Raw genomic sequence first — 110,626 nt, 5'->3', positions numbered from 1 at the left:
ATATCCCGCACCAGGGTCTGCGACCCAAAGCCCACTGCCAGGCCAACCACGCCGGCACCGGCAAACAGCGGGCTCACGTTGATGCCCAGTTCCAGCAGCAGGATCAGCGCGATCGACACAAGAACAACCGCGAGAATCGCCCCGCGGAACAGAGGCAGCAGGGTCGCCAGCCGGCTTGCCCCGGCCGCGCCCCCTTCGTCGCCCAGTTCCGCTTCCGGCAAATCGCCCACTTCCTCGTCAATCTTGCTGTCGATCCAGATCCGGAACAGGTGATAGACGACATAGCCGATGAGCAGGATCACCGTCACGTCGATCACCCGTTCGGCAGAGGTCGTTTCGGTCCAGCTTGCATCCGGGTTCCAGACAATCACCAGGGAATAGGCCCCCACGACAAAGGCGAGTATGCCCGCAACCCTGCGCGCAAGATCCTCGAAGGTGGCTATCGGGTGCCGGGCAGGAAGCGGAAATTCTTCATCTGGAACCTCATCACCTGTCTCAACCAAGGGGCTTTCCATTGCTTCCCCGGGCTCTGCTGTTTCGAGAATTGGTGACGCAAACGCCGTTTCATCAGATACTCCCGTTTCGGATTCCTGCGCCGCAGCCGCAGTTTCCTGAAGGTTTTCCAGCTGGGTCTCACTTTCTGTCTCCAGCCTTTCAGCCGTGGCCGCTGCCTCGGCTTCCGCTGCCTTCAGCAACCGCACCCGGTGGAAGTAACGTTCGATGAAGTAATTGATCGCGCCATAGACCACCAGGATCGTGGTCAGCACAAAATAACTGCCCGCCATAAGCGGGATTGAGACGTCGTTTTCCAGCACCAGATCAAAGGCCAGTTTGAGCCAGCCAAACGCCATGTAGACCATCAGCACCGGCGCCCAGGCCACAGCCAGGACCCGGAGCAGCCAGGAGCATTCCTCGGGCCCGCGGCCAGCCCTGATGGCATTGGAAATGGCGCGCCCGTTGACCAGAACCATCAGAAGGTTCCCCAAAGTCCCAACCAGGGCCAACACCCCGTAGACCAGCGCGTAAACATTGTAATTAAGGCCGAAATCTCCAACCCAGGTCGCAAACAAGGTCGAAGATATATCATACGTCGCAAGCAGCGATGCCCAGATGTAGAGCCGCTTGGCGTCCCGGCCGGAGAACACCGGAATCCGGTATTGCTCCAGAAAGGGCGACAGCACCATCCGCCACAGGTCGGACACCGTGCGGGCCAGGAAAAAGGCCGTGTAGACGGCAGTTGCGGTAAACTCGATAGACGGATCGCCGGAGGCCCCGAAGACGAGATAGGAAAGAAGCGCCGCAAAAACCATCGCAAAAACCGTGGCGCCTATTCCCATCAGAAAGCGGTAAACCAGAAACGGCATCTTTTCCTGATAGCCTTCAGGATTTTGCCTTATCCGCGCAACCACATAGCGTTTGGCAATCCGCTTGCCGTAAACCTGCACTGACAGCCAGCGGCCGATCAGCAGGAAAAGCACACTCCAGCCCAGCACCTCGGCATAGGTCATGATCCGCCCGTCCGGGCTGGTCTGGCGCAGAATGTACTGCATTTCGAAGATGGAATAGGGCAGCGCCTCCAAGCGGCTGTTCAGCTCAGCGCGGAAAGCGCCGACCTTGGACTGCGCCTTCATCAGCATGGAAGGCTGCTCCATCAGTTCCGTGGCCAGGTCTTCATCGCCCTCGCCGGCACCCGGCGGCCCGTTCAGCAGCTGGCCGCTGCTGTTAACAACCACAACACTGACGCCACTTTCGGCCGCCTGTTCAATCGCCTGCGCCAGCGCCTCCGCTCCCGCAGCGTCACTTTCCTGCGCGCCGGCGTGAGCAGCCAGGGTGAAACTCAGCAGCACGCCAAAAAGAAACCGGTACAAGTTATGCAGCATGAGCGCCTATCCTTTTGGAAACTTGCGCCAAATTAATCATGCGAAGGAGCGTTGCGCAAATGGCGCGGAGGCAAATTCCTGTGCGCCTTGCAACAAAGGCGCACGATTGCATGCACAGGGCCTCCGGGCTATACAATTTCCGACATCCGCCATTTTGGCGGAACGCTGCACCCCCTGGCCGGCCTGGTCTGCCATGGCCGGAGTGCGGCAAAAGCTAATACTGACCGCGCTCCCGCCGCAACCGGCTGCGGAGCGCGCAACTGAGGCGGAAGATGGCGGAGCACAAGAGCATGCGCCCGGGGACGAGCGGCAGCCGCGGCTGGCCTGCCCCTTGCACCGCTGGAACCTACTCTTGGCCAGGCGCCTCCCAGCCCCCCTATCAGGCATCCCTATGACGGACACAGGCACCACACAGACAGCGGCGGACACCGGCATGCGCGGGCCGCGGATCATGTTCTACAGCCATGACACTTTTGGGTTAGGGCATCTGCGCCGTTCGCGTGCACTGGCCGGGGCGATCACCGCCGCCAATCCGGATGCCTCCGCGCTGATCCTCACCGGCTCGCCGGTGGCCGGCCGGTTCTCCTTCCCGTCCCGGGTCGACCATGTCCGCCTGCCCGGCGTGATCAAGCGATCGGACGGCTCATATGCCTCGCGCACCATGGGTATGAGCATCGAAGAAACCGCAGAGCTGCGCGCCGCGCTGATCCGCTCTACGGTGGAACAATACGAACCAGACGTGCTGATTGCCGACAAGGAGCCCACAGGGTTCCGGGGCGAGCTGATGCCGGCACTGGACCTGCTGAAATCCAAGGGCCGCTGCAAGATGGTTTTGGGACTGCGCGATGTTCTGGACGAGCCCGAAGTGCTGGCCGCCGAATGGGAGCGCAAGCACGCCGTCGAGGCCACCCGCGACTTTTATGACGAAATCTGGGTTTACGGGCCGCGTTCGGTCTATGACCCGACTGCCGGGCTGCCCTTCACGCCTGAGATGCAGGCGCGGATGCATTGGACCGGCTACCTGCGCCGCGATCTTGGCCAAGTGGGCGAACCGCCCGAGCAGCCCTATTTGCTGATCACCCCCGGCGGCGGCGGTGACGGCGAGATGATGGTGGATCTGGCCATCGCGGCCTATGAAGCCGACCCGGAACTCTCTCCCCGCGCGGTGCTGGTCTACGGCCCCTTCCTGTCCGGCGAAACCCGCGAGGACTTCGAGGCGCGCGTAGCCCGCTTGAGCGGCCGCGTCACAGCCGTCGGCTTTGAATCGCAGATCGAGACGCTGTTTGCCGGCGCCCAGGGCGTTGTTTGCATGGGCGGCTACAATACCTTCTGCGAGGTGCTGTCTTTTGACAAACCGGCAGTGATCGTGCCCCGCACCACGCCGCGGCTGGAGCAGTGGATCCGCGCCAGCCGGGCCGAGGAAATCGGCCTCACCACCATGCTGGACGAATCCCGCGATGGCTGGAACGCCCCGGCCCTGGCCAAGGCAATCCGCGCACTGGCCAAGCAGCCGCCGCCCTCTGCAGCCGGCTCGGAGGGTCTGCTGGACGGTCTCGACTATGTCACCCGCCGGGTGGACGCCCTGCTGCAAGACACGCATCAAGAGGCCGCCGAATGAGCACGCCCCGCCCGCCGCTGGCGGTTGTGGTCAAAGGCTGGCCGCGGCTGTCCGAGACCTTCATCGCACAGGAACTGGTCGCCCTCGAGACCGCCGGTCACACCTTTGAAATTTGGTCGCTGCGCCACCCCACCGACCTCAAACGCCATCCGCTGCACAGCCAGCTTCAGGCCCGCGTGAACTACCTGCCCGAATACCTGTTTGAGGAGCCGGAACGGGTCTGGCGCGCGCGCGGGATCGCGCGAACTCTGCCGGGCTACGCCGAGGCCTACCGTATCTGGCGTGCCGATCTGCGCCGCGACCTCAGTCCCAACCGCATCCGCCGTTTTGGCCAGGCCTGCGTGCTGGCCGCGGAAATGCCCGAGGAAGTGCTGGGGCTTTACGCGCATTTCCTGCACACGCCGTCGTCAGTAGCCCGCTACGCCGCCATCATGCGCGGCCTGCCCTGGAGCTTTTCGGCCCACGCCAAGGACATCTGGACCTCCCCGGATTGGGAACTGGAAGAGAAACTCTCAGCCGCCCATTACGGCGCCGCCTTCGGTGCTACCTGCACCGGCTTTGGCGCCAAGCATCTGCAGGAGATGGCCGATACGCCGGCGCGGGTGGATCTGGTTTATCACGGCCTTGATCTTTCCCGCTTCCCGGCACCGCCGGAACGCAGCCTGCGCCAGCCGCAGGACCCGGTGCATTTCATGTCGGTCGGCCGCTTGGTTGAGAAAAAGGGGTTTGACCGGCTGATCGCCGCCCTCGCCCTGCTGCCTGCAAGCCTCGATTGGCACTGGACCCATATCGGTGGCGGCGGCTTGGGAGACTTGCTGCAAGGCATCGCCGAGGATGCAGGCATCGCAGACCGCATCACCTGGCGCGGCGCCTGCGACCAGCCCGAGGTGATCGAGGCGATGCGCACTTCGGACCTGTTTGTCCTGCCCAGCCGGGTGGCTGCCGACGGCGACCGGGATGGGTTGCCCAATGTGCTGATGGAAGCCGCCTCGCAAAACCTTCCGATCCTGTCGACCCCGGTCTCAGCGATCCCGGAATTCATCGACCACGGCACCCACGGCCTGCTCAGCGATGACAGCCCCGAGGCGCTGGCCGAAACCCTGCTTCATGCCGCCCGCCATCCCCAGAAGCTGGCCGTGATGGCAGAGGCCGCACTCACCCGCCTGCGCACAGACTTCGGCATGGCGCCCGGCATTGCCCAGCTCTCAAAACGGCTGAACGCGATGCTGCAGGGCGGCTGAGGCCTATGCAGCCCGGAGCCGGGAAACGGGTCGCCTTCTACGCGCCGATGAAGCCGCCGCACCATCCGGTGCCCTCCGGCGACCGCGAGATCGCCCGCAACCTGATGGGCCTTCTTTCTGGCAGCGGCGCCGATGTGCAACTGGTCTCGGATCTTAGGATCTATGACAGGCGCGGGGATAGCGGCATACAATCTGCTCTGCGCAGGCAAGCCGAAGCAGAGGCCGAGCGGCTTGTCCGCGGAATGCCTGAGACAGATCTCTGGGTCACCTATCACAACTATTACAAAGCGCCGGACCTGATCGGCCCCGCCATGGCCCGTGCCTGCGGCATTCCCTATGTACAGATCGAGTCCACCCGAGCCAAGAAACGGCTGACCGGACCGTGGAGCGGCTTTGCCGCCGCGGCCCACGCCGCCGCAGATGCCGCCGCCGCGATCTTCTATTTCACGGAGCAGGACCATTTTGCCCTGCACCGCGACCGTTGCGGCGAACAGGTCCTTGCGAATTTGCCGCCCTTCCTGCCGTTGGACACATTGCCCGCCGCCTCCACGCTGGAGGGCCCGATGCTGACCGCAGGCATGATGCGCGAGGGTGACAAGCTCACCTCCTATCGCATCATCGCCGAAACGCTCGCCCTGATGCAGGGGGACTGGCGGCTGGACATCGCCGGCGACGGCCCTGCCCGGCATGAGGTAGAAACGCTTATGAAGCCTTTTGGGGGCAAAGTCCGTTTCCTCGGCCAGCTCTCACGACTAGAGCTGGCAGAGGCCTACACAAAGGCCGGTCTGTTCCTCTGGCCCGGCGTCAATGAGGCCTTTGGCATGGTCTACCTGGAAGCCCAGGCACACGGCCTGCCGGTTGCAGCTCAGGACCGCCCGGGCGTGCGGGACGTTCTGCTGCCAGGAGCTTATCCCGATCCGGACGACGGCCCGGAAGCTCTCGCAGCTTTTACCAGCCACTTGCTTGCAAATCCTGCACGGCGCGCAGACATTGGCCGGGATGCACGCCGGCGCATCTCTTCCCGCCACTTGGCGCCCGCTGCAGCCCGAACCTTCTGGGCCACCGTTTTGCCCCTGATGGAGACTGCGCGATGATCCGCCTCGCCCTCCTGCGCCACGGCCACACCGCCTGGAACCGTGCCGGCCGCATCCAGGGCCGCAGCGATATCCCGCTGGACGACCCGGCCCGCGCGGAGCTGCGCGGCTATGCCCTGTCTGCGGAGTGGAGCCAAACTGAACTCTGGTCCAGCCCGCTGCTGCGCGCGGCAGAGACCGCAGAACTGGTAACAGGCCGCAAGCCCCGCACTGCCGCGGAACTGACCGAAATGAACTGGGGTGACTGGGAAGGCCTGCACGGGCAGGACCTGAAAGCCGACCCAATGAGCGGCTTCCGCGATATCGAGGACTGGGGCTGGCACTACCGCCCGCCCGGCGGCGAAACCCCTGCCGAGGTTTGGGACCGCATCTCACCCTGGCTGCACAGGCTGACACAGGACAGTATCGCGGTCTGCCATATCGGCATCATGCGGATGATTCTGGCCCGCGCCTGCGGCTGGGACTTCAAAGGCCCCGCCCCGTTCCGCATCAAGCGCAACCGGCTATTTGTGGTTGAGATCAACGGCACCGCCCTCACTCACCTGCCCGAGCCCGTGCGCCTCCTCCGCAGGGACGCTGCATGAAAGTCCTGATTGCAGTCACCCATTTGCTGGGAACCGGCCACCTGTCCCGCGCGCTGACTTTGGCCCGCGCGTTCACCAGCGCCGGGCACCAGGTGCAAGTGGTCTCCGGCGGCTTCCCCGCTCCGCAGCTGAACACCGGTGGCATCGGGTTGATCCAGCTGCCGCCCCTGCGCTCGGACGGGGTAGACTTCACGCGGCTGCTGGCAGCGGACGGCTCTCTGGCCGACGACACCTATCTGGCAAGCCGCCAGGACACCCTTTGCTCCGCCCTGCAAAACCTGCAGCCCGATGTGCTGATCACCGAACTCTACCCCTTTGGCCGCCGCTCTCTGCGCAAGGAATTCCTCGCCTTGCTTGAAGCCGCCCATGGCATGCCCAGGCGGCCGGTTATCCTGTCCTCTATCCGCGACATCCTCGCGCCGCCCTCTAAGCCAGAGAAGGCAGAGAAAGCGGATAGGGTCATCGCGCAATACTATGACGCGGTGCTGGTCCATTCCGATCCCGCTGCCACCCGGCTTGAGGCCAGCTGGCCGGTCTCTGAGATGCTGGGCACCAAGCTGCGCTACACCGGATACGTCGCCCCGCCCGCCTCAGGGCCGCACCCGCAGCAGGCTGGCCGCGGCGAGGTGCTGATCAGCGCCGGCGGCGGCAGTGTCGGCACCCCGCTCTATGAAACCGCTCTGGAGGCGGCCAAGCTGATGCCGGCGACGCCCTGGCGCCTGCTGGTCGGCGGCTCAGACGCGGCGGCTCGGATCGAGACCTTCGCCAAGGCAGGCTCCCCTGCCCTGCTGGAGCCCGCCCGCAAGGACTTCCGCCAGATGCTTTCCCACGCCGCCGCTTCGGTCAGCATGTGCGGCTACAATACCGCGCTGGATTTGCTTCAAGCCGGGACCCCGGCAGTTCTGGTGCCATTCGATGCAGGAAACGAGACCGAACAAGGCCTGCGCGCTGATAGCCTGGCCTCCTTGAATGGCATCGGAATTGTTAAAACCGCGGACCTCACGCCCGAGACGCTATGCGCTGCGGTCAACTCGGCTTTGCGCGCTCCCAGGCGGGTTGCAGGCGGTTTCAGGTTTGACGGCGCCGCCCGGTCTGTGGAAATTGCCGCAGAACTGGCGGGGGAGCGCGGATGACACCGGACTGGAGCGAGCTGGACAGGGAATTGACCCATTGGCAGGAGGCAGGCCTGACCTTGCCGCTGTGGTGGCGGGATGACGACGCGATGTCCCATTCGACAGAGCTGGAGCGTCTGGCGGCACTGGCAGAGGAGCTTGACCTGCCCGTGCATCTGGCGGTGATCCCGCAGGGCGTGACCCCGGACCTCAGCCGCTTTGTTTCAGAACACCCGCTGCTGGTTCCCGTGGTGCATGGCTGGGCGCATCAGAACCACGCGCCCGCAGGCGAAAAGAAGGCAGAGTTCGGCGCCCACCGGCCACTGGAAGAGCTTCTGGATGACGCCGAACGCGGGCTCTCCAGCCTTCAGGAAATGTTCGGCGCCAGCCTGCGCCCGATGTTTGTGCCGCCCTGGAACCGGATCTCGCCCGAGATGATGACCTGGCTGGCAGGCGCGGGCTATACCGCAGTCTCCACCTTTACTCCGCGCAAGGCTGCCAAGCCCGCCCCCGGGCTGCTGCGGGTAAACACCCACCTCGACCCGATCAACTGGAAAGGCGGCCGCAGCCTCGTGTCCCCGGAACAGTTGATTGCACAGGTGGCCCGCCAGCTGCGCGACCGCCGCCTGGGCGAGGCGGATAATGCGGAGCCCTACGGCCTTCTCACCCATCACCTGGTGCATGACGAAACCGTCTGGGCCTTCACGGCCGCGCTTGCGAAACGCCTGCTCGATGGCCCGGCAGAGGCCTGGATCTACGATGAAAGGATGTCCTGAATGAGCCGTCTTGATTCCATGCTGCGCCGCCTCACCGCCCAGCGCGACGGGCTGAACTGGGCCGCGGAACAGATCAGCCCTCTTGACGGCGATGTGCTGGACATGGGGCTCGGCAACGGCCGCACCTACGACCACCTGCGCGAGACCCTCACCGGCCGCCGGATCTGGGTGATTGACCGTGTGCTGCAATGCCACCCCTCCTGTGTGCCGCCGGAGCAGGACTTCCTGCAGGGCGAGGCCAAGCCGATGCTGGAACGGCTGGCCGCAGAAGGGCACAAGATTGCCCTGGCGCACTACGACTTCGGTTTCGGAGTCAAGGAAAAGGACGTGGCGGAGGCGGCTGCCCTGTCACCCGTGATTGCCAAGGTCATGACGCCGGGCGGCATCATCGTTTCCGGCCAGCCGCTGGTTGGTTTCAATGAGCTCGCAGGCCCGGAAGGTATTCCGCCGGGACGCTATATGTTTTACCGCGCCGCCTGACCCTGGCCCCGCCCGGCCAAAGGCCGGGCAGCGCACGCCCACTCTGCGGGGGCGGGCGCTGCCCCGTTCCATTCAGGCCACCCGCACGCCGCGCGACCAGACTCCGCGCAGGGCCGGGGTGCCGGCCCTGATGCCGAAGCGGATCAGGTCCGCGCGCTTGCCAGCCTGAAGGCGGCCCCGGTCGCCCAGCCCCACCGCATCTGCAGGTGCATGGGTCACAGCGCCAAGGCCGCGCGCCATGTCCCCCCACAGTTCCCCCAGCTTCACCGCCGCCATCAGCAGTGCCGCCGGAACATAATCGGACGAGACAATGTCCAGGAGCTCAAGCTCCGCCAGCTCATGCGCCGCCACATTACCGGAATGCGAACCGCCGCGGATCAGGTTCGGCGCCCCCATCATCACCTTGATGCCATTGGCATGGCAGGCCAGCGCCGCTTCCACCGTGGTCGGAAACTCCGCCAGGCGGATGCCGTGGCCGGCCGAAACCGCCACCTGCTCTGCCGTGGTATCATCATGGCTCGCCAAGACCGCGCCAAAGCGTCTGGCAGCCTTCACCGCCTCCACTTCATGCAGCGTGCCATAGGTCTCCTGCAGCTCCAGCAGATGCGCCACATGCGCCTTGAAGGCCGCATCATCAAAGCCGTGCTTGCCTTTTACATACTGCTCCAGCTTGGCGATATCCCGGAATTGCCGCTGCCCCGGCGTGTGGTCCATCAGCGAGACCAGCCCGACCCGATCCTCGGCACCAAAGGCATTCAGCTCTTCCACCAGCGTGTCGGTGCAGACCTCGGCCCGCAGGTGCAGGAAATGCGAGATCTTCAGCGCATCCGCCGCTCTCAACTCCAGCAGCTCCGAGGCCAGCCCCCGCGCATAGGCGCCATAGCGGCTGTCCCGGCGGCTGATCGAGCCGACCCGCATCGCATCAAATACCGTCGTGATGCCGGTCCCGGCCAGCTCCGCATCATGGGCCATGATTGCACTGGCATGCGGCCAATCCACCTTAGGGCGCGGCTGGATATGGCGCTCCAGATTGTCTGTATGCAATTCGACCAAACCCGGGCAGACATAATCGCCGCCGCAGTCCACGGCCCCCGCCGGAACCGAAGCACCTCCGGCTATATCCGCGATCTCACCGCCCGCGATCTTCACGCTGCCCGTCCGGATCTCGCCCGGAAGAACCAGCGTGGCATTGGCAAGGATCAATTCATCTGTCATCTGAATTTCACATCTTTCGAGCTATGGAAGGCCACGTTTAGGAGGCCAATGTGACATTCACGCGATACGCGATCTATTACGCCCCGCCCGCCGATGCGGAGTGGAGCCGGTTCGGCGCCGGCTGGCTGGGCTGGGACATGGAAGCGGGTGCGGAGCTGCCGCATCCGGAAATGGCCGGGCTGGACATCGCGGCTATCACGAGCGTGCCGCGCAAATACGGGCTGCACGCTACGATGAAACCGCCGATGCGCCTCGCCGAAGGCCAGACGCAAGCCGCGCTTGAAAATGCCTGTGCAGCGCTGGCCGCAGCTCAGAAACCCGTCACGCTGGAGGGCCTGCACCTGGCCCGTCTCGGCCGTTTCCTGGCCCTGCGCCCAACTGGGGATCAAGCCACGCTGAACGCGCTGGCCGCGGCCTGCGTGACGGAGCTCGACAAATTCCGCGCTCCTGCATCCGAAGCCGAAGCGGAACGCCGCCGCGCGGCCGGTCTGACGCCGGAGCAGGACGGCAACCTTACCCGCTGGGGCTACCCTTACGTGCTGGACCAGTTCCGCTTTCACATCACGCTCACCGGCAAACTGCCCAAGCCTGAGCTGCCCGCGGCAGAGGCCGCGTTGACGGAGCACCTGATCCCGCTTTTGCCCGTACCCTTCGTGATTAGCGATTTGGCACTGACGGGCGAAGCGCAGGATGGCAGTTTCCATCTGATCCACCGCTATGCCCTTTCCGGCTGAATAACAGCCAGCGCGGTGTTCACCGCCGCGCTGAGCGCACCGCTGTTGTCGATTTCATAAACACGGGCCACCCCCTCTGGCAGCGGATAGAGCGCCCGGGCCAGCCTCTGCTGAACCCCTCCGGCATCTTCCCGTCCGCGCGCTGTCAGACGCTCTGCCAGCACCTCAGGCCGCGCCGTCACAGACAGCACCATAACGTCACCGAAAACCTCCTGAGCTTCCAGCAGCACCGCGCGGGAGAGGTTCACCAGCACCCCCGCCGCCCCCTCGCGAAGCTTTTCGATGTCACGCGGGATCCCATAGTGCAGACCATGCGCCTGCCAGTGCAGCGCAAAAACGCCGCCCTCTGCAAGCGCAGAGAACTCCGGCTCACTGACTGCCTGATAGTCTTCGCCGCCAGCCTCAGGTGCACGGGTGATCACCCGCCGCATCAGACGCAGCTGCGGGCCTGAGACGGCAAGCGCCGACATCAGGCTGTCCTTGCCAACACCGGAGGGGCCGACAACGGCAATGACCGGGCCTTTTTGCAGGTTCTCACTCATGCTGCATCCCTTGGTGAAAAGCTGGAGACATCCACGAAACGATCGCAGACCTGCTCTCGGGCGGCTTCGTCGTGGAAAATGCCGATAATCGCCGCGCCGCGGGCCTTGGCCTCTTCGATCAGCCCCAGCACGGTGGCGCGGTTCTGCGCATCCAGGCTGGCCGTTGGTTCGTCCAGCAGCAACGCTGGGTACTCATAGGCAAAGCCGCGCGCGATGTTCACCCGTTGCTGCTCCCCGCCTGAGAACGTGGTGGGGCTAAGCCCCCATAGGCGTTCCGGGATATTCAGCTGCGCCAGCAGCGAAGCCGCCCTGTCACGAGCCTGCTCCACCGGCGTGCCCACGGCCAGCAGCGGCTCCGCCACCACATCCAAGCTTGGCACGCGCGGCACCACCCGCAGGAACTGGCTGACATAGCCTAGCGTCTCACGACGCAGCGCCAGGATCTGGCGCGGCTCGGCCTTGGCCACATCCACGCCGCCGACCCTCACACTGCCAGACGCCACTAGGTAGTTGCCATAAATCACCCGCATCAGAGTGGATTTGCCCGCCCCGGATGCTCCGGTCAGCCCCACGCATTCACCCGGCTGCACGGTGAGGCTCGCGTTCTCCATCACCGGGATCACCGCGCTGCCCTGATTGTGCAGAGTGAAGCTCTTGCTCACATTGCTCAGTTCAATCATTTCCCTGCCCTCAGACTTGCAGCACGCTGGAAACCAGCAGCTGGGTATAGGCATGCTGCGGGTCGTCCAGCACCTGGTCGGTCAGCCCGCTTTCCACCACATGGCCGTCCTTCATCACCATCAGCCGGTCCGCCAGCAGGCGCACCACAGCCAGGTTGTGCGTTACGATAATGGCGCTCAGCCCCATTTCCCGAACCAGCCCCCGCAGCAAATCCAGCAGCCGCGCCTGCACAGAAACATCCAGACCGCTCGTCGGCTCATCCATAAAAACCAGCCGCGGGCCGGTCACCAGGTTGCGCGCAATCTGCAGCCGCTGCTGCATGCCGCCGGAAAAGGCGGAGGGGCGGTCATCGATCCGGCTTTCCGGGATCTCAACCCGGCCCAGCCAATCGACCGCACGTTCTCGGATCGCGCCATAATGGCGGTCCCCCACAGCCATCAGCCGCTCACCAATGTTGCCGCCCGCAGAAACCGGCATCCGCAACCCGTCCCGGGCGTGCTGATGCACAAAGGCCCAATCGGTGCGGGACAGCATCCTCCGTTCCGGTTCGGACATGGTGACAGTATCCACAGGCCCATCCGCAGGGGTGTCAAAGATCACCTGGCCCTGGTCGGGGGCCAGATGGCCCGCCAGGCAGTTCAGCAAAGTTGACTTGCCGGACCCGCTTTCGCCCACGATCCCCATCACCTCGCTGGGATATAGATCAAAGCTCACATCCGTGCAGCCGATCCGCGCGCCGTACATCTTGGCAACGTTCTTCGCTTGCAGCAAAGGGGTCATCACGCTGCCTCCTCATTCAGGCGGCCGGAGTGGCCCGCCTCGCGCCGCGCGCGGCAATAATCGGTGTCCGAGCAGACAAACATCCGGTTGCCCGCATCATCAAGGATCACCTCATCCAGATAGCTGTGCTCGGACCCGCAAAGATCGCAGGCGTGATCCGCCTTGCTGGCCTCAAACGGGTAGTCCTCGAAATCCAGCGGCACCACCTGCGTGTAGGGCGGCACAGCATAGATGCGCTGTTCCCGGCCGGCACCAAACAGCTGGATGGCCGCCATCTCCATCTTGGGGTTGTCGAATTTTGGGATCGGCGAGGGATCCATCACATAGCGCCCTTCCACCTTGACCGGGTAGGCATAGGCTGTGGAAATGGCGCCGTGCTGGCTGATGTCTTCGTAGAGTTTCACGTGCATCAGCCCGTATTCCTGCAGGGCATGCATCTTGCGGGTCTCGGTCTCCCGCGGTTCCAGAAAACGCAGCGGCTCCGGGATCGGCACCTGATAGACCAGGATCTGGTCCTCGGTCAGCTCTGCCTCGGGGATCCGGTGACGGGTCTGGATGACGCTGGCCTTCTCCGTCTCCTCGGTGGTCTCAACACCGGCCGTCTTTTCAAAGAACTTGCGGATCGACACTGCATTGGTGGTGTCATCCGCCCCCTGGTCGATCACTTTCAGCGTATCGTCCGGCGTCAGCGTGGCGGCCGAAACCTGCACGCCGCCAGTACCCCAGCCATAGGGCATCGGCATCTCGCGGCTGGCAAAGGGCACCTGGTAGCCCGGCACCGCCAGACCTTTGAGGATCGCCCTGCGGATCATCCGCTTGGTCTGTTCGTCCAGGTATGCAAAGTTGTAGTCAGACATGTTGCCTCAATTCGTTGCAGGAACCGTTTTATGCAAACGCCCCTGATTTCCTGGATTTTGATTTTGGCCTTCGGGGTGTTCGTTCTTTGGGACTACCGTCGAAAGAAACGTCGAAGGGATAGCCTCCGCCAAGAACCTGATGGCACTTGGATTTGGATTGGCCTTGACGGCTCTGAATGCAGGTCGCCCAATCATCCTGATCGGCCAGGAGGTGACTGGTACGCCGAAACGAGCAATACTGATGGATGGGGAGGCTAGCCTCATTCCGCAGCCTCCCGTGCCGACAACGTTTCTGCCAGCTCCGCCGCTTCACGGCGCAGTTTGCGGACCAGCTCCAGTTCGGACTGGAAATCCACGTAATGCGGCAGCTTGATGTGCTCCAGAAAACCGGTGGCCTGGATGTTGTCGGCATGGCTCAGAACAAATTCCTCGTCCTGTGCGGCGGCACCAACGTTGTCCTCGCCCAGCTCCTCCCAGCGCAGCGCCCGGTCCACCAGCGCCATGGCGATGGATTTGCGCTCTGACTGGCCAAAAACCAGACCATAACCGCGGGTGAACTGCGGCGGGACCGTCTTGGAGCCCTTGAACTGGTTCACCGTCTCGCATTCGGTCAGCTCCACCTCGCCGATCTCAATGGCAAAACCCAGTTCCGGGATCTCCATCTCCACCGGCACAGTGCCGATACGCAGTTCGCCGACAAAGGCATGATTGCGCGCATAGCCGCGCTGGGTCGAGTAGGCCATACCGAGGATGAACCCCTCATCGCCGCGGGTCAGCGACTGCAGCCGCACTGCCCGCCCGGCTGGAAAGGACATCGGTTCACGGGTCAGATCGCCCGGAACCGCGTCCGAAACAGGCTCGCGCTCGATAATATCCTCGCCTTGCAAGAACTCAGCAATATGCGGCGTGGCTTCCTTGCGCGGCTCCGACACAGGCGCCTCCGGCACCTCGCCCTCGGCGGCCAGTTTGAAGTCCAGCAGGCGGTGTGTGTAATCGAACGTCGGTCCCAGCACCTGCCCGCCCGGCGCGTCCTTGAAGGTCGCCGAAATCCGGCGGTCGCAGGACATGTCCGCGGTCTCCACCGGCCGCGAATAGCCGAAGCGCGGCAGGGTGGTGCGGTAGGCGCGGATCAGAAAGATTGCCTCGATCAGATCGCCGCGCGACTGCTTGATCGCTAGCGCCGCCAGGTCCGGATCATAAAGCGAGCCTTCCGCCATCACCCGGTTCACCGCCAAACTCAGCTGCTCGCGGATCTGGGCGAGGGTAAGCTCAGAGACATTCCTGTCGCCACGGCGTTCCTCGGCCAGCCAGGCATGAGCATTTTCGATGGCGCGTTCGCCGCCTTTAACTGCAACATACATGCCCTCAAGCCTCCGCAGTTACTTGGGTTGACCGCGGCAGCGCAGCCACCTGCGAACCCGAGGTAAAGAAGGAATCCAGGCCGAGCGGATACAGAACCGCGTTGTCCTGAAACGCCGCCAGCTCCGGCAGCTGCATTTCTGCGGTGCCCTTGATGCCCGGACCTTTGAGCTGTGCGTTTGGCGTGCCGAAACCAGGCACTTCGACAATCAAGGTGGCAGAACGGTCCGGGTACTCCGGAGTGCCGGTGCGGAAGCGGGTCAGCGGCATCAGCGCTTCCCAGCTGCCAAGGACGAAATCTGCCTGCTCGGCCGCCACGATGGGCGCTCCGGTGTGGAATGCAAGCCAGGCACGCACGGCCTCAGAGTTGGTACCCGGCGCCAGAAATATGCCGGTCTCCGGATCGCAGAGCGTCAGCAGCAGGCACCCTGCGGCTGGGGAAATACTATCTGGCGGAGTGGCGCCGGTGATTTCCTGGACCTCGCCAGGGCGGGCCATCGCATTCATTGCAGCCCGGAATGCATGCGCCGAAGCCACCGGGGGATTGCTGAACCCGCCTGCGTAGACAGCGGAGCTGGTTTGAAGGCTCATCAGTCCTCTCCCCGGACCATGGTGAAAAACTCGACCTTGGTTGCCGCCGCTTTGGCAGCGCGCAGGTCCTTTTGGACCTGTCGCTCCGCCGCCAGCGGTGCAAGAACCGCAGCGCGCAAACCTGCGGCCGCGCCGGTTTGCATCAGCGCATCAACCTTGGCGGCGATCTCGGCCTTGGCCTTGCTGCGGCCCTGCACGTATCCATGCCCGACGGTTCCATCCTCCAGCGACAGCGTGCAGCGGGTCACCGTCATCTCGCCCAGGTTAAAGGGAGCGCCGCTGCTGCCCATGCGGCCTCGCATCATGACGCCGCCCGCTTCGGGCGCGCGGAGGAATTCGCAAGCGGGATCCCCTCTGTATTTTTGCCACAGAGCGGTCAGCCGGGCCTCGTCAGCAGTGGCCAGGAGGCTCATCCAGACTTTGCGGTCCTCTGTATGTAAAGTCGTGTTCATTTGTCTAAGCCTCTTGGCCAGGTTGTCTATATTTGCTATACAACTAGACAAATGCTATCTGAGTTGCCCTGGGCGGCGCAATCCTCATCTTGTGAAAGTTCCGTGACATGGCCCGCACCCCCGTCTGGAAATCCATCGCCATCGCCCTGACAGACGACATTGCCCAAGGCAGATACGAGACCGGCGGCAAGCTGCCAGCAGAGGCGCAGTTATCCACCCGGTTTGGCGTCAACCGGCACACCGTGCGCCGGGCACTGGCAGAGATGGCGAATCAAGGCCTGGTGCACTCCCGCCGCGGTGCAGGGGTGTTTGTAGCTGCCAAGCCAACGGATTACCCGATTGGCAAACGGGTGCGCTTCCATCAGAACCTTGCGCGCGAAGGGCGCAGCCCCGCCAAGCGGATCCTGACCTTGGAAACCCGGGCAGCCGCAGCCCCTGAGGCCAACGCGCTGCAACTTGACCCCGGGGACAAAGTGCATGTCTACGACGGGCTGTCGCTGGCAGACGGCCAGCCCATCGCACTGTTCCAAAGCATTTTTCCGGCTGGCCGCTTCCCGGGCATTTTGGAAGCCCTGCAGGAGCAACGCTCTGTCACCGCGGCCTTGCAGCAGTATGGGATCGAGGATTACACCCGCACCGAAACACGGATAACGGCGAAGCTCGCCACTGCCACCCAAGCCCTGCATCTGAAAGTGGCGGAAGGCAGCCCGATCCTGCGCACCACGGGCATCAATGCCGACCCGGCAGGCCGGCCAGTCGAATTCGGCCGCACCTGGTTCGCCGGCGACCGGGTTACCTTGACGGTGGGCGGAGACATGTAAGGCGGCGCACTCCCGCCTGCTCCGGCGCAATTGACATTGCCCCTCGCAGTTGGGCGTGGCGCCGCGCTGGCGCGCGGCGCAGCCGGCCGCTTGAGATGCAGCGCTTCAGCCGCCGCGCTGCATCTGGGCCGGGGTCGTGCCATAAGCGTTACGGAAACACTTGGAGAAATGACTGGAGGCCTGAAAGCCGCAGGCCAGCGCCACGTCCAGCACGCTCATCTGGGTCTGGGTCAGCAGGAAATACGCCCGGCGCAGCCGCAGCTGCATGTAGTATTGCTTGGGGGTCACATTCAGCTGGCTGCGGAACAGCCGCTCCAGCTGGCGGGCGGAAATCCCCGCCTGCTTGGCCAGCACCGAGGGCGGCTGCGGCTCCTCAAGGTTCTGTTCCATGGCTCCGATCACCGACGCCAGCTTGGGGTTGCGCACCCGGGTCCGCACCGGTGCCACCGCACTGATGGTCCGCTGCACCTCCTGGATCATGCCGTAATTCATGCTTTCCGCCACGCGTTCGGCAAAGGCCTGGCCGTGATCCTGTGCAATCAGATCCAGGAACAGGTCGATTGAAGACACTCCGCCGGATGAGGTGCAACGGTCTCCATCCGACACAAACTGCCTGTCGCTCAGCTCTACCTCCGGGTACATCTCGCGGAAACTGTCACGGAACTGCCAATGCAGTGTGGCCGGGGCCTCCTCAAGCAGCCCGGCATCCGCCAGCACAAAGGCGGCAGTGGCCAGTCCGGTAACCCGCACCCCGCCGCGGGCATGGCGCGACAGCCAAATGCTCAGCTTGCGGCTTTCCAGCTCTTTGGTTTGCCAGCCGCCGACCAGCACGATGTCAGCCGGGTCGCGGCAATCGTCCAGGCTTTGCCCAGCTTCGGCCGGCATTCCCAAAGAAGAGGCCACTGGCCCCACCTCGATGCTGCACAGCACCCAGTCATACAGCGCTTCACCGCTGCAAAGGTTGGCGTTTTCCAAGGTCTCCAGCGCCGAAACCAGCGACAGCAGGGAAAACCCTGGCAGCAGCACAAAGTGAAACCTGTGGCGGGCGTTCTGCCGCTTGGAGGAAAGCCCAAAAGGATCCGCAGCAGCGCTTTTGGAGAGGCGCGGCTGGGCGTTTTTCAGGCCGGGGGATTGATAGTCCGTCGTCATGGCGCGCAGTCTGGCATGTCATAACCGTTTGCGTAAGTGGCATTTTCGCCGGTCACGCATTCTGCGCACTGCGCGGCGCGCCTGCCCTGCTGCAAACCGGATACCTGCAGCAGAGCAGGTCACGGCACCGCGTTGAAGACGAACAGCGCCTCGCCGCTGATTTGATAGCTGTTGATCAGTTCCGCCGCCTTGTCTGACACCAGCCAGGCCTCCAGTTCCATCGCCAGGCGATTTTTCACATGGCCGTGCTTTTCAGGGTTTACCGGGATATAGGCGTATTGGTTGAACAGCACCGGGTCGCCGGAAAACAGCAATGCCAGGCTGCCCTTGTTGCCAAAGTTCAGCCAGCTGGCCCGGTCCGACATGATATAGGCGTCCATGCCCGACGCCGTGTTCAAAGCGGCCCCCATGCCGGCGCCAACCGCGCGGTACCAGGGGCCAAAGGCTTCCGGCTCCAGCCCGGCAGCATCCCACAGGCTGAGTTCCTTCTTATGCGTACCGCTGTCATCGCCGCGGCTGACAAAGGCCGCCTCTGCGCTAGCAATCTTCTGCAGTGCACCAGCTGCATCTTCAGCACCCGCAATCCCGGCAGCATCACCCGCGGGGCCGATGAAGACAAAATCATTGTACATGATCTCGCGGCGATGGGTGCCGTTGTCCCCGGCCAAAAAGGCCTCTTCGGCCTTTTTCGAGTGCACCAGAATCGCATCCACATCACCCGCCTCGCCCAGGCGGATCGCCTGCCCGGTGCCGACGACCAGCAGCTGCACATCCAGTCCCAGGTCCTTCTTGATCTGAGGCAGCAGAACTTCTGCCAGGCCGGAATTGTGGAAGGAAGTGGTCACCGCCATCTTCATCTCTTCCGCCAAGGCCGCACCAGCCATCGCCAGTGATGCAGCTGCGCCCAAAATCAGACGTTTCATTCGACAATATCTCCGTTCAGAAATGCACGCCCCTGAGGCGTCCCGGGCCCGGCAAAGAAATCCCCCGCCGGGCTGAATTCATGAATGCGGCCGCCGAGGACAAAGATCACTTCGTCCGCCAGCCGCCGGGCCTGCCCCATGTTGTGGGTGGACATGATCAGCCTTGTGCCGCTGTCCGAGGCATGTGCCAGGATCTCCTCGATCTCACGCGTCGCGCGGCCGTCCAGCGCGGCGCAGGGTTCGTCCAGAAACAGGACTTCCGGCTCCCGCACCAGCGCACGGGCCAGCGCCAGCTTTTGCCGCTCGCCGCCCGACAGCATGGTGGCCTGCCGTTGCAGGATATCGCCCAGCCCGACACGGGAGGCCCAATCCGCCGCCTTGGCCCGCGCATCCTTGCGCCCAACACCCGTAAGCCGCAGCGGATAGGCGACGTTGTCGATCACCGTGCGCCGCATCATCACCGGAGTCTGGAACACAAAGGCCTGCCGCTTTTGCGCTTCCTCCAGCGGGCAGGCCCAATCGAGGCTGCCACCGTTCATCCGCACGATGCCATGCAGCATCTTCAAAAGCGTAGTCTTGCCCGCACCATTAGGGCCGATGACAATCGAGGTCCCCTGCCCGCCCAAAGTCAGATCGACAGGGCCAACCAGAACCTTGCCGCGGCGGCGCACTTGCGCGCCCTTGGCCACCAAAGGGAACATCTGCATCACCAGCGCCCCTCGCTCTCAGTGCGGCCCAGCCAGTGGATGCACAGGTTCACTGCAATCGCCAGGGCAATCAGCACAAAGCCCAGACCCAGCGCCATGGCAAACTCGCCTTTGCCGGTCTCCAGCGCAATGGCCGTGGTCAGCACCCGGGTGGCGTGGTCGATATTGCCACCGACCACCATGATCGCGCCGACCTCGCCAATGGCCCGGCCAAAACCCGCCAATGCCGCTGTCAGCAAGGCCCGCCGCCCGTCCCACAGCAGCGCCTTGATGCGCTGCAGCTGGGTCGCGTTCATCGAGATCAAGAGGTCATGGTAATCGCTCCACAGCTCCCGCAAGCTTTGGTGTGCAATCGAGGCCACCAGCGGCACCACGATGATCACCTGCGCGATGATCATAGCCGTCGGCGTGAACAACAGACCAAACACCCCCAAAGGCCCGGCGCGGGACAGGAACACGTAGACGATCAGCCCCACCACCACCGGCGGCAGCCCCATCAGCGCGTTCAGCACCGCAATTGTGGCGCGGCGGGCCCGGAACCGGCGCACCGCCAGAAAGGCCGCCAGCGGCAATGCAATGGCACAAGCAATCGCCAGCGCCGTCAGCGTCACCCGCAAGGAGCGCAAGGTGATCTCCACCAGATCCGCGTCCAGCGTCACCAGCAGCCAAAAGGCCTGGCTCAATCCTGCCCACAGATCAGTCATCGCGCTCCGTTTTTCTCCCAAAAGCCCTGCACCGGTCCGGTCTACCATGGCCTGCCGCGGCTCCAAATCACAGGAGAGGACTCCAGGACAGCCAAAAACGGCATCGCGACTGGAAAATGCCGCAGCAGATACCCATCTGGAAAACAACGGCTTCCCAAAGATGCCGCCTGTTAGCGCCAAATCACCGCATTTGGCTCCAAATCCGCTTCCGCGTGCTTGCGTGCGCGTATTGAACGTGAAACAACCCCCGCCCAAAGTGTCACCCCGGACGCAACCTTGAGGAAATGCCATGTTCGACCTGCAATCCATGCGGGATCAGCTCGCCACCCATTACGATCTGGCGCCCAATCCGGCCCTGGCCGAGAAGATGGCAGACGTCTACGCACGCATGGACCGCGTGGTGAACCCCGTCGAATGGGTCACCCATGCGCCTTACGTTGCGGCAATTCTCGAGCTGAAAAAGCAGCGCAACGCGGTGATTCTGGCGCATAACTACATGACGCCCGAAATCTACCACGGCATCTCCGACGTGGTCGGCGACAGCCTGCAGCTGGCAATCGAGGCGACCAAGGTCGAGGCCGATGTGATCGTGCAATGCGGCGTGCACTTCATGGCCGAAACCTCCAAGATCCTGAGCCCGGGAAAAACCGTGCTGATTCCGGATATGGAAGCGGGCTGCTCTCTGGCGGAATCGATCACCGCCGAGGGTGTCGAGGAAATGCGCCGCCGCTACCCCGGCGCGCCGGTGGTCACCTATGTGAACACCACTGCCGAGGTGAAGGCGGCGTCCGACATCTGCTGCACCTCCTCCAACGCGGCCCAGATCGTGGCGGCGATGGAAGAAGAAACCATCATCATGACCCCGGACCAGTATCTGGCGCAGAACATCGCCAATCAGGTGCCGGAAAAGAACATCGTCTGGTGGGAAGGCTCCTGCATCGTGCACGAGCAGTACACCGCCAAGGACCTGCGCGACTTCCGCGAATGGAACCCGGGCACCCGGCTGATCGCCCACCCGGAATGCCCGCCGGATGTGGTGGCTGAGGCCGATTTCTCCGGCTCCACCAGCGGCATCGTCAAATATGTGACCGACGAGAAGCCCGAAAAGGCCCTCCTGATCACCGAATGCTCGATGGCCTCGAACATCGCCGACCAGCTGCCCGAGGTGGACTTTGTCGGCCCCTGCAACATGTGTCCCTACATGAAGAAGATCACTCTGGAGAAGATCCTGTGGTCGCTGCACACCATGTCCGAGCCGGTCGAAGTCGACCCGGAAGTCGCAGACAAGGCCCGTGTCGCGGTGCAGCGGATGATCGACCTCAGCCAGAAACTGGGCATCTGATCCGTGATCGAAACCGGCCGTATCGTCATTGCCGGCGCAGGCCTGGGCGCGCTTTACGCCGCGCTTGAGCTGGCACCGCGGCCGGTTCTGGTGATCTCGCCCGAGCCGTTGGGCGAAGGCGCTAGCTCGGCCTGGGCGCAGGGCGGCGTGGCGGCCGCCATGGCCGCCCATGACACGCCCGAGGCGCATGCGGACGACACCCTGCAGGCAGGCGCCGGCACCGTCGACCCCGAGGTTGCCGCCATGGTCACGCGGGTTGCCCGCGAGCACATCATCGACCTCACTGAGCTTGGCACGCCCTTCGACCGGGACGCTGACGGCAACTACGTGATGAGCCGCGAGGCTGCCCATTCCGCCGCCCGCGTGGTGCGGGTGAAGGGCGACCAGGCCGGCGACCAGATCATGCAGACGCTGATTGCCGCGGTGCGTGCAGCACCATCCGTGCAGGTGCTGGAAAACACCCAGGCTGTGCGGCTGGAAACCGCGGGCAATGCCGTCACCGGCATCTGGATCACCCGCGCCGATGCACCCTCCGCCCCGATGCTGATCAACTGCCCCGGCGTGCTCTTGGCAGGCGGCGGCTCTGGCGGGCTTTACGCCCACACCACCAACCCGCCCCGCATCCGCGGCCAGGTGATCGGCTTTGCCGCCCGCGCCGGCGCCCGCATTGCCGACCCGGAATTCGTGCAGTTTCACCCCACCGCCTTTGATATCGGCGAGGACCCGGCGCCATTGGCCACCGAAGCCTTGCGCGGCGAAGGCGCGGTGCTGGTCAATACCGATGGTGAACGTTTCATGGTCCCCGCGCACCCCGACGCCGAACTCGCCCCCCGCGACATCGTCGCCCGCGCGATCTTTGCTGAGACCCAGGGCGGCCGCCGCCCGATGCTCGACACCCGCGCGGCCCTGGGCGCCGAGGTGCTGAGCCGCTTCCCCACCGTGGCTGAAACCTGCGCCCGCGCCGGCATCGACCCGGTGCAGCAGCCGATCCCCGTCGCCGTTGCCGCCCACTACCATATGGGCGGGGTCGAAGCAGACATGCAGGGCCGCACCAGTTTGCAGAACCTCTGGGTCTGCGGCGAGGCCTCCTCGACCGGCCTGCACGGTGCCAACCGTCTGGCGTCCAATGGCCTGTTGGAAGCGCTGGTCTATGCCCGCAACGCGGCCCAGGATATCGGCAGCCTGAACCTCGCAGACAACGCTTGTGAAGTCCGTCCGTCGTTCCCCGAAGGCGGACCGGATCTGGACCCGGCAGCGGTGAAGTCCCTGCGCGAGACCATGACCGCCCATGCCGGCGTCCGCCGCACGGCAAAAGGACTGAAGCAGGCGCTCGCCGCCATTGCCCGGCTCGAGGCCGAACAGGCAAGCGACGAGAATTTCATCAACATGTGCGCCACCGCCACGCTGATCGCCGCCGCCGCGCTCCAGCGCGAGGAGAGCCGCGGCGGCCATTTCCGCGACGACTTCCCCGAGGCCGACCCCGCGCAGGCGCACCGCACCCGCATCACCCTGGATGAGGCCCTGGCCATCCGCACCAAGGTTCAAGAGGAGCTGACATGAGCACCCAATTCGCCACCCTGCCCGACCTGATCCTCGAACCGATGGTACGCGCCGCGCTGATGGAGGACCTGGGTCAGAACGGCGACATTACCACCCGCGCGGTGATCCCGGCCTCTGCCACCTACTCCGCCCGGCTGAACGCCCGCGAGGATGGTGTCGTGTCTGGAATGCAGATCGCCCGCATCGCCTTTCACCTGGTCGACGCCGGGCTGAAGGTCGAGACCCTGCTGCCCGACGGGTCGCCTTGCAAAAAAGGCGACACGCTGATGACCATCGAAGGCTCCGCCGCCTCGATCCTGTCGGGCGAACGCGTCGCGCTGAACTTTGCCGGCCGGCTTACCGGCATTGCCACCCTGACCGCCGCCTTTGCCGCGGAAACCAAGGGCACCGCCACCCGCATCACCTGCACCCGCAAGACCACCCCGGGCCTGCGCATTGCCGAGAAACAGGCGGTGCTGCATGGCGGTGGCTACAACCACCGTTTCGGCCTGTCGGACGCCATCCTGATCAAGGACAACCACATCGCTGCCGCCGGCGGCGTCAAGGCGGTGCTGGAAGCCGCCAAGGCCTCCGTCAGCCACATGATGAAGGTGGAGATCGAGGTCGATACCCTGGACCAGCTGGCCGAGGTTATTGCCACCGGCGGCGCCGATGTCGTGCTTCTGGACAACATGGACACCCCCACCCTGATCAAGGCCGTGGACATGGCAAAGGGCCATGTGGTGACCGAAGCCTCCGGCAACATGCGGCTGGAGCGCATCGCCGAAGTGGCCGCCACCGGTGTCGATTACATCTCTTCGGGTGCGCTGACGCATTCGGCCCGCACTCTCGATCTGGGTCTCGATTTTTGAAGGCAGCTTAGCTTTCTCAATCCTGCTGTCGCCGCTTGCGGGCGGCGTCCAGTTTCCCGTCCCGCAGCGCCACCGGCGAGAGCATCAGAACAGAGCCGCCCTTAACCGCGCGCACTTCAAACCCGCTTCCCTGCAAGCCGCCGTGCAGTGCCTCTGGCAACTCCGCACAGGCCTCGGGGGTGCGTTCGCACATGATGACATCGCGCCCGGTCAACAGCTCCAACCGGGCTTCCATCGCATAGGTTTCCTGCAGGTCCGCTTTCACCGCGGCCTCCAGCGACAGGTAAGTACCGGTCACATAGACCGGGCCCTCAGCGGCTTGCAGCTCCACCGCCATCGCCCGGCTCAACGCCGGCCAGCGCGCATAAGACTGCTGCAGCATCAGCGCAAACATCACATAGACCGCCGCCGTCAGCGCCAGCAAGTAGCGGCCCAGCCGCGCCCGGCCGTTTTGCTGCAAGGAAATGGCAAACAGCCCCAGCAAGACCGCAAAAAAGATCCACAGAAAACCGCCGGAGCGCATCGGCATGTCGATGCCGGTGCGAACCACCTGCAAGCAGATCAGCCCCAGCCCCAGCGCCACGCCGGAAAGCATGTACAGCGCCCGCCATCTGTCCTGCCGCAGCACACTCCGGACCGCCGCTGCCAGCACTGCGCCCTGCATCAGCATCAGCGGCGTGTTGGCGTATGAGCCCTTAACCGCCAGGCCGCTCAGAAACTCCCAGGCCAGTCTGGTGTTTTCCAGCGCCGAGGCCAGGTCATGTGCCGGGCTCGGGTTCCGCCACTCGGCCATTGGCACCCCAAAAATGCCATGTTCGAAGAAATTCAGCGTGTAGATCGCCAGCATCCCCAAGGCGAAACTGGCAATGAACAGCGCCAGCAGCCCGGCCAGGTCCCGGGCAGAGCGGGTCACGCCTGCACGGGTCAGGCTTAGCGCCAGGATCAGGAAGGGAAAGGTGGTATAGGCCATCAGCGACACCGGCACGAACACCAGCATCAGCCAGCGGCAGGCGCGCTCGTCCAGCCGGGTGGCCAGCCAGCCGTAAAGCGCCAGCACCGCCATTCCGGGGATCAGCGTGTTGAACCACAGCGAAATCAGGATCCAGGGAAAGCTCAAGCCAGCGATCAGCGCCACCGCCACCCGCTGCCAGAGCTCCGCCTCGCGGCCAAAGGCATTGTGCACCAGACAAGCCAGGTAGATGGCCCAGAGCAGCTGATACGCCAGGTAATTCACCCAGGCCGGGGTCACCACACCGCGCAGATGCCACAAGTAGTTGAGCCAGCGCCCCTCGGAGAGAGTCTTGGTGTAAAACAGCCCCGGCTCAGCCAGCAGCGCCGGGTAATCGTCGTGGCGGATCATCGGATCCGGCAACAGGAACAGCGCCGCCAGCAGCAGGCCGCCGTAAACCGCGCCAACCAGCTCCCGGAGCCGGGGAGCGGCCTGCGGGTGGGAAACGCTGCCCTCTGCTGCGGCCAATGTCATCCGGCAGCCTCTTGCAGACGGCGGGCGCGGCGCGCCAGCACCGCAGCGCGGCCCTGGGCGATCCTGGTGACCATCGGCTGCGGCATCAGCGACACGATCCCGCGCCGCATGCGCCAGCCCAGGCTGCCCGCCAGCGGCACCTTCTGGCCGGCCGGCACTTCTGCCGCCAGCACCTCCTGCGGCAGGCCTTCGCGGCCCGCGGCATTGGCATAAAGCACGGTGTTGTAGCGGTACCAGGGCTCAACGCCCTCCATGTGCTTCAACTTGGGCCGGGCAAAATCAAAGGCGGTGAACCCCCGCGCGGCAAACATCTCCTGCCAGAAGGACAGCGGTTTTTCATTTATGTGGAACTCGCCCCCCTGTCCCGGCACCGCAGCCGAGAACAGCACCCGGTCTGCATGTCGGGTGAGGCTGTCCACCAGCTTCTCCGAAGCGGCCTCGGGCAGGTGCTCGCCCACTTCCAGGCTTTGCGCCAGGTCGAACTTGCGGCCCAGGTCAAAAGGCTTGGTCAGATCTGCCGCGTGAAACTGCTCGCGCGGGATCGCCAGCCGGCCGCGGTCGACATAATCGCCGTCAACCCCGGCCACATCCTGCACACCCGCCTTGATCCATTCGCTCAGCCACACGCCGCGGCCGCTGCCCAGATCCAGCACGCTGCCCGCCTGCAGCTGCGGCTGCACCACCGAGATCATCGCCTGCGCCGAGGAGCGCGCGCCCTGGTCGATGTAGTCGTAGAACTCGTTCGAATAGATATGGGACATGGTTGCTCCGTTTGCTCCTCAGCCAGCCGCGGCATAGACCCAGAGGCGGAAAATGATGAAGTTTTGAATGGGCAGGATCACCGTGACGGCAGCCGCAGACAGCCAGCCCGCCCAGCCCAGCGCCGGGCCAAGGGCTCCGGTGATCAGCGCCGAGACGGCAAAGCCCGCGGCAATGGTGCAGGCAAAGCGCGCCATCTGATCCGGCAGCGCCAGCGGGCGGCGGAAGGTCCAGGCGGTCTGCAGGACATATTGCACGGCAACCGCAACGGCAAAGGCCAGCGCATTGGCCGCAGGCTGCGCCATGCCGGCGGCCAGCAGTGCCGAATAGCCCAGCACATAGAGCCCGGCCACGGCGGCGCCGACAACCGAAAACCGCAGGATCTGCCCCGCATCGCCCATGATCAGGACGCTTCCTTGCGCAGCGGCGCGGGCTCGATCTTGACCGGGTCCGCCGGTTTTTCCCCGCGGCCGGTTTCCTCCGACAGGAAATACATTGGCCGCTGCTTGCTCTCCATATAGAGCCGCCCGATGTACTCCCCCATGATCCCCAGCGTCAGCAGCTGAATGCCGGAGAAGAAAGAGATCGCCAGCAGCATCGAGGCCCAGCCCGGCGCGGTGCTGTAAAGCGCCAGCGACAGGAACACATAGACCGCCATCAGGAAGGTCACGTAGAGGCTCAGGAAGGCCAGCCGTGTCGCCATCTTCAGCGGCTTGGTGGAAAACCCGGTCAACGCATCGGTGGCAAAGCGCAGCATCGCGCGAAACGGGTATTTGGTGACACCGGCCACCCGCGCGTCGCGCACATATTCCAGCCCGATCTGCTTGAAGCCGGCCCAGGCGAACATGCCGCGGATGAACCGCGCCCGCTCCGGCATTGCCAGCACCGCGTCCAGCGCACGGCGGCTGACCAGGCGGAAATCGCCGGTGTCCTTGGGGATGTCCACATCCGACAGCGTGTTCAGGAAACGGTAGAACCCATAGGCAGTGATTTTCTTGAACAGAGTCTCGCCCTGCCGTTCCGCCCGGCGCCCGTAGACCACGTCATAGCCCCGGTCCATCATCAGCATCATGTCGGGCAGGATTTCCGGCGGATCCTGCAGGTCGGCATCCAGCATGAAGATCCGGGCACCGCGTGCAGCCTCCAGCCCGGCTGTCAGCGCCACCTGATGGCCGCGGTTCGCCGAAAGCCGGATACCCCGCACCACAGCATATTTGGCATGGGCCGCCTCGATCGCAGCCCAGGTCGCATCACTGGAGCCGTCATCCGCCAGGATGATCTCGGCGTCCTGCGCCCATGGTTCAATTGCCTGCACCAGCCGCTCCACTAGCAGGGGGACCAACTCTTCTTCGTTATAGCAGGGCACAACAACGGAAAGCTGCATTTCCCGCCCTCAAGTCTGTTTGTTAACCGCTCGTTAACCACGATACTGGCCGATCCGGCGCAGCAAGGGCAACGGCAGCCCGCTGAGAGCTGAATTTGCAATCAAATGGTTAAGGCCCTGTGTGCTTTTGGTAACGCACTATGTCAAAACCAAGGCAAATGCGGACGAATTGCCGAAAATCCGCCCGCATCCTGCCCGGGTTTACAGCACGCCGCGGGGAATCGTCTCGCTCCACTCCTTGGTCAGCACAACTTCCTTGTTTGCCCCCTCATAGGCCGTCACCCGGCGCCAGAGATAGAAGTTCTCCCGGTCGCAGGTCACCTTGTTCTCGGTATCAATCGCAACCTGCCAGCCGCTGCGCTCAAACTCGAAATTCCAGTCGCTGGCAAAGGCCGCCGTGGCCGGGTCATCGGGATGCACCTCGTAGTGCATGGTCACATGGCTGCCAACGCACATGCCGTGATAGGGATCCACCGCCTTGCCGTAGTCATCCATAGTATCAAGCACCAGCGCGCCATCGTCGCGGGTCCAGGTTTTCGACGTGCCGCCCGCCGCGCGCAGTTGCTCTGCTTGCAACACAGGGTAGTCCCGCGGCGCGCCGGGCTGTTGCGGGTCAATCTCGTCGGAGACCCGGCGTTCCGGCAGCACCAGTGAACAGCCCTCCAGATGCAGCGTCACCTCTGCCGCCTCCGGCGCCGGCCAGACAATCGGCCAGTATGATGTGGACAGCGCCAGCCGCAGCACATGCCCCGGCTTCAAATGATGCGCGCATTCGTTCAGCTCGATCTCGGCCTCATAGCGCTCCCCCGGCACCAGCTTCTGCGGCGCCTCAAAGCCATCACGACACGTCAGGTTCAGCGGCCGGAAGCTGATCCGCTGCGAGACACCTTCGGGCGAGACATCGCACAGCCGCGCCACCAGCTGCGCCACCGGCTTGTCGACACTGAACGCAACCTTCACCCGCGGCCGGCCCAGCATCTCCAGCGGCTCCGCCAAGGGCGCGGTGTCGAAACAGGCCGACAGCCTGTCATCCTCCGCCTGATCGCCCGCCAGCTCATTGTCAAACCGCATGCCCGGGCAAAAATAACCGCCCGCCTGCCCCACGGTTGCCGGGCTGCTGACAGCCAGCGTGCCGCCTGCGGCTGCATCAGCCAGAACGCCCGCACCCAGATGCATCACCCGTTCCTGCACATTGGGCGACGGCCATGCGGCCTCTGCCACCCAGCGGCCCTGGCGCGGTTTGTTTTGCATGGTCGGGTTGAAATGCTCCTGCATGTAGACGCGGTAGTCCGGCAGGTCTTCGGCCCCGGTCTCCTCGCCCTTCAGCCATTTGCCGAACCAGGCCAGCACCTCGCCATGGAAATCCGCCGGGTCCAGCTTGGCGATATGGGCATAGCGGTGCTCCCACGGGCCGATCATCGCCTTGGCCGGAACCTGCAGATTGGCCGCCAAAGCAGGCGGCGCATTCACATAAGCATCGGCCCAGCCGGTAATCGCCAGCACCGGCGCCTGGATCGCGGACCAGTCTTCGCAGACTGAACCATGCGTCCACTGCCCGTCCCGCGCCTGATGCCGAAGCCAGTCGGCGGGCATGAACGGCATCTCCTCGATCCGGCGGATCCAGTCCTCGCGCCAGTCGCTGCGCAGCTCCGGGTCCGCCGGACGCGACTGATAGGCAAACATCTGGCTGCCCCAATTGGCATTGTCGCTCAGCAGGCAGCCGCCCATGTAGTGGATATCATCGGCGTAACGGTCCACGGTCGAGGCCACCGACACCACCGCCTTCAGCGCCTCAGGCCGCCGGAACGCCAATTGCAGCCCGTTGAAGCCGCCCCAGCTGATGCCGATCATGCCGATACTGCCGGTGCACCAGTCCTGCGCGGCGATCCATTCCAGCACCGCCTCACCGTCGCTCAGCTCCTGCTCGGAGTATTCGTCGTCAAACACCCCCTCGCTGTCGCCGGTGCCCGCAATATCCACCCGCACGCAAGCATAGCCTTCGGCCGCAAACACCGGATGCGTGGTCTCGTCGCGCGGCGCAGTACCGTCGCGCTTGCGGTAGGGCAGATATTCCAGGATCGCCGGGAACGGCCCCTCGCCCTCCGGCATCCACATCCGCGCCGACAGCTTGCGCCCATCCGGCAGGGTGATCCAGGTGTTCTCAATGATGGTGAATGCGCCGGGCATTTGCTGTTCCTTTTCTTATTAATCCGGGCCGCGCCCCTTGGCTCCACCTTCCCCAAACTTGCCCCGCATGAAAAGGCAGCACTTGTCCGCGGGTGTAAGCGGATGTACGCAGTTTGCCAGCCAAACCGCGAAGAAGGCCGCGCCGATGCAAGAAGATTTTGCCCGCAACCTGCGCAGGCTCTGCGCCGAGACCGGCAGCATTGCCCAGGTCTGCCGCGGCATCGGCATCAACCGCCAGCAGTTCAACCGCTACCTCAACGGCCACGGGCTGCCCTCCGCCCACAACCTGCGCCGCATCGCCCAGTTTTTCGGGCTGGAGGAAGAGCAGCTGTTTGCTCCGCACCAGGACTTCCGCCAGGCCCAAGGCACGCAGCGCGCAGGTATCGCGGCCCCTGCCAAGCATTTCGGCGCGCAATTTGCAGGCCAGGCCCGCCACATGCGGCGGTTTCTAGGGTTCTTCCACGGCTATTACCGCACCCCGACCTGGCCCGGCCAGGTCATGCGCACGCTGATCCGCCTGCGCGAAGAGGACGGCCATGTGGTCACCGACACCTTCGAGCGCGCCGCCGCCAGTGACGGCAGCATCCGCCAGCGCGGCCGCTACCGCGGCATGGCGGTGTTTCACAACAACCGGATCTGCATGTACGAAAGCCCCCGCCGGGCGCATGGCTTCCTGTCCGAAACGGTGCTGATGCCCGCCCACCCGCAGCAGACCTCCTACTTGCAAGGGCTGGTGCTGGGGATCTCCGCCCGCGCCGACCAGCCGCCTTACGCCGCCCGCACCGTCTGGGTCCGGATCAGCGAACGGGTGACCGCGCGCGAAGCACTCACTGCCACCGGCGCCTGCCGCGAGGACAGCCCGCGCCTGGACCCCAAAGTGCGCCGCTTGCTAGGGGAAGAGCTGCCACTGAGTGTGGATGTGAACATTTAGCAGAACCTTGCTTTCACACGGAGAGGGCAGCGCCGGTCCCGGCGGGGTGGGAAGCGAAGCGCCCGCCCCGTGGGGGGCGGGACGGGCGCTGCCCGGCCTATCGGCCGGGTGGTCACTTCGGCAGCTTCGGCGCTGACTTCTCCAACGCCAGCTCCGCTTCCGAAAACTTCCACGGTCCCCGCACCCCCGGCACGCCTTCCGGTTCAATCTGCATGCCCCGGTGCTGGATCTGCGGATCCTCAAAGGCCTGGCCGATTGTGTTGATCGGCCCCGCTGGCACCGTCGCCGCCTCCAATGCCGCCAGCAGGTCGCTTTGCGTCCACCCCGCCAGCACCTCCTCCAGGATCGCCGTCAGCGCCTTGCGGTTGGCCACCCGCAGCTGGTTGGTCTGGAACCGGGCGTCTGCCTTGGCCTCTGCCAGCCGCAGCACATCGCACAGCCGCTGGAACTGCCCGTCATTGCCCACCGCCAGGATCACATGGCCATCCTTCACCGCCATCACCTGATAGGGTGCAATATTCGGATGGTCATTGCCCAGCCGCACCGGACTGTCACCGGTCGCCAGGTAGTTCATCGCCTGGTTCGCCAAAAGCGCCGTGGCGCAATCCATCAGTGACATATCCAGATGCTGGCCCCGGCCCGTGGTGTGGCGCTGCTCCACCGCCGCCAGAATGCCGATGGTGCCATACAGCCCGGTGACAATGTCAGTGATCGCCACCCCCACCTTCTGCGGCTGGCCGTCCTGCGCGCCAGTGATCGACATCAGCCCGGACATGCCTTGCAGCAGGAAGTCATAGCCCGCCCGCGCCGCATAAGGGCCATCCTGGCCGAAACCGGTGACAGAGCAATAGATCAGCCGCGGATTGATCTGCGAGAGGCTCTCGTAATCCAGCCCGTATTTCCTGAGGCCGCCAACTTTGAAGTTCTCGATCAGAATGTCCGCATCCCTGATCAGATCAATCACCGCCTGCTTTCCTTCCTCGGTACGGAAGTCGGCAGTCACACAGTCCTTGCCCCGGTTGGCGGCATAGTAATAGGCAGCGGTCTTGTCGCCGTCCCGCTCGATGAACGGAGGCCCCCATTTGCGGGTGTCATCGCCATCGGGGCTTTCCACCTTCACCACCTCGGCGCCGAGATCCGCCAGCGACTGGCCAATCCAGGGGCCCGCAAGAATACGGGCAATTTCGACCACTTTCAGGCCTGCTAGCGGGGTCATGGGCACTCCTCCCTGATGGCGCCAATGTGTCTGCCGGACATGCTTAGCCGCTGACGCAGCCCTCGGCAAGATTTGATCAAATTATTCAATTCTCCGCTGAACCATTCCCTCGCATACTCGGTACAAACCACAGCGGAGCGCGATTCGCATGACCAGCCGGCCCAATGTAATCCTGATCCTCGCCGACGACATGGGCTTTGCCGACCTCGGATGCACCGGATCGGAAATCCGCACTCCGCACATCGATGCGCTGGCCCGGAACGGCGCGCTGCTGACCGCGATGTACAATTGCGCCCGCTGCTGCCCGACCCGCGCGTCGCTGCTGACCGGGCTTTACCCGCACGACGCCGGCATCGGCCACATGGGCGCCAATCTCGGCACGCCTGCCTATCAGGGCTTCCTGCGCAATGACGCCGCAACCCTCGGCGAACACCTGCGCGAAGCGGGCTACAAAACCCTGATGAGCGGCAAATGGCATGTCGGAGGAGACTTCATGGCCCGTGAGGTGGACAGCTGGCGGGTCGGCGATTTGGACCACCCCACCCCGCGCCAGCGTGGTTTCGACCGTTTCTACGGCATCGTCGACGGCGTCACCCATTTCTTCTCGCCCCACTACATGCTCGAAGATGACAGCCGGGTGGAAACCTTCCCGGACGATTTCTATTTCACCGATGCGATCACCGGCAAAGCCATCGGCATGATCGAAGACTCCGTTGCCAGCGGTCAGCCCTTCTTCCTCTATCTCGCCCATACAGCCCCGCATTGGCCGCTGCATGCGCACCCCGAGGACATCGCCCGTTATGACGGTGTCTATAACACGGGCTGGGACGCAACCCGGACAGCCCGCCATGAGACGATGAATGCCATGGGCCTGTTCCAGACGAACTGGCAGATCTCCCCGCGCGACAAGGATGTGCATCCTTGGGAGAGTGAGGAGAACCGCAGCTGGGAAGCGCGCAAAATGGCCACCTATGCCGCCATGGTGGACCGGATGGACCAATCCATCGGCACGCTTGTTGCAGCACTGAAACGCCTGGAGCAGTTCGACAACACGCTGATCCTGTTTCTCTCCGACAATGGCGGCTGTGCCGAGTTCATGGCCGAGGACGGCTGGGCCAAGTTTTTCCCCGATGTCACCCGCGATGGCCGCCGGATCACCATGGGCAACCGTCCCGACGTCATGCCTGGCGATGCGCTGACCTATCAAAGCTATGACAAGCCCTGGGCCAATGTCTCCAATGCGCCGTTCCGGCTGTTCAAGCACTATGTCCACGAAGGCGGCATCTCTACCCCGTTGGTCGCGCATTGGCCCAATGGGTTCGCAGCACGCCCGGCCGCTCATGCGGCCTGCCATGTGGTGGACATTCTGCCAACCATCCTCGAAGCCACCGGGGCCGCATACCTGAACGAACTCGGCGGCCAGGAGATCCAGCCGATGCAAGGGGAAAGCCTGCTGCCCCTGCTGCGCGGCCGCGACTGGGAACGCCAGCAGCCCATATTCTTCGAACACGAAGGCAACGCCGCGATGCGTTTGGGCCAGTTCAAGCTGGTGCGCCTGCACGGCCAGGACTGGGAGCTTTACGACATGGACGCCGACCGCACCGAGCTCAACAACATCATCAAGGGCGAAGACCGCCGGGCACGGGAAATGATCCGCCAGTATCAGGACTGGGCCGCGAAATCCGGGGTAATGGACTGGGACACCGCGCTGCCCAAACTGCTCGCCGCCTGGGACATAACCTCCCCCGAGGGCTGACCGCCGCCGCGGGCGCCGGAATTCGGCGCGAATTCCGGCCCGGAAAAATCAATTTTCCCGAGCCGTTTCCCGTGCCGGGAAACGGCCGCCCGCAGTACGCGGTCACTCAAACCACTGGTCCCAGCCTTCCTGATAATACCCCGCCAGCGCATGGGATTGCAGCGTATTGACCTCCGCCGCCACCGGCCCGGTGTCCGCAGCAAACACTTGTGCCGCCTGCCAGACTGCGCCGTTCAGGAACTTCAGCCCCTCCGGCAAGTCCAGCGCCCGAGGCTTCAGCGTCTGCGGCGCAGCCATCACAAACCCCCAATCGCCGAAACTCGGCAGATAGGCGTGATAGGGGGTCACCCGCAGCCCCTCCCCGGGCGCATAGGGGTTCCGTGCGGCCTCCAGCGTCCTGGCCACCGACCAGAACGCCCGGCGGGCAAACAGCGGCGAGCCAGCTTGGGTCACCATGATCCCTTGCGCGCTCAACCGCTCCATCAGCGCGCCGTAGAACTGGCGGGTGTAGAGCTTGGACAGCGCCAGGTTCTTGGGGTCCGGCAGATCGGCGATGATCACGTCAAACACCTGATCGGTGCCCTCAACGTACTGCCAGGCATCCGAATTGCGGACCGTCACACGTGAATCCTTCATCGCGCCGCCATTCAATGCCGAAAGCTGCGGATGATCGCGAAACAGTTCCGTCACCCGCGGATCAAGATCCACCAGCGTCACCCGCTCCACCTCCGCCCAGCGCAGCACCTCCCGCACCGCCATGCCATCGCCGCCGCCCAGGATCAGCACCTCCTTGCGCCGCGGTGCCATCGCCATTGCCGGATGCACCAGGCTTTCGTGATAGCGGTGCTCGTCCAAAGTGTCGAACTGGATCGAGTAATCCAGGAACAGCCGCACCCGGTCCCTGTAGCGGGTCACGGTGATCTGCTGATAGGGCGTTGCCTCGCTCAGGATGATGTCATCCTCGAACAGATCCGCCTCGGCCACGGAAACCAGCCGTTCCGACTGCCACAGCCCCGTCAGCGTGGCGGCAAAGACCACGGCCCAGACAGCAACCTGACCGCGGCTGGCCGCCGGACGGAACACCCACAGCGACAGTCCCGCAACGCCGAGGTTCAGCGCCCCGAAACTCAGGCTCGCCGACATCAGCCCCAGTTGCGGGATGATCAGCAAGGGAAACGCCACCGAGGCCGCCAGCGCCCCCACGTAGTCGACGCTCAGCACGTTCTCAAACCGGAACTCCGGTGCGCCGATCTCCTTCAGCACCCGGGCGATCAGCGGGATTTCCATCCCCGACAGCACACCGACCAGCACCAAGAGCCCGTACAAGGGCACCGAAACGCTCTCCAGCCAGGCATAGGAAAAGAAGATCCCAGGCGCCATGAAGCCGCCAGCAACGCCAAGGCAGATCTGCGCCCAGATAAAGCCGCTCATGGCGCCGCCCACAAACCGCGACAGCCAGGCGCCCAGCCCCATCGCCGACAGGAACACCCCGATCACCAGCGAGAACTGACGCACGGAATCGCCCAAGAGGTAACTGGACAGTGTCGCCGCGATCAGCTCATAGATCAGCCCCGAGACCGCCACCAGAAAGGTCGCCGCCAAGAGCCAGAACTCACGCAGCCGCACGCCCCCCGGATCAGGGGCCGCCGCGCTCATGACAGGATGACGGCGGCGATGATGATCGAGATGGACAGGAACAGAAACCCGATCAGCACCGCCAGCGCGATGTTCTGATCCTGCTCAATCTCCTTCATGATCGGAAATGGCGTCAGCCAGTCGATCACCTTCCAGATCACCCCCATCAGCGCCACGCCGACAAAGGTGTAAAACACGGTGCTGATCAGCTCAGCGGCCTGAATGGCAGAGAAATACTCCATGGGTCCCTCATTCGTTTTTTTCGTACGCATATTCTGCGCATAGTGCCCGCGCGGTTCCTTCATCAAAGCCAACCGCCACCCTTTCGAGGGTGCAAGCACGGATCGGTGAAAAGTACCAAAAACCAAACAACGCCATGCAACACGCTGCGATAGTTGCAAGTCCAAGGATGACGCCTTTTTCCATGACCCGGCCCGGTTACTTTACACTACCGTTTGAGTAGCGCCCGCCGCTGGCGGCGCGGATCGATGTGTCCAGGTCACGGCTCTCGCCGCCGTAGCCATGGTATGAGACATAGGTGGCACCTGCGATTGACACGCCGGACATGAGCAGAAAGATGATACGGAACAGGTTCATGGTTCAGTCGTCGTCCTCGTCTACCCAGTCGCTGCCGCTCCAGCGTTGCTTGCGGTGCCACCAAAGACGGAACACCGCCTGTGCGCTCAAAGCCCCGAAGACCGCGGCCAGCAGGAACAGCCAGCGGCCGGTGGAAAGCCCGCTCTCCACCGAAACAGTCAGCTCTCCAAGGGCAGGACGGAACTGGCTTGTACCGCTGCTGGAATAGGTAAAATTCGGGCTCCATAGCCCGCTTTCCCCGATCTCCACGCTCAACGTGTAGGTGCCTGCCATTTCCGGCCGGAAGGTTAGCGATGCCTGATTGTCCCCTTCACTCCAGGAGCCATCCTTGTCCCTTCCCTGGTAATATTCAACCGTGCGTCCTGCCTGGAACACCGGTTCGTCTTCGGGATCGGTCAGCTCAACCTCGACATAAGCCCAGCTGTTCCTGGTGTCGCCCTTCAGGTCCAGCCGGGCCAGCCAGCCGGGGTCCGTGATTTCAAATGGCAAATCAACCGGCATCTGCTCAACTTGGACCACCTGGCGCTTCAACACGGTTTCCCCTCTCGGGGACGACAGGGTGATCCCGATCATCAGACAGAGAAACGCGCAGATTGCACTGGCCGTACAGACAAACCAATAATTTGGTCCGGTCTTGAACTGCTGCAGCGGATGCACCGTATAGGGCTTCAGCCCGGTCTTGATGCCGAACCCCGCCTCCGCATCCTTGACTGGCAGATATTGCGACAGCCAGGCCTCTCGTTCGCTGCCGGTCTGGGCGAACCCCAGCATCGCGTCATCGGCCAGCGCTGAAACCGTGGTGGTTTGCTGACCCTTAACGGGCGACCAGGTAAATTCACCTTCGGCAAAAGTAATCTGGCTGGTTGAGGTATCGTAATACTGGAAGGCCCGGTCATTGGCATGGACCTTTGGCCGGTATTCCGCACGTTCAACCCAATCGGCAGACATCCACACCGGACGCCGGTAACGGCGGGTGAAAACCAGATGCCGGTCCTCGATCGTCAGCCAGGCATAGCCGTGGGTCGGTGAATAAAGCTGATGATCCACCCAGATCCAGGTCCGTGCGCCCCAGCGTTCCTCGTGCTGCAGGGTGCCGATCACCGTGTATTCGGCCCCGAACAGGGTGCCTGTCATGCCGATTTTAAACGGGCTGACCGGGCGCTGGATGTCGTTGAACTGGCGGATGGCACGGTAATTGTCCAGCGCGTCCAGCTCGGTGCCGCAGTAAGGGCAGATATGCACCGTCACCCGGCCGCCGCCGAGGATGTCCAGCCCGGCCCCGCAGGAGGTGCAGTCAACCGCCTTCAGCTCAGCACTCAGGCTCATGCCAGCACCTCGACCTCGAACGGATCATACCACTGGCCGCGGTACCATTCCCGGCTGCTGCCCTGGAACTCGCCTGATAAAAGCGTGCCGTCCTCGCCCTGCAGGTTCACGAAGCGGTAGCGCTCGCCAACAATCAGCGCCTGATCGAAACTGCCTCGCACAGCAACGCATTCGGCATCGTCTTCTTCGGAGACTGTAAACAGCTCGCCTTCGTAATTGAGGGTGCCGCCAAGTTTCAGATAGCCGTCATAGCGCGGCCAGGCGGAGCGCTTCAGCCCCCGCTGCATCACGATATCGCCCTCATCCAGCGACACCCAGCAGGGGGAGCCGCTGCGATCCAGCGCCCAGAACTCCTCCCAGAAACCACGCCCGTAAGAGAACCGTGCGTGACCCAGGATCTGCAGGGTCTGACCGCCCAGCCGGATCGTGCTGCCCAGCCCGAACAGCATCGGCGCCTCATGCATGACACCAGCCTCGCCCGCCAGCCGCGCCTGATCATCCTCGATGAACAAGGTGGTGCCGCAGGAGCCGCACCCGGTCAGTTTGACCGAAGCGGCTGCCGGTTCCACCGGGCTGGCACAATTGGGGCAGTGAAACGTGCTCATGGCCTCCCCTTTCCCGAAGCCGCGGATCAATTCAAGCGGGAAGTTAAGAAGACCTGAACAATTGTTCAGCACTGTTGACCCAATGTTTCGCGCGCGAAACATTTGGACAGAACGACTGACCTATTTTCGGCAGGGGCGGCAGCGGCATTTTCCGATGGTCCTGGCAAACGCTATATGTTAGCGATAACTCAACTTTAACCGGCGGTGTGCCAGCAGGGGGAATTGAATTGCCCGGCCCCAGGCTGCACAATGGCCCGGCCTCCGGCTTCCGGCCGCCCCAATAGAACAGCGATGTAAAATCAATGGTTTCGCGCGTCATACCAGTTGACCCTTTCGACCTCGTGCTGTTCGGCGCGACCGGCGACCTGGCCCGGCGCAAGATCCTGCCGGCGCTGTTCCACCGGTTCCAGATCGGCCAGTTCAGCAGCGATTGCCGCATCATCGGCTCTTCCCGCAGCGATCTGTCGGCCGGGGAATTCCGCGCCCAGACCGCCGACGCCATCCGCAGTTTCGGCCAGGATGTGGAAACCACCCCCGCGGAGATCGAGGCCTTCACCGCCCTGCTGGACTATGTCGCCGTCGACGCCCGCGGCGCGGCCGGCTGGGACATGATTCACGGGAAACTGCGCGACGGCTGCGTGCGCGCCTTCTACCTGTCGGTCGGCCCCTCGCTGTTCCCCGGCATCGCCCGCCGCCTCAGCGAGACCGGCATCGCCACCCCCGACAGCCGCATTGTGCTGGAAAAACCCTTCGGCCACGACCTTGCCTCGGCGCAACAGCTGAACGCCGCCCTGCGCGAACACTTCGAAGAGCGGCAGATCTACCGGATCGACCACTACCTGGGCAAGGAAACTGTGCAGAACCTGATGGCGCTGCGCTTTGCCAATTCACTGTTCGAGCCGCTGTGGAATTCCTCCCACATCGACCATGTGCAGATCACCGTCGCCGAAAGCATCGGCATCGAGGGGCGCGAGGAATACTACGACAAATCCGGCGCCATGCGGGACATGGTGCAGAACCACCTGATGCAGCTTCTGTGCCTCACCGCGATGGAGCCGCCCGCCCAGTTCACCCCTGGCGCAGTGCGCGACGAGAAGGTCAAGGTGATCGAGGCCCTGCGCCCGGTGCCGCAGTCCAACATCGCCCGCGGCCAGTACCGCAGCAAAGATGGAACCAGCTACCGCGACCACGCGGGCAGCCCCTCCAGCCGCACCGAAAGCTATATCGCACTGAAAGCTGAAGTGGCGAACTGGCGATGGGCCGGCACGCCCTTCTACCTGCGCACCGGCAAGCGCCTGCGCGAACGGGTCAGCGAGATCGCCGTCTACTTCCGCGACCCGCCGCACAATATCTTCGAGGGCTTCGGACCGGTGCACGGCAACGTGCTGGTGATCCGGCTGCAGCCCGACGAGGGCATCACCCTCAAGACCACCATCAAGGACCCCGGCCCCGGCGGCATGCGCCTCACCGGCGCCAACCTCGACATGACCTTTGCCGACGAGCTGCCGGAATCGGGCCGCCCGCAAGACGCCTACGAGCGGCTGATCATGGATGTGATCCGCGGCAACCAGACCCTGTTCATGCGCGGCGACGAGGTCGAGGCCGCCTGGGCCTGGGCCGACCCCATCATCGCCGGCTGGCAGGAGGCGGGCGACACCCCGCAGGCCTACGACAGCGGCAGCGCGGGCCCCGACGACTCGCTGCTGCTGATCCACCGCGATGGCCGCCGCTGGCGAAGTATCGGAACCTGAGCCCGGCCGCCCTCCCCTTCGGCACCGCAGTTTGCTACAAAGGCACCAAATGAGTTTGAACCCCACACTGGCCGCCGTCACCAACCGCATCATCGCCCGCAGCGAGGCCACCCGCGCGGCCTATCTCGAGCGGATGCGCGCGGCCCGCGGCAAGGGGCCTGCCCGGGCGCATCTGTCCTGCTCGGGCCAGGCCCACGCCTATGCCGCCACCGGCGCGGACCAGCAAACACTGGCCCAGGGCAGCAAGGGCCACCTCGGCATTGTCACCGCCTATAATGACATGCTGTCGGCGCATCAGCCGTTCGAGGCCTACCCGGGCCTGATCCGCGATTCCGTGCGCGCCGCAGGCGGCACCGCGCAGGTCGCGGGCGGCGTGCCCGCCATGTGCGACGGCGTCACCCAAAGCGAACCGGGCATGGAGCTCAGCCTGTTCTCCCGCGACACCATCGCCATGGCCGCAGGCATCGCGCTCAGCCACAATGTCTTCGACGCGGCCGTCTTCCTCGGCGTCTGCGACAAGATTGTGCCCGGCCTGGTGATCGGCGCCCAGGCCTTTGGCCATATCCCGGCGGTGTTCCTGCCCGCAGGCCCGATGACCAGCGGCCTCGCCAATGACGAAAAAGCCAAGATCCGCCAGCAGTTCGCCGCCGGGGAAATCTCCCGCGAGGAGCTCTTGAAGGCGGAAATGGCCGCCTACCACGGCCCCGGCACCTGCACCTTCTATGGCACCGCCAACACCAACCAGATGCTGATGGAGTTCATGGGGCTGCACCTGCCCGGCTCCTCCTTTGTCACCCCTGGCACGCCGCTGCGCGAGGCGCTCACGGTGGAGGGCGCCAAACGCGCCCTGTCGCTCAGCGCGCTTGGCAACAATTACACCCCCGTTTGCGACGTGCTGGACGAGAAGGCCTTTGCCAACGGCATCGTCGGGCTGATGGCCACCGGCGGCTCCACCAACCTCCTGATCCACCTGATCGCCATGGCCCGTGCGGGCGGCATCATCCTCGACTGGCAGGACTTCGCAGACCTCTCTGACGCGGTGCCGCTGCTGGCCCGCGTCTACCCGAACGGGCTCGCCGACGTGAACCACTTCCACGCCGCGGGCGGCCTTGGCTATCTGATCGGCGAACTGCTGAAGTCCGGCCATCTGCACCCGGACACCAAAACCGTCGCGGGCGAAGGGCTGGAGCACTACGTAATGGAGCCCTTCCTCTCTGAGGACGGCCTCACCTTCCGCGAGGGCCCGGGCCAAAGCCTGAACGACGCGGTGCTGCGCCCGGCAGAGGCGCCGTTCCAGGAAACCGGCGGGCTGAAACGCCTGACCGGCAACCTCGGCACCTCTGTGATCAAGGTCTCAGCTGTGGCCAAGGAACACCAGGTGATCCAGGCCCCGGCCCGCGTCTTCCACGACCAGGCAGACGCCAAGGCCGCCTTCAAGGCAGGTGAGCTGACCGGCGACGTGATCGTGGTGGTCCGTTTCCAGGGCCCCAAGGCCAACGGCATGCCGGAACTGCACAGCCTGACCCCGTTCCTCGGCATCATGCAGGGCCGCGGCCAGAAGGTGGCGCTGGTCACCGACGGGCGTATGTCCGGCGCCTCCGGCAAGATCCCGGCGGCGATCCATGTGGTGCCCGAAGCCCTGGACGGCGGCCCGATTGCCAGGATCCAGGACGGTGACATGCTGCGGCTGGACGCGGTCAAAGGCACTTTGGAGGTCCTGACAGACGGCGCCATGGACCGCGAACCTGCCACTGCCGACCTCAGCGCCTATCAGCACGGCACCGGGCGCGAGCTGTTTTCCCTGTTCCGCCGCTCGGTCGCTTCGGCGGATGAGGGCGCCAGCGTGTTTGGAGTTTAAGCGATGCGGATAACCCCTCAGGACGCCAGCCTGCGCACCTGCGAAATCTGTGCCCTGGCGCCGGTGATGCCGGTGCTGGTGGTCGAGGACGCGGCCCACGCCCGCCCCCTGGCTCAGGCGCTGGTTGCCGGCGGTTTGCCCGCACTGGAAGTCACCCTGCGCACCGGTGCAGCGCTGGACGTGATCCGCGAAATGGCGCAGGTGAAGGGCGGCATCGTGGGGGCCGGCACGCTGATCACTCCCAAGGACGCCGAAGCCGCCAAGGACGCAGGCGCGCAGTTCGGCGTCTCCCCCGGCGCCACCGATTACCTGCTGGATGCCTGTGAATCCATCGGCCTGCCGCTGCTGCCCGGTGCTGCCACCGCAACCGAGGCAATGCGGCTCCTGGCCCGCGGCTATGGCATGCTGAAGTTTTTCCCGGCTGAGGCCTCGGGCGGCGCAGCCGCGCTCAAGGCCATCGGCGCACCGCTGCCGCAGATCTCCTTCTGCCCCACCGGCGGCATTACCCCGGCCAATGCTGAAAGCTACCTCAGCCTCGGCAATGTGGTCTGCGCCGGCGGCAGCTGGGTGGCGCCCAAGGATCTGGTCAAGGCCGGCGGCTGGGCCGCCATCGAAGCCCTGGCCCGCGACGCCAGCCAGCTCGGACAACGTTAAACCATCGCAAAATCATCCGGGCAGCTCGCGGCGCCAAGGCGGGTTTGCCCCAGCGCGGGAGACGGTCACGGCGGCCGCCTTCACCGCGTATTGCAGGCAGGTTTCCAAGTCTTCTACGGCGGCCGTGCCCGCAGCCGCCGCTTGCAGAACGCCCAGTTCCTGCGCCTTGGCCAGAAAGCCCGCGTTGAACGTATCCCCCGCGCCCACCGTATCGGCGGCCTCAACCGGAACCGCATCCGCCTGCACGATCCGGCCATCCGCCAGATGCGCCTCCGCCCCCTCCCCGCCGCGGGTCAGCAGCAGAAGCTTTGGCCCGGCGGCTCTCAGCTCCCGCAGTTTTTCTCCGCTGTCCCCGCGGGGACAGAGCCAGGAAAGATCCTCCTGCGAGATCTTCACGATATCCGCCAGCGCGATCATTTCCCGCAGCCGCGCCCGGTAGGCCGCCTCGTCCTGCGCAAAACCCGCGCGCACATTCGGGTCCAGCATCACCACCCGCCGGCCCGCCTCCCCCGGGCCAGGGCAAGATAGGCCTCCGCCGCAGGCGGGTTGCACAGGCTGATGCCGCCAAGGAACAGCGCCTCCACGCTGTCCGGCACCTCCGGAATATCTGCCGCTGACAGAGACGCTCCCGCCGAGCCGCTGTCCAGAAAACTGTAGCTGGCCTCCCCTCTGGTCAGATGCACAAAGGCCAAAGTGCTGGGCCGCGGGCTGGTGACCGCCAAAGAAGCGTCCACCCCGGCCGCTGCCAGCGCGCCGCGCAGCTGCTGGCCGAATACATCGCAAGACAGCCCGGCGAACAGCCCCGCACGGGCGCCGAGCCGGCCCAAGCCCAGCGCCGTGTTGAACACCGACCCGCCGCAATGAGGCACATAGGCAGCCTCTCCCGCGGCGGTCTCTGCGGGGAACATGTCGATCAAGGCCTCACCGCAGCACAGGATCACGACCCGGCACCGCCGAACCCGAGTTCATTCTGGTAGGCAAACAGCGCAGGCAACCCGCCGGTATGCAGCAGCAGCACCTTCTGGCCCTTGCAGATCGCGCCATCCTCCAGCAGCCCCAACAGGCCCGCAAATGTTTTGGCGGAATAGACCGGATCCAGCAGGATGCCCTCCGCTGCCGCCATACGTTGCAGTGCCGTCCGGGTGGCGGGACCTGCACGTCCGTACCCCGGGGGAAGCGCGCCGTCCCAGGTGAGAATGCCGTCACCGGCAAAGGGGCGCGGGATGTTCATCAGCCCGGCCAGTTCCGCCGTCACCTGCTCCAGCCGCGCCTGCTGCTGCGCCGCATCCCGGCGCACGCAGATGCCATAAACCGGCGCGGTGATCCCCGATAGGCGCACCCCGGTCAGGAAACCGCCATGGGTCGCACCGCTGCCCGAGGGCACAACCGCCGCATCAAAGCCGCCGATCTGCGATGCCAGCTCTGCCCCGCCCTGCACATAGCCCAGCGCACCCAGCGGCGCGTGGCCAAGGCCGAGCGGGATGATGTAAGGCCTGCGCCCCGCCGCGCGCAGCTCTTCGGCGCGGGCTTCCAGCGCGGCATCAGCGCCGGCCTCGTCCTCTCCCTCCGGGTAACTCATGGCTTCGGCGCCCAGGATATCCGACAGGAAGACGTTGCCGTTGCTGTGGTAGAGCGGGTCCATCCCCGGCACCCGCTCCTCGCGCTGCAGCACCGCCTGTATACCGTATTTCGCAGCCGCGGCGGCGGCGGTGCGGGCAAAGTTCGACTGCACCGCGCCGGTGATCAGGATGGTGTCGGCCTCAGCCGCCCGCGCGGCGCCGATATAGAATTCCAGCTGCCGGGTCTTGTTGCCGCCGAAGCTGAGGCCCGTGAGGTCGTCACGCTTGATCCAGAGGTCGATATCCAGCTCCTTCGACAGCCGGTCGAGCCGCTCCAGCGGGGTTGGCTGCGACAGCAGGGGGGCGCGGGGGAAGGCGGAGAGGAGCGTGTCGATCCGGGGCATGGGCGGGTCCTTCGGGGTCAGGCGGAGCGGACGGCTTGCAGGTAAGCCGCACGTAAACGCAACGTAAAGTCGCCGGGCGCTCCGGCGCCGATGGGCTGGCCGTCGATCTCCACCACCGGCTCTACATAGCTGGAGGCGCCGGTGAGAAAGGCCTCATCCGCACTCAGCGCTTCCTCCAGGGTAAAGCGCCGGGTTTCAATGGCATAGCCCAGCTCTTCGGCCACCCGCAGCATGGTTTGGCGGGTGATGCCGTGCAGGATCTCGTTGGTCACGGGACGCGCCAGCAGCGTCTGGCCGCGGATGATGAAGAAACTGGTGGCACCGCCTTCGGTCACAAAACCATCGTCATCGACCATCAGCGCCTCATAGGCACCGGCCCGGGAGGCGGCGGTCTTGGCAATCACCTGGCCCAAGAGGTTCGAGGTCTTGATGTCCCGCCGCTTCCAGCGCAGGTCGGGGTGGGACTTCATGGAGACGCCAGAGACCGGTGCATCGGCCTTGCCTGAAACAGTCTCCTGGCTGAAGGCAAAGACATTGGGTTTCAGGGTGCCGCTGTAGACATAATCCCGGTTTGCCTCGCCCCGGGTGATGTGGAGATAGATAAAGCCTTCGGCTAGATTGTTTTCTGCAATCAGGTGGTTGCAGATCTCCAGGATTTCCTCCGGCGCCAGCGGCACAGGGAAATTCAGCTTGGCCATCGAGGCCTGCAGGCGTCCCATATGCATGGCGAAGTCAATCACCGTGCCATCGAGCACACCCAGCCCCTCATAGACCGCATCGGCGAACAGCAGCCCGCGGTCAAAGATCGAAAGCTTTGCCTCGGCTCCGGCCATGTAACTGCCGTTCAGATAGACGGTTTGCGTCAGGTGATTTGCCATATCCTGCCTCCCAATACGGTTCCGGCCGCAGTGATTTTCTGCGTGCCTTCAAATGCTTCCTTGTCGCCGTCCTCAAACGTGAACGCCCCCTCCTGCAAACGCAGGATCGAGGCGTCACCCACTGTGCCCGGCGCCAGCGTGCCCAGTTCCGGCCGCTGCACGGCGGCGGCGGCGTTCAAAGTGGCGGCGCGGATCACTTCGGGCAAAGGCATCCCGAGGGCCAGGAATTTCGACAACGTGGTGAGCAGATCAAAGGCCGGACCTTCGATGCAGAGCGTGTGCACGTCCGAGGAGATCGTATCGGGCCAAAACCCATTGGCCAGCATCTGCCGCGCCACCTGGACCGAGAAGGACGACATGCCGTGGCCGATGTCGAAGATCACGCCGCGGCGGCGCGCCTCCAGCACGGCCGGGCGCACCTCGCCGGTGCCTGTCAGCGGGGTGTTCGGGAAGGGGCGGAAGCAATGGGTCAGCACATCGCCTGGGCGCAGGCGGCGGACCACCTCGTCATAAGAGGGCGGCGGGTCGTCGATGTGGACCATCAGCGGCAGGCCGGCCTGTTCCGCGACCTGCAGGGCGAATTCCAGCGGCGCCATGCCGTGGATGCCAGAGGTCCAGGCGCCGAGGCGGACCTTGATGCCGATGATGGTGTCCGGGTTGGCCCTGGCAACTTCCAGCGCGGTGAGCGGATCCATCAGCCGCATCTCTTCGGACTCGCCGACCATGACGCGGTTGGAGAAGGCAAAGATGCCGGCGTGCGAGATATGCAGGTAGACAAGGATGCGCGCCTCGGCCAGGTCTATCACATGGTGCTGGAAGCCTGCGAAGTTGCCGGGGCCGGTGGAGCCGGTGTCGACCAGCGTCGTGACCGCGCTGGATTTGGCGTAGTCATCTGCCGCGATGCCGATCGAGGTGCCGCCCCAATAGACATGGGTGTGCAGGTCGATGAGACCGGGGGTGATCAGGCAGCCTGAGACATCCTCAATCCGGCCGGCGGTGCCGCTGATGCTGGCGGCCACTTCGGCGACCTTGCCGTCGGCAAAGGCGACCTGCATCGGGCGGTCGATGCCCTGGCCCGGGTCGATCAGATGCCCGCCGCGCAGGATCAGGTCATAGTCTGCCATGTTTGGTGCCTCCCAGCCGCGCCCTCCCAAGCGCAGACCGACTTTGGCGCAGCCGCCTGACAGGTCAACAGAAATCTGCGGCGGGGAAACATCCGGCCGCATTTTGACACCGCCTGCTACCGCAGGTTCGCGCCCCGCCAGCCAAAAAGCTCCCGCCCGGCTGCAGGCCGGGCCGCGTCATGCCGAAGGCATGCCTCCGGCATGACCCGCCCCCATGGGGCGGCGCGATGCGCCACCCCGCGGGTCTCTGCGGCCCTTACCGCAATATCTCTACGGTCAAGAAATCTGCGGGCCTGCTTGCAAATTACCCTTTCATTACGCCCCGAACCGGTCCAGCACGTTGCGGGTGACGCGCTCGACCTGCCAGTCGCGGCGGGTGAGGCCCATGACCCATTCGCAGGTGGCGGCGTTGAAGACCTCACCCGCCCCGCGTTGCCAGTGCACAATAACCCCGTTGCCGCGGGCGGAGCGGTCGACGGTTTCGGGCGTCGCCGCGCCATGCATCGCTTCCGCTTTGAACACCGCGTCGCCGTCGCCGATATAGATCGTCTCACCCCAGATGCCGTGATCGGGCTCTATGTTGGTGGCAAGACCCAGCGCCAGGATCTGCATCTGCGGGTCGGCGCCGTCGCTGCCGGTGGGATAGGGCAAGCCGTCCTCCATCCGGTAGTCCACCCCGTCCACCTCATAGCCGAAGATCCGCGAGGTGCCGCCGATCTGATCGCCATAACCCAGCTCGGCGCCGTCAAAGGCCCAATGCTGGGGCCGGTAGACGGTGTAGCCGCCGCTGTTCTGGCCGGCACAGCGGCCAAAGCCGGTGTACATGCCCTGCAACCCGTTGGCGCCAAAGGTCTTTGTGCCCGGCCAGTTGACCGGGGCCACTTCCCAGGCGGCGGTGGTCAGGTGTTCTTGCGCGGTGCCCGACAGCGGGTCCTGCGCGGCGTTGTATTTGTAGCAGACCTGGGTGCGGCCTTCGTCCTCGATCCTTGTTTGCCACAGGAAGTTGCCGGCAAAGCGCGCCACCCGGCCGCCGGTTTCGGAATAGCGGTCGACGGCGCGGCGCATGTTGGCGCTCCAGTATTCGTCGTGGCCCACGAAGACCACGCATTTGTGGCGGCTGAGCAGGTCCGGGTCCGCCTCGAGGTCGTGCTGGGTGGCAAAGTCGAGTTCATAGCCCTGCGCCTCGGCCCAGCGGGCAAAGTGGCGTTCATAGCTGGCCCAGCCGGCGGAGGCGTATTTCTTGGAGTAGCCGTAAGAATAAGCCCATTCCATGTAGGGGTAGCGCACCATGCCGCCCGGCACATGCGGGGTTTCGGGCACCGCGCGGGGGGCGCCTAGGGGCAGCTTGCAGAAACCGCGCGTCCAGGGGCGCTGGGTGGAGACCACGGGGGCGAAGGCGTTGCCTTCGGGGCCGGTGATGCCCTGGTAGTGGTTCGAGCCGCCCCAGCAGTTGTAGGCGAGCCAGGTGCCGGTGGCGCAGACCAGGAGATAAGGGGCCGCCGGACGATCCGGAGCGCGGCGGACCAGGATCAGGTGATGTTCCTCGACGCGGTCGCCGTCGCGTTCGGCACTTAGGGTGATCAGATAGCCGCCCTCCGGCCAGTCATCGGGGATGGTGAACTGGTAGGACATCTCCCAATCGCAGCCTTTGACTGAACAATCCGCCGGGGTTGGCTGATGGGTGCCTTTCAGGCCGGTCTCGCGCAGCACCGGGCGATAGTCTGCGCCGTCGCGGCCGATCTCCAGATCCCAGGTTCCGGCAGTGGTGGAGACGTGCAGCGCGACGGTGTCGCCCGGCGCATAGGTGACGCGCGGGGTGTAGCCCCAGATCTCCAGCACCGCCGCATCGCGGGCCGGGCCGATGTAGTAGTTATCCAGGATATGCCGCGCCTTGGCACGGGTGCGCGGGGTGTTGGCCGGGGTGGTGCTTTCGGAGGGGTGCGTGGTCATCGGGGCCTCAGGTCTTGGGTGCTGACGCCACGTTGGGAGAGTTCCGCGCGGCAGGCAAGCCTGTCTGCGACAGTTGTTTTCTGCCCTTACCGTTCCCATTTTCAGTGCAGCAACAATGCAGCGCAAAGGACCGGCAATGGCCAAAACCGCAAACAGCCCAGCCCTGAGGGTCGATATCATTTCCGACGTGGTCTGCCCCTGGTGTGCGGTGGGCTATAGCCAGCTGGCCTTTGCCGCCCGCCGGGCCGGCGTGGCGCTGGACATTCATTGGCAGCCGTTTGAACTGAACCCGGATATGGTGCCGGAGGGCGAGGAGCTGCGGGCGCATCTGGCGGCGAAATACGGCAGCACTGCTGAACAGTCCGCGCAGATTAGGGCGCAACTGACGGAGCTGGGCGAGGCGCTGGGGTTCACCTTCCGGTTTTTTGACGGGATGCGGATCTACAACACGTTCCAGGCGCATCAGCTGATCGAATGGGCCGAAGAGCGCGGCAAAGGGCATGCGATGAAACAGGCGCTGCTGGCTGCCTATTTCACTGATGGCAAGGATGTTTCGGAGCTTGAGATGCTGGTCGAGACGGCAGAGAGTATCGGCCTGGACGGCGCGGAAGCGCGGGCGGCGCTTGAAAGCGGCAAACATGCGGACAGCGTGCGCCAGCGCGAGGCGTTCTGGGTGAGCCAAGGCATCCGCGGGGTGCCTGCGATGGTGTTCAACGGCCGCCATTTGATGACCGGGGCGCAAGGCGTGGAAAACTATGCCAGCATCCTGGAGCAGCTGGGCGCTGCCGAAAGCGAATTTCGCTGAGGGCAGCGCCCGTCCCGGCGGGGTGGGAAGCGAAGCGCCCGCCCCGTGAGGGGCGGGACGGGCGCTGCCCGGCCTGCAGCCGGGCGATGCGTCATTTCTTCCAACCGCTTAGATTTGCGGCAGGCACTGGGTGATCGCGGTTTCCAGCTTGTCCACCACCTCAATGATCTGTTCCTCAGTGATGATGAAGGGCGGCGCCAGCAGGATGTGGTCGCCGTTCTGGCCGTCGCGGGTGCCGGACATCGGGTAGCAGATGAGGCCCGCCTGGAACGCCGCCTTCTTGATGTTCTTGGCCAGCGCCAGGGCGGGGTCGAAGGGCTCCTTGGTTTCGCGGTCGGCCACCAGCTCAACCCCGCGGAACAGGCCGCGTCCGCGGATGTCGCCAACGTTGGGATGCTGGCCGAAGCGGTCTTGCAGCGCGGATTGCAGCTTTTCACCCATCTCGGCGCAGCGCTGCACCAGCCCGCGCTCCAGCAGCGCTTTGACCACCGCCAGGCCGGCCGCAGTTGCCACCGGGTGGCCAATATAGGTGTGGCCGTGCTGGAAGAAGCCGGAGCCGTGCTCAATCGCCTCGTAGATCTGCTTGGTGCAGAGCATGGCGCCGATGGGCTGGTAGCCGGCGCCCAGCCCCTTGGCGATGCACAGGATATCGGGGGCCACGCCGTCCGCCTCGCAAGCAAACAGATGGCCGGTGCGGCCCATGCCGCACATCACCTCATCCAGGATCAGCAGCACGCCGTACTGGTCGCAGATCTCGCGGATGCGTTTGAAATAGCCCTCAACCGCCGGCACCGCGCCGGAGGTCGCGCCGACCACCGGCTCCGCCATGAAGGCCATCACGGTCTCCGGGCCGAGGCGGAGGATTTCCGCCTCCAGCTCATTTGCGACGCGCTGACCGTAGTCATAGCTGCTCTCGCCCTCCGCCTTGCCCACGTATTCGTAACAGGGGGAGATATGGGAGATTTCGATCAAAAGCGGCGCGAACTGAGTGCGGCGCCATTCGTTGCCGCCGGCCGCCAGCGCGCCAAGGGTGTTGCCGTGATAGCTTTGCTTGCGGGCGATAATGTGGCGGCGCTGCGGCTCGCCGCGCTCCAGGTGGTACTGGCGGGCGAGTTTGATGGCCGCCTCAGTGGCCTCAGAACCGCCAGAGACAAAATAGACCCGGTCAATATCGCCCGGCGCGTTGGCCACCAGCAGGTCTGCCAGTTCCTCGGCCGGTTCAGAGGTGAGGAAGCCGGTATGGGCAAAGGCCAGCTTGCCCGCCTGGTCCTGCACGGCTTTGATGACATCGGCGTCGGAATGGCCGAGGCAGGACACGGCGGCGCCGCCGGAGCCGTCAAAGTAACGCTTGCCGCTGGCGTCAATCAGATAGCAGCCGTCGCCGGAGACGGCGGTGGGCAGGTCGGCTTTGGTGTGGCGGGGGAAAACGTGGCTCATGATCAATGCTCCTTGAGGGTATGGCCCTGGGCCTTTGCAGCCTGAACGAAGGCGGCAACCGAGGCTGCGTTGTCTGCCAGCAGCCCGCCCTCAGGTGTTTCGATGTTATTCTCAAATCCGATTCGCGCATCCCCGCCCGCGGCCACGGCAGCCAGCAGGCAGGCGTGCTCATGCCGGCCAAAGGCGCAGACGGTCCAGTTCAGGCGCAAATCTGCCGTTGCGTCACGGAATGCCGTCAGGCCTTCGGGCTGTGCCAGCACCGGCGGGTTGTACTTGCCCAGAACAAAGATCGCGTCTCGCATGGCATCCGGCACGATGCCGTCCTGATACCAGGCATTAAGCTGGGCGATGCACTCGGGGCCATAGAGGATGTGCTGCACTTGGGTGCCGGCCTCCAGGCACAGCGCATAGGCGCGTGCGGCCAGCTGCGGATCGCGGGCCATCTCCCGTACCGAGACCGAGGCGGCGGCAGGGCGCAGTGCCTCCAGGCAGGCAAGCTGAGCAGCCACATCATAGATCCCGGCGCTCTCGGTGGTGATCTGCACGGCCATGCCCGGCGCGCTTTCCCGCACCGCATCAAGGGCTTCGCGGTAGCGGCCCGCGTCCAGCGAGTGGCCCCCTGCATCATCGCGTACGTGCAGGTGCAGCGCCTGGGCGCCGGCCGCGAAACAGGCGGCTGCCGTCTGTGCGGTCTGCTGCGGTGTCACCGGCAGTTCCGCATGATCCCCGCGCGTGCGCCGGGCACCGTTCGGGGCCGCCATCAAATTGAATTCCGCCACCGGTCTCCTCCTTTGCGGCCTGCCCTGCGGCGACTCGTGCCCAGGGGTTGATGCAGACTGACCCGGCGGCACATCCGCTCTCAAGAAGGCGCTTTCAAAACATCTGTTCTATTCCATTTCATGCCGGGCAGCCCGCCGGATTTGCCCGCCTCTGGACCTAAGCAAGCACATGCTCTGGCCCTAACGAATTATACGAAACTGACGTTTCTGGTACATAATACGCCTCAGAAGCCCTGTAGGGTTCTGGGCAGCCTGATTCACTTCCAACGCCGAAAGGACATGTCATGGACGGCACGTTCAACGAAAACGATCTCTCCCGCGTAGTCGAGGCCGACAAGGCCCACATGTGGCACCACCTGTTCCAGCACAAGGCGCTGGAAACCTCTGACCCGCGCATCATTGTCGAGGGCAAGGGCATGCGCGTCTGGGATCAGAACGGCAAGGAGTTCCTGGATGCGGTCTCCGGCGGTGTGTGGACCGTCAACGTCGGCTATGGCCGCGAGAGCGTCTGCAAGGCTGTCTATGACCAGCTGATGAAGATCTGCTACTTCGCCAACTCCGCGGGCTCCATCCCCGGCGCGCTGTTTGCCGAAAAGCTGATCGAGAAGATGCCGGGCATGACCCGCGTCTACTACACCAACTCCGGATCGGAGGCCAACGAGAAGGCCTTCAAGATGATCCGTCAGATCGCCCACAAGAAATACGGCGGCAAGAAGACCAAGATCCTGTACCGCGACCGCGACTACCACGGCTCCACCCTGGCAACCATGTCGGCCGGCGGCCAGGACGAGCGCAACGCGCAGTACGGCCCCTTTGCGCCGGACTTTGTCCGCGTGCCGCACTGCATGGAATACCGCAAGCATGAGCTGGGCCTGGAGCATCTGTCCGGCCGCGAGTTCGGCATTGCCGCGGCGGACGCGATCGAAGAAGTGATCCTGCGCGAAGGCCCGGAAACCGTTGGCGCCCTGTGCCTGGAGCCGGTGACCGCAGGCGGCGGCGTCATTGAAGCGCCGGAAGGCTACTGGGAGCGCGTGCAGGAGATCTGCAAAAAGTACGACGTGCTGCTGCACATCGACGAAGTGGTCTGCGGCGTCGGCCGCACCGGCAAGTGGTTCGGCTACCAGCAGTACGGCATCAAGCCCGACTTCGTGACCATGGCCAAAGGCGTGGCCTCCGGTTACGCGGCAATCGCCTGCATGGTCACCACCGAGGAAGTCTTTGAACTGTTCAAGGACGACAGCGCCGATCCGATGAACTACTTCCGCGACATCTCCACCTTCGGCGGCTGCACTGCAGGCCCGGCGGCGGCGCTGGAGAACATGCGCATCATCGAGGAAGAGAACCTGCTGGAAAACACCGTCGCCATGGGCGAGCGGATGCTGAACAACCTGCGCGCGCTGCAGGAGAAGCACGCCGTGATCGGCGACGTGCGCGGCAAGGGCCTGTTCCTGGGTGTTGAGCTGGTTCAGGACCGCGAAACCAAGGAGCCGGTGGACGAGAAGCTGGCCCAGCAGGTTGTCGCGGACTGCGGCGCACAGGGTGTGATCATCGGTGTCACCAACCGCTCGCTGCCGGGCCGCAACAACACCCTGTGCTTCAGCCCGGCGCTGATCGCCACTGCGGACGACATCGACGCGATCTGCGACGCGGTCGACAAGGCCCTGACCAAAGTTTTCGGCTGACACCTTCTCCCTGTTGGACGAACTGACTGCGCCCCGGACATTCCGGGGCGCTTTTTCGTTCAGGGCTTTCAGCCGGGGCGGGGCTCAGACAAGCCGCGCCGCAATCCCGCCGTCCACGGCCACCGGCCCGCCGGTCACGAAGCTGGAGCGGTCAGACAGAAGAAACAGCGCGCCTTGGGCGATTTCCTTCGGCTCGGCCATCCGTTTCATCGGATGCAGCCCGGCAATGAAACTGTGGATGTCCGGATCATCGCCGGCCATGGCGGTTTTTGTCCCCCCTGGCAGCAGCGCGTTTGCCCGGATGCCCTCCGCGGCCAGATCGGACGCCAGCGACTGCACCAGTCCGATCAGCCCCGCCTTCGAGGCTGCATAGGCCCCCATGCCCGGCATGCCGCCGTTGCTGAACCCGACAAAGGAGCCGGTGAACACCAGCGACCCGCCGCCCCTTGCGCGCAGAGCCGGTATCTGTGCCTTGGCCGAGAAAAACGCTCCGGTCAGGTTGGCCGCAATCACCGCGTTCCAATTGGCGGCATCCATCTGATCCACCGGTCCGGTTTCGCCCATCATGCCGGCGTTGTTGAAAGCCCCGTCCAGCCCGCCGAACTCTTCTGCCGCCAGCGCAACCAGGGCTTCGCAATAGGGTTCCGATGTGACATCCCCGGCCAGAAGGGCCGCCCTGCCGCCGCTTTGGTTGATCTGCCCGGCAAGGGTTTGCAGTTCAGATTGCCGCCGCGCGCCCAGCACGACATTGGCCCCTTCTGCTGCAAACAGCAGCGCCGCCGCCGCGCCGATACCGCTGCTGGCACCGGTGATGATCAGTGTCTTGTCCTTCAGTTCCATCGTCAAAGCCTCCATAGGTTGAATGCCTTGACCTAACCGCGGCCTTAGCGTGCTCTCGACCCGTTTCTTGCGGTTGCCGCCAGTGCCCGCCCCGTTCCTGCAAGAAACGGGTCGGGAAAGACGGGATGCGCCGCGCGTCAGCGCGGCGCCGGACCCAACGGGAGCGGGGCAATCTTTGATTGCCTTGCGACGGGCGGGAGTGCTCCGCCGCAGGCGCCTCAGACCAGCTGGAACAGGATGCCGGAGATGATCGCGCCGCTGACCCCCAGTCCCAGATAAGTGGCGAACACCTTTGGCTTCACCAGCGACCAGACCGCCGCCATGGCAGGCACCGAGCTCACCGCGCCGGCCACCATAAAGGCCATCGCCGCACCGGCGCTCATGCCCTGCTCCATCAGCCCCGCCAGCAAGGGCGGCGCGACATAGGAGTTGAGGTAGGCCGGCATCCCGACAAGCGCCGCGATGGCAATCGGCAGCACGCCTTCGCCGCCCACCAGCCCTGCAATCACATCCGCAGGCACATAGTGCACCAGCAGCGATTCCAGAACATAGGCCAGGGCCAGCCATTTCAGCAGGAACACCCCGTTGGAGACGAACTCGCTGCGGAATTTCACCCGGCGCTCTGCCTCACTCCAGAACTTCCAGTTCGGCGTGGCATCCAGCTTTGGGGCGCCGCAGCTGCTGCAGCCGGCGGCCGGCTGCTGGCGCAATGGGCTGGCAAAGACGCCCTGCCCGCGTAAAAGCTTGATGGCAAAGCCGCCGAACAGCCCCAGCGCCACCGCCGCCACTGCCTTGCCGATGGCGAAGGGCCAGCCCAAAGCACCGGCGGTGATCAAGAGCGTCGGCGGATCGATCAGCGGCGACGAGAGCCAGAAAGCCATCACCGCAGACAAAGGCGCGCCTAAAGCCAGAAGTCCGGCGATGAAGGGAATCACTTCGCAAGAGCAGAACGGCGCCAGCCCGCCGAACAGCGCAGCCAGGAAAATCATCCGGGTTTCGCGGCCCTCAAAGGCGCGCGCCACCATAACCTCGGCACCTGTGGCCTTGAGATAGGCCAGCAGCAGCACCGCAAACAGGATGTATTTGGCGGTGCTCGCCAATGCGGACAAGGCAAAGCCGGCAACCGAGCCGAAATTGCCCGGATCCAGTACAGCCGCCGCTGCCAGCAGGGCAACGCTCAAGGTCCAGGGTGTCTTCAGCCAGCTGCCCAGCGTTTTCGCAGCCCGGGGGTTCTGTGTCAGATCAGCCATCGTTTGCCGCCTTTCCAGCTGCGTCCGCGCAGCACTCGCTGAGAATGAAACCGGCCAGCGCCTCCAGCCGGGTGAAACCGGCACGGCTGATGGTCGAACGCCCCATGCGTTCCTGGTCGACCACACCCGCAGCGGACAGGAATTTCAGATGATGCGCCAGGGTCGACGGAGCGATGCCGGTGCGGTCCTGGATCTCCCCCACCGTCAGCCCAGCCTCGCCGGCCTGGGTCAGGCAGCGCAGCACGTGCAACCGGGCCTCGGCCCCCATCGCAGCAAAGCCCTGCGCGGCTTCTTCCCACTCCATTTCGTGAGGCATGATGTCAGCTCCAATTGATTCGTTAAAACTAGTTTTATGGTTTTATTTGATGAGTTTCAAGAGGCGCTTTTCTGACCTGCCGAAGCTGCAAATGCAGGTGATCGTCATGCCGCACCGCGCGGCAGCCCTGGAAACGCAGCTTAGCGGAGCGCAGGCCCAGCTGGTCCTGAAGATGCGGCTCCGGAAAACCTGCCCCGCCCGGCTGTCTGCTTCCAGCACTTGCACAAGGTGCCGGGTGCCCGGCGCATCCACCTGCAAGTCCAGCCGCAACAGCTGCAGCGCAGTCAAATTCCTACGCAGCGTCAGACAAGTGCCGGGGCAGTCAGTTGGCCCCCGTTCGAAGGCAGAGTAGCCGATTGGAGACCGGGTTGCCCTGGGGGCATACCTGCCGTTACCTGCAAACATAATCGGCTCGACCTGCAATCATCACGTTTTTCGGCCCGAAATTTCTGCATCTATCCGGCACCCCAAACCCGGAATGTCTGCGATTGAACCCACATTATTTGCGACGGGCTTGCAATCACCCGTCCCGGCTCACATTAAATGCGAACAGGATTTGCCAGGAGTTTTCAAACACCTGCACCTGTCTGACTTCCCGTCTGCAACTTACTTCACTGAACGTAGAAATTCGGACGCGATTTCAGGACAGGATTATTCAAAGTCTCCGGGCGCGGGTTCGGCGGCGGCATGGCGTCTAGGATCAGGCCCCATTGTTTTCCGAGAGCCGGCGTGAATCACGATTCGAAAACGAGCGGTGAACATGTCTGATCTCTTCTGGCTGACCGACGCGCAGATGACGCGTCTTGAGCCTTTCCTTCCAAAGTCGCACGGCATGCCCCGATTTGGTGACCGACGTGTGTTAAACGAATTTTTCTTCATCAACCGCAATGGCTTACGCAGGTTCGACGCGCCAATGGAATATGGCCCGTATCGTGAGACGGGACCGTCGTCCCAGTGGGGCGGCATAAGCCCGGTGAGCGCTGTATAACCGTTGGAAACGGTGGAGCGGCAAGGGTATCTTCGCTGCAATGCTCACCGGCTTGGCCGCCGAACACGGCGGAAAGAAGACTGTGATGATCGGCACTCCATGCTGGCGCTCCAGAAGAGCAGAAATGTCAGATCAAGTCGCGTGTTTTACAGGTAAATTCTTGCCCAAGACTGAAAGCAGTTTGCAATATTTCACACCTCTCCCTCCTGGCGGGCAAAATACTGTCTCAAGCTTTTCGCCGTCGCCTGCAGCGCTTTTTCAACGTCCTCGCTTCGACTTCCATACCGCGACGTGGGCATCGGGACCGAAATGGCATGCAGATCCCCGTGCCAGTCGCGGAATGCTATCCCGATTGCGGAAATTCCCTCCGAGTGATCATCCTGATCATAAGCGATGCCGGATTGCCGCACATTGCTCAGCAATTCCAGAATGTCTTCCTCATGTTTGTGAGCCCCCGTGCGCTGCCATTCTTCGCGGATCAGTTCGAGCGCCTCTTCCTCGGGCAATTGCGCCAGGCAGGCGCGGCCGTTGGCGGTTGTAGTCAGCGGAAACACTTCGCCGACTTTTGAAACAGTGGTGAGCCGCTGGGTTCCTGGCACTTGATCAAGAAACACCATGCCTGCCCCGCGCAGGGCGGACAAGTCCGCCGTTTCCCCGGTTTTCTGCGTCAGTTCCGTCAGCAGCAGCCGGCAATGCTCCACGATGTTGAACTGTGCCGCTTTGGCGAGCGTGTTGAGCTCCGGGCCCAGCTTCAGCCCGCGGCCCTGGATATCGCTGACCACAAAGTTCTCGGCAGCCAGAGCCCCCGTGATTCGCTGCACCGTAGAGCGGGGCAATCCGACCCGGTCTGCGATTTGCCCTAGGCTCATTCCTGTATCAGTTTCTTTGAGCGCGCGCAGGATTGCCGCTGCGCGGGAAATGACCTGAATTCCACCTTTGTCATTTTTCACTTCTTTTTCAGCCATTTAAATACCCTTCAAATGTGTCTTCCGTGATTTTCCGGCGGTTCATATCGCTCGTTACTGCACCACAATGCGGTGCAAGTCAACTGCATCGCGATTTACTTGTTGACCGCATTGCGGTGCATGTGCATCAATATGCGGGACAGATGGGAAGCCATCCTGAACAAGTTTGAAACAACCAGCACCGGGATTCCGGTGAACAGAGGAGATGTGCCTGATGGTGAAAATCCGCGGCATCGAGTTCCAGGCAAACACTGACAACGACATGGGCCTGGAGTTCTACAACCTGAGCCACCGCTACGGGTTCCAGTGCCCGAACTGGCCGTACTTCAAAGACGTGCAGATCGATCGAAAGCACTACATGGCCAAGTCCGGCGTGCTGTCGCAGACGATTACCACCACCATGCATGTGACCACTCACATTGATGCGCCGGCGCATGTGGTTCCGGGCACGCCCTTCATTGATGAAGTGCCGCTGCCGCATTTCTTCGGCTCCGGGCTGGTTGTCTCCATCCCCAAGAAGAAATGGGAGCAGATCACCGCCGACGACCTGGAAAAGGCTTGCGGCCACGCCATCCGCAAGGGCGATGTGCTGATCATCAACACCGGCTGGCACAAGCAGTATGAGGACGGCGATTACTTTGCCTATTGCCCCGGTCTGGTGTCTTCGGCGGCAGATTGGATGATTGAAAAAGGCGTCAAGGTTGTCGGCCACGACACCCAGGCCAATGACCACCCTCTGGCCACCGCCATCGGCCCGCAGCGCAACGGCCCGATCCTGCCGCATCTGGAACAGGAATACCTGGAGTGGTCCGGTGGCCGCGACTGGAAAGACGATTTCCCGGAATGGGAGCCGGTTCACAACAAGCTTTTCGCAGAAGGCATTCTGGGCATCGAGAACGTCGGTGGAGATCTGGATGCAGTGTCGGGCAAGCGATGCACCTTCGCCTTCTTCCCCTGGAACTGGGACCGAGGCGACGGCTGCATCATCCGCCTGGTGGCGATGATCGACAAGGAACAGACCTACCGGATCGAGGCAGGCGCGCGTTTCTGAGCATTCCCCGGACTGGCTGCCGGGCAACCGGCAGCCGCTTTTTCCGCAACAGCAAAACGAGCCGCCTTATGCACTTAAAACGGTTTTCAGATGCCCAGCCCTATGACGCGCCGAACCACTTTGGCTGCCATGGCCTGCGGCTGCAGGGGTTCGAGGCAAACGGTCCCGTAAATCAATGGGTGGGTCTGAGCCACTTTCTGCCCGGCGGCGGTGCAGGCCCGGACACGACACCATTCGAAAAGGTCTACGTTGTTTTGGAAGGTGAGATCACCGTGACCATCAACGGCCAGGACACTGCATTGAGGAAATATGACAGCTGCACCATCGCGCCGAACGAAATCCGCAAGATCGAGAACCGCAGCAACAGCGTTTGCACCATGCTGGTCATCATTCCCTATCCGCCGGAGGCCTGAGAGATGAATACAGACACTAACCCGCTGTCGATGTTCGACGTGAAAGACAATACCGCGCTGATCACTGGTGCCTCGGGCGCTTTTGGCATGGTGGCTGCGCGGTTCCTGGCCGGCGCGGGTTGCAACCTGGTGCTGGCAGCCGGCAATCAGGATGTGTTGGATCAGGTGGCCGCGGAATGCCGCGCGCTGGGCTCGGCAGTCGTCACGGTCAACACACGGCCGGAGGACGAAGCCGCCTGTGATGAGCTGGTCGAGGAAGCCGTCCGCAACTTTGGCAGGCTGGATATTCTGGTTGTTGCCTCTGGCATGAATAAGGTGGCGTTGATCAACGACATGGCGCCTGAGACCTTCAGCAAGGTGATGGACGCCAATGTCAACCAGAGCTGGCTGCTGGCCCGTGCCGCCTCCAAACAAATGAAGGAACAGGGCTACGGCAAGATCATTCTGGTTAGCTCCGCGCGCGGGCTGCTGGGCCATCCGGCCGGCTATACCGCCTATTGCGCCTCCAAGGCGGCAGTGGACGGGATCACCAAGGCGCTGGGATGCGAGCTGGGCAACTCCGGCATTACCGTCAATGCAATCGCGCCGACCGTCTTCCGCTCACCGCTGACCGCATGGATGTTCGAAGACACCGAAGAGGCGCAGAAAGTGCGCGACGGTTTCCTGACCCGGGTGCCTAAGGGGCGGCTGGGCGAGCCGGAGGATCTGGCCGGGCCGCTGCTGTTCCTGGCCTCAAAGGCGTCTGATTTCTACACCGGCCATATTCTTTACGCCGACGGCGGCTATACGGCGGGCTGAACGATGGTGCGGAAAAAACAGCAGATCGCAGTAATTGGAGCCGGCCTCATGGGCCATGGCATTGCTCTCACACTGGCGCGTGCCGGTCAGTATGTGGCGGTCACCGATCCCGTGCAGCAAGCGCGCGATACCGTCCCGGCCCGCATCCGGGCCAGCCTTGCAGCTATGGGCGACAGCGAAGAGAAGATCGCAAAGAGCCTGAAGATGATCGAGGTCTTCAACACAACTGCGGGAGCCGTGCGGCAGGCGGATGTGGTCTTTGAGGCAGCGCCAGAAAAGCTGGAGGTCAAAAGGGCTATCTTTGCCGAGGTAGAGGAACACGCGCCGGACAGTTGCATACTGGCTTCCAACACCTCGGTGATGCCGATCACGGACATTATGTCCGGCCTGCGCCTGAAGGAGCGGGCGCTGGGAACCCATTGGTGGAACCCGCCGCATATGATCCCGCTGGTGGAAGTGGTGAAAACGGAATGGACCAGCCCGGATGCCGCGGCCGAAACGATGGCCTTGCTGGAAGACGCCGGCAAAACCCCGGTGATGGTGGAAAAGGACATTCCCGGCTTCATTGGCAACCGGCTGCAGCACGCGCTGTGGCGGGAGGCCGTTAGCCTGGTGGAAAACGGCGTTTGCAGCGCAGAAGCAGTGGATACGGTGATCAAATCCAGCTTCGGCCGGCGTCTGGCGGTTCTCGGGCCGCTGGAAAATGCCGATCTCGTGGGAACCGACCTGACGCTGGATATCCACGAGAATGTTTTGCACGACCTCGAAAGCCGCAGGGGCCCGTCCCCTTACCTTCAGCAGCTGGTCGGGGAGGGCCGGCTGGGCATGAAGGCGGGCGAGGGTTTTCTAAGATGGACCAAGGCCGAGGCTGAAGATGTGCGCAACCGGGTGGCGCGGCATCTGAACCGACTGGACGGCATCTTGCTTGACTAAATGAAAAACCGGGATGAGCCCGGTCAAGGGAGGATACAATGACCAAGGTAGTGAAGCCTGTTTCACGCCGCAGTTTTCTTGCGTGCGCCGGAACCATGCTGGCGGCGCCGGCGCTGCTGAACGCAACCCGCGCCTATGCGGCCACCCCTACTCTGCGGGTCGGCCATGTAAGCCCTCGCACCGGACCGCTGGCGGGTTTTGCCGAGGCGGACGACTATGTGCTCTCTGCTGTCCAGCAGGCGTTTTCGGCCGGTCTGGTAAACAACGGCAAAGCCTGGAACGTCGAAATCATCTCAAAAGACAGCCAGTCCAATCCCAACCGCGCCGCAGAGGTTGCCGCCGATCTCATCCTGGGCGAGGAGGTTGATATCATCGTCGCGGCCTCAACTCCCGACACGGTGAACCCGGTTGCGGACCAGGCAGAGGTGAACGAAGTGCCCTGCATCACCACGGATTGCCCGTGGCAGCCTTATTTCTTCGGTCGCAATGGTGTGCCGGGTGAAGGCTTCCAGTCGACCTATCATTTCTTCTGGGGGCTTGAAGACGTTATCGAGGCTTTCCTCGGCATGTGGGGGAAATCCGGTGTTGCGAAAACAGTCGGTGGCCTGTTCCCCAATGATGCCGATGGCAACGCCTGGGGGCATCCGAAGCTTGGCCTGCCCCAGCCGTTGGCCGATGCCGGTTATACGCTGACCGATCCGGGCCGCTACCAGCCGCTGTCGGATGATTTCTCCAACCAGATCGCGGCTTTCAAGTCAGCAGGCTGCGAGATTGTCACCGGCAATATGATCCCGCCGGATTTTGCCACCTTCTGGGCGCAGTCGGCGCAGCAGGGGTTCAATCCCAAGATCGTCACTATCGGGAAGGCGCTGCTGTTCCCGTCGGTGATCGAGAGCCTGGGCGGCCGCGGCGACGGGCTGACCTCCGAGGTTTGGTGGTCGCCGAACCATCCGTTTTCCTCCTCCCTCACCGGGCAAACTTCCAAAGAGTTGGCGGACGGGTATACGGCCGCCTCCGGTCGCCCCTGGACCCAGCCGATCGGCTTCAAGCATGCACTGTTCGAAGTGGTTGCGGATGTGGTGAAACGGGCCGAGGACCTGGAAGATCCCGCCGCCATCGTGGACGCCATTGCCAAGTCCGATGTGCTGACCATTGTTGGTCAGGTGAACTGGTCCAAGGGACCGCTCAACAATGTCACCAAAACGCCGCTGGTCGGCGGCCAGTGGCAAAAGGCGGGCGATACCTTTGAACTGCAGATCGTCGCCAATGAGGCCGACCCTGAAATCCCGCTGACGGCTGATCTGAAGCTGCTTGGATAACAGTGGAGGCGGCGCAGCCAAGCGCCGCCCGCTTCAAGGCAAGAAAACATGACCACAATTTTGAAATTGGACAATCTGAGCAAGTCCTTTGGCGCCGTGAAAGTGGCGCAGGAGCTTAGCTACGAGGTGGCTCAGGGTGAGGCGCTTGGTGTGCTTGGCCCCAACGGGGCGGGCAAAACCTCGATGTTCAACCTGATCACAGGCACTCTGGCTGCCGATAGCGGCCGGGTCATCTTTGACGGCCGGGACGTAACCGGCCTGGGGGCGGCCAAGCGCTGCCGGGCCGGCATTGCGCGCAGCTTTCAGGTGCCGCAGCCGTTTTCCGGCATGACGGTCTTTGAGAACGCGATGATTGCAGCCACCCAGGCGGCCGGGCTGAAGGGGCAGGATGCTGAACAGTTTTGCCTCCAAGTCCTGGAGCAGACCGGGCTGCTGCCCAGAGCCAATGTGCTGGCGGGCAGCCTGACTCTGCTGGAGCGCAAGCGGCTGGAAATGACCCGTGCGCTGTGCGCTAAGCCCAAACTTCTGCTGCTGGACGAGATTGCCGGAGGTCTGACCGAAGGCGAATGCGTGTCGCTCGTGCAGACCATCTCGGACATCCATAAATCCGGCGTCACCATCATCTGGATCGAGCATGTCGTGCATGCGCTGATGGCCGTGGTCGACCGGCTGATCGTGATCGACTTCGGCAAGAAGATTGCGGAAGGCGAGCCGGAGGCGATCATGCAAAGCCCGCAAGTGCAGGAAATCTATCTGGGGATTGAAGCTGATGCCTGATCCTATCTTGCAGATAACGGGCCTAGACGCCCGATACGGCGATTTTCAGGCGCTCTACGGCGTGGACATGCAGGCGGCCCCCGGCGAGGTGCTCGCAATCATTGGCGCCAACGGGGCCGGCAAGACCACGCTGATGCGCTCGGTTACCGGCCTCCTGACCAACGGCCCCGGCCAGATCCGGTTCAAAGGGCAGGATATCAGCGGATTGCGCGCCGATCAGGTGGCCGCCTGCGGCCTGGCCATGGTGCCCGAAGGCCGGCAGCTGTTTCCCTCGCTGTCGGTTGAGGAAAACCTTCTGATCGGTGCGCAAGCCGGGCGCAAAGGCCCCTGGACGCTGAAGAAAGTCTATGCGCTGTTCGAAATCCTGGAGGAGCGGCGCAACGTGCCTTCGACAGCGCTGTCCGGCGGCCAGCAGCAGATGGTGGCCATCGGCCGGGCCCTGATGTCGAACCCGGAGCTGATCCTGTTCGACGAGATCAGCCTCGGCCTGGCGCCGATCATCATCAAGGACATCTACGAGGCCCTGCCCGGCATCATCGGCGAGGGCATGAGTGCAGTCATTGTCGAGCAGGACATCACCAAGGCGCTGGCGGTCTCGTCGCGGGTCTATTGCCTGCAGGAGGGGCGGGTGTCGCTGGAAGGCGCCTCGGCCACGGTTTCCCGCGAAGAGATTTCGCGCGCCTATTTCGGGATGGAATAATATGGAATGGCTCAACGCAATCATTCAGGGCACGCTGCTGGGAGGCTTGTACGCGCTCTTTGCGGCCGGATTGTCGCTGATCTTTGGCGTAATGCGGCTGGTCAACATTGCCCATGGCGACCTGATCGTGCTGGCCGCCTACCTGGGGCTGACGGTCACTTCGGCAGCCGGGCTGCATCCGCTGGCGGCCCTTGTGCTGGTGGTGCCGGCCATGGCCGCCATCGGTTATGTGCTGCAGCACGGGCTATTGAACCACACGCTTGGCGATGATCTGTTGCCGCCGCTGCTGGTCACCTTCGGCCTGTCGGTGATCCTGCAGAACGGGCTGCTGGAGGTCTACTCTGCCGATCCGCAAAAGATGGCGTCCCCGGCGCTGGAAACCGCCAGCCTGCCGCTGGGTCCGCTGTCTATCGGCCTGCTGCCGCTGCTGACCTTCGGCATCGCAATCGCCGTGATCGCCGGGCTGCAGTGGACTTTTTACCGGACCGCTTTGGGCCGGGCGTTCCGGGCTGTCTCCGACAATCAGGACATTGCCCAGCTGATGGGACTGAACAGGCGCCACATCTTTGGTCTGGCCATGGCCCTGGCACTGGCGGTGACTGCGGTTGCTGGCATCCTCTTGGGGCTGCGCACCAGCTTTGACCCGGCGGCGGGCAGCGGGCGGCTGATCTTCGGCTTTGAAGCGGTGATCATCGGCGGGCTGGGCAACCTGTGGGGCACCCTGGCGGGCGGCGTCATCCTGGGCGTGGCGCAGACCATCGGCGCCAAGATCGACCCGGGCTGGCAGGTTCTGGCAGGCCACATCGCCTTTCTCACCATTCTTGCAATCCGCCCGCAGGGCCTGTTCCCGAGGATGACCGGATGAGCCTTCAAACCTACTCTGTCACCCGCAGCTCCAGCGCGGCCCGGGCCGCGGCCATCCTTGGCACCATTGCCCTGGTTGTGCTGATTGCCGCCCCCTGGTGGGCCGGCCGCGCCGACATGCGCCTGATGAGCGAACTGTTCCTTTACATGGCCCTGGCCTCGCTGTGGAACCTGATGGCCGGGTATGCCGGGCTCGTCTCGGTCGGGCAGCAAGCCTATGTGGGCTTTGGCGGCTATATGCTGTTTGCACTGACGATCTTCGGCGGGCAGCATCCGCTGGCGGCTATCGCCGCTGCCGGGGTGCTGGGAGCGCTGGTTTCGATCCCCGCCGCCTTCCTCGCCTTCCGACTGCGCGGCGCCTATTTTGCCATCGGCACCTGGGTCATCGCCGAAGTCTTCCGCCTGTCCTTTGCCCAAATCCCGGCGCTTGGCGGCGGCTCCGGCTCCTCGCTGCCGGTGAGCGTCGTGAAATCCCTCGCGTCCAACCGCTCGGGCCGCGAAAGCCTCAGCTACTGGCTGGCGCTGGGGGCTGCGGTTCTGGTGATCGCAGCAATCTATGTCTTCCTGCGCTCGCGCCGGGGGCTGGCGCTGACCGCAATCCGCGACAACGAGCTGGCGGCGGGTTCTCTGGGGATCGACATCTGGCGCACCAAGTTTGCCGTCTATGTGGTCACAGCTGCGCTCACCTCGCTGGCTGGCGCGCTGATCTTCCTGCAAAAGCTGCGGATCTCGCCGGATGCGGCCTTCTCGGTCAATGATTGGACGGCTTTCGTGATCTTCATCGTGGTGATCGGCGGCATCGGCACCATTGAAGGGCCGATCATCGGTACCCTCATCTTCTTTGCCCTGCGCGAAACGCTGGCCGACCTTGGCACCATCTACCTGATGGTGATGGGGCTGGTGGCCATCGTGGTGATGCTGAAGGCGCCCAAGGGCGTCTGGGGGCTGATCCGTGCGCGCTTTGACCTGCAACTCTTCCCGCTCGGCTATCGCGTCGTGCAATCCAAAGACAAGAAGGACGGCTGACATGGCCCGCCAGAAAAAGACCATCATCACCTGTGCCATCACCGGGGCGATCCATACCCCAACGATGTCGGATGCTCTGCCCTATACCTATGACGGCATAGCCGCCCAGGCGGTCGAGGCTGCCGAGGCCGGCGCCTCCATCCTCCACCTGCACGCGCGCAACCCGGAAACCGGCGCGCCGTCGGTGGACCCCAAGGACTTCGCACCGTTCCTGCCGCGCATCAAACAGGGCACCGATGCGGTGGTGAACCTCAGCACCGGCGGCTCGCTGACCCATACCATCCAGGAGCGGATCACCCCGGCCAAGACCTTCAGCCCGGAAATGTGCTCGATGAATATGGGGAGCATGAATTTCTCCTTCCATCCACTGGCCAAGCGCTATGACGATTGGAAATTCGACTGGGAGAAGGACTATGTCGCCAATTCCGACGGCAACATCTTCCGCAACACCTTCCGGGACATCCGCGAGGCAGCCGAAACCCTAGCGCCGCACGGCATCAAGTTCGAGCATGAATGCTATGACGTCGGCCATCTCTACAACCTGAAATTCTGCATGGGCATTGGCCTGTTCAAGGCGCCGGTCTTCATCCAGTTCATCTTTGGCATCCTGGGCGGTATCGGGCCGGAGGTGGACAATCTGGTGTTCATGAAACGCACTGCCGACCGGCTGTTCGGTGACGATTACCGCTGGTCGGTGCTGGGGGCGGGCGGCGCCCAGATGGGGCTGGCGGCCACCGCGGCGCAGATGGGCGGCAATCTGCGGGTGGGGCTGGAAGACAGCCTGCTGATCCGGCGCGGCCAGCTGGCAGAAAGCAACGCCCAGCAGGTGCAGAAGATCCGCCGCGTCGTCGAGGAGCTGGGCAGCGAAGTGGCCACTCCGGATGAGGCCCGCGAAATACTGGCGCTGAAAGGCGGGGACAAGACCGCTTTTTAGACGGGCTACCGGACTGAACCTGCCTGGCGGGGCGCGTGCTCTCCGGGCCGGTCACTCATCCTGACGCTCTGACAGATTTTGAGGAGGCTTGAGGGCGGGAGCTTTGTTCCCGCCAAGGGAGAAACTGTGCCTTCTCAACGCTTAAGGGCGGGCGGTCAGCCACAGGCCGCGGCCTGTGGCTGACCGGACTCAGGATCTGAACATGGCTGCATGCCATGCAGGGGCCGCAGCGGCCTCACCCCCTGACCGGCGGCCTGCAGGCCAATGGTCTGCTTAAAAGAAGGAGGAGCAATATGGGACTGCGAAAACTAGTCGGGATGGCGCTGGCCGGCCTGATGATCACCTCGGCTGCCGAGGCCAGGGAGCCGGGCGTCGGGCCATCGTTTCCGGCCGGGCTGACCATCGGTATTCCAACCGGCGCCCTGCCGCCGCCGGGCACCTATGTGCTGCAGCGGTTCAACTACAGCAGCGGCAATGTCGTCGATGGCGATGGCAATGATGTTGGCGTCAGCGTGAACGCCAAAGTGGCCTCGACACAGATCAACTTTTCTACCGATTGGGAGCTGTTCGGGGGCCGCTACATGACCTTCATCGCCTTCCCCTACATGGTGGATCTCGATGTTTCGACGCCCGGCGGCTCGTCCTCGTCCAGCGGCCTGCTGAACCCGATGTGGAAACATCTGTTGTCCTGGAACCACGAGAATGGCTGGCACACCTCGGCGGGCCTGGGCATCTATCTGCCTATCGGCGACGATGATGTCGCGCCCCAGTTCGACTACATCCTCGAGCCGGAGCTTGCCGTTAGCTACCTGAGCAAGGATTGGCAGTTCACCGGCCAGGCCGTGTTCAACATCAACGGCGAGAATAGCGATACTTCCTATAAGTCCGGCAATGAAATGTTCCTGAATGCTACTGTTGTCCGTAACTTCGGCAAGTTCTCGATCGGGCCGACAGCTTACTATGCCACCCAGCTGACCAGCGACCGGAACAATGGCACCAACTATGGCGGCGTGGCGGCAGGCGACGCCGAGGCCTTTGCGCTTGGCTTGCATGCGTCCTACAATTTTGGCCCTTTCGTCGGCAGGCTCAACTACACAAACAGTGTAAAGGCGCGCAACACAGTGGATGAGGAGAACCTTTGGGTCCACTTCGAGTTTAAGTTCTGAACGGTTTGGCTGGAACCTGCTGGCATTCAATCGCAGGTTCCAGCCTCAACAGGCAAGTTCAGTTCGCCAAACTTATCGTCAAGACTGTACAGGTGACCACCAGAAACGGGCTCTTCCCAAAAGCTCGGGCACTGACGTAAGCAGCTATTTTCTGTCTTTTGGTCTTCAGCACATAGGACATCAGAAATAGCCGGTCTAGCAGTGCCTTTTTTCGCGGCCGATGTCGTGATGCTGGCACAACCTATGGCCGCACTGCAGACAGCCATGCACTGGCTTTCAGTTTTGATCACTCAAGCAGGACTGCTTATTCCCCTTTGTCAGCGCCTCGTTTGGCCGACCTGTTTACAGCGATTTGACGGTTTGAGCGGCATCGGTTTCTGTGGTGCCGGAAGACCGCAAACGGGAGGCTCGCTGCGCTGCTGAAAGTCTTGCACATGCGGAAGGACGAAGCCGCTCGCGCGGCAGGGGCGGCTGTGGCGGGCGCACCTCGCTGATCTGCCCCCCCTGTGCATTTGGGAATGACCGGATCTGTCTGATGATTGGGACCTTCTCAATCCACAGACAGGAGGGTCCCATGAAGGTTCATAGAACCGCGCCGCTGCGCGCGGATGATCGAGGGCATGCGCATCCGTGGCCTGGGCGAGAGCGCCCGGAAAGCCCGTATTCGGGCGGTCAAGGATTTCGCGGGATACCTCGGGCATGCGCCCGATACAGCGGCGCCGGAAGAGCTTCGGGCCTGCCAGTTGCACATGACCGATACCGGCGTCCCGGCCTCGGCGTTCAACGTGCGGATCTCATCGCTGCGGTTCTTCTTCGGCATCGCATGCGGCCGCGGGGAGATGAAGCGGTACATGCCGTTCCGAAGCAACCCCCGGAAGTTGCCGATCGTCCTCAGCGCCGAAGAGGGGGGCGGCCTGATGGCCGCGGTGCCCGGACCCGGGCTGAAGTGCCGTGCGGCCCTGGGTATCAGCTGCGGAGCAGGTCTGCGGGCCTCCGAGGTCTGCAATCTCAAGGTCACGGATACCGGCAGTGACCGGATGCTGATCCGCGTCGGGGACGGCAAGGGCAGCCGGGACCGCAAGGCGATGCTGCCGCCGGGGCTGCTGGAGCTTTTGCGCGGCTATTGGCGCGAGGCGCGGCCGGAGGGCTGGCTGTTCCCGGGCAAGCCGAAGATCAACCCGCTGTCACCGCGGCAGCTGAACCGGGCGTTCACGTCCGCAAAACACATGGCAGGGATCAACAAGCCCGCACCCCTGCACACGCTCCGCCATAGCTTCGCGGCGCATCTGCTGGAGGCGGGGACGGATGTGCGGATCATCCAGGTTTTGCTGGGCCGCGCCAAGCTCAGCACCACCGCCCGCTACGCGCATGCGGCCACCAGGACGATCCGCTCCACCGTCAGCCCGTACGAACGTCTGAAGGAGCTGCAGGACCGCACTCTCCGGCGCGGACTGGTGCGGCCGGACGCCGGGGGGGCCCGGGCGGCCGGGACTGGAGCTTGCTGGCATCTTCCGAAGACACGGACCCGCGTGGCGGCGGGCCAATGCCGGGCATGCCAGCCTAACCCGGCTCAAGGGGATGCCGGCGATCGAGGCCTGCCGGACCGAGGTGCCCGGCGGGCATGCCGCTGCGTGCGGAAAATGCGGTCACCGGCACATCGCCTGCAGTTCCTGCAAGATACCATTGACCGGCAGGCGATTTGGCGGCGCCAAATCTGCCGGGAGGGGGGCACTGCCCGAAGTGCCAGGGACCAGCCGCAGGTGGCTGGATGGCCGCGCGGGCCGAGGACTTGCTGCCGGCCGGGTGCTTCCACGCGGTCTTCACCCTGCCGGCCGGGATCGCGCAAATCGCTTACTGGAACAAGAAGGCAGTCTGCAGCCTGCTGTTCCGCGCCTCGGCTGAGACCGTGACGGCCATCGCCGCGGATCCCCGGCATCCCGGCGCCCGGGCCGGCATGGCCAGCGTGCTCCACACCTGGGGTCCGGCGCTGACCCGCCATCCGCATGCCCGCATGATCGTGCCCCCTCTCGGCAGATCGCTGCGCAATCGCCTGCCGGGCAATGGGACGGCGGCCTGCCGCCGGACGGCACAAATGGATCGCCTGCCGCCCCGGGTTCTTCCTGCCGGTGCGCGTCCTCTCCCGGTTATTCCGGCGGCTCTTCCCCGAAGGGCCGGCGGTCCTGCACAAGGTGGGCGCGCTTCAGTTCTTCGGCGACCTCAAAAACCTGGCTCAGGCCGCCGCTTTTGCCGCCTGCCCCGCCCCGCTGCGCAAGACCGAGCGGGTCATCTGCGCCAAACCGCCCTTCGGCGGCCCCGCGGCCGTGCCCGCCTGTCTCAGCCGGTACACGCACCGCGCGGCGGTCTCGAACCCCCGCCTGACCGGCGCCGATGCTGCGGCCGTGGCGTTCCGCTGGAAGGACTGCCGCATCAAGCACAGCGGCCGGCAAAAGGTGATGCGCCTCGAGACCGGCGGGTTCATCCGCCGGTTCCTGATCCGCGTCCTGCCCGATGGATTCCACCGCATCCGGCACTACGGGCTGCTGGCCAGCGCGGCTCGCAAGGCCACCATCGCCCGCATCCGCAGATTGCCCGGCGGGGCGCCCCAGGACCCGGACCCGCAGGAGAGTGCTGAGGCCATCCCCCTCACACTGCGCGAACCGTGCCCCTGCTGTGGCGGGGCGGTGCGCATCATCGGGATCTTCCGCCGCGGTCGGAAGCCGCCATCCCGGGCACCGCCCCGGGAGCAGGCCGCATGACGCAACGCCCGTCTCAAACGCGCGAAACTCACCAGCTGCCGCCCGCAGGCTGGACCGCTCCTGGCCTGCCCGTTACTGCGCTTTGCTCAGGAAAATGCAATCAGCTGTTCCGCCGCCATCCGAAACCCACGCCCCCAGCCGTCCGAGCGGCCTCCAGTGACAGGCACGCCATGTCCGGCCGGTGGCCGGACCCCGCCCTCGCAATCACCCGCAGCACGCTTTCCCATAGACAGCGCCCGGGTCCCGCGGCTTCCTCCTTCCGAGGTTTGTCAACGCGGGCCGGCGCCCGCAGACGCCCCGCTGTCACGCAGAGGCCCGCATCGAAAAACCTTCAGGGAAGCGGAAGTTCTGCGCAAGCAATAGTGGCGACGGCAAAAGGCCAGGTTGAACCCTTTATTTTGCGTCTAAGCGCCGTGCAGCGAAAGCACGGTTTCGATCTGCCAATCGGACCCAGCAGGCAAAGGCCGCTTCCATGGCCAGGGCTGCAATGCAGCGAGAATCCCGCCGCTTATGCAATGCGATACTGCGTCAGCGAAAAGGAAAAACCCAAAGCCGGGCAGTCCCGCGTCTTTCGAGTTCATGACCCTTGCAGCGGACGGCAATTGCTGCACCGCAAATCTTTCAGCCTAAACATGCCAAGCTCTCCTGCCGGACTGCCGTTCGCACGTAATCTGGGTTCGAGTCGAAGGTTGCAGGCTGGTTGCAAATAATGTGGGTTTAGCACCCCGGATAGATGCAAATAATTCGGGCCGAAAATCAGGATGATTGCAGGTCGAGCCGACTATGTTTGCAGGCCGTTACACGTACCTCTTTGCCTCAGCTCAGTTGAAGGCCAATTCTGCTTTGCGGCCGTCATGATGGGGTAGGTGCGGCAGCAGCGGGAAGCCGGTGACGAACGGAAAGTTGGCGTCAAGCACCTGCGTGACGGTGCCGGGATACTCTGCATCCACGGCGGCCGCCGCATCCTGCAGCAGCTCTGCCAGTCCCGGTGCCACATTGTTCCGGTTCAGCGCACAATAGAACCAGGACTGCATCTGCAGTGGGCCGCGCTCCCCGCAGTTGAGCGCGGCCCGGCCGGACAGCGGTTCCGCCCAAGTGGCGGCCAGGCTGAGACCTGCATAGAGAACCAGGAACGCCAGCAGCCTGCACCGGCACAGAAGCGCCCCAACCCAGGTCACACCTCCGAGCGGCGTGAGAAAAGTCAGAAGAGCAGTGAGTGCCAGATGGCAAACGATTTTCAACATGGCGGCACGCTGGCACCGCCCTCTGTCCAGAGCATGCCGCAGATTTCCGCAAACTGGCCCTAAGGCCAGATTGCGCCGCGCTTAAGTCCACCCTAAGGTGGCCGTCATGGCCATTTCAGTCGACACCTTCTTTCTCAACCCGGACGCCCAGGGCACCCTGCAGGCGCAGATCCAGGAGATGATCGCAGAGGGCATTCTGTCAGGCCGGTTCCGGGTCGGGGAGAAGCTGCCGTCCTCGCGTAAGCTGGCAGCGCATCTGGGCATCAGCCGGATCACGGTGACGCTGGCCTATACCGAGCTTCTGGCCAACGACTACCTCACCTCGCGCGGGCGTTCGGGGTATTTCGTGTCGGACAATGCGCCTGTGCCGCCGTCCTACACGCCGCAGCAGAAGTCCGGCGATTCCGTGGACTGGGGCAAGGCGCTGGCGCGCAGCTTTACCGGCGGCGACACGCCGCGGAAGCCCGAGGGCTGGCGCGACTACCGGTATCCATTCATCTATGGCCAGGCCGATGCCTCGCTGTTTGATCATGCCAACTGGCGGCTGTGTGCGCTGCGGGCGCTGGGACAGAAGGATTTCGCGGCGCTGGCCAACGACTATTTCGACCAGGATGACCCGCTGCTGCTGGAATACATCGCACGCCACACCCTGCCCCGGCGCGGCATTACTGCACGGCCCGAGGAAATCCTGATTACACTGGGTGCCCAGAACGCGCTGTGGATCACCTGCCAGTTGCTGCTGAACCGCGGGCGGCGGGCTGCTGTCGAAGATCCCGCCTATTACACCCTGCGCGACCAGGTGGTGCAGACCCGCTGCCAGGTCGATTGCATCCCGGTGGACGAAGGCGGGCTGCCGCCGGAGCAGATTTCAGAAGACACCGATGTGATTTTCTGCACTCCCAGCCATCAGAGTCCGACCACCTTCACTATGCCGATGGAGCGCCGCAAGGAGCTGCTGCAACGCGCCAGCGACATCGACGCGGTGATTGTCGAGGACGACTATGAATTCGAAATGTCCTTCCTTGGCGCACCGTCACCGTCGTTGAAGTCGCTCGATACCGAGGGGCGGGTGATCTATGCTGGCAGTTTCTCGAAGTCGCTGTTCCCGGGGCTGCGGCTGGGCTACATGGTCGGCTCGGAACCCTTCATCCGCCAGGCCCGGGCACTGCGCGCAAGCGTCTTGCGGCACCCGCCGGGGCATGTGCAGCGCACCGTCGCCTATTTCCTGTCGCTCGGCCACTACGACGCCCAGATCCGCCGCACCGCCAAGGTGCTGCATGACCGCCGCGCGGTGATCGAGGATGCGATCCGCAAGCATGGGCTGACCATTGCCGGTGTCGGCAGCTTTGGTGGCTCGGCCCTTTGGATGCAGGCGCCGGAGAATGTGGACGCCACTGCAGTGGCCGAAAGGCTCAAGGAAAAGAGCGTCATTATCGAGCCCGGCGCGCCGTTCTTTGCCGCCGAGCACCGCAAGCAGAATTATTACCGTCTGGGCTATTCCTCGATTCCCGCCACCCGAATCGAGCCCGGGCTGGCTCTGCTGGCCAAGGCGCTGAAACAAGGCTAAGCCACCCCCCGCTGCAAGTTGCGGCAAATGATACCAAACGTATCATTCAGTGAGCCACCGGATTTTATGGCGCTCTCACGCTGCAACTCGCTGATGCTTATGTGAAAATCCGGCGGTACTATTTTCATGGATCCAGTTTTGGACCTATCCGGGTTTCATAACTGGCCCTAACCCGGTCTGCACCCGCCCCCTAAACCAGAGTCAATTCCCGGCAGCGCGTCCGGGGGAATTCCGCGTCTCATTCAGGAGAACCCGCCATGAAAATGACCACCGAAGAAGCCTTCGTCAAAGTCCTGCAGATGCACGGCATCGAGCATGCCTTTGGCATCATCGGCTCTGCAATGATGCCGATCTCGGATATCTTCGAGCCTGCAGGCATCACCTTCTGGGACTGCGCCCACGAAGGCTCCGGCGGCATGATGGCCGACGGCTACACCCGCGCCACCGGCAAGATGTCGATGATGATCGCCCAGAACGGCCCCGGCATCACCAACTTTGTGACCGCCGTGAAAACCGCCTACTGGAACCACACCCCGCTGCTGCTGGTCACCCCGCAGGCCGCGAACAAGACCATGGGTCAGGGCGGCTTCCAGGAAATGGAACAGATGCGCATGTTCGCTGACTGCGTCTGCTACCAGGAAGAAGTGCGCGACCCGTCCCGCATGGCCGAGGTCCTGAACCGCGTGATCATGCAGGCCAAGCGCAACTCCGCGCCGGCCCAGATCAACGTGCCGCGCGACTATTTCACCCAAGTGGTGGACATCGAACTGCCGGCGGTTGTTGATTTCGAACGCCCCGCAGGCGGCACCGACGCGGTCAATGAGGCAGCTGAGCTGCTGTCGAACGCAAAGTTCCCGGTCATCCTGAACGGTGCCGGCGTTGTCATCGGCGGCGCGATCCCGTCCTCGATGGCCCTGGCCGAGCGCCTGGACGCCCCGGTCTGCGTTGGCTACCAGCACAACGACGCCTTCCCCGGCTCGCACCCGCTGTTTGCAGGCCCGCTGGGCTACAACGGCTCCAAGGCCGGCATGGAACTGATCTCCAAAGCCGACGTCGTCCTGGCCCTGGGCACCCGTCTGAACCCGTTCTCAACCCTGCCGGGCTATGGCATCGACTACTGGCCGACCGACGCGAAAATCATCCAGGTTGACATCAACCCGGACCGCATCGGCCTGACCAAGAAAGTCACCGTCGGCATCGTCGGCGACGCCAAGCAGGTTGCGGACACCATCCTGGGCAAACTGTCCGGCACCGCAGGCGACGAGGGCCGCGACGAGCGCAAGGCGCTGATCGCGCACACCAAATCCTCCTGGGCGCAGGAACTGTCCTCGATGGACAGCGAGCAGGACGATCCCGGCACCACCTGGAACGAGCGTGCCCGTGCTGCCAAGCCTGACTGGCTGTCGCCGCGCCGCGCATGGCGTGCGATCCAGGCCGGCCTGCCGAAGGACGCGATCATCTCCTCCGACATCGGCAACAACTGCGCCATCGGCAACGCCTACCCGTCGTTTGAGGAAGGCCGCAAGTACCTGGCCCCCGGCCTTTTCGGCCCCTGCGGCTACGGCCTGCCGGCGGTTGTCGGTGCGAAAATCGGCTGCCCGGACGTTCCGGTTGTCGGCTTCTCCGGCGACGGCGCCTTTGGCATCGCGGTGACCGAGCTGACCGCAATCGGCCGCGAAGAATGGCCCGCCGTGACCCAGGTTGTCTTCCGCAACTACCAGTGGGGTGCTGAAAAGCGTAACTCCACCCTGTGGTTCGACGACAACTTTGTCGGCACCGAGCTGGACACCCAGGTGTCTTATGCCGGTATCGCCAATGCTTGCGGCCTGAAAGGTGTGATTGCCCGCACTCAGGAAGAGCTGACCGACGCGCTGCGCCAGGCCTGCGAAGACCAGAAGAAAGGCATCACCACCCTGATCGAAGCGATGATCAACCAGGAACTGGGCGAGCCCTTCCGCCGCGACGCGATGAAGAAACCGGTTCAGGTTGCAGGCATCAGCAAGGACGACATGCGTCCGCAGAAAGTCTGAGACCATGGAATTGCCCTTTGACCTGTCCACCGGCCAAGGGGCATTTCTGGCCGCCGCGTTATTCGCGGCGGCCGTGATCCGCGGGTTTTCCGGCTTCGGATTTTCCGCGATCTTCATCATTCTGGCGGCTTTGACGACCAATCCACTGCCGCTGATCCCGGTGGTGTTTTCCTGCGAAATCGCCATGACCGCCTTTCAGGCCCGCGACATCCGCCCGCATATCGACTGGCACCGTGCCTTTGCCCTGCTGGGCGGCGCAGCCGTCGCAACCGTTCCGGCGATCGCCATCATGGCCCGGCTGGGGGAATACGAAGCGCGGCTGGCAATCTCGAGCCTGATCCTGGTGCTAAGCCTGGTGCTGCTGAGCGGCTGGCAAGTCAGCCGCCCCGTCGGGCGCAATGGCACCGCAGGTGTCGGCGCGCTGTCGGGTATCGCCAACAGCGCCGGTGTCGGCGGGCTGGTCACCGCGGCGTTCCTGACCGCGCAACCGGTGCCGCCTGCGGTGTTCCGGGCCACGATGATCGTGTTTCTGACCGGCATCGACATCATGGCGCTGCCGGTGATGGCCGCAAACGGGCTGGTGGGGCCTGAGACCCTGACCGGCATCCTGCTGGCCTTTCCTATTCTGGGCCTCGGCATCTGGGCCGGGTCCCGCACATTCCAGTTGGTCTCGCAGTCGCTGTTCCGCCGCGCGGTGGTGCTGATGCTGACCGCACTGTCGCTGATCAATATCGCACGGCTGGCGTTCTGACCGTCCCGCCCTGCCCCGAAACCGCTGCTACAGGACAATCCCCGTGACCCATACCTTGTCCCCGCTAGACCTGCTGAAGGCCGAAGCCCCCGCCATCCGCCCCGTCGTCGCGCTGAGCGAGGGCACCGACCCCCGCGTGGTGGCAGGCGCCCTGGCCGCGCATCAGGCGGGCATCGCCGATGTGATCCTGGTCGGCCCGCAGGCTGAGGTCGAAGCCGCCCTAGAGGCCGAAAGCGCCGAAGCCAGCGAAGGTGTCGCGATCCATGATCCGGCCACCTCTGATCTGACCGCCAGCTTTGCCGCCGAGTACTATACGCTGCGCAAGCATAAGGGCGTGGATGAGGCCAAGGCCCGGGCCGCCGCCGAAACCCCGCTGGTCTATGCCGCCATGCTGGTGCGGCTGGGCCATGCCACCGGCACCGTCGGCGGCGCCGTCCACACCACCGGCGACGTGGTGCGCAGCGCCATCCAGGTAATCGGCATGGCGCCGGATGCCGGCATGGTCTCCTCCTTCTTCCTGATGTACCCGCCGGAAGGCGCGCCTGAGGGCGCCCGGGCGATGCTGTACTCCGACTGCGGGCTGGTGATCGATCCCAAACCGGCCGAGATGGTTTCCATTGCCGCTGCCTCGGCCCAGTCCGCCAGCGCGCTGCTGCGGGTGGATCCGAAACTGGCCTTCCTCAGCTTCTCCACCAAGGGCAGTGCCAAGCACCCGGCGGTGGACAAGGTGACCGAAGCCCTGGGCCTGTTCCAGGACGCGCACCCGGAGCTGCCCGCCGATGGCGAGTTGCAGTTCGATGCGGCCTTTGTGCCCTCGGTCGGCGAACGCAAATCGCCCGGCTCTGCTGTTGCAGGCCAGGCGAATGTGATGATCTTCCCGAACCTGGACGCCGGCAACATCGGCTACAAGATCACCCAGCGGCTGGGCGGATACGCCGCCATCGGCCCGGTTCTTCAGGGCCTGGCCAAACCCGCCAACGACCTGTCGCGCGGCTGCAGCGCCGATGACGTCACCCAGATCATCGCCGTCACCATCCTGCAGGCCGGAAAAAAGAATACCCAATAATTATTAAGCATTGACATAAGGAGGGGCCGCCCTCCTTCTTCACAGTCAAACGAACGCCGCTTCACGCATTCGCCTTCAACAGGACCCGCCAATGACCCACCAGCAGCCAATCCTAAACACTTCGCCAAAGGTCTCTGACGAGATCCGGCGCACCACCTGCTATATGTGCGCCTGCCGCTGCGGCATCAACGTTCATATGAAGGACGGCAAGGTTGCCTATATCGAGGGCAACCGCGATCACCCGGTGAACAAGGGCGTGCTGTGCGCCAAGGGTTCAGCCGGGATCATGCAGGTCAACGCACCGTCCCGCCTGAAGGCCCCGATGATCCGCACCGGGCCGCGCGGTTCCGGCCAGTTCAAGGAAATCTCTTGGGACGAGGCGCTGGCGATTGCGGTGGGCTGGCTGGAACCGGTGCGTCACGAGGCGCCCGAGCAGCTGGCGTTCTTTACCGGCCGCGACCAATCGCAAAGCTTCACCAGTTTCTGGGCGCAAAGCTTTGGCACCCCGAACTATGCGGCGCACGGCGGCTTCTGTTCGGTCAACATGGCGACTGCAGGCATCTACACCATGGGCGGTGCCTTCTGGGAGTTTGGCCAGCCCGACTGGGACCACACCAAGCTGTTCCTGCTGTTCGGCGTCGCTGAGGACCACGACTCCAACCCAATCAAGATGGGCATCGGCAAGATCAAGAAGCGCGGCGCGCGGGTGATCGGCGTCAATCCGATCCGCTCGGGCTACAACGCTGTTGCGGACGACTGGGTCGGCATCACCCCCGGCACCGACGGGCTGTTCATCCTGTCGATGATCCATGTGCTGATGAAGGCGGGCAAGATCGACCTCGACTACCTCAGCCGCTACACCAATGCGCCGGTTTTGGTGAACGCCTCGGAAGGGCCCGAACAGGGCCTGCTGATGCGCGACGACGACGGCAAGATGCTGGTCATCGACCGCAACACCGGCAAGCTGACCCCGTTCGACCAGCCCGGCGTGCGCCCGGACCTGTCGGCGGTCTACGAAAAAGACGGCGTTACCCACCGCCCGGTCTTCCACCAGATGGCCGAGCGCTATCTGGCGGATGAATACGCGCCCGAAGCCGTCGCGGACAAATGCGGCATCCCGGCCAAGCGCATCCGCGCCATCGCAGGCGAGCTGGCCCGCGTCGCCTTTGACGAAGCGTTTGAGCTGGATCACGAGTGGACCGATTTCCGCGGCGAGAAACACACCAAGATGACCGGCCGCCCGGTGGCCATGCACTCGATGCGCGGCGTCTCAGCCCATGCCAACGGCTTCCAGACCTGCCGCGCGCTGCATGTGCTGCAGATCCTCTTGGGCACTGTCGAAGTCCCCGGCGGCTTCCGCTTCAAACCGCCCTACCCCAAGCCGGTCGAGGCGCATCCGACCCCGCACTGCAAGGCCACGCCCGATACCCCGCTGGACGGCCCGCACCTGGGCTTTGTCCGCGGGCCTGAGCATCTGGCCCTGAAGGAAGACGGCAGCCCGGCGCGGATCGACAAGGCGTTTACCTGGGAAAACCCGATGTCGGCGCATGGCCTGATGCATATGGTGATTTCCAACGCGCACGCGGGCGATCCCTACAAGATCGACACGCTGTTCATGTATATGGCGAACATGTCCTGGAACTCCTCCATGAACACCAAAGGTGTGATGGAGATGCTGACCGACAAGGATGAGAACGGCGACTACAAGATCCCGCATATCATCTACTCGGACGCCTATAGCTCCGAAATGGTGGCCTTTGCCGACCTGATCCTGCCCGACACCACCTATCTGGAGCGCCACGACTGCATTTCCCTGCTGGACCGCCCGATCTGCGAGGCGGATGCGGCGGCGGATGCGATCCGCTGGCCGGTGATCGAGCCGGACCGCGACGTGCGCGGCTTCCAGACGGTGCTGATCCAGCTGGCCAACCGGATGAAGCTGCCGGGCTTCACCAACGAGGACCGCAGCGCGAAGTGGAAGGACTACGCCGACTACATCGTCAACCACGAACGCAAGCCGGGCATTGGCCCGCTGTCGGGCTTCCGCGGCGAGGACGGCAGCAAGACCGGCCGCGGTGAAGTGAACCCGGAGCAGCTGAACCAGTATATCGAGAACGGCGGCTTCCATGTGGCCCACATCCCGGAAGGTGCGGATTACTACAAACCGTGGAACGCTGCCTATCAGGATTGGGCCGTGGGCATGGGGCTCTATGACAGCCCGCAGCCCTATCTGTTCCAGCTCTATGTGGAACCGATGCGCAAGTTCCAGCTTGCCGCCGAAGGCCATGGCGAGCGCCAGCCGCCGGAGCATCTGCGCCAGCGGGTCAAGGACGTGATGGACCCGCTGCCGATATGGTACGAGACCGACCAAGAAGGCAACGAGGGCTTCACCGTCAATGCGCTGACCCAGCGCCCGATGGCGATGTACCACTCCTGGGGCACTCAGAACGCCTGGCTGCGCCAGCTGCACGGCCGCAACCCGCTCTATGTCCCGACCAAGCTGATGCACGAGCACGGGCTGCAGGACGGCGATTGGGCCAAGGTCACCTCGCCGCACGGAGAAATCACCGTGCCGGTGATGGAGATGGCGGCGCTGAACAGCAACACCGTCTGGACCTGGAACGCCATCGGCAAGCGCAAAGGCGCCTGGGCGCTGGAAGAGGATGCGCCGGAGGCCACCAAGGGCTTCCTGCTCAATCACCTGATCCACGAGCTGCTGCCTGCCAAGGGCGACGGCATGCGGTGGGCCAACTCGGACCCGATCACCGGCCAGGCGGCCTGGTTCGACCTCAAAGTCAAAATCGAAAAGGCCGCTGCCCCGGCAGACCTGCAGGAAAGCCAACCGGCCTTCCCGGCGCAGGAATCCCCGGTCGGCACCGGCCCGAAAGAACTGAAGTGGAAAGTAGGCAAATGACCGAGCTCCCCAACTCCACAGACCGCAAGATGGGCCTGGTCATCGACCTGGACACCTGCGTTGGCTGCCATGCCTGCGTGATTTCCTGCAAAGGCTGGAACACCGAAAACTACGGCGCGCCCCTATCGGATCAGAACCCCTATGGCGGCGATCCCTCGGGCACCTTCCTGAATCGGGTGCACTCTTATGAGGTGCAACCGGAACAGGGCCACGCGCAGCTGATCCACTTCCCCAAGTCCTGCCTGCACTGCGAAGACGCGCCCTGCGTCACAGTCTGTCCCACCGGCGCCAGCTACAAGCGGTCGGAAGACGGCATCGTGCTGGTCAACGAAGACCACTGCATCGGCTGCGGCCTCTGCGCCTGGTCATGCCCCTACGGCGCGCGGGAACTGGATCTGGCCGAAGGGGTGATGAAGAAATGCACCCTGTGTGTGGACCGGATCTATAACGAGAACCTGCCGGAGGTGGACCGTATCCCCTCCTGCGTGCGGACCTGCCCTGCAGGCGCACGCCATTTCGGCGATCTGGGCGATCCGGACAGCGATGTCTCCAAACTGGTGGCAGAGCGCGGCGGCATGGATCTGATGCCGGAAATGGGCACCAAACCGGTGAACAAATACCTGCCGCCCCGGCCCAAGGACACCATCGAGGAAGAAATCGACATCCTCGCGCCGCTGCTGGCACCGGTCGCTGAGGAGCCGCAGGGCTTCATGGGCTGGCTGGACAAAGCTCTCGACAAACTTCCGGGAGGAGCGAACTGATGCATCCCGCACCATCCGTCATCATCTTTACCACCCTGTCGGGTCTGGGCTTTGGCCTGCTGTTCTTCCTCGGCCTCGGCCAGCCGGCCGTCACCGGCACCGTGGGTTTTGTGTTCTACGCCATCGCCTTTGGCCTGGCTTGCGGCGGCCTTCTGGCTTCCACCTTCCACCTGGGCCACCCTGAGCGCGCCTGGCGCGCCTTCACCCAGTGGAAAACCAGCTGGCTCAGCCGCGAAGGCGTCTGCGCTGTCGGTGCGCTGGCCGTCATGGGTCTGTATGCCCTTGGCGCCATCTTCATGGACAGCCATTGGACGCTGCTGGGCTGGATCGGGGCCGCACTCAGCCTGGCCACCGTTTTCACCACCTCGATGATCTATACCCAGCTCAAGACCATCCCGCGCTGGAACATGGAGCTGACGCCCGCGGTGTTCCTTTCCTTCAGCCTGGCGGGCGGCGCGCTGCTGGCCGGTGCCGAGGCCGTAGCCCCCTGGCTCTTGGCCATCGCAGGTGCGGTGCAGCTGGCCTATTGGGCCAAGGGCGACAAGGCGCTGGCGGCCTCCGGCACCAATCTGGGCACCGCCACCGGCCTGGGTGAGCGCGGTGCGGTGCGGGCGTTTGAGCCGCCGCATACCGGCTCCAACTACCTCTTGCGCGAGTTTGTGCATGTGGTTGGCCGCAAACACGCGCAGAAGCTGCGGATGATCGCTTTTGTGCTAGGTTTTGCCCTGCCGCTGCTGTTGATCCTGACCCCGGTTCAGGGCGTGGTGATCAAGCATCTGTTCGCTGCCCTTGCGGTGCTGTCGCATCTGGCCGGTGTTGCCACCTCGCGCTGGCTGTTCTTTGCCCAGGCTGAACATGTGGTCGGCCTCTACTACGGCAAACGCTGATCTTATCAGGGGCGCCCAATGCGGCGCCCCGAACTTTTTTCCGGATTTTTCTTCCGGCCCTGTCACAAACCGCCTGGCTGCCTCGTCCTGTTCCTGAAGCCATCAACAAAGGAACAGACAGATGACCCCGCGCCTCGACTATTTCACTCTCGCCGCCGACCTGTTTCAGCCGATGCTGCAGCAGGAGAAACTGTTCAAGGAGAGCAGCCTGGAACACAGCCTGGTCGAGCTGGTGAAACTGCGCGCCTCGCAAATCAACGGCTGCGCCTATTGCATCCACATGCACAGCCACAACCTGCGCGCCCACGGTGAAGGCGAAGACCGGATGCATTTGCTGAACGCCTGGCGCGAATCGCCGCTGTATTCAGACCGCGAACGCGCTGCGCTGGCCTGGTGCGAGGCGCTGACCCGTGTTGAAACAACTTCCGCGCCGGATGCGGATTATGCGGCAGTGGCGCAGCATTTCGAGCCGCGCGAGCAGGTGGCGCTGACGCTCTTGATCTCGGCGATCAACGCCTGGAACCGGATTGCAATCGGCTTCCGCACCCCGCATCCTGCCGCCCAGGAGGCAAGTGCCGCATGAAACCGCAGCAGCATCTAGAAGGAACCGATGCGTTCCTGGCAGCCCGGCCGCGATTGTTCGCGGCCGCCTACCGGATGCTGGGCACCGTAAGCGATGCCGAGGACATCCTGCAGGATGCTTTCTTGCGCTGGCAGGCAGCTCCGCAATCGCAGGTCCAGGATCCAACCGGCTACCTGATGCGGATCACCACGCGGCTGTGCCTGGACCAGTTGAAGTCGGCCCGCGCCCGGCGCGAGAGCTACCCGGGCGAATGGCTGCCCGAGCCGGTGCTGACCGAGGATGCCACCGAGCTGCTGGACCACGATGTCACGGTGGCGCTGCTCTTGGCACTGGAACGGCTGTCGCCGCTGGAGCGCGCAGCCTTCCTGCTGCATGACATTTTTGACGGCGCCTACGAGGACATCGCCGCCGCGCTGGAGCGTTCCCCCGAAGCCTGCCGCCAATTGGCGGCGCGCGCCCGGCGCAAGGTGCAGCAGCTGCCGCCCAAGGAGCCGGACAGCCCGGAACAGGGCCTGGAGCTGGCCGAGGCGTTCTTTCACGCCTCCCGCACCGGCGACATGGCGTCTCTGACCCGGATGCTGACCCAGGATGTGCAGCTGATTTCCGACGGCGGCGGCAAGGCGATGGCGGCGCTGAACCCGATTTACGGGCGCGACAAGGTACTGCGCCTGATCGAAGGCATTGCGCGCAAATACGGGCAAGGCGACCCGGACCGCTGGCGGACCTGCCGGCTGAACGGCCTGCCGGCCATCCTGCACTGGGCCGAGGACGGTATCCTGCAGGCAACCTCCCTGGAAATCCGGGACGGGCGGGTCTGCCGCATCTATGTGACCCGCAACCCGGACAAGACAGCGCATCTGGCGGAGGCGCTGGAGTAGAGCGGGCGGGAGGGGCCAGCCCCTCTTGCCCCTTCGGGGCAATTCACCCCGGAGTATTTCGGACCAGAAAGAAGCAAAAGGGCGGCGCTCCGAAGGAGGCCGCCCTAACGGGTTCGCATTTTGGGCCGAGGCTTACAGCAGGCCCGCGTGCACCATGGCGGCGTCAATGGCGGCCTTGGTGCTTTCCTCCAGCGTGGTCAGCGGCGAGCGGACCTCTTCGCTGCACAGGCCGAGCTTGCTGAGGCCGTATTTCGCACCCGCGAGGCCGGGCTCGATGAAGATCGCCTCATGCAGCGGCATGAGCTTGTCCTGGTATTCCAGCGCTTTTGCGTAATCGCCGGCCAGGGTGGCAGCCTGGAACTCGGAGCAGAGCTTGGGGGCCACGTTGGCGGTGACCGAGATGCAGCCCACGCCGCCATGGGCGTTGAAGCCCAGCGCGGTGGCGTCTTCGCCGGACAGCTGGATGAAATCCGCACCGCAAGCGGCGCGCTGCTGGCTGACGCGGGCGATGTCGCCGGTGGCGTCTTTCACCCCTACAATCCGCGGCAGCTTGGCCAGCTCACCCATGGTCGCAGGCGTCATGTCGACGATCGAGCGGCCCGGGATGTTGTAGATGATGATCGGGATATCGGCACAGTCATGGGCTGCGGTAAAATGCTGCAGAAGCCCGCGCTGGGTCGGCTTGTTGTAATAAGGGGTCACAACAAGTGCGCCGTCGGCGCCGGCTTTCGCGGCAAACTCGACGAATCGAATCATCTCGACGGTGTTGTTGGAGCCCGCACCGGCAATCACCGGCACCCGGCCACCCGCTGCCTTGACGGTTTCCGCGATGACCAGTTCGTGCTCGTCATGGGTCAGGGTCGGGCTTTCGCCGGTGGTGCCGACCGGCACCAGGCCGGTGGAGCCTTCGGCAATTTGCCATTCCACCAAGCGTTTGAGCGCATCCAGATCCAGCTCGCCGTTCGAAAACGGGGTGACGAGTGCTGGCATAGAGCCTTTGAACATGGGCACGCTCCCTTCGCTAGTGGTGCAGGCGGCAATCCGCCGCCGTCAAGATATGGAATGCCGGGGATTTGAGTTGATACCGGCACGCCAATGAGTAACGTTCAAGCCTCTATCCCCGGACTGCTGGAAAATGCAAGAGATGACACGCATCCTGGCCCTGTTTCTGCTGATTGCCGCAGCCTTTGCCGCGGCGCCTGCCCAGGCGCGCGGGCTTGGCGATGCATTGGAATTGATACGGGCCGAAAAATGGGATGACGCCGCGCGTGAGGCCGGGAAGCGGCAGAGCGTGTCCCGCGACATCATCGAATGGCACCGGCTGCGGGCCGGGCTGGGCTCTGCCCGGGATGTGACGGCATTCCTGGCGCGGCGGCCGGACTGGCCCGGACTGGCCTATTTGCGGCGTCAGAACGAGGATGCGATTGCCCGGGCCGGCCGGGAAACCATCCTGGCGTTCTATACCAAAGACCGTCCGCAAACCGCCGAGGGCGCGCTGAGCCTGGGCAAGGCGCTGATCGCCTCAGGACGGCGTGGCGACGGTGAGGCGGAGATCGTGATGGCCTGGCGCACCATGGCGATGGGCAGCGCCATTCAGAAGGGCTACATGCGGGACTTTTCCAAGCTGCTGAAGCCGCATCACAGCGCACGGCTGGACCGGCTGTTGTGGGACAACCACCTGGTCAGTTCCAAACGGATGCTGCCGCTGGTGCCCGAGGGCGAGCGCAAGCTGGCCGAGGCACGCATCGCGCTGCAGGAACGCGCGCCGGGGGTGGATGGCATGATTGCGGCGGTGCCCGCCCGGCTGAAAGACGCGGCGGGGCTGGCCTATGACCGCTTTGCCTGGCGCGACCGCAAGCGGCTGCAGGACAGCGCCATCGCGATGATGATGGAGCGCAGCACCAGCGCCAAGGCCTTGGGCGAGCCCGGCAAGTGGCTGCGCCGCCGCCGCGACCTGGCGCGGCAGCTGATGCGCGACAAGGACTATGAGCGCGCCTACCAGCTGGCCGCCTATCACTTCTCCACGCCCGAGGACGGGTATGGCTATTCCGATTGCGAGTGGCTGGCCGGCTATATCGCCTTGCGCAACCTGCACGATCCTGAGCTGGCCGCAGTGCATTTCCAACGGTTCCTAACCTCGGTCGAGACCCCGATCTCGGTCAGCCGCGGCGGCTATTGGCTGGGCCGGGCCCATGCGGCCATGGGTCAGGCAGACAAGGCCTATGAGGCCTATGCCCAGGCGGCGGAGTATCAGACTGCCTTTTACGGGCTGCTGGCCGCCGAGCAGCTGGGCCGTCCGTTTGACCCGGCGCTGACCAAGCCGGCGGAGCTGCCGGATTGGAGCACGGCTGAGTTTGCCAAATCCTCGGTCACCCATGCAGGTCTGGAGCTGCTGAAGGCCGGCGAGCTGGCCTTGGCCGAACGCTTCTTCACCCATCTGGTCGAGACCCTGCCGCCGGTGCAGGCGCGCCAGCTGGGGCAGATGGCGGTGGAGCTGGATCAGCCGCATCTGGCAGTGATGATCTCGAAACGCGCAGCACGGCGCGGGCTGGAGCTGGAAGGCGCCTATTACCCGCTGCACCCGGTCGCCAAGCGGCAGCTGCCGATGGCCGAGGAGATGACCCTGGCCATTGCGCGGCGCGAAAGCGAGTTTGACCCGGGCGTGATCAGCCACGCAGGCGCGCGCGGGCTGATGCAGGTGATGCCTGCCACCGCCAAGCTGGTGGCGACCGAACTGGGCATTCTGGCCAATCACAAAACATCGCGCCTGACCGCCGAGTGGGATTACAACGCCAAGCTGGGCGCCAACTATCTGGCCGGGCTGGCCGGCGCGTTCCGCGGCAATGTGGTGATGATGGCCGCGGGTTACAACGCAGGCCCCCACCGTCCCAAGGCTTGGATGGAGCGCTACGGTGATCCGCGAGACGGAGATCCGGACATCATCGACTGGATCGAGCACATCCCCTTCAACGAGACCCGCAACTACGTGATGCGGGTCACCGAAAGCCTGCCGGTCTACCGGGCCCGGCTCGGCAAGACGCCCTTGCCGGTGCCCTTCTCGCAGGAGCTGAGGGGCTCAACCCTTCACGCGTTCGCGCCATAGGGTGAACAGGCCCGCGCCGATGATGATCGCCGTGCCGATGGCCACGTTGGCACGGATCACCTCGCCAAACACGGTGACGCCCAGGATGGCGGCCCAGATCAGGTGGAAATAGGCAAAGGGCTGCACGGCGCTGGCCTCGGCCATCTCGTAGCATTTGATCAGCAGCCAGTGGCCGGTGACACCCGAGACGCACAACAGCCCCATCCACAACCAGTCATCGGGGCTCATCGGCTCCCAGTACCACATGCCCACCGCCGTCATGAAAACCATGCCGGAGATCCCGGTCCAGAAAAAGCTGGTCGCGGTGCTATCCTTGCGTGCGGCATAGCGGGTCACCAAGCCGTAGACCGCAAACATCAGTGCCGAGATGAAGGGGATGATGGCGGCCACGTCAAACACCCCTGCCCCCGGCTGCAGGATGATCAGAACGCCAATGAGGCCGACGCCAATAGCCGCCCAGCGCCTCCAGCCGACGCTTTCGCCCAGCACCGGGCCGCTGAGCGCTGCTACCAGCAGCGGGTAGCAGATGAACACCGCCAGGCTGTCCACCAGCCCCAAGAGGGTGAAGCCGTAAACCGCAACGCAGATCTCACCCGCCAGCAGCACGCCGCGGAAAATCTGCAGCCCCAGCTGCCCGGTCTGCGCCGTCTTGCGGATGCCGCCGGGCGCGCGCGCCGCCAGCGACAGCACAAACAGCGCAAAGAACCAGTAGCGCACCATGATCACCATGAAGGTGTTGTACTCGCCCGCCAGATGCCGCGAGATGCCGTCCTGCAAGGCAAAGACCACGGTCGCCGCGATCATCAGCAGGATGCCGGCGGTGACATTGTTGGTCTGCGCCGGTATAGGTGCTGCCTGGGTCATGCCTTTGTCGCCTTTGTCATATGCCGCTTGCGCCCGTAGCCGGGGATGCGGGTCACCTCAAATCCTGCCGCCTCCAGTCCGCGGCGCACAAAGCCTGCTGCGGTATAGGTCGCCGCCGAGCCGCCCGGTGCGGTATGCGCCGCAACCTCAGCCATCAGCGCCGCTTCCCACAGTTCGGGGTTCTTGGCCGGAGAGAACCCGTCCAGAAACCAGGCATCCGCCCGTCCTGTCCACTCCGGCAGCGACATGCGGGCGTCGCCCTGGATCACCTCCAGTTGCAGGGTTCCCAGATCGCAGGCGCCTGTGCCCTGCCATTCTGCCAGGAAGCGGTCTGCCCAGGGGGCCACGGCGGGAAAGGCCTCCAGCGCCTTGGCCATATCGGCAGGCGCCATCGGGAAGGCCTCGAAACTGGTGAAGCGCAACGGGCCTTCCTGCCCCGCCCCTTCCCAAGCACGCCAGGCAGCCAGCATGTTGAGGCCGGTGCCAAAGCCCAGTTCGGCGATATGAAACCCCGGTGCAAACCGCGCAGGCAGATCGTTGCCGGCGAGGAACACATGCTCCGTTTCCGCCAGCCCGTCGTGGATCGAGAAATAGGGATCATCGAACTGATCCGACACCGGCACGGTGCCATCGCGCCAGCTGAGGCGGGCCTGCTGGTCTGCCATGCTATAATCCTCTAAGCGGTTGTGCGGAACGGCGCGACACTGGCGAAAGGAACGGCAAATGGCAATGGCAGATGTCAAAGCAGATATCACGGTGCGCGGCGCAGGCATCTTTGGCCTGTCGATTGCCTGGATCTGCGCCCGGCGCGGTGCTGCTGTGCAGGTGGTGGACCCGTTCGGCGCCGGTGCGGGCTCCAGCGGCGGGCTGGTCGGCGCCCTCGCCCCGCATGTGCCGGAGAACTGGAACCCCAAGAAACAGTTCCAGCTGGAAAGCCTGCTGATGGCGGAAAGCTTCTGGGCAGAGGTCGAGGCCACCGGCGGCGTCTCGCCCGGCTATGGCCGCACCGGCCGGCTGCAGCCCGTCAATGACGCCCGCACCCTGGAGCTTGCCCGCCAGCGGGAAGCCACCGCGCAGGAATTCTGGAAAGACGCGGCTGAATGGCGGGTCTGCGAGGCGGGCAGCCTCGGCCCCTGGGTGCCGCCCAGCGCCACCGGCTATGTCATCCACGACACCCTCAGCGCCCGCATGCACCCCCGCCGCGCCTGTGCCGCGCTTGTCTCCGCCCTCGCCGTGATGGGGATCGAGGTTCAGCCAGAGGCCGCGGACCAGGGAAAGGTGGTCCACGCCAAGGGCTACACCGGCCTCATGGAGCTGAACGAGGCCTTTGGCAAGACCGTTGGCGGAGGGATCAAGGGCCAGGCCGCGCTCCTGCGCTTTCACGAAGGCGAAGTGCCGCAGCTTTTTGCCGATGGGCTGCACATCATCCCGCATGCCGACGGCACCCTGGCGATCGGCTCTACCAGCGAACGCGATTTCGAGGACGGCAAAACCACCGACGCACAGCTGGATGACGTGATCGAGCGCGCCCGCACCGCCATCCCGGTGCTGCATGGCGCCGAGGTGATCGAACGCTGGGCCGGGGTGCGTCCCCGCGCCAAGTCCCGCGCCCCGATGCTGGGCGCCTGGCCCGGCCGCGACGGCCATTTCATCGCAAACGGCGGGTTCAAGATCGGCTTCGGCATGGCCCCCAAGGCGGCGCATGTGATGGCGGACCTGCTGCTGGAAGACAAAGACAGCATCCCGCAAGGCTTCCGGATCGAAGACAACCTCTGACCCGGCGCGCGCCCTGCCCTTTGGCGGGTCAAGGGCGGCGCAGCCGCCGCGCGGCACGCGCGGTTCACCCTTGAGGCGTCAAAGGGCAATTCACAATGGGTCAGGCCCATTCAGGGCAAACCTGCCCTAAATGGGCGTCTCAGCAGAAACCCCTTGCGCCGCGCAGCGGCGCTACGCCCAAGCCGCTAATCTGCCCGGCAGGGCAGCTTGGGGCGCGGGAGTGCCCCCGCCCCCCCTCAGCCGCAGGGCACCGCGACCGCGCTCATGCATTGCCGCCCGTCCGGCCCGCGCACCCACAGGTCCTGACCGTCGCGGCACAGCTCCGCGCTTTCGAAATGCATCAGGGGAGACGTCGCCCGGAAGGCAAACTCCGCCAGCGGCCCCATCAGTTCCTCCGCCAGCAGCATCAGCTGCTGGGCCAGCAGCGGGCCATGCACCACCAGCCCTTCGTAGCCTTCGACATCGCGGGCATAGTCCAGGTCATAGTGGATCCTGTGCCCGTTGAAGGTCAGCGCCGAATAGCGGAACAGCAAGGTTGAGCTGAAGGAAACCTGCCGCGCATCTGTCTCATCGCTCCGCGCCGCCGGCGGCACCGGCCTTGGCGCAGCCGGGTCCGGGTCCTCGCGGTAGACCAGGTCATGCCATTCAGCAAGGCACAGCCGCCCGGCCTGCCGGATCTCATGGCGCAGGGTCACCAGGCCCAATGGGCCAGTGCGGCCGGCTTTGCGCTCCGCCTTCTCCAGCACGGACATCTTTTCGGCCGCAACGCCTGCCCGCAACGGCGTCTCAAACCGCAGCCGCCCTCCGGCCCACATCCGCCGCGGCAGGCCCAGATCCGGGATCAGCCCGGCGCCGCCGACTTTCGGGTGGCCGTCCCGCCCCAATTCCCCAGGCGGCAGCGGTGTCCAGAAATAAAGCTGGTGGAAAAACGGTGGCAGCGCGCTGCCTGTTTCAATGTCCGGTTCCAGTCCCAGCGCAGTCTGAAAGGCAGCAGCCCGGACCGGGTCCATCAGGTCGGTCAAGTGCTGCGCAGGTCCAGCGGAGGCGGCAGAAGCGGCAGTGTCAGTACTCATGCCGCCACCTTAGCCCGCCGCATCCGCAAGGCAAGCTCAGCGATCCAGCTCCGCGCGCAGTTTCTGCATAAGCCGGGTCAGCGTGCCCTCGTAGTGCTCGCTGATCAGCCGCCCGGCCTCATCGAACTCCTTGCCGGAGCCCGCCAGGTGCACACCCGGGCCGGTGATCAGCCGCGGCTGGAACGGCACCAGAAAACCGCGCAGCAGTGCCTGCGCCTGTTCGCCGCCGGCCCGGCCCGCCGCTGCCGACATCACTGCAACCGGCTTGTCCGCCCAGGGGTTGCCTTCAGTGCGGCTCACCCAATCCAGCGCATTCTTCAGCACGCCCGACGGGCCCTTGTTGTATTCCGGGGTCGAGACAATCACCGCGTCTGCCGCTGCAATCTGATCCGCCAGCGCCTGCACTGCAGGCGGAATGCCCTCAGCAGCCTCGGCATCGCCATCATAGAGCGGCAGGTTCAGGTCCGCCTCGGTTACGGACGCCGGGCCAAACACCCGGGCGGCTTCTGCCAGCAGCTTGCGGTTGGTGGCCTCCCGGCGCAGCGAGCCGGACATGGTGAGCAATACGGGGCCGGTCATTGGGCAATCCTTTGTATCTGTCTTGGTTGCCCCATCATGTATGCGGCCGCCCCGCCCTGGAAACATCCATGCACGCGCAGCCCCTGTGCAGTTGTACAAAAGACCTCTGCTCAAAGAAAAAGCCCGCCCCAAAGGGACGGGCCTGGAATACCGCAAGAGCCGGGGATCAGGCCGCCTGCGGGATCACCACAACTTCGACGCGGCGGTTGCGGGCCTTGCCCTCGGGAGTCAGGTTCGAGGCAACAGGCTGCTCCTCGCCGCGGCCAATGATACGGAGCCGGTGGTACGGCACGCCGCCGGCCTGGATATGATCCGCCACCGCATTGGCCCGGCGCTCGGACAGGCCCTGATTATAGCCTGCATCGCCATCGCTGTCGGTGTGGCCGATCACCTGGATAGTGCTGTTGGGGTAGCGCACCAGGCTGTCCGCCACCCGGCGCAGGTCGCCCTGCACGGCTGGTGCCACCGCTGCGCTGTCGGTGGCAAAGGTCAGATCGTTGGGGAAGGACAGGATCAGCCGGTCGCCGGTGTTGACGATGGTGATCGAGTCATTAGCCAGGGTCTGGCGCAGCTCGCGCTCCTGCGCGTCCAGCTGATTGCCGATGACACCGCCCGCCGTGGCCCCGACCAGCGCCCCGGTCACCGCGCCAAGACCCCGGTCCGAATCATTGGCAATGGCACCGACGCCCGCACCGATAATGCCGCCCAGGATCGCGCCCTGCTGGGTGTTGCTGCCCGGGGTGCCGATGGTTGCGGGATCGGTGCAGGCACTGAGGCCGAGGGTTGCGGCGACAATACCTGCCGTGGTGAGTTTCATCTGCATCATCAAAAACTGCCTTTTCGCTTTCTCAAACCCGGGCCACGCCCGGCATTCCAATGGAATATCGGGGTGCCGCGCCGCCTTCTCAAGGCAGGATTGCCTCACATTGGCGAAATCCCGCGCAAAACCAGCTTCAGGGCGCAAAGGCAAAGTCCCAGCCTTCCTGCTCCATCCACAGCTTGCGCAGGGTTTTGGCCTCGCCTGCAAATTGTTCCTGCTGCAGCTCTGCGGCGAACATCCGGTCTGTGCGGAAGTGCCGGAAACCGCCGCGCAGCTCGCACCAGGCGGCCAGCATGGTGCATTCGATATGGTAGATCAGCGCCAGCGGCCGCAGCGTCCGGCAGGTCTCGCCGCTTTCGGGGCTGACATAGGTGATCCGCAGCTTGCGGCATTCCCGCACCGCCTGACGCAGCAGCGCCTTTGAAACGCAGCCCTGTTCCGGGTCGTCCAGCGGCGCCCCCCAAGGCGCCACCTGCAGCCACTCCGCCGAGGCGTGCACATCGCAGATCTTGCGGCTGACACGTGCAGCTGCCTGCTGCATGGCGCCATCGCCGGTGCGCATCAGCATCGCCAGCCCCACATGCAGCGCCTCCAGCTCTTCCTCGTCAAAGTTGAGCGGCGGCAGATCGTAGCCGTTGCGCAGCATGTAGCCGACCCCCGCCTCGCCCTCGACCGGCGTGCGCATTGCCTGCAGCGCAGCAATGTCGCGGTAAATGGTGCGCTTGCTGACTTCCAGCTTCTCGGCCAGGTCCTCAGCCCGCACCGGAGAGGCCGCGGAACGCAGGATCTGGATGATTTCGAACAGGCGGCCGGTGCGGGGCATAGGCAGGCTCCAGTGACAATCTGCTGACATCCTAGCACAGGCCGCTGACAACATCCTGTCAGCAGGGATCTGCTTTTCTGATCACCAGAGAAGGAGAGTTACTATGCTGAGTTATGAATGGATCACCATGATCACCCTGGGCCATGACCGCTGGGACACCATGTACCGGCTGCCGAAACCGCATGAGATCGAGCGCGAAGCAGCCCGCCAGCGGCATGAGGCGCAGCAAGCAGCCAAACCGTCAGGACCGGGCCTGCTGCAGCGCCTGTTCAGCCGGCGGCGCGCACATCACCTGCCGCAGCCTCCTCGTCCCTTGCCGCCTCGAAAGCAAGCATCGCGCGCTTGACCGGCAGCCCCCAGTGATAGCCGCCCAAGGCTCCGGACTTGCGCAAGGCGCGGTGGCAGGGGATCAGCCAGCTGACCGGGTTGCGCCCCACCGCCGTACCCACGGCGCGCACCGCCTTGGGTGAACCGATGGCCTGGGCCAGCTCGGAGTAGGTGGTGACATGGCCCGAGGGAATGCGCAGCAGTGCCTCCCACACCTTGATCTGCAAAGGCGCGCCGATCATGTGCAAGGCAGTTTCGCCCTTCTGGGCAAAGGCCGCCTCGGCCAGCGGGCGCAGGGCTGTGGGATCCTCGATGAACTCTGCCTGCGGCCAGCGGGCGCGCATGTCGGCCATGGCAGGCTCTGCCCCGGTCTCCGCTGCAAAGGCCAGGCCGCAGATGCCTTTTTCCGTGCCCATCACCAAAGCCAGGCCAAAGGGGCTGTCGAACCAGCCCCAGAAGATCCGCAAGCCGTCACCCTTGCGGGCGTATTCGCCGGGGCTCATCGCCTCCCAGCGCAGAAACAGATCGTGCAGCCGGCCCGACCCGGACAGCCCCACCGCATGTGAGGCCTCCAGCGTGGTGAACCGCTCGCGCAAGAGCGCCTTGGCATGGCCGAGCCGCAGATACTGCTGATAGCGCTTGGGGGAGACGCCGACCCATGCCGAGAACAATCGTTGGAAATGCGCCGGGCTCATGTCCATTCGGGCGGCCAACTGCTCCAGCGTCAGATCCTCGCCGCCGTCGTCGATCAGCTCAATCGCCCGGCGCATAACGCCATAGTGGTATGTGTTTTCCCGTGCTTCGATATTCATCGGCCCAACCTGTTCTGACTTGCTTTTGAAGGTAATACGCCAAGCGCTGGCAAGCGACCCGGAACTTGCGGTTAGCTTGCATCCAATTGTCAACTTAGTTGACGAATCAAATCTGCAGGACCTACTGTGCCGACATGACACAGACCTTGGATCACTTGTATGAGGCCGTTCAGGCCACCCGCCCGCTGCTGCGCGGGATCACTGCCGCCGTGGAACAAGGCACCCTGCCGCACGGCATCACCCTGGGGCAGCGCGCGCTGCTGGAGGGGCTGCTCAACCGCCCCGGCGCCACAGCGCCGCAGCTGGGCAAGGATCTTCAGCTGAAACGGCAGTTCGTGTCGCGCATCCTGAAGGAGCTGCGGCAGGCGGTGCTGATCGAGGCCAACCCCAACCCGGCCCGCAAGGGCAGCTCCTGCTATCGGCTCACCCCCCGCGGCGCGGAGATCATCCAGGAGATCCGGACCCGTGAAACTGCGGTACTGCAAGACTTTGCCAGAGGCTTCTCCGACGCGGACATCGCCACGCACCACCGGGTGCAACTGGCGCTCACGCGTTTCTTCCTGAACCAGGCGCAGGAGGGCTGACATGATTGTTCTTTGGATCCTGGGCGGCATGGGCCTACTGGCTGCCGCTTATACGGCCTGGGGGATCCGGCGGATGACCGCTCCGACCCGCGGCCCCCGCATTGACCCCGCCAAACGCCCCGGCGTTGCGCTGCTGGTGATCGACATGCAAGAGGATTTCACCCGGTCGCAAGCGGGCCAGGACTGGAGCGAGGCAGATCTCCTCGCCGCCATCAGCTGCATCCGGCAGCTTGCCCGCAAAGCCCGCTCCCGCGGCGAACCGGTGATCGTGATCCGTCACGTCATGAAGGGCTGGTGGACCAACCGGCTGAACAGCTGGGCCAACCAGGGCCTGGGCAACCGCGGCTCAGCAGGCCTGGGGCTGGACCCGCGGCTGCAGCTGCCGGTGTCGGCTGAGTTCGTGAAACATATTGGCGACGCCTTTTCCTCGCCGGCGCTTGAAGACTATCTGGCAGAAAACCGCATCGGCACACTGCAGATGACGGGCCTTGATGGATGCCATTGCGTCAAGAATACAGCCTGCGGCGCCCTGAACCGCGGCTATAAAGTGGACATCATTCCTGCTGCAGTTCTAGCTGCCGACAAGGCAGGCTGGAAACGCGAGCAATCCCGGCTCGCAGAAGACGGTGCAAAATTCCAGGCCTGTCATTCGGAGTAAGGTCTTGTGCCCGGGTTGCACCAGCGCCGCAAGGTTGCCAAGCTTCCCGCATCCGGCTCGCTAAATCATTGCGCCCGCGGGTGAGAACAGGCCATAAGCGCAGCTATGGCAAAGCAACTCGATTATCATACGCTCCGCGAGATCTTCACGCGGTTCCAGGCAGCCGAGCCCGAACCCAAGGGCGAGCTGGAGCATGTCAACGCTTATACGCTGGTGGTCGCGGTGGCGCTGTCAGCACAGGCCACCGATGCCGGCGTAAACAAGGCCACCCGCGAGCTGTTCAAGATCGCGGACACACCGCAAAAGATGCTGGATCTGGGCGAAGAGCAGCTGATCGAGCACATCAAAACAATCGGCCTTTACCGCAACAAGGCCAAGAACGTGATCAAGCTGTCGAAGATCCTGGTCGAGGACTACGGCGGCGAGGTGCCCAATTCCCGCGCCGCGCTGCAGTCGCTGCCCGGGGTGGGCCGCAAGACCGCCAATGTGGTGCTGAACATGTGGTGGAAACAGCCCGCACAGGCGGTGGACACCCATATCTTCCGGGTCGGCAACCGCTCAGGCATTGCGCCGGGCAAGGATGTGGACGCGGTGGAGCGCGCGGTCGAGGACAATATCCCGGCGGATTTCCAGCAGCACGCCCATCACTGGCTGATTCTGCACGGCCGCTATCACTGCAAGGCGCGCAAGCCGATGTGCGGCAGCTGCCTGATACGCGATCTTTGCATGTATGAAGACAAGAACCTATAAACCATTTGCGCGGCATATTCGCCAGGTTGAAACCGCCGCGGACATCCCCAAGGAGGGACCATGACCAAGACCTATCAGCTCGTCGGGATCGGCAATGCCGTGGTCGATGTGATTGCACAATGCGAAGACAGCTTCCTGGCCGAGCAGGGCATCGAAAAAGGCATCATGCAGCTGATCGACCGCGACCGCTGCGAAGAGCTTTATGCAGCCATGGGCAACCGGGTGCTGACTCCCGGCGGCTCGGTCGCCAACACGATTGCAGGCGCCGGCGCGCTGGGGCTCGAGGCCGCCTTTATCGGCCGGGTCCGCGAGGATGCGCTGGGGAAATTCTATGCCGATGCGATGAACAACGAGGGCGTCGCCTTTGTGAACCCGCCGGTTGCGGATGACGATCTGCCAACGTCGCGGTCGATGATCTTTGTCTCGCCCGATGGTGAACGCTCGATGAACACCTATCTGGGCACCTCATCGGAGCTGAGCTCCCCGGATGTGCCGGAAACAGCCGCGGGCAATGCCCGGATCATGTTCCTGGAGGGCTATCTGTTTGACAAGGACAAGGGTAAATCCGCCTTTATGGAAGCGGCGCGCGCTTGCCGCGAGGGCGGCGGCCGGGTCGGCATCTCGATCTCCGACCCGTTCTGCGTCGAACGCCACCGCGCCGACTTCCTGAACCTGATCAGCAATGAGCTGGATTTTGTGATCGGCAACCAGGACGAGATCTGCGCGCTGTTTGAAACTGATGACCTGGAAGCGGCAATGGCGAAAACCGCAGCGATGTGTCCGCTGGTGGTCTGTACCCGCTCCAGCGACGGGGTGACCGTGCTGAACGAAGGCGTGCGCATCGACGTGCCGGTTGAGGCGATTGTGCCGGTCGACGCCACCGGCGCGGGTGACCAGTTTGCCGCCGGTTTCCTTTTCGGCATGGCCACAGGGCGCAGCATGGAAATCTGCGCCCGCATGGGCTGCATTTGCGCGGGCGAAGTCATCCGCCACATCGGCCCGCGCCCGGAAACCAATGTGCGCACGCTGCTGGAAGAGGCCGGGCTGGTCTAAACCAGACAGCTAAGCCAGCCGGTTTAAGACGGCAGGGTACTCCCGCCCGCCGGAACAGCACCTGACGGTGCTATACCGCCCGTTGGGCGTGGCGCGGAGCGGCAAAGCCGCTCCGCGCCACGCCCCCACCCGCAGGACGCAAGGGCGCGCAGCTTTGCCGCGGCCCGGCTTAAGCGTGTCCCCTGTCAAAACTCAGCGTCCGGAGCTTCAGATGTCAGCAGCAGTCTGGGCCTTGCTCAGCAGGGTCTTGAGCATCTCCACTTCCGCGGCGCTGAGTCCCTGCAACAGACGTGTCTGGGTTTGCACATGGGCTGTCACTGCGCGCTCGATCAGGGCAAAGCCCTCTGCTGTCAGCCCAACCAGAAAACTGCGGCTGTCCTCCGGGTTCACCTCGCGTTTGACCAGCCCGTCCGCCTCCAGCCGGTCCAGCCGGTTGGTCATCGTGCCGGAGGCCACCATCGTCGCCTTCAGCAAATCTCCCGGCGACAGCACATAGGGCGCACCCGACCGGCGCAGCGTGGCCAGCACGTCGAATTTCGCCGCATTCAGCCCGAACTCCGCGAAGGTCACATGCATCCCGCGCTGATAGGCCAGATACAGCCGCGCCACCCGGCCGATGACGCCCATGGCCGTGACATCCAGGTCCGGCCGCTCCCGCTCCCATTGCTGGGTGACAAAATCCACATGGTCCATATCCCCGGTTTAGGCCGTCACATCTTGACGTCAAGATAAAATCCATTATCTCGACATCAAGATAAGGAGAGACCGATGCCGATCAAAACCCTTCTGCTGACCGCGCTGGCCCCTGCAATCTGGGGCAGCAGCTATATCGTGACGACCTCCCTGCTGCCCGGCCACTCGCCGCTGGTGGTGGCGCTGCTGCGGGCGCTGCCCGCGGGGCTGCTGCTGCTGCTGGTGGTACGCCAATTGCCGCCGCTGAACTGGCTGCCGCGGCTGCTGGTGCTGGGCGCTCTGAACTTCTCGCTGTTCTGGGTGCTGCTGTTTGTCTCGGCCTACCGCCTGCCCGGAGGCGTCGCCGCCACGCTGGGGGCGGTGCAGCCCCTGATCGTGGTGTTTCTGTCGGCGCTGCTGCTGAACACACAGATCCGCGCAGCAGCCGTCGCTGCCGCCCTCCTGAGCATCGCGGGCGTGGCCCTGCTGGTGCTCACCCCGGCTGCCAAACTGGACACGATCGGAGTGCTGGCCGGACTTGGCGGTGCGCTGTCGATGGCCGCGGGCGTGGTGCTGACCCGCAAATGGCAGCCGCCGGTGCCGCCGCTCACCTTTACCGCGTGGCAGCTGACGGCAGGCGGGCTGCTGTTGGTGCCGGTAGCGCTTTGGGCAGTGCCGGAGATGCCGATCTTCACCGCCGCCAATATCGCAGGTCTGGCCTACATGAGCCTCATTGGCGGTGCGCTGACCTATATCCTGTGGTTCCGCGGCCTGGCCCGGATCGACCCCGCGCAAGTCTCGCTGCTCGGCGTCCTGAGCCCGCTGTCCGCGGTGGTCCTTGGCTGGCTGCTGCTGACTGAGACTCTGACACCGAACCAGATGCTGGGTGCTGTTCTGGCCCTGTTCAGCCTGTGGCTGGGTCAGGCCCGCCTGCCGCTGTCCAGAAAGCAGGCCACAGCCCTCGCAGAATAAACCGTCTCACTGCGGCAGGGCAGGCTCGCAAGCCTTGCCGCGGTGGCAATCAATCACCTGCCGCCGCGCCTGGGAGGTGTCGGCAAAGGCAAAACCGCCGCAGGCTCCGGCCCGGATCACCAGTTCACTGCCCCGCTGTTCGGCAAAGAACAACTGGTCCGCGCCGGAGGCCATTCCGCCGCACCAGGGGCCAAGGCATTCCACCTCCAGCACCGCAGGCATGTTAACCCGCTTGGAGAAATACCTGCCCTCCAGCATCTTGCCCGAAAGCTGTGCGGGAATGCGGGTCAGCGGCGGAGTTTCATTCGGGTTGTCCGAATGAGACCGCGGCAAGATGGATTCGTCGAACCGCAGTTCGCCCGCAATGATGTTATAGACGCTCTCCGACTGCGCAGCCTGCAAGTAGGCGTCTGCAGGCCCCCAGGGCAGGCAGCTGAGGGCGGCCGCTGGACTAGAGGCAAATACTGACACGGTTGTCAAAATTGATGCGCATAGGGCGGAGACCGTCCGCGGGCGGAAGCGAAGCGCCCGCCCAGGGGGGCGGACGGGCGCTGCCCGGCCTGACGGCCAGGCGGAATGTTTTGAAAGAATCTGCCGTACTATACCCATCTCACAAATACTCCCTGAACTCTTCCACCACCCGCGCATAGACCTCGCGCTTGAAGGGCACGATCTTCTCCACCAAGCTGCCGACCGGCTGCCAGCACCAGGCCGAAAACTCCTGATGCTCGGTTTCAATATCAATCTGATCATCAGAGCCAAGGAACCGCATCAGATACCATTTCTGCTCCTGCCCGCGGTACTTCCCGCCCCAGAACTTGGGCACCACATCATGCGGCAGGTCATAAGGCAGCCAGCCGTCGCTCTCGGCAATGATTTCCACCAGTGCCGGCGCCACGCCGGTTTCCTCTTCCAGTTCGCGCAGGGCCGCGGTGCGCGGGTCCTCGCCCGCATCAATCCCGCCCTGCGGCATCTGCCAGGCATCTTTGAAACGGTCTTTGCGCTGGCCGACCCAGACAGCGCCTTCGGCGTTGATCAGCATCACGCCGACATTAGGGCGGTAAGGCAGCTTGGCAATCTCTTCCGGGGTCATGGCGGCTCTCCTCAGTGTTCTTTGCCTGAACCTTAGACCGCTTGCCGCTAAGGCACGCAAGAGGGTGACGCGGCGTTTGCCCGTGACAAGGCGGTCCGCAGCCTTGATCCTAAGGGCAACTGCCAGGGAGAGTTATTGATGACTGCGTACCCGAACCTGCTCGCGCCGCTGGATCTGGGCTTCACCACCTTGAAGAACCGGGTACTGATGGGCTCGATGCATACCGGGCTGGAGGAAACCGGCGACTGGAACCGGGTGGCCGAGTTCTATGCCGCCCGCGCCCGCGGCGGCGTGGCGCTGATGGTGACCGGCGGGATCGGGCCGAACCTGGAGGGCTCGGTGCTGCCGGGGGCGTCGATGATGACCACCGCCAAGGACGTCGAGAACCACCGGGTAGTGACGGATCGGGTGAACGCAGCGGGCGGCAAGATCGCCATGCAGATCCTGCACGCGGGCCGTTACGCCTATGGGCCGGAATGCGTCGGGCCCAGCCCGGTGAAATCGCCGATCTCCCCCTTCCCGCCCAAGGAGCTGGATGAGGACGGCATCGAAAAGCAGATCTCGGACATCGTGAACGCCGCCCGGCTGGCGCAGGAGGCAGGCTATGATGGGGTCGAGATCATGGGGAGCGAGGGCTATTTCCTCAATCAGTTCCTGGTCACCCGCACCAACAAGCGCGAGGATCGCTGGGGCGGCTCCTATGAGAACCGGATGCGGCTGCCTGTCGAAGTGGTCCGCCGCACCCGCGAGGCGGTGGGACCTGAATTCATCATCATCTTCCGCCTGTCGATGATCGACCTGGTGCCGGAGGGCTCCACCCACGAGGAAGTGGTGCAATTGGCGCAGGAGATCGAAAACGCCGGTGCCACGATCCTCAACACCGGCATCGGCTGGCATGAGGCCCGCATTCCGACCATTGCCACCTCGGTTCCCCGCGCGGCCTTTGCCTGGGTCACCAAAAAGCTGATGGGCAGGGTCTCGATCCCGGTGATTACCTCGAACCGCATCAACACCCCCGAAGTGGCCGAGCAGGTGCTGGCAGAGGGCTGCGCCGACATGGTGTCGATGGCGCGGCCGATGCTGGCGGATGCGGAATTCGTCGCCAAGGCTGCAGCCGGGCACTCCGAGCGCATCGCCCCCTGCATTGCCTGCAACCAGGCCTGCCTGGATCACACCTTCGGCGGCAAGCTGACCTCCTGCCTGGTAAATCCCCGCGCCTGCCACGAGACCGAGCTGGTGATCGAACCTGCCCCTGTTGCGAAATCTGTGGCCGTAGTGGGGGCTGGCCCCGCCGGCCTGTCTGCCGCACTGACCGCCGCCCAGCGCGGGCACAGCGTCACCCTGTTCGACAAGGCGGATGAGATCGGCGGCCAGCTCAACATGGCCAAACAGGTGCCGGGCAAGGAAGAGTTCTGGGGGCTGGTGGATTGGTACCGGGTCATGGTGGCCGAGGCCGGCATCACGCTGGAACTGGGCCGCGAAGTTGCTGCGGAGGATCTGACCGGGTTCGACGAGGTGGTGATCGCCACCGGCGTCGCCCCGCGCGATCCCAAGATCCCGGGCCAGGACCGCGAAAACGTGCTGAGCTACATCGACGTGCTGCGCCGTAAGAAGCCAGTGGGCGAGCACGTCGCGGTGATCGGCGCCGGCGGCATCGGCTTCGACGTCGCCGAGTTCCTTTTGGAGGAAGGGCACAGCCCGGCCACCGATCTGCCCGCCTGGATGAAGGAATGGGGGGTGACGGACCCCGGCGAACACCGCGCAGGCCTGGCTCCCGAAGGCCCGCAGCCCGCAGCGCCCGCCCGGCAGGTCACTCTGCTGCAGCGCAAGGCAGAACGCCATGGCAAGCGGCTGGGCAAGACCACCGGCTGGATCCACCGCGCCACGCTCAAGATGAAGAACACAGCCTTCCTGGGCGGCGTGAACTACGAGCGCATCGATGAGGGCGGCCTGCATGTGAGTTTTGGCGAAGCCCGCGAAAACCCCACGCTGGTGGCAGCCGATACTATTGTGCTCTGCGCAGGCCAGCTGCCCGAGCGGTCGCTGGCAGATCAGCTCGCAGAGCGCGGCGTCACTGCCCATGTGATCGGCGGTGCGGACGTGGCCGCGGAGCTGGATGCCAAACGCGCCATCAACCAGGGCACCCGGCTCGCCGCGGCGCTTTGATCCCGGCCCAGGACCTTGGCCGTAGCCGTAGCCCTCCCGCCTGCGGCTCCAGGCCCTGAAGGGTCCGGCCCGCAGTTGGGCCCGGCGCCGTGCCTGCGGCACGGCGTCCGGCACCGCGCGGCCCGCGCGGTGCCGCGCCCAACGGGCGGGGCGCATTTACAATGCGCCTGAGCCGGGCGGGAGCCGCCCGCCGCCGCATTCAGCCATGCGCGGCAAGACTGTCCTGCGGCGCCTCTGCGCGCCCCATCATGCCATAATCCCGGATCACTCCGGCCACCCGCAGCCGGTAGTCCGCAAAGATGCCGGCCCGGCCCCGGGTTTGAGCCGCCCGGTGCTCTGCCAGCTGCCGCCAGCGCTGCACCGCTTCCTCGTCGCGCCAAAAGGACAACGACAGCAATTTCTCCGGCGCGCTCAGGCTCTGGAACCGCTCGACGGAGATGAACCCCTCCACCTGCTCCAGAAGAGGGCGCAATTCAGCAGCTAACCCGAGATACGCGTCCTTCCGGCCTGTTGCGATCTCAACTTCGAAAATGACAGCAATCATCAGCGGCTCCTTACCCGTGTTTCACCCGGCCCCATGCGGTGCCGAAGCCAGTTTCAGCCAGGTCCGGTCTTCGCGCAGCAAGAAACCTTCCCGTTGCGCGAACGCGTAATTCTCACGCCCCAGCGGGTCCGCCGCCAGCCGGGCGCGGTAGGCTTCATATGCCGCCAGACTCGCCACATTGTAGATGCCGTAAGCCAGGGTCGAAGACCCCTCATGCGGCGCATAGTAGCCAATCAGGTCCGCGCCGCAGCGCGGGATCGCCTGGCCCCAGTTGCGGGAGTATTGTTCGAACTGGGCCTTCTTGGCCGGATCAATCCGGTAGCGGATGATGCAAGTCAGCATGGATAGTCCTCTTGTGTCTCTGGACCTCCTGCCTAGCTTGCGCCGCTGCCGCGATGCTTCGCTCTGAACCGAAACGTCAGTCCACGGTGATGGTGATCAGGTCAGAGACAACCGGTGTGGCATGGGGCACATGGCCCGCATCCCCCAGCACCAGCTGCAGCGTATGGCGGCCCGGGGACAGCTCCAGCGTCACCTCGGTCTGGCCGCCGCCGAAATGCAGGTGGTTCTCATCCGATGGCAGCCCATTGCTCAGCTCATCCGCCCCATCCTCTCCCTCGCCGAGCCGCGGGCGGTCGATCAGCAGGTGGTGGTGGCCAGTGTTTTCCTTCTCCACCCCCGAGGGCGCCACGCCCATGCCCGACAGCCCAAAGATCAGCGTCACTGGCGACGTGACTGTGTCCCCGTCCTGGATATTTGCAAAATAGACCTTGGCTTCCGGGTTCGAGGGTGTCTCTCCCCCGGCCCAAAGCGGCGCCGCCAGACAGGCAGACACGGTGGCGGCAATCAGCAGTTTCATGATCAGACCTCCGGCAACTCAAGCTCTCAACACCCTACAGCTAGCGGCAGCCCGGCCTCCGGCAATCCCGCCGCCGGCGGCGGCTGCACAAATATAAGGCAGCAGTGCCCGCAGCCGCCGCGTAACTTCGCCTTCCGCTTGCCGGCAGCGGATTGCCGCGGCAGGGTCGCCGGGACGTCAACCAATGAGCAGCGAGGCAGGGACCGGCCATGGTATTTGCGGTCATTCTGATGGGGCTTACCCCCAGCTTCCTGATGGTGGGGCTGGGCGGCATAGTGCGCAGGCGGCTGGCGCCGCAAGCCTGGCAAGGCCTGGACAAGCTGAATTTCGAGGTGCTGTTTCCTGCCCTCTTGTTCTTTGCCGCCTGCGGCCGTCCGATCGCGGTGGCGGATCTGGGCCGCATCGGTCCTGCGGTTTGCAGCATCCTGGCCCTGGCACTGGGGCTTGGCCTGCTGGCCCGCCGTTTCGGCCCCGAGAAATTCCTGGACTTCGCCGGTGCCTGGCAGACTGCCTGGCGCTTCAACACCGCCATCGCCTTTGTCGCCCTGCCTGCCATCGGCCAGGAACTGACCGGGCAGATGGCAGTCGCCATCGGCATGGCGGTGCCGGTTGCCAATGTTCTGGCGGTCAGTGCGCTGTCGCGCGGCGGCAGCCTGTCAATGCGGGAGACTGCGCTGAAGGTGGCGCTGAACCCTTTTCTGCTGGCCTCGGTCGCAGGCGTTGCTGTCGGCCTTTCCGGCTACAAGATCCCCGCCCCGATCCTGGCCCCGGCCGAAATGCTGGCCCATGCCGCCATTCCCATCGCGCTCTTGTCGATCGGTGCGACCATGAACTGGCAGGCGCTGGCGCGGCTGGATCTGTTCAACGGCTATCTCTGCCTGGTGCGTCTGGTGCTGGTGCCGGCCGCCGTCTTTGCCGCCTGTCTGGCCCTTGGGGCAGAGCCTGGCCTTTCTGCTGTCCTGGTGCTGTTTGCAGCGCTGCCCACCGCCTCGGCCGCCCATGTGCTGGCTTCGGCCTTTGGCGCCAACCGCGAGCTGGCTGCCACACTTATTGCGCAATCCACCCTGCTCAGCGCGGTCACCCTGCCCCTGTGGATTCTCGTGATCAAGCTTGTGTTTTAGGGATTTGTTAACCCGGGGTCACCGCAATCCGGCCCCGGCAAGCCGCCGTTTCCGCAGCGCAAACGATCCGCGCAAAACCTCGCAATTATCCCACCCCTGCCCCGATCTTGCCCGATTTCACCGGCAGCTTGAAGGCAACACGGCTTTACGAGGATGGGTGAATATGGATCGGCTTACGGAAATGGAGGCCTTTGCCAATGTGGTGGACCAGGGCGGGTTCACCGATGCGGCGCGCAAGATGGGGATCTCGAAATCGGCGGTTTCCAAACATGTCTCCAGCCTGGAAGCCCGCCTTGGTGCGCGCCTGCTGAACCGCACCACCCGCCGGGTCTCCCCCACCGAGATCGGCCTCGCCTATTACGACCGCGCCCGCCGGGTGCTGAATGACGCCGGAGAGGCAGACGCGCTGGTCACCTCGATGCAATCGGCGCCCTCGGGCCTCTTGCGGATCTCGGTTGCCACCGATTTCGGCGTCAACCACCTGTCACCGGTGCTGTCGGACTTCCTGCGCGATTTCCCCGATATCACCGTCAACATGGTGCTGAACAACCGCTATGTGGAACTGATTTCCGAAGGTTTCGACATGGCGGTGCGGATCGGCGAGCTGGAGGACAGCTCCTTGCGTGCCCGCAAGCTGACCGAAACCACCAAGCGGATGATCGCCTCCCCGGCCTATCTCGAGAAATACGGGCGGCCCCAGAAGATCGACGAGCTGAACACCCACAAGCTGCTGCATTACTCCAGCCAGTCCAGCGGCAATGTCTGGAAGATCACCGCGCCGTCGGGTGAAAAGCGCCAGGTGCGCACTTCCGGCTGGCTGTCGGTGAATGACGGGCAGTCGCTGCTGAATGCAGCAATCTCCGGCCTCGGCATCGCCTATCTGCCCAGTTACCTCTACTCGGAAGCGCTGGAAGAAGGGCTGGTTGAGGACGTGATGCCCAGCCTGCCGATGGAAACCCAAGGCATCTACGCAGTCTACCCGCCGGGCAAATTCACTCAGCCCAAGGTGCGCGCCTTCATCGACTTCCTGGTCCAGGCCTTTGCCGACCGCGATCCTTCGGAATGGAAAACCTGAACCGGTTCAACGGAAAACCGGGCCAAGACCTCCCTCGAAGACCTGCCCCCGCGCCAATCGCGGGGGCTTTTTTCTGTGCAGAACCAAGGCCCCTGCCAGGGCCTGCCAGGCAGGCTCCCGCCCGTCCCGGGTCAATCAAAGATTGATCCGCTCCCGTTGGGTCCGGCGCCGCTGCGCGGCGCCGGGGCCCCCGCCAGCACGGCTGCCGCGGATCAGCTCTTGTACTGCGGCGCCTCAACGTCCAGCCGGCGGCGGATGGCATGCCATTCCAGCTCGCCCTCGTAGCCGTACCAGTCGCTCGCGGCCATATCGCTCAGGTGGCGTTTCTGCTCGCTTTCCGGGATGGTGCGGATTTCGACGCCAGGGCAGGCCGCTGCCTTCTGGACTTCCAATTGCACCGCGCAGGCCTGATCCAGATAGAAGGAGCGGAAGAACGCCTCGCCCGCAGTACCTCCAAACACAAAGGCGCCATGCCAGGCTTCCACAACCGCCTTCTTACCCCGGCCGGCCTTCAGCAGCCCGGTCAGGAAATCATCGGTGCATTCGAACTCATAGTCGGTGTAGCCCAGCACATCACCGCCGCCGATCATCAGATAGGCCTGGCTGTAGGGGCCGACTCCCTGCTTCTGCGCACTCACACCCATGATCGCCTTGGTGTGAATATGCATGATGCAATTCTTCTCCGGCTCCGCCTCAAAGAACAGCTTGCCGATCTCGGTGGCGGAAGGATTTGGTTCGCCGTTTTCCGGATTGTGGTTCACCCGGTCAAAACCGACCTTGATCAGGTTCGAGGCGGTCACCTCCTCATGCATCCAGCCATAATGATGGGTGATCAGGGCGTCCTCGCCCGGCACCCGGATCGCGTGCCATTGATTGGTTTGATCAGTCAGCCGGTATTTCACCAGCGCATTGTAAATCGCGGCCAGCTCGCAGCGGGCCTCCCATTCGGCATCCGAGCAATTGGCAGGACGGCCTTCCAGCGGCGTGGGTGTCATGACGGTCATGGCGTTTCCTTCTCCTCTTTCCCGGGAAGCCTACGCTGTGCTGCCGCAAACATATTTATCTGGAAATGCCCCAAACTTGGCGAAATACTCCCTCTCATGCATAAACATAAAGTGGACTTCCTCCTGTTCCCCGGCTTTCAGATGCTGGCCTATGTTCTGGCCACAGAAACCCTGCGGCTGGCCAACAAATGCGCAGGCGAACAGCTGTTTGAGTGGGAAACCCTGACCGCGACCCGAAAGGCGGTAGAGGCTTCGAACGGAGCCCTGGTGGCCCCGGGCCGCACCGATTGGCGGACGGAGCCCCGTCCGGACCTGGTGCTGCTGTGCGCCGGTTACGATCCGCTGCGCAGCGTGCCAGCGGGCGTGCGTGCCTGGCTGGCCCGGATGGAGCGCAACGGCGCCACCCTGGGCGGAGTGGACACGGGCACCGTGGTGCTGGCCGCGCTCGGCTTTCTCGACGGCCATGAAGCCGTGCTGCACTACGAGGCGGAACCGGGGTTTCGCGAGGCGTGGCCCGATATCGCGGTCAGCGACCGCATCTACTGCCTCGGCACCCGCCGCCTGACCGCGGCCGGCGGCATGGCCACCGGAGACGCCATGCTGGCCTGGATCGCCTCGGCCGCCTCCGGCGCGCTGGCGGCAGCTGCCTCCGACGCAATGGCGCATGGCGAAATCCGTCCCGCAGGCGCCGGCCAGCGGGTCGAAGCCAGCGCCGACCCGCTGCTGCAGCGGATGCACCGGCTGATGGCCGCGGATCTGCAGGAGCCGCGGCCGCTGCAGGACATCGCCGGTGCCTTGCACCTCAGTCTCAAAGCGCTGCGGCTGCGCTGCCAGCGCGGCTTGGGGATGACGCCCAAGGCCTATTACCTGCAGCTGCGCCTGGCCCATGCGCGGGACCTTTTGCGCAATACGGAGATGACGGTGACCGAAGCCGGTCTCGCGGCAGGCTTCGCCTCTCCCGCCAGCTTTTCGCGGCAGTTCAAGGCCCGCTACCAGCACAGCCCCCGCGCCCTGCGCCGCCGCTGAACAGCGGATACGCCCCTTGCGGCGGCAACGGCGCTCTCCCGCCCGGCGCCGGCGCAGGAAACCTGCACCCCGCCCGTTGGGCCAGGCTCGGCGCGCAGCGCCGAGCCTGGCCCAACACCGCTAAGCGGTTCTGGCGCAGCCAGGGCAGCTGCGGGGGCGGGAGAACCGCGGCCCGCTGTGCCGCCCGTCCGTCAGTTTGAGATCAGCACCGCTTCCACCCGCCGGTTCACCTCGCGCCCTTCCGGGGACCGGTTGCTGGCGATCGGTGCGAGGTAGCCCGCACCGGCCACATCAATGCGCTGCGCATCCGCTCCCAGGCCATCCACCAGCCGCTCTTTCACCGACTCGGCCCGGCGCTGAGAAATGGCCGTGTTCTGTTCCAGAGAGCCAACCGTGTCGGTATGCCCGACCAGCACGATCCGGTCGCGCGGATTGGCCTCAAGGAAGCCTGCCAGCTCCTGCAGGCTGGCATAGGCCCCGTCATCCAGCCGGGCAGAGCCGCTGCCGAACACCAGGTCGCGCAGCACCACATGGCCCTGGACCTCCAGCACTTTGGCCAGCTCCAGCGGCAGGGTTTCCACCAGCGTCTGCCCGGAGGGTTTCACCGCCATCGGTTCGGCTTCCGGCGGCCGCACATGGATCACTTGCAGATAGGCCGCGCCGCCGCCCCGGGACACCAGCAGCGAAACCGCTTGCGGGCCCTTTGCCGCCGACAGGAAATGGTAGCTGGAAATATCCACCATCATGTCCGGCGACGGCACCACCTCAATCCCGAAGCGGAAGCCGAAGCCGCCGCAGTCGCGCGCCGCGCAATCCAGCAGCACCTCATAGCCATCCGCCAGCAATTGTTCCCGCAACGGCGCCAGGATCTGCAGCACCGCTGCCTCTCCCTCGACCCGCCAGGTACGGCGCGAGATCCGCCCCTCAAAACGCTGCGAGGGGACCATGTCCGCAGCCTCCGGTCCGGTGGGCAGCTGATAAACCCCCAGCGCCGTGGCGCGTTCGGACACCGCGACGGCTCCGGCCGGCAGCGTTAGGCCGGCAGCGGCAAGCCAGCCCGGCAGCACAGCCGTGGCGGCAATGGCAAGGAAACGGCTTAGCGGCACTGGCTGTGATATTCCGGATTGGGTGCCATGGCGGTGGCGCTGGCCACCCGGTTGGACATGTTGAAAAAGCCGGTGACATTGGCGATGTCCCAGATATCGCGGTCGCTGAACCCCGCATCGCGCAAGGCCTGCCGGTCCGCTTCTTCTATCTCCGCACTCGCGGTGGTCATCCTGGCGGCAAAATCCAACATCGCCCGCTGCCGCGCATCCAGAGGGGCAACGCGGTAATTCATCACCAGCATCTCGCCCAGCGCCGGGTCGCCCGACAGCTGCCGCACCGCCGCGCCATGGGCCACCAGGCAATAAAAACAGCGGTTGATGGCCGAGACCACCACCGCGATCATCTCCCGCTCCAGTTTGCTGAGACCGCTGTCCGCCAGCATCAGATCGTTGTACATCGCCGTGAACGCATTCAGCTTATCGATGTCAAAAGCGTTTGCCTTCAGCACATTGGGCACAAAACCCAGCTTCTCGGTGCAGATGTCGAAATATCTTTGCGTTTCCGGCGGCAGCGGGTCCGCCATCGGCAGGTCAAGGGCTGTGGGCAAAGTCTGGTCACTCATCGTCTTAAATCGCCTGTCTGCAAAATCCGGTAGTGATACTGACCAACGCAGTCCATCCCAAGGGAAGCGTAAAGCCCGTTGGCGCCCTCGTTACGTTTCGTGCACAGCACCGCCAGCTCAGTGGCACCATTGTCAACCGCCCAGAACGCCGCTTGCCGCATCATCCAGGCGCCCATGCCTGCGCGGCGCTGATGCGGCAGGATTTCCAGCGCATGCACCATCGCAACGCCATCATGGATGGCAACAAAACCCGCGCCCGCGGGCTTGTCCTTGTGGCGGCCCAGCAGGCCGGTCTTTGCCCCCTGCACCCGGCTCATCACCGCAATCCGCTCCGGCCCGATGCCCCCCTGCGCCCAGATCTCGCGCTGGATCGCCAGCGGCTCCCAGATGCAAAAAGCGGTGACACGGGGCACCGGGATATCCGTCAGCCGCGCTGCCGGGCAGGTCCAGAGGTTCACCGGGTCTTTCACCGCATAGCCGCGTGCCTCAAGCTGCGCGTCCAGCGCGGTCTCGCCGTCGCGGATCATGAACAGGCAGTTCTGGCCCATCGCACGCATCGCCTCTTCCGCCGCGGCGATCTCAGCCTCCGAGGCCGCGCCGTTCACGGTTGCCGCCGACACCCGGCTGCCGCCGCCCTGCCCTTCGCGCAGGGTCACAGGACCCAGCTCCCGGACGGATGCAGAGGGCCATGTCGCCTCGGTCACGGCATAGTAACGGGGATCGGTGGTCACTGCTCCAGCTCCTTTGCCAGCTCGGTCATCGCGGCATCCACGCGGGCGCCATCAGTGCCGCGGATCACGATATTGGCGCCAAAGGCACCGTCTTTCTGAAACGGGTAGCAGCCTACCGACAAATCCGCATAGGCCTCGGCCAGCGCCCGCAGCGGCCCGGCAATCTCGCCCTCGCCGCGGAACACCCGCAGGGTTTGCGACAGCATCGGCTGCCCGCCGGTCAGGGTCGGCATCACGCTGGCCACCATCGCCTGGAAGATCATCGGGACACCCGCCATCACATGCACGTTGCCCAGGGTGAACCCCGGCGCCGCCGAAACCGGATTGTCGATCAGCGCCGCACCCTCGGGTATGCGCGCCATCCGCAGCCGCGCCTCGTTCAACTCAATGCCCTGCGTATCGTAATGCGCCTGCAGGATCGCCCGCGCATCACCGCGAACGCCCAGATCCGCCGCAAAGGCCTTGGCAATGCAATCGGCAGTGATGTCGTCATGGGTCGGCCCGATGCCGCCGCTGGTGAACACATGGTCATAGGCGCCGGACAGAGCCTGCACTGCCGCCACAATCGCAGCCTCGTCATCGCTGACGATGCGCACTTCCTTCAAATCGATGCCGTGCTTGGCCAGTTCCCCGGCCAGGTAGTGCATATTGGCATCGCGGGTGCGCCCCGACAGGATCTCGTCGCCGATGACCAGCATCGCGGCGGTGGGGTTGGGCAGTGAGGACATGCGGCATCTCCATAGGCTGTGCGTGAAGATACCCCGCCGGCGCAGCGGCACAAGGGCCAAAGCGACTAGGTTAGCCCGGCAACTGCAGTGTCGAACAGCGCCGCATCTCCCATTGCCCGGGCCAGAATCATCGCCCCTTCCAAAGCGGCAATCATATGTGCCGCCGCCTGGTCCGCCGCCGCATCCTGCAACCCCTTGCGGCGGTAGACCTGCCCCAGCCAGTCCAGATTGCGGGCAAAAAACGCCCGCGTCGCTCCGGCTACGGGCGGCGGCAGATCGGCAATCTCGGCGCCGAACACACCGCACAGGCACATCAGCCCGTCCTGTTTCAGCGCAGTACCGTAAGCCGCAACGTAGCGTGCCAGAAGCTCTGCCGGAGGTGCCGACTGCGGATCCCCCAAGATTTTGAAAAAGTTATCTGAATACCGCTCTGCCAGTGCCTCTCCCAAGGCCTCTTTGGTGGGGAAGTGATAATGGACCGAGGCGGATTTGATGCCGATTTCCGCCGCGATTTCGCGGAAACTGAAGGCGTTGTAGCCGCCTGTCCGGGCGGCCCGTTCCGCAATGTCCAGAATGCGTTCTGCCGTGTCCGGTTTTGCCATGCCTATCCCCTCGCGGATCTACCTACCTGCAGATAGGCCTTGACGGCAGGCGGCACAATCCACATTCATCTACCTATCGATAGATAGGAGAATCGCAATGACCACAGACACCGCACTGATCATCGGGGGATCCTCGGGCATGGGGCTGGAAACCGCCCGTCAGCTGGTGAAGGCGGGACAACATGTCACCCTGCTGGGATCGTCCGCCGCCAAGCTTGAGACTGCCAAGACCGAACTCGGCGGCCTGGCTGATGCCCGCCAGATCGATCTCTTGGACACCGCAGCCGTTGAAACCCTGGCCGCTGAACTGAAAGAAGACAGCCGCCATATCAGCAAACTGGTGAACGCCGCGGGCGTCTTTGCCCCCAAGCCGTTCCTGGAGCATGGGCCTGAAGACTACGATTGCTACATGGGCCTGAACCGCGCCACTTTCTTCCTGACCCAGGCGGCGGCCGCCAACATGGCCCGCAACGGCGGTGGCGGCATCGTCAACATCGGCTCGATGTGGGCCAGACAAGCGGTCAAAGCCACGCCCAGCTCCGCCTATTCCAT

106 protein-coding genes and 4 pseudogenes (2 of these 110 running past the window's edge) are annotated in these 110,626 nt (G+C 64.3%); 54 read left to right on the top strand and 56 right to left on the bottom strand.

Annotation, left to right across the window (positions count from 1 at the left end):
- A protein-coding gene (locus ACXAEH_RS18595) for a mechanosensitive ion channel family protein (protein WP_475034870.1) crosses the window boundary here: on the bottom strand, nt 1–1,880 show its 5' portion. It extends 610 nt beyond the left edge of the window; only the first 1,880 of its 2,490 coding nucleotides appear in the window; it begins with the start codon at nt 1,878–1,880; its stop codon lies off the left edge, out of view.
- A 391-nt stretch (nt 1,881–2,271) separates the two neighbouring features.
- On the opposite strand from ACXAEH_RS18595, the gene ACXAEH_RS18590 reads away from it, so the two are divergent.
- Genes ACXAEH_RS18590 through ACXAEH_RS18560 form a run of 7 tightly spaced genes read left to right on the top strand, consistent with a single transcriptional unit; the run spans nt 2,272 to nt 8,785 of the window.
- Nucleotides 2,272–3,498, top strand: coding sequence for a glycosyltransferase family protein (locus ACXAEH_RS18590; RefSeq protein ID WP_475034868.1), 1,227 nt, complete (start codon nt 2,272–2,274; stop codon nt 3,496–3,498).
- Nucleotides 3,495–4,739, top strand: coding sequence for a glycosyltransferase family 4 protein (locus ACXAEH_RS18585; RefSeq protein ID WP_475034867.1), 1,245 nt, complete (start codon nt 3,495–3,497; stop codon nt 4,737–4,739). Before ACXAEH_RS18590 ends, ACXAEH_RS18585 begins: the two co-directional genes overlap by 4 nt.
- A gap of 5 nt (nt 4,740–4,744) precedes the next feature.
- Nucleotides 4,745–5,833: a glycosyltransferase family 4 protein gene (locus ACXAEH_RS18580; RefSeq protein ID WP_475034866.1), complete on the top strand. Its 1,089-nt coding sequence runs from the start codon at nt 4,745–4,747 to the stop codon at nt 5,831–5,833.
- Nucleotides 5,830–6,417, top strand: a complete 588-nt coding sequence (locus ACXAEH_RS18575) for a histidine phosphatase family protein (RefSeq protein ID WP_475034864.1) — start codon at nt 5,830–5,832, stop codon at nt 6,415–6,417. The genes ACXAEH_RS18580 and ACXAEH_RS18575 overlap by 4 nt, the downstream gene beginning before the upstream one ends.
- Nucleotides 6,414–7,550, top strand: coding sequence for a glycosyltransferase family protein (locus ACXAEH_RS18570; RefSeq protein WP_475034862.1), 1,137 nt, complete (start codon nt 6,414–6,416; stop codon nt 7,548–7,550). The genes ACXAEH_RS18575 and ACXAEH_RS18570 overlap by 4 nt, the downstream gene beginning before the upstream one ends.
- Entirely contained in the window at nt 7,547–8,305 is a 759-nt protein-coding gene (locus ACXAEH_RS18565; RefSeq protein ID WP_475034861.1) for a polysaccharide deacetylase family protein, read from the top strand. Before ACXAEH_RS18570 ends, ACXAEH_RS18565 begins: the two co-directional genes overlap by 4 nt.
- Entirely contained in the window at nt 8,306–8,785 is a 480-nt protein-coding gene (locus ACXAEH_RS18560; protein ID WP_475034860.1) for a class I SAM-dependent methyltransferase, read from the top strand. It abuts the gene before it with no gap.
- A gap of 72 nt (nt 8,786–8,857) precedes the next feature.
- Here the strand turns inward: ACXAEH_RS18560 and ACXAEH_RS18555 are convergent, their stop codons facing one another.
- On the bottom strand, nt 8,858–10,000 hold the full coding sequence (locus ACXAEH_RS18555) for an alpha-D-ribose 1-methylphosphonate 5-triphosphate diphosphatase (protein WP_475034858.1): 1,143 nt from the start codon (nt 9,998–10,000) through the stop codon (nt 8,858–8,860).
- 50 nt (nt 10,001–10,050) lie between these two features.
- Here ACXAEH_RS18555 and ACXAEH_RS18550 point away from each other — a divergent pair, with 50 nt between their 5' ends.
- On the top strand, nt 10,051–10,734 hold the full coding sequence (locus tag ACXAEH_RS18550) for a DUF1045 domain-containing protein (protein ID WP_475034857.1): 684 nt from the start codon (nt 10,051–10,053) through the stop codon (nt 10,732–10,734).
- Here ACXAEH_RS18550 and phnN read toward each other — a convergent pair.
- The 7 genes from phnN to phnG form a co-directional block, all read right to left on the bottom strand.
- Entirely contained in the window at nt 10,716–11,276 is a 561-nt protein-coding gene (gene phnN / locus ACXAEH_RS18545) for a phosphonate metabolism protein/1,5-bisphosphokinase (PRPP-forming) PhnN (RefSeq protein ID WP_475034855.1), read from the bottom strand. The genes ACXAEH_RS18550 and phnN overlap by 19 nt on opposite strands.
- Nucleotides 11,273–11,956 (bottom strand): phosphonate C-P lyase system protein PhnL, encoded by a 684-nt coding sequence (gene phnL, locus ACXAEH_RS18540; RefSeq protein WP_475034854.1) that lies wholly within the window; start codon nt 11,954–11,956, stop codon nt 11,273–11,275. The genes phnN and phnL overlap by 4 nt, the downstream gene beginning before the upstream one ends.
- 10 nt (nt 11,957–11,966) lie before the next feature.
- Nucleotides 11,967–12,737 (bottom strand): phosphonate C-P lyase system protein PhnK, encoded by a 771-nt coding sequence (phnK, locus tag ACXAEH_RS18535; RefSeq protein ID WP_475034853.1) that lies wholly within the window; start codon nt 12,735–12,737, stop codon nt 11,967–11,969.
- Entirely contained in the window at nt 12,737–13,594 is an 858-nt protein-coding gene (locus tag ACXAEH_RS18530; RefSeq protein WP_475034851.1) for an alpha-D-ribose 1-methylphosphonate 5-phosphate C-P-lyase PhnJ, read from the bottom strand. The genes phnK and ACXAEH_RS18530 overlap by 1 nt, the downstream gene beginning before the upstream one ends.
- Nucleotides 13,595–13,854: 260 nt before the next feature.
- Nucleotides 13,855–14,955, bottom strand: a complete 1,101-nt coding sequence (locus ACXAEH_RS18525) for a carbon-phosphorus lyase complex subunit (RefSeq protein ID WP_475034850.1) — start codon at nt 14,953–14,955, stop codon at nt 13,855–13,857.
- Nucleotides 14,956–14,959: 4 nt separating this feature from the next.
- Nucleotides 14,960–15,544 carry a phosphonate C-P lyase system protein PhnH gene (gene phnH, locus ACXAEH_RS18520; protein WP_475034849.1) on the bottom strand — a complete coding sequence of 195 codons (585 nt, stop codon included), beginning with the start codon at nt 15,542–15,544 and terminating at the stop codon, nt 14,960–14,962.
- Nucleotides 15,544–15,996, bottom strand: coding sequence for a phosphonate C-P lyase system protein PhnG (phnG, locus tag ACXAEH_RS18515; RefSeq protein WP_475034847.1), 453 nt, complete (start codon nt 15,994–15,996; stop codon nt 15,544–15,546). Before phnG ends, phnH begins: the two co-directional genes overlap by 1 nt.
- Before the next feature lie 107 nt (nt 15,997–16,103).
- Here phnG and phnF point away from each other — a divergent pair, with 107 nt between their 5' ends.
- The gene (phnF, locus tag ACXAEH_RS18510; protein WP_475034846.1) at nt 16,104–16,817 is read left to right on the top strand and encodes a phosphonate metabolism transcriptional regulator PhnF; all 714 of its coding nucleotides are present in this window, start codon (nt 16,104–16,106) and stop codon (nt 16,815–16,817) included.
- A gap of 105 nt (nt 16,818–16,922) precedes the next feature.
- Here the strand turns inward: phnF and ACXAEH_RS18505 are convergent, their stop codons facing one another.
- From ACXAEH_RS18505 to ACXAEH_RS18490, 4 genes are all read right to left on the bottom strand, one after another.
- Entirely contained in the window at nt 16,923–17,966 is a 1,044-nt protein-coding gene (locus ACXAEH_RS18505; protein WP_475034845.1) for a GlxA family transcriptional regulator, read from the bottom strand.
- Between the two features lie 119 nt (nt 17,967–18,085).
- On the bottom strand, nt 18,086–18,889 hold the full coding sequence (locus tag ACXAEH_RS18500) for an ABC transporter substrate-binding protein (RefSeq protein ID WP_475034843.1): 804 nt from the start codon (nt 18,887–18,889) through the stop codon (nt 18,086–18,088).
- Nucleotides 18,886–19,596 carry an ATP-binding cassette domain-containing protein gene (locus tag ACXAEH_RS18495; RefSeq protein ID WP_475034842.1) on the bottom strand — a complete coding sequence of 237 codons (711 nt, stop codon included), beginning with the start codon at nt 19,594–19,596 and terminating at the stop codon, nt 18,886–18,888. Before ACXAEH_RS18495 ends, ACXAEH_RS18500 begins: the two co-directional genes overlap by 4 nt.
- Entirely contained in the window at nt 19,596–20,300 is a 705-nt protein-coding gene (locus ACXAEH_RS18490) for an ABC transporter permease (protein ID WP_475034841.1), read from the bottom strand. Before ACXAEH_RS18490 ends, ACXAEH_RS18495 begins: the two co-directional genes overlap by 1 nt.
- Before the next feature lie 289 nt (nt 20,301–20,589).
- Between ACXAEH_RS18490 and nadA the strand changes: the two genes are divergently transcribed.
- From nadA to nadC, 3 genes are read left to right on the top strand one after another with little or no spacing between them, the layout of a single operon-like run.
- Complete coding sequence (gene nadA / locus ACXAEH_RS18485; protein WP_475034839.1) at nt 20,590–21,642, top strand: quinolinate synthase NadA; 1,053 nt, start codon at nt 20,590–20,592, stop codon at nt 21,640–21,642.
- Nucleotides 21,643–21,645: 3 nt separating this feature from the next.
- Entirely contained in the window at nt 21,646–23,202 is a 1,557-nt protein-coding gene (locus tag ACXAEH_RS18480; RefSeq protein ID WP_475034838.1) for an L-aspartate oxidase, read from the top strand.
- A complete protein-coding gene (nadC, locus tag ACXAEH_RS18475; RefSeq protein ID WP_475034837.1) occupies nt 23,199–24,053 on the top strand; it encodes a carboxylating nicotinate-nucleotide diphosphorylase in 855 nt (284 codons plus the stop codon). The genes ACXAEH_RS18480 and nadC overlap by 4 nt, the downstream gene beginning before the upstream one ends.
- A gap of 16 nt (nt 24,054–24,069) precedes the next feature.
- On the opposite strand, the gene ACXAEH_RS18470 is transcribed toward nadC, so the two are convergent.
- The 5 genes from ACXAEH_RS18470 to ACXAEH_RS18450 form a co-directional block, all read right to left on the bottom strand.
- On the bottom strand, nt 24,070–25,536 hold the full coding sequence (locus ACXAEH_RS18470) for a hypothetical protein (RefSeq protein ID WP_475034835.1): 1,467 nt from the start codon (nt 25,534–25,536) through the stop codon (nt 24,070–24,072).
- Nucleotides 25,533–26,297: a class I SAM-dependent methyltransferase gene (locus ACXAEH_RS18465; RefSeq protein WP_475034834.1), complete on the bottom strand. Its 765-nt coding sequence runs from the start codon at nt 26,295–26,297 to the stop codon at nt 25,533–25,535. The genes ACXAEH_RS18470 and ACXAEH_RS18465 overlap by 4 nt, the downstream gene beginning before the upstream one ends.
- Before the next feature lie 18 nt (nt 26,298–26,315).
- Nucleotides 26,316–26,696: a GtrA family protein gene (locus tag ACXAEH_RS18460; RefSeq protein ID WP_475034833.1), complete on the bottom strand. Its 381-nt coding sequence runs from the start codon at nt 26,694–26,696 to the stop codon at nt 26,316–26,318.
- A gap of 2 nt (nt 26,697–26,698) precedes the next feature.
- Nucleotides 26,699–27,679: a glycosyltransferase family 2 protein gene (locus ACXAEH_RS18455; protein ID WP_475034831.1), complete on the bottom strand. Its 981-nt coding sequence runs from the start codon at nt 27,677–27,679 to the stop codon at nt 26,699–26,701.
- 201 nt (nt 27,680–27,880) lie between these two features.
- The gene (locus ACXAEH_RS18450) at nt 27,881–29,866 is read right to left on the bottom strand and encodes a CocE/NonD family hydrolase (RefSeq protein WP_475034830.1); all 1,986 of its coding nucleotides are present in this window, start codon (nt 29,864–29,866) and stop codon (nt 27,881–27,883) included.
- A gap of 145 nt (nt 29,867–30,011) precedes the next feature.
- On the opposite strand from ACXAEH_RS18450, the gene ACXAEH_RS18445 reads away from it, so the two are divergent.
- A complete protein-coding gene (locus ACXAEH_RS18445; protein WP_475034829.1) occupies nt 30,012–30,797 on the top strand; it encodes a helix-turn-helix transcriptional regulator in 786 nt (261 codons plus the stop codon).
- 112 nt (nt 30,798–30,909) lie between these two features.
- Here ACXAEH_RS18445 and ACXAEH_RS18440 read toward each other — a convergent pair whose 3' ends face one another.
- On the bottom strand, nt 30,910–32,013 hold the full coding sequence (locus tag ACXAEH_RS18440) for a CaiB/BaiF CoA transferase family protein (RefSeq protein ID WP_475034828.1): 1,104 nt from the start codon (nt 32,011–32,013) through the stop codon (nt 30,910–30,912).
- Between the two features lie 148 nt (nt 32,014–32,161).
- On the opposite strand from ACXAEH_RS18440, the gene ACXAEH_RS18435 reads away from it, so the two are divergent.
- Nucleotides 32,162–33,769 (top strand): arylsulfatase, encoded by a 1,608-nt coding sequence (locus tag ACXAEH_RS18435; protein WP_475034826.1) that lies wholly within the window; start codon nt 32,162–32,164, stop codon nt 33,767–33,769.
- A gap of 102 nt (nt 33,770–33,871) precedes the next feature.
- Here the strand turns inward: ACXAEH_RS18435 and ACXAEH_RS18430 are convergent, their stop codons facing one another.
- The 5 genes from ACXAEH_RS18430 to ACXAEH_RS18410 form a co-directional block, all read right to left on the bottom strand.
- Entirely contained in the window at nt 33,872–35,425 is a 1,554-nt protein-coding gene (locus tag ACXAEH_RS18430) for a polyamine aminopropyltransferase (protein WP_475034825.1), read from the bottom strand.
- Entirely contained in the window at nt 35,422–35,646 is a 225-nt protein-coding gene (locus ACXAEH_RS18425; protein WP_475034824.1) for a DUF350 domain-containing protein, read from the bottom strand. The genes ACXAEH_RS18430 and ACXAEH_RS18425 overlap by 4 nt, the downstream gene beginning before the upstream one ends.
- A gap of 196 nt (nt 35,647–35,842) precedes the next feature.
- Nucleotides 35,843–36,001 (bottom strand): hypothetical protein, encoded by a 159-nt coding sequence (locus ACXAEH_RS18420; protein ID WP_475034822.1) that lies wholly within the window; start codon nt 35,999–36,001, stop codon nt 35,843–35,845.
- Between the two features lie 3 nt (nt 36,002–36,004).
- Nucleotides 36,005–37,327 (bottom strand): DUF4178 domain-containing protein, encoded by a 1,323-nt coding sequence (locus ACXAEH_RS18415; RefSeq protein WP_475034821.1) that lies wholly within the window; start codon nt 37,325–37,327, stop codon nt 36,005–36,007.
- Nucleotides 37,324–37,932 (bottom strand): DUF4178 domain-containing protein, encoded by a 609-nt coding sequence (locus tag ACXAEH_RS18410; RefSeq protein WP_475034819.1) that lies wholly within the window; start codon nt 37,930–37,932, stop codon nt 37,324–37,326. Before ACXAEH_RS18410 ends, ACXAEH_RS18415 begins: the two co-directional genes overlap by 4 nt.
- Before the next feature lie 302 nt (nt 37,933–38,234).
- On the opposite strand from ACXAEH_RS18410, the gene zwf reads away from it, so the two are divergent.
- Genes zwf through eda form a run of 3 tightly spaced genes read left to right on the top strand, consistent with a single transcriptional unit; the run spans nt 38,235 to nt 42,195 of the window.
- Nucleotides 38,235–39,683 carry a glucose-6-phosphate dehydrogenase gene (zwf, locus tag ACXAEH_RS18405; protein ID WP_475034818.1) on the top strand — a complete coding sequence of 483 codons (1,449 nt, stop codon included), beginning with the start codon at nt 38,235–38,237 and terminating at the stop codon, nt 39,681–39,683.
- Between the two features lie 49 nt (nt 39,684–39,732).
- Entirely contained in the window at nt 39,733–41,541 is a 1,809-nt protein-coding gene (edd, locus tag ACXAEH_RS18400) for a phosphogluconate dehydratase (RefSeq protein ID WP_475034817.1), read from the top strand.
- 3 nt (nt 41,542–41,544) lie between these two features.
- Nucleotides 41,545–42,195: a bifunctional 4-hydroxy-2-oxoglutarate aldolase/2-dehydro-3-deoxy-phosphogluconate aldolase gene (eda, locus tag ACXAEH_RS18395; RefSeq protein ID WP_475034815.1), complete on the top strand. Its 651-nt coding sequence runs from the start codon at nt 41,545–41,547 to the stop codon at nt 42,193–42,195.
- Between the two features lie 12 nt (nt 42,196–42,207).
- Here the strand turns inward: eda and ACXAEH_RS18390 are convergent.
- From ACXAEH_RS18390 to ACXAEH_RS18370, 5 genes and pseudogenes are all read right to left on the bottom strand, one after another.
- Nucleotides 42,208–43,136, bottom strand: a pseudogene (locus tag ACXAEH_RS18390) (carbohydrate kinase family protein).
- Entirely contained in the window at nt 43,133–44,158 is a 1,026-nt protein-coding gene (locus ACXAEH_RS18385) for a D-cysteine desulfhydrase family protein (protein WP_475034814.1), read from the bottom strand. The pseudogene ACXAEH_RS18390 and the gene ACXAEH_RS18385 overlap by 4 nt, the downstream one beginning before the upstream one ends.
- A 17-nt stretch (nt 44,159–44,175) precedes the next feature.
- Nucleotides 44,176–45,036: a D-amino acid aminotransferase gene (locus ACXAEH_RS18380; protein ID WP_475034812.1), complete on the bottom strand. Its 861-nt coding sequence runs from the start codon at nt 45,034–45,036 to the stop codon at nt 44,176–44,178.
- On the bottom strand, nt 45,021–46,160 hold the full coding sequence (locus ACXAEH_RS18375; RefSeq protein WP_475034811.1) for an amidohydrolase/deacetylase family metallohydrolase: 1,140 nt from the start codon (nt 46,158–46,160) through the stop codon (nt 45,021–45,023). The genes ACXAEH_RS18380 and ACXAEH_RS18375 overlap by 16 nt, the downstream gene beginning before the upstream one ends.
- Nucleotides 46,161–46,475: 315 nt before the next feature.
- A complete protein-coding gene (locus tag ACXAEH_RS18370) occupies nt 46,476–48,110 on the bottom strand; it encodes a N,N-dimethylformamidase beta subunit family domain-containing protein (RefSeq protein ID WP_475034810.1) in 1,635 nt (544 codons plus the stop codon).
- Between the two features lie 136 nt (nt 48,111–48,246).
- Here ACXAEH_RS18370 and ACXAEH_RS18365 point away from each other — a divergent pair, with 136 nt between their 5' ends.
- On the top strand, nt 48,247–48,915 hold the full coding sequence (locus ACXAEH_RS18365) for a DsbA family oxidoreductase (protein ID WP_475034808.1): 669 nt from the start codon (nt 48,247–48,249) through the stop codon (nt 48,913–48,915).
- Between the two features lie 108 nt (nt 48,916–49,023).
- On the opposite strand, the gene ACXAEH_RS18360 is transcribed toward ACXAEH_RS18365, so the two are convergent.
- Entirely contained in the window at nt 49,024–50,352 is a 1,329-nt protein-coding gene (locus ACXAEH_RS18360; protein ID WP_475034807.1) for an aspartate aminotransferase family protein, read from the bottom strand.
- Between the two features lie 2 nt (nt 50,353–50,354).
- The gene (locus ACXAEH_RS18355) at nt 50,355–51,131 is read right to left on the bottom strand and encodes a beta-keto acid cleavage family enzyme (protein ID WP_475034806.1); all 777 of its coding nucleotides are present in this window, start codon (nt 51,129–51,131) and stop codon (nt 50,355–50,357) included.
- A gap of 284 nt (nt 51,132–51,415) precedes the next feature.
- Here ACXAEH_RS18355 and ACXAEH_RS18350 point away from each other — a divergent pair, with 284 nt between their 5' ends.
- The gene (locus tag ACXAEH_RS18350; protein ID WP_475034804.1) at nt 51,416–52,813 is read left to right on the top strand and encodes an aminotransferase family protein; all 1,398 of its coding nucleotides are present in this window, start codon (nt 51,416–51,418) and stop codon (nt 52,811–52,813) included.
- An 84-nt stretch (nt 52,814–52,897) separates the two neighbouring features.
- On the opposite strand, the gene ACXAEH_RS18345 is transcribed toward ACXAEH_RS18350, so the two are convergent.
- The 3 genes from ACXAEH_RS18345 to ACXAEH_RS18335 all read right to left on the bottom strand — a co-directional run bounded on the left by ACXAEH_RS18345 (nt 52,898) and on the right by ACXAEH_RS18335 (nt 55,207).
- The gene (locus tag ACXAEH_RS18345) at nt 52,898–53,653 is read right to left on the bottom strand and encodes an SDR family oxidoreductase (RefSeq protein ID WP_475034803.1); all 756 of its coding nucleotides are present in this window, start codon (nt 53,651–53,653) and stop codon (nt 52,898–52,900) included.
- 218 nt (nt 53,654–53,871) lie between these two features.
- Nucleotides 53,872–54,903 (bottom strand): permease, encoded by a 1,032-nt coding sequence (locus tag ACXAEH_RS18340; protein WP_475034802.1) that lies wholly within the window; start codon nt 54,901–54,903, stop codon nt 53,872–53,874.
- Entirely contained in the window at nt 54,896–55,207 is a 312-nt protein-coding gene (locus ACXAEH_RS18335) for an ArsR/SmtB family transcription factor (RefSeq protein WP_475035623.1), read from the bottom strand. Before ACXAEH_RS18335 ends, ACXAEH_RS18340 begins: the two co-directional genes overlap by 8 nt.
- Nucleotides 55,208–55,979: 772 nt before the next feature.
- Here ACXAEH_RS18335 and ACXAEH_RS18330 point away from each other — a divergent pair.
- Nucleotides 55,980–56,337, top strand: a pseudogene (locus ACXAEH_RS18330) (transposase family protein); the annotation flags it as partial.
- A 61-nt stretch (nt 56,338–56,398) separates the two neighbouring features.
- Here ACXAEH_RS18330 and ACXAEH_RS18325 read toward each other — a convergent pair.
- On the bottom strand, nt 56,399–57,172 hold the full coding sequence (locus ACXAEH_RS18325; protein ID WP_475034801.1) for an IclR family transcriptional regulator: 774 nt from the start codon (nt 57,170–57,172) through the stop codon (nt 56,399–56,401).
- A 214-nt stretch (nt 57,173–57,386) separates the two neighbouring features.
- Between ACXAEH_RS18325 and ACXAEH_RS18320 the strand changes: the two genes are divergently transcribed.
- The 13 genes and pseudogenes from ACXAEH_RS18320 to ACXAEH_RS18260 all read left to right on the top strand — a co-directional run bounded on the left by ACXAEH_RS18320 (nt 57,387) and on the right by ACXAEH_RS18260 (nt 69,909).
- Nucleotides 57,387–58,223 (top strand): cyclase family protein, encoded by an 837-nt coding sequence (locus tag ACXAEH_RS18320; protein WP_475034799.1) that lies wholly within the window; start codon nt 57,387–57,389, stop codon nt 58,221–58,223.
- A 68-nt stretch (nt 58,224–58,291) separates the two neighbouring features.
- On the top strand, nt 58,292–58,636 hold the full coding sequence (locus ACXAEH_RS18315) for a cupin domain-containing protein (protein WP_475034798.1): 345 nt from the start codon (nt 58,292–58,294) through the stop codon (nt 58,634–58,636).
- Between the two features lie 3 nt (nt 58,637–58,639).
- A complete protein-coding gene (locus ACXAEH_RS18310) occupies nt 58,640–59,434 on the top strand; it encodes an SDR family NAD(P)-dependent oxidoreductase (RefSeq protein WP_475034796.1) in 795 nt (264 codons plus the stop codon).
- 3 nt (nt 59,435–59,437) lie between these two features.
- Nucleotides 59,438–60,367, top strand: coding sequence for a 3-hydroxyacyl-CoA dehydrogenase family protein (locus ACXAEH_RS18305; protein ID WP_475034795.1), 930 nt, complete (start codon nt 59,438–59,440; stop codon nt 60,365–60,367).
- 38 nt (nt 60,368–60,405) lie between these two features.
- On the top strand, nt 60,406–61,686 hold the full coding sequence (locus tag ACXAEH_RS18300) for an ABC transporter substrate-binding protein (RefSeq protein ID WP_475034794.1): 1,281 nt from the start codon (nt 60,406–60,408) through the stop codon (nt 61,684–61,686).
- Nucleotides 61,687–61,734: 48 nt separating this feature from the next.
- Entirely contained in the window at nt 61,735–62,463 is a 729-nt protein-coding gene (locus ACXAEH_RS18295; protein ID WP_475034792.1) for an ABC transporter ATP-binding protein, read from the top strand.
- The gene (locus tag ACXAEH_RS18290) at nt 62,456–63,163 is read left to right on the top strand and encodes an ABC transporter ATP-binding protein (RefSeq protein WP_475034791.1); all 708 of its coding nucleotides are present in this window, start codon (nt 62,456–62,458) and stop codon (nt 63,161–63,163) included. The genes ACXAEH_RS18295 and ACXAEH_RS18290 overlap by 8 nt, the downstream gene beginning before the upstream one ends.
- A gap of 1 nt (nt 63,164) precedes the next feature.
- Complete coding sequence (locus ACXAEH_RS18285; protein ID WP_475034790.1) at nt 63,165–64,028, top strand: branched-chain amino acid ABC transporter permease; 864 nt, start codon at nt 63,165–63,167, stop codon at nt 64,026–64,028.
- The gene (locus ACXAEH_RS18280) at nt 64,025–65,053 is read left to right on the top strand and encodes a branched-chain amino acid ABC transporter permease (RefSeq protein WP_475034788.1); all 1,029 of its coding nucleotides are present in this window, start codon (nt 64,025–64,027) and stop codon (nt 65,051–65,053) included. The genes ACXAEH_RS18285 and ACXAEH_RS18280 overlap by 4 nt, the downstream gene beginning before the upstream one ends.
- A 1-nt stretch (nt 65,054) precedes the next feature.
- A complete protein-coding gene (gene kce / locus ACXAEH_RS18275) occupies nt 65,055–65,987 on the top strand; it encodes a 3,5-dioxohexanoate:acetyl-CoA acetone transferase (RefSeq protein ID WP_475034787.1) in 933 nt (310 codons plus the stop codon).
- A gap of 293 nt (nt 65,988–66,280) precedes the next feature.
- Nucleotides 66,281–67,153 carry a SphA family protein gene (locus tag ACXAEH_RS18270; RefSeq protein ID WP_475034786.1) on the top strand — a complete coding sequence of 291 codons (873 nt, stop codon included), beginning with the start codon at nt 66,281–66,283 and terminating at the stop codon, nt 67,151–67,153.
- 608 nt (nt 67,154–67,761) lie between these two features.
- Nucleotides 67,762–68,469 (top strand): annotated as a pseudogene (locus tag ACXAEH_RS18265) (tyrosine-type recombinase/integrase); the annotation flags it as partial.
- Nucleotides 68,470–68,644: 175 nt separating this feature from the next.
- Nucleotides 68,645–69,909, top strand: a pseudogene (locus ACXAEH_RS18260) (IS91 family transposase).
- Nucleotides 69,910–70,730: 821 nt separating this feature from the next.
- Here the strand turns inward: ACXAEH_RS18260 and ACXAEH_RS18255 are convergent.
- Nucleotides 70,731–71,153, bottom strand: a complete 423-nt coding sequence (locus ACXAEH_RS18255; protein WP_475034784.1) for a hypothetical protein — start codon at nt 71,151–71,153, stop codon at nt 70,731–70,733.
- 106 nt (nt 71,154–71,259) lie between these two features.
- Between ACXAEH_RS18255 and pdxR the strand changes: the two genes are divergently transcribed.
- From pdxR to ACXAEH_RS18210, 9 genes are all read left to right on the top strand, one after another.
- Nucleotides 71,260–72,720 carry a MocR-like pyridoxine biosynthesis transcription factor PdxR gene (gene pdxR / locus ACXAEH_RS18250; protein WP_475034783.1) on the top strand — a complete coding sequence of 487 codons (1,461 nt, stop codon included), beginning with the start codon at nt 71,260–71,262 and terminating at the stop codon, nt 72,718–72,720.
- Nucleotides 72,721–72,977: 257 nt separating this feature from the next.
- Nucleotides 72,978–74,750 carry a sulfoacetaldehyde acetyltransferase gene (gene xsc / locus ACXAEH_RS18245; protein WP_039149528.1) on the top strand — a complete coding sequence of 591 codons (1,773 nt, stop codon included), beginning with the start codon at nt 72,978–72,980 and terminating at the stop codon, nt 74,748–74,750.
- Nucleotides 74,751–74,754: 4 nt separating this feature from the next.
- Complete coding sequence (locus ACXAEH_RS18240) at nt 74,755–75,501, top strand: sulfite exporter TauE/SafE family protein (protein WP_475034782.1); 747 nt, start codon at nt 74,755–74,757, stop codon at nt 75,499–75,501.
- Between the two features lie 43 nt (nt 75,502–75,544).
- Nucleotides 75,545–76,567 carry a phosphate acetyltransferase gene (pta, locus tag ACXAEH_RS18235; RefSeq protein WP_475034780.1) on the top strand — a complete coding sequence of 341 codons (1,023 nt, stop codon included), beginning with the start codon at nt 75,545–75,547 and terminating at the stop codon, nt 76,565–76,567.
- A gap of 91 nt (nt 76,568–76,658) precedes the next feature.
- Nucleotides 76,659–79,481, top strand: a complete 2,823-nt coding sequence (locus ACXAEH_RS18230) for a molybdopterin oxidoreductase family protein (RefSeq protein WP_475034779.1) — start codon at nt 76,659–76,661, stop codon at nt 79,479–79,481.
- A complete protein-coding gene (locus tag ACXAEH_RS18225; RefSeq protein ID WP_475034778.1) occupies nt 79,478–80,242 on the top strand; it encodes a 4Fe-4S dicluster domain-containing protein in 765 nt (254 codons plus the stop codon). The genes ACXAEH_RS18230 and ACXAEH_RS18225 overlap by 4 nt, the downstream gene beginning before the upstream one ends.
- Nucleotides 80,242–81,129, top strand: a complete 888-nt coding sequence (locus tag ACXAEH_RS18220) for a dimethyl sulfoxide reductase anchor subunit family protein (RefSeq protein ID WP_475034777.1) — start codon at nt 80,242–80,244, stop codon at nt 81,127–81,129. The genes ACXAEH_RS18225 and ACXAEH_RS18220 overlap by 1 nt, the downstream gene beginning before the upstream one ends.
- A 121-nt stretch (nt 81,130–81,250) precedes the next feature.
- Nucleotides 81,251–81,712, top strand: a complete 462-nt coding sequence (locus tag ACXAEH_RS18215) for a carboxymuconolactone decarboxylase family protein (protein ID WP_475034775.1) — start codon at nt 81,251–81,253, stop codon at nt 81,710–81,712.
- Nucleotides 81,709–82,590: a sigma-70 family RNA polymerase sigma factor gene (locus ACXAEH_RS18210; protein WP_475034774.1), complete on the top strand. Its 882-nt coding sequence runs from the start codon at nt 81,709–81,711 to the stop codon at nt 82,588–82,590. Before ACXAEH_RS18215 ends, ACXAEH_RS18210 begins: the two co-directional genes overlap by 4 nt.
- A 132-nt stretch (nt 82,591–82,722) precedes the next feature.
- On the opposite strand, the gene dapA is transcribed toward ACXAEH_RS18210, so the two are convergent.
- A complete protein-coding gene (dapA, locus tag ACXAEH_RS18205; RefSeq protein WP_475034772.1) occupies nt 82,723–83,595 on the bottom strand; it encodes a 4-hydroxy-tetrahydrodipicolinate synthase in 873 nt (290 codons plus the stop codon).
- A gap of 139 nt (nt 83,596–83,734) precedes the next feature.
- Here dapA and ACXAEH_RS18200 point away from each other — a divergent pair, with 139 nt between their 5' ends.
- A complete protein-coding gene (locus tag ACXAEH_RS18200; protein ID WP_475034771.1) occupies nt 83,735–85,693 on the top strand; it encodes a lytic transglycosylase domain-containing protein in 1,959 nt (652 codons plus the stop codon).
- Here the strand turns inward: ACXAEH_RS18200 and ACXAEH_RS18195 are convergent.
- Both ACXAEH_RS18195 and mnmC2 read right to left on the bottom strand, forming a co-directional pair.
- Nucleotides 85,667–86,557: a DMT family transporter gene (locus ACXAEH_RS18195; RefSeq protein WP_475034770.1), complete on the bottom strand. Its 891-nt coding sequence runs from the start codon at nt 86,555–86,557 to the stop codon at nt 85,667–85,669. The genes ACXAEH_RS18200 and ACXAEH_RS18195 overlap by 27 nt on opposite strands.
- The gene (mnmC2, locus tag ACXAEH_RS18190; protein WP_475034768.1) at nt 86,554–87,222 is read right to left on the bottom strand and encodes a tRNA (5-methylaminomethyl-2-thiouridine)(34)-methyltransferase MnmC2; all 669 of its coding nucleotides are present in this window, start codon (nt 87,220–87,222) and stop codon (nt 86,554–86,556) included. The genes ACXAEH_RS18195 and mnmC2 overlap by 4 nt, the downstream gene beginning before the upstream one ends.
- Nucleotides 87,223–87,286: 64 nt before the next feature.
- On the opposite strand from mnmC2, the gene ACXAEH_RS18185 reads away from it, so the two are divergent.
- A complete protein-coding gene (locus ACXAEH_RS18185) occupies nt 87,287–88,333 on the top strand; it encodes an NAD(P)/FAD-dependent oxidoreductase (protein ID WP_475034767.1) in 1,047 nt (348 codons plus the stop codon).
- 236 nt (nt 88,334–88,569) lie between these two features.
- Here the strand turns inward: ACXAEH_RS18185 and ACXAEH_RS18180 are convergent, their stop codons facing one another.
- The 5 genes from ACXAEH_RS18180 to ACXAEH_RS18160 form a co-directional block, all read right to left on the bottom strand.
- A complete protein-coding gene (locus ACXAEH_RS18180) occupies nt 88,570–89,406 on the bottom strand; it encodes an HTD2 family dehydratase (protein ID WP_475034765.1) in 837 nt (278 codons plus the stop codon).
- 36 nt (nt 89,407–89,442) lie between these two features.
- Complete coding sequence (locus ACXAEH_RS18175) at nt 89,443–89,985, bottom strand: NADPH-dependent FMN reductase (protein ID WP_475034764.1); 543 nt, start codon at nt 89,983–89,985, stop codon at nt 89,443–89,445.
- Between the two features lie 166 nt (nt 89,986–90,151).
- Complete coding sequence (locus tag ACXAEH_RS18170) at nt 90,152–90,811, bottom strand: YiaD family glycine zipper/OmpA-like lipoprotein (RefSeq protein ID WP_475034763.1); 660 nt, start codon at nt 90,809–90,811, stop codon at nt 90,152–90,154.
- Nucleotides 90,812–90,938: 127 nt separating this feature from the next.
- Nucleotides 90,939–91,628: a helix-turn-helix transcriptional regulator gene (locus ACXAEH_RS18165; RefSeq protein WP_475034761.1), complete on the bottom strand. Its 690-nt coding sequence runs from the start codon at nt 91,626–91,628 to the stop codon at nt 90,939–90,941.
- A gap of 269 nt (nt 91,629–91,897) precedes the next feature.
- A complete protein-coding gene (locus ACXAEH_RS18160) occupies nt 91,898–92,767 on the bottom strand; it encodes a methylated-DNA--[protein]-cysteine S-methyltransferase (protein WP_475034760.1) in 870 nt (289 codons plus the stop codon).
- Nucleotides 92,768–92,901: 134 nt separating this feature from the next.
- On the opposite strand from ACXAEH_RS18160, the gene ACXAEH_RS18155 reads away from it, so the two are divergent.
- From ACXAEH_RS18155 to ACXAEH_RS18140, 4 genes are all read left to right on the top strand, one after another.
- The gene (locus ACXAEH_RS18155) at nt 92,902–93,351 is read left to right on the top strand and encodes a MarR family winged helix-turn-helix transcriptional regulator (protein WP_475034759.1); all 450 of its coding nucleotides are present in this window, start codon (nt 92,902–92,904) and stop codon (nt 93,349–93,351) included.
- A 1-nt stretch (nt 93,352) separates the two neighbouring features.
- A complete protein-coding gene (locus ACXAEH_RS18150; protein ID WP_475034757.1) occupies nt 93,353–94,009 on the top strand; it encodes a cysteine hydrolase family protein in 657 nt (218 codons plus the stop codon).
- Nucleotides 94,010–94,114: 105 nt separating this feature from the next.
- Complete coding sequence (nth, locus tag ACXAEH_RS18145) at nt 94,115–94,759, top strand: endonuclease III (protein ID WP_039133431.1); 645 nt, start codon at nt 94,115–94,117, stop codon at nt 94,757–94,759.
- A gap of 60 nt (nt 94,760–94,819) precedes the next feature.
- A complete protein-coding gene (locus tag ACXAEH_RS18140; RefSeq protein ID WP_475034755.1) occupies nt 94,820–95,812 on the top strand; it encodes an adenosine kinase in 993 nt (330 codons plus the stop codon).
- Nucleotides 95,813–96,019: 207 nt separating this feature from the next.
- On the opposite strand, the gene ACXAEH_RS18135 is transcribed toward ACXAEH_RS18140, so the two are convergent.
- Entirely contained in the window at nt 96,020–96,505 is a 486-nt protein-coding gene (locus tag ACXAEH_RS18135; protein WP_475034753.1) for a MarR family winged helix-turn-helix transcriptional regulator, read from the bottom strand.
- A 75-nt stretch (nt 96,506–96,580) separates the two neighbouring features.
- On the opposite strand from ACXAEH_RS18135, the gene ACXAEH_RS18130 reads away from it, so the two are divergent.
- The gene (locus ACXAEH_RS18130; RefSeq protein ID WP_475034752.1) at nt 96,581–97,456 is read left to right on the top strand and encodes an EamA family transporter; all 876 of its coding nucleotides are present in this window, start codon (nt 96,581–96,583) and stop codon (nt 97,454–97,456) included.
- Between the two features lie 6 nt (nt 97,457–97,462).
- Here the strand turns inward: ACXAEH_RS18130 and ACXAEH_RS18125 are convergent, their stop codons facing one another.
- On the bottom strand, nt 97,463–97,927 hold the full coding sequence (locus ACXAEH_RS18125) for a hypothetical protein (protein WP_475034750.1): 465 nt from the start codon (nt 97,925–97,927) through the stop codon (nt 97,463–97,465).
- A 139-nt stretch (nt 97,928–98,066) separates the two neighbouring features.
- A complete protein-coding gene (locus ACXAEH_RS18120; protein ID WP_475034749.1) occupies nt 98,067–98,549 on the bottom strand; it encodes an RNA pyrophosphohydrolase in 483 nt (160 codons plus the stop codon).
- Between the two features lie 138 nt (nt 98,550–98,687).
- Here ACXAEH_RS18120 and ACXAEH_RS18115 point away from each other — a divergent pair, with 138 nt between their 5' ends.
- Nucleotides 98,688–100,715, top strand: coding sequence for a 2,4-dienoyl-CoA reductase FMN-binding domain-containing protein (locus ACXAEH_RS18115; protein WP_475034747.1), 2,028 nt, complete (start codon nt 98,688–98,690; stop codon nt 100,713–100,715).
- A gap of 199 nt (nt 100,716–100,914) precedes the next feature.
- On the opposite strand, the gene ACXAEH_RS18110 is transcribed toward ACXAEH_RS18115, so the two are convergent.
- The 3 genes from ACXAEH_RS18110 to ACXAEH_RS18100 form a co-directional block, all read right to left on the bottom strand.
- Complete coding sequence (locus tag ACXAEH_RS18110) at nt 100,915–101,259, bottom strand: antibiotic biosynthesis monooxygenase family protein (RefSeq protein ID WP_475034745.1); 345 nt, start codon at nt 101,257–101,259, stop codon at nt 100,915–100,917.
- 21 nt (nt 101,260–101,280) lie between these two features.
- Nucleotides 101,281–101,601 (bottom strand): NIPSNAP family protein, encoded by a 321-nt coding sequence (locus ACXAEH_RS18105; RefSeq protein ID WP_475034743.1) that lies wholly within the window; start codon nt 101,599–101,601, stop codon nt 101,281–101,283.
- A 76-nt stretch (nt 101,602–101,677) separates the two neighbouring features.
- Complete coding sequence (locus ACXAEH_RS18100) at nt 101,678–102,118, bottom strand: DUF4399 domain-containing protein (RefSeq protein ID WP_475034741.1); 441 nt, start codon at nt 102,116–102,118, stop codon at nt 101,678–101,680.
- Nucleotides 102,119–102,327: 209 nt separating this feature from the next.
- Between ACXAEH_RS18100 and ACXAEH_RS18095 the strand changes: the two genes are divergently transcribed.
- Complete coding sequence (locus tag ACXAEH_RS18095; protein ID WP_475034740.1) at nt 102,328–103,239, top strand: AEC family transporter; 912 nt, start codon at nt 102,328–102,330, stop codon at nt 103,237–103,239.
- A 163-nt stretch (nt 103,240–103,402) separates the two neighbouring features.
- A complete protein-coding gene (locus ACXAEH_RS18090; protein WP_475034738.1) occupies nt 103,403–104,314 on the top strand; it encodes a LysR family transcriptional regulator in 912 nt (303 codons plus the stop codon).
- 212 nt (nt 104,315–104,526) lie between these two features.
- Here the strand turns inward: ACXAEH_RS18090 and ACXAEH_RS18085 are convergent, their stop codons facing one another.
- Nucleotides 104,527–105,318 (bottom strand): class II aldolase/adducin family protein, encoded by a 792-nt coding sequence (locus ACXAEH_RS18085; RefSeq protein WP_475034737.1) that lies wholly within the window; start codon nt 105,316–105,318, stop codon nt 104,527–104,529.
- A 96-nt stretch (nt 105,319–105,414) separates the two neighbouring features.
- On the opposite strand from ACXAEH_RS18085, the gene ACXAEH_RS18080 reads away from it, so the two are divergent.
- Nucleotides 105,415–106,344 carry a GlxA family transcriptional regulator gene (locus ACXAEH_RS18080; RefSeq protein WP_475034735.1) on the top strand — a complete coding sequence of 310 codons (930 nt, stop codon included), beginning with the start codon at nt 105,415–105,417 and terminating at the stop codon, nt 106,342–106,344.
- A gap of 191 nt (nt 106,345–106,535) precedes the next feature.
- Here ACXAEH_RS18080 and ACXAEH_RS18075 read toward each other — a convergent pair whose 3' ends face one another.
- From ACXAEH_RS18075 to ACXAEH_RS18055, 5 genes are all read right to left on the bottom strand, one after another.
- On the bottom strand, nt 106,536–107,450 hold the full coding sequence (locus ACXAEH_RS18075) for an OmpA family protein (RefSeq protein WP_475034734.1): 915 nt from the start codon (nt 107,448–107,450) through the stop codon (nt 106,536–106,538).
- Nucleotides 107,441–108,013 carry a peroxidase-related enzyme gene (locus ACXAEH_RS18070; RefSeq protein WP_475034732.1) on the bottom strand — a complete coding sequence of 191 codons (573 nt, stop codon included), beginning with the start codon at nt 108,011–108,013 and terminating at the stop codon, nt 107,441–107,443. Before ACXAEH_RS18070 ends, ACXAEH_RS18075 begins: the two co-directional genes overlap by 10 nt.
- A complete protein-coding gene (locus ACXAEH_RS18065; protein WP_475034731.1) occupies nt 108,010–108,744 on the bottom strand; it encodes a GNAT family N-acetyltransferase in 735 nt (244 codons plus the stop codon). The genes ACXAEH_RS18070 and ACXAEH_RS18065 overlap by 4 nt, the downstream gene beginning before the upstream one ends.
- On the bottom strand, nt 108,741–109,463 hold the full coding sequence (locus ACXAEH_RS18060; RefSeq protein ID WP_475035622.1) for a competence/damage-inducible protein A: 723 nt from the start codon (nt 109,461–109,463) through the stop codon (nt 108,741–108,743). The genes ACXAEH_RS18065 and ACXAEH_RS18060 overlap by 4 nt, the downstream gene beginning before the upstream one ends.
- A gap of 74 nt (nt 109,464–109,537) precedes the next feature.
- Nucleotides 109,538–110,074, bottom strand: a complete 537-nt coding sequence (locus ACXAEH_RS18055; RefSeq protein WP_475034730.1) for a TetR/AcrR family transcriptional regulator — start codon at nt 110,072–110,074, stop codon at nt 109,538–109,540.
- 97 nt (nt 110,075–110,171) lie between these two features.
- Between ACXAEH_RS18055 and ACXAEH_RS18050 the strand changes: the two genes are divergently transcribed.
- A protein-coding gene (locus ACXAEH_RS18050) for an SDR family NAD(P)-dependent oxidoreductase (RefSeq protein WP_475034728.1) crosses the window boundary here: on the top strand, nt 110,172–110,626 show its 5' portion. The gene runs 301 nt beyond the window's last position; only the first 455 of its 756 coding nucleotides appear in the window; the start codon lies at nt 110,172–110,174; the stop codon falls past the right edge of the window.

Source organism: Leisingera sp. ABM4_060, from assembly GCF_056158765.1.
Note: the sequence above shows the minus strand (reverse complement) of the source record. Positions and strands in the feature narration are given on the sequence as shown.

Excerpts from the sequence above, each read along its gene's own strand:
- dapA (WP_475034772.1), bottom strand. The coding sequence starts at position 83,595 with ATGTTCAAAGGCTCTATGCCAGCACTCGTCACCCCGTTTTCGAACGGC.
- ACXAEH_RS18290 (WP_475034791.1), top strand. The coding sequence starts at position 62,456 with ATGCCTGATCCTATCTTGCAGATAACGGGCCTAGACGCCCGATACGGC.
- nth (WP_039133431.1), top strand. The coding sequence starts at position 94,115 with ATGGCAAAGCAACTCGATTATCATACGCTCCGCGAGATCTTCACGCGG.
- ACXAEH_RS18440 (WP_475034828.1), bottom strand. The coding sequence starts at position 32,013 with ATGACCCCGCTAGCAGGCCTGAAAGTGGTCGAAATTGCCCGTATTCTT.
- ACXAEH_RS18085 (WP_475034737.1), bottom strand. The coding sequence starts at position 105,318 with ATGACCGTCATGACACCCACGCCGCTGGAAGGCCGTCCTGCCAATTGC.
- ACXAEH_RS18175 (WP_475034764.1), bottom strand. The coding sequence starts at position 89,985 with ATGACCGGCCCCGTATTGCTCACCATGTCCGGCTCGCTGCGCCGGGAG.
- ACXAEH_RS18320 (WP_475034799.1), top strand. The coding sequence starts at position 57,387 with ATGGTGAAAATCCGCGGCATCGAGTTCCAGGCAAACACTGACAACGAC.
- ACXAEH_RS18375 (WP_475034811.1), bottom strand. The coding sequence starts at position 46,160 with ATGGCAGACTATGACCTGATCCTGCGCGGCGGGCATCTGATCGACCCG.
- pdxR (WP_475034783.1), top strand. The coding sequence starts at position 71,260 with ATGGCCATTTCAGTCGACACCTTCTTTCTCAACCCGGACGCCCAGGGC.
- ACXAEH_RS18055 (WP_475034730.1), bottom strand. The coding sequence starts at position 110,074 with ATGGCAAAACCGGACACGGCAGAACGCATTCTGGACATTGCGGAACGG.
- ACXAEH_RS18385 (WP_475034814.1), bottom strand. The coding sequence starts at position 44,158 with ATGCCCCGGATCGACACGCTCCTCTCCGCCTTCCCCCGCGCCCCCCTG.
- phnH (WP_475034849.1), bottom strand. The coding sequence starts at position 15,544 with ATGAGCCTTCAAACCAGCTCCGCTGTCTACGCAGGCGGGTTCAGCAAT.
- ACXAEH_RS18225 (WP_475034778.1), top strand. The coding sequence starts at position 79,478 with ATGACCGAGCTCCCCAACTCCACAGACCGCAAGATGGGCCTGGTCATC.
- ACXAEH_RS18590 (WP_475034868.1), top strand. The coding sequence starts at position 2,272 with ATGACGGACACAGGCACCACACAGACAGCGGCGGACACCGGCATGCGC.
- ACXAEH_RS18100 (WP_475034741.1), bottom strand. The coding sequence starts at position 102,118 with ATGAAACTGCTGATTGCCGCCACCGTGTCTGCCTGTCTGGCGGCGCCG.
- phnL (WP_475034854.1), bottom strand. The coding sequence starts at position 11,956 with ATGATTGAACTGAGCAATGTGAGCAAGAGCTTCACTCTGCACAATCAG.
- zwf (WP_475034818.1), top strand. The coding sequence starts at position 38,235 with ATGGTTTCGCGCGTCATACCAGTTGACCCTTTCGACCTCGTGCTGTTC.
- ACXAEH_RS18365 (WP_475034808.1), top strand. The coding sequence starts at position 48,247 with ATGGCCAAAACCGCAAACAGCCCAGCCCTGAGGGTCGATATCATTTCC.
- ACXAEH_RS18315 (WP_475034798.1), top strand. The coding sequence starts at position 58,292 with ATGCACTTAAAACGGTTTTCAGATGCCCAGCCCTATGACGCGCCGAAC.
- ACXAEH_RS18295 (WP_475034792.1), top strand. The coding sequence starts at position 61,735 with ATGACCACAATTTTGAAATTGGACAATCTGAGCAAGTCCTTTGGCGCC.
- ACXAEH_RS18425 (WP_475034824.1), bottom strand. The coding sequence starts at position 35,646 with ATGGAGTATTTCTCTGCCATTCAGGCCGCTGAGCTGATCAGCACCGTG.
- ACXAEH_RS18445 (WP_475034829.1), top strand. The coding sequence starts at position 30,012 with ATGCAAGAAGATTTTGCCCGCAACCTGCGCAGGCTCTGCGCCGAGACC.
- ACXAEH_RS18305 (WP_475034795.1), top strand. The coding sequence starts at position 59,438 with ATGGTGCGGAAAAAACAGCAGATCGCAGTAATTGGAGCCGGCCTCATG.
- ACXAEH_RS18285 (WP_475034790.1), top strand. The coding sequence starts at position 63,165 with ATGGAATGGCTCAACGCAATCATTCAGGGCACGCTGCTGGGAGGCTTG.
- ACXAEH_RS18420 (WP_475034822.1), bottom strand. The coding sequence starts at position 36,001 with ATGAACCTGTTCCGTATCATCTTTCTGCTCATGTCCGGCGTGTCAATC.
- ACXAEH_RS18570 (WP_475034862.1), top strand. The coding sequence starts at position 6,414 with ATGAAAGTCCTGATTGCAGTCACCCATTTGCTGGGAACCGGCCACCTG.
- ACXAEH_RS18565 (WP_475034861.1), top strand. The coding sequence starts at position 7,547 with ATGACACCGGACTGGAGCGAGCTGGACAGGGAATTGACCCATTGGCAG.
- ACXAEH_RS18155 (WP_475034759.1), top strand. The coding sequence starts at position 92,902 with ATGACACAGACCTTGGATCACTTGTATGAGGCCGTTCAGGCCACCCGC.
- ACXAEH_RS18180 (WP_475034765.1), bottom strand. The coding sequence starts at position 89,406 with ATGAGTACTGACACTGCCGCTTCTGCCGCCTCCGCTGGACCTGCGCAG.
- ACXAEH_RS18500 (WP_475034843.1), bottom strand. The coding sequence starts at position 18,889 with ATGAAACGTCTGATTTTGGGCGCAGCTGCATCACTGGCGATGGCTGGT.
- phnK (WP_475034853.1), bottom strand. The coding sequence starts at position 12,737 with ATGACCCCTTTGCTGCAAGCGAAGAACGTTGCCAAGATGTACGGCGCG.
- ACXAEH_RS18230 (WP_475034779.1), top strand. The coding sequence starts at position 76,659 with ATGACCCACCAGCAGCCAATCCTAAACACTTCGCCAAAGGTCTCTGAC.
- ACXAEH_RS18185 (WP_475034767.1), top strand. The coding sequence starts at position 87,287 with ATGGCAGATGTCAAAGCAGATATCACGGTGCGCGGCGCAGGCATCTTT.
- ACXAEH_RS18080 (WP_475034735.1), top strand. The coding sequence starts at position 105,415 with ATGCATAAACATAAAGTGGACTTCCTCCTGTTCCCCGGCTTTCAGATG.
- ACXAEH_RS18505 (WP_475034845.1), bottom strand. The coding sequence starts at position 17,966 with ATGACGACGGACTATCAATCCCCCGGCCTGAAAAACGCCCAGCCGCGC.
- ACXAEH_RS18110 (WP_475034745.1), bottom strand. The coding sequence starts at position 101,259 with ATGATTGCTGTCATTTTCGAAGTTGAGATCGCAACAGGCCGGAAGGAC.
- ACXAEH_RS18195 (WP_475034770.1), bottom strand. The coding sequence starts at position 86,557 with ATGACCCAGGCAGCACCTATACCGGCGCAGACCAACAATGTCACCGCC.
- ACXAEH_RS18120 (WP_475034749.1), bottom strand. The coding sequence starts at position 98,549 with ATGACCCCGGAAGAGATTGCCAAGCTGCCTTACCGCCCTAATGTCGGC.
- ACXAEH_RS18455 (WP_475034831.1), bottom strand. The coding sequence starts at position 27,679 with ATGCAGCTTTCCGTTGTTGTGCCCTGCTATAACGAAGAAGAGTTGGTC.
- ACXAEH_RS18300 (WP_475034794.1), top strand. The coding sequence starts at position 60,406 with ATGACCAAGGTAGTGAAGCCTGTTTCACGCCGCAGTTTTCTTGCGTGC.
- ACXAEH_RS18410 (WP_475034819.1), bottom strand. The coding sequence starts at position 37,932 with ATGAGCACGTTTCACTGCCCCAATTGTGCCAGCCCGGTGGAACCGGCA.
- ACXAEH_RS18340 (WP_475034802.1), bottom strand. The coding sequence starts at position 54,903 with ATGGCTGATCTGACACAGAACCCCCGGGCTGCGAAAACGCTGGGCAGC.
- ACXAEH_RS18465 (WP_475034834.1), bottom strand. The coding sequence starts at position 26,297 with ATGTCCCATATCTATTCGAACGAGTTCTACGACTACATCGACCAGGGC.
- ACXAEH_RS18585 (WP_475034867.1), top strand. The coding sequence starts at position 3,495 with ATGAGCACGCCCCGCCCGCCGCTGGCGGTTGTGGTCAAAGGCTGGCCG.
- ACXAEH_RS18580 (WP_475034866.1), top strand. The coding sequence starts at position 4,745 with ATGCAGCCCGGAGCCGGGAAACGGGTCGCCTTCTACGCGCCGATGAAG.
- ACXAEH_RS18430 (WP_475034825.1), bottom strand. The coding sequence starts at position 35,425 with ATGAGCGCGGCGGCCCCTGATCCGGGGGGCGTGCGGCTGCGTGAGTTC.
- ACXAEH_RS18130 (WP_475034752.1), top strand. The coding sequence starts at position 96,581 with ATGCCGATCAAAACCCTTCTGCTGACCGCGCTGGCCCCTGCAATCTGG.
- ACXAEH_RS18140 (WP_475034755.1), top strand. The coding sequence starts at position 94,820 with ATGACCAAGACCTATCAGCTCGTCGGGATCGGCAATGCCGTGGTCGAT.
- ACXAEH_RS18240 (WP_475034782.1), top strand. The coding sequence starts at position 74,755 with ATGGAATTGCCCTTTGACCTGTCCACCGGCCAAGGGGCATTTCTGGCC.
- ACXAEH_RS18380 (WP_475034812.1), bottom strand. The coding sequence starts at position 45,036 with ATGGCAAATCACCTGACGCAAACCGTCTATCTGAACGGCAGTTACATG.
- ACXAEH_RS18525 (WP_475034850.1), bottom strand. The coding sequence starts at position 14,955 with ATGTATGTTGCAGTTAAAGGCGGCGAACGCGCCATCGAAAATGCTCAT.
- edd (WP_475034817.1), top strand. The coding sequence starts at position 39,733 with ATGAGTTTGAACCCCACACTGGCCGCCGTCACCAACCGCATCATCGCC.
- ACXAEH_RS18270 (WP_475034786.1), top strand. The coding sequence starts at position 66,281 with ATGGGACTGCGAAAACTAGTCGGGATGGCGCTGGCCGGCCTGATGATC.
- ACXAEH_RS18210 (WP_475034774.1), top strand. The coding sequence starts at position 81,709 with ATGAAACCGCAGCAGCATCTAGAAGGAACCGATGCGTTCCTGGCAGCC.
- mnmC2 (WP_475034768.1), bottom strand. The coding sequence starts at position 87,222 with ATGGCAGACCAGCAGGCCCGCCTCAGCTGGCGCGATGGCACCGTGCCG.
- ACXAEH_RS18555 (WP_475034858.1), bottom strand. The coding sequence starts at position 10,000 with ATGACAGATGAATTGATCCTTGCCAATGCCACGCTGGTTCTTCCGGGC.
- ACXAEH_RS18160 (WP_475034760.1), bottom strand. The coding sequence starts at position 92,767 with ATGAATATCGAAGCACGGGAAAACACATACCACTATGGCGTTATGCGC.
- ACXAEH_RS18070 (WP_475034732.1), bottom strand. The coding sequence starts at position 108,013 with ATGAGTGACCAGACTTTGCCCACAGCCCTTGACCTGCCGATGGCGGAC.
- phnF (WP_475034846.1), top strand. The coding sequence starts at position 16,104 with ATGGCCCGCACCCCCGTCTGGAAATCCATCGCCATCGCCCTGACAGAC.
- ACXAEH_RS18170 (WP_475034763.1), bottom strand. The coding sequence starts at position 90,811 with ATGATGCAGATGAAACTCACCACGGCAGGTATTGTCGCCGCAACCCTC.
- phnG (WP_475034847.1), bottom strand. The coding sequence starts at position 15,996 with ATGAACACGACTTTACATACAGAGGACCGCAAAGTCTGGATGAGCCTC.
- ACXAEH_RS18220 (WP_475034777.1), top strand. The coding sequence starts at position 80,242 with ATGCATCCCGCACCATCCGTCATCATCTTTACCACCCTGTCGGGTCTG.
- ACXAEH_RS18495 (WP_475034842.1), bottom strand. The coding sequence starts at position 19,596 with ATGCAGATGTTCCCTTTGGTGGCCAAGGGCGCGCAAGTGCGCCGCCGC.
- ACXAEH_RS18095 (WP_475034740.1), top strand. The coding sequence starts at position 102,328 with ATGGTATTTGCGGTCATTCTGATGGGGCTTACCCCCAGCTTCCTGATG.
- ACXAEH_RS18115 (WP_475034747.1), top strand. The coding sequence starts at position 98,688 with ATGACTGCGTACCCGAACCTGCTCGCGCCGCTGGATCTGGGCTTCACC.
- kce (WP_475034787.1), top strand. The coding sequence starts at position 65,055 with ATGGCCCGCCAGAAAAAGACCATCATCACCTGTGCCATCACCGGGGCG.
- ACXAEH_RS18470 (WP_475034835.1), bottom strand. The coding sequence starts at position 25,536 with ATGACATTGGCCGCAGCAGAGGGCAGCGTTTCCCACCCGCAGGCCGCT.
- ACXAEH_RS18435 (WP_475034826.1), top strand. The coding sequence starts at position 32,162 with ATGACCAGCCGGCCCAATGTAATCCTGATCCTCGCCGACGACATGGGC.
- ACXAEH_RS18105 (WP_475034743.1), bottom strand. The coding sequence starts at position 101,601 with ATGCTGACTTGCATCATCCGCTACCGGATTGATCCGGCCAAGAAGGCC.
- ACXAEH_RS18415 (WP_475034821.1), bottom strand. The coding sequence starts at position 37,327 with ATGAGCCTGAGTGCTGAGCTGAAGGCGGTTGACTGCACCTCCTGCGGG.
- ACXAEH_RS18090 (WP_475034738.1), top strand. The coding sequence starts at position 103,403 with ATGGATCGGCTTACGGAAATGGAGGCCTTTGCCAATGTGGTGGACCAG.
- ACXAEH_RS18345 (WP_475034803.1), bottom strand. The coding sequence starts at position 53,653 with ATGGAACTGAAGGACAAGACACTGATCATCACCGGTGCCAGCAGCGGT.
- ACXAEH_RS18460 (WP_475034833.1), bottom strand. The coding sequence starts at position 26,696 with ATGGGCGATGCGGGGCAGATCCTGCGGTTTTCGGTTGTCGGCGCCGCC.
- ACXAEH_RS18215 (WP_475034775.1), top strand. The coding sequence starts at position 81,251 with ATGACCCCGCGCCTCGACTATTTCACTCTCGCCGCCGACCTGTTTCAG.
- ACXAEH_RS18360 (WP_475034807.1), bottom strand. The coding sequence starts at position 50,352 with ATGAGCCACGTTTTCCCCCGCCACACCAAAGCCGACCTGCCCACCGCC.
- ACXAEH_RS18280 (WP_475034788.1), top strand. The coding sequence starts at position 64,025 with ATGAGCCTTCAAACCTACTCTGTCACCCGCAGCTCCAGCGCGGCCCGG.
- ACXAEH_RS18530 (WP_475034851.1), bottom strand. The coding sequence starts at position 13,594 with ATGTCTGACTACAACTTTGCATACCTGGACGAACAGACCAAGCGGATG.
- ACXAEH_RS18310 (WP_475034796.1), top strand. The coding sequence starts at position 58,640 with ATGAATACAGACACTAACCCGCTGTCGATGTTCGACGTGAAAGACAAT.
- ACXAEH_RS18325 (WP_475034801.1), bottom strand. The coding sequence starts at position 57,172 with ATGGCTGAAAAAGAAGTGAAAAATGACAAAGGTGGAATTCAGGTCATT.
- ACXAEH_RS18450 (WP_475034830.1), bottom strand. The coding sequence starts at position 29,866 with ATGCCCGGCGCATTCACCATCATTGAGAACACCTGGATCACCCTGCCG.
- nadC (WP_475034837.1), top strand. The coding sequence starts at position 23,199 with ATGAGCACCCAATTCGCCACCCTGCCCGACCTGATCCTCGAACCGATG.
- ACXAEH_RS18255 (WP_475034784.1), bottom strand. The coding sequence starts at position 71,153 with ATGTTGAAAATCGTTTGCCATCTGGCACTCACTGCTCTTCTGACTTTT.
- ACXAEH_RS18335 (WP_475035623.1), bottom strand. The coding sequence starts at position 55,207 with ATGGAGTGGGAAGAAGCCGCGCAGGGCTTTGCTGCGATGGGGGCCGAG.
- ACXAEH_RS18135 (WP_475034753.1), bottom strand. The coding sequence starts at position 96,505 with ATGGACCATGTGGATTTTGTCACCCAGCAATGGGAGCGGGAGCGGCCG.
- ACXAEH_RS18575 (WP_475034864.1), top strand. The coding sequence starts at position 5,830 with ATGATCCGCCTCGCCCTCCTGCGCCACGGCCACACCGCCTGGAACCGT.
- ACXAEH_RS18165 (WP_475034761.1), bottom strand. The coding sequence starts at position 91,628 with ATGCCCCGCACCGGCCGCCTGTTCGAAATCATCCAGATCCTGCGTTCC.
- ACXAEH_RS18490 (WP_475034841.1), bottom strand. The coding sequence starts at position 20,300 with ATGACTGATCTGTGGGCAGGATTGAGCCAGGCCTTTTGGCTGCTGGTG.
- ACXAEH_RS18200 (WP_475034771.1), top strand. The coding sequence starts at position 83,735 with ATGACACGCATCCTGGCCCTGTTTCTGCTGATTGCCGCAGCCTTTGCC.
- nadA (WP_475034839.1), top strand. The coding sequence starts at position 20,590 with ATGTTCGACCTGCAATCCATGCGGGATCAGCTCGCCACCCATTACGAT.
- ACXAEH_RS18560 (WP_475034860.1), top strand. The coding sequence starts at position 8,306 with ATGAGCCGTCTTGATTCCATGCTGCGCCGCCTCACCGCCCAGCGCGAC.
- eda (WP_475034815.1), top strand. The coding sequence starts at position 41,545 with ATGCGGATAACCCCTCAGGACGCCAGCCTGCGCACCTGCGAAATCTGT.
- phnN (WP_475034855.1), bottom strand. The coding sequence starts at position 11,276 with ATGAGTGAGAACCTGCAAAAAGGCCCGGTCATTGCCGTTGTCGGCCCC.
- xsc (WP_039149528.1), top strand. The coding sequence starts at position 72,978 with ATGAAAATGACCACCGAAGAAGCCTTCGTCAAAGTCCTGCAGATGCAC.
- ACXAEH_RS18150 (WP_475034757.1), top strand. The coding sequence starts at position 93,353 with ATGATTGTTCTTTGGATCCTGGGCGGCATGGGCCTACTGGCTGCCGCT.
- ACXAEH_RS18350 (WP_475034804.1), top strand. The coding sequence starts at position 51,416 with ATGGACGGCACGTTCAACGAAAACGATCTCTCCCGCGTAGTCGAGGCC.
- ACXAEH_RS18370 (WP_475034810.1), bottom strand. The coding sequence starts at position 48,110 with ATGACCACGCACCCCTCCGAAAGCACCACCCCGGCCAACACCCCGCGC.